The organism is Mucilaginibacter sp. P2_D11, assembly GCF_056404435.1.
Genome location: NZ_JBFUEA010000010.1, coordinates 1 through 115,343 on the forward strand (window position 1 = coordinate 1; position 115,343 = coordinate 115,343).

Annotated in this window: 105 protein-coding genes and 1 tRNA gene (1 of these 106 running past the window's edge); 50 read left to right on the forward strand and 56 right to left on the reverse strand. The window is 47.0% G+C overall.

Going from position 1 to position 115,343, the window contains the following annotated elements; translation table 11 throughout:
* Positions 1 to 356: 356 nt before the first annotated feature.
* Positions 357 to 767 carry a DUF1573 domain-containing protein gene (locus AC1DXC_RS16365; protein WP_477460238.1) on the reverse strand — a complete coding sequence of 137 codons (411 nt, stop codon included), beginning with the start codon at positions 765 to 767 and terminating at the stop codon, positions 357 to 359.
* 137 nt (positions 768 to 904) lie between these two features.
* Between AC1DXC_RS16365 and AC1DXC_RS16370 the strand changes: the two genes are divergently transcribed.
* The 6 genes from AC1DXC_RS16370 (at position 905) to AC1DXC_RS16395 (ending at position 6,914) form a co-directional block, all read left to right on the forward strand.
* The gene (locus AC1DXC_RS16370; protein WP_477460239.1) at positions 905 to 3,340 is read left to right on the forward strand and encodes an alpha-ketoacid dehydrogenase subunit alpha/beta; all 2,436 of its coding nucleotides are present in this window, start codon (positions 905 to 907) and stop codon (positions 3,338 to 3,340) included.
* 123 nt (positions 3,341 to 3,463) lie between these two features.
* Positions 3,464 to 4,171 carry a hypothetical protein gene (locus AC1DXC_RS16375; protein ID WP_477460240.1) on the forward strand — a complete coding sequence of 236 codons (708 nt, stop codon included), beginning with the start codon at positions 3,464 to 3,466 and terminating at the stop codon, positions 4,169 to 4,171.
* 87 nt (positions 4,172 to 4,258) lie between these two features.
* Positions 4,259 to 4,489, forward strand: coding sequence for a DUF433 domain-containing protein (locus AC1DXC_RS16380; protein ID WP_477460241.1), 231 nt, complete (start codon positions 4,259 to 4,261; stop codon positions 4,487 to 4,489).
* Positions 4,486 to 4,848: a DUF5615 family PIN-like protein gene (locus tag AC1DXC_RS16385; RefSeq protein ID WP_477460242.1), complete on the forward strand. Its 363-nt coding sequence runs from the start codon at positions 4,486 to 4,488 to the stop codon at positions 4,846 to 4,848. Before AC1DXC_RS16380 ends, AC1DXC_RS16385 begins: the two co-directional genes overlap by 4 nt.
* A gap of 33 nt (positions 4,849 to 4,881) precedes the next feature.
* Positions 4,882 to 5,829 (forward strand): glycoside hydrolase family 43 protein, encoded by a 948-nt coding sequence (locus AC1DXC_RS16390; RefSeq protein ID WP_477460243.1) that lies wholly within the window; start codon positions 4,882 to 4,884, stop codon positions 5,827 to 5,829.
* A gap of 281 nt (positions 5,830 to 6,110) precedes the next feature.
* Positions 6,111 to 6,914, forward strand: coding sequence for a murein L,D-transpeptidase catalytic domain family protein (locus AC1DXC_RS16395; RefSeq protein ID WP_477460244.1), 804 nt, complete (start codon positions 6,111 to 6,113; stop codon positions 6,912 to 6,914).
* 153 nt (positions 6,915 to 7,067) lie between these two features.
* Here the strand turns inward: AC1DXC_RS16395 and AC1DXC_RS16400 are convergent, their stop codons facing one another.
* Positions 7,068 to 8,624 carry a L,D-transpeptidase family protein gene (locus AC1DXC_RS16400; RefSeq protein WP_477460245.1) on the reverse strand — a complete coding sequence of 519 codons (1,557 nt, stop codon included), beginning with the start codon at positions 8,622 to 8,624 and terminating at the stop codon, positions 7,068 to 7,070.
* A gap of 104 nt (positions 8,625 to 8,728) precedes the next feature.
* On the opposite strand from AC1DXC_RS16400, the gene AC1DXC_RS16405 reads away from it, so the two are divergent.
* Together AC1DXC_RS16405 and AC1DXC_RS16410 are read left to right on the forward strand one after the other, a co-directional pair.
* The gene (locus AC1DXC_RS16405; protein WP_477460246.1) at positions 8,729 to 9,745 is read left to right on the forward strand and encodes a glycosyl hydrolase; all 1,017 of its coding nucleotides are present in this window, start codon (positions 8,729 to 8,731) and stop codon (positions 9,743 to 9,745) included.
* Positions 9,746 to 9,748: 3 nt separating this feature from the next.
* Positions 9,749 to 10,264 (forward strand): DinB family protein, encoded by a 516-nt coding sequence (locus AC1DXC_RS16410; RefSeq protein ID WP_477460247.1) that lies wholly within the window; start codon positions 9,749 to 9,751, stop codon positions 10,262 to 10,264.
* A 17-nt stretch (positions 10,265 to 10,281) separates the two neighbouring features.
* Here AC1DXC_RS16410 and AC1DXC_RS16415 read toward each other — a convergent pair whose 3' ends face one another.
* Entirely contained in the window at positions 10,282 to 10,911 is a 630-nt protein-coding gene (locus AC1DXC_RS16415) for an HAD family hydrolase (RefSeq protein ID WP_477460248.1), read from the reverse strand.
* Between the two features lie 151 nt (positions 10,912 to 11,062).
* On the opposite strand from AC1DXC_RS16415, the gene AC1DXC_RS16420 reads away from it, so the two are divergent.
* Positions 11,063 to 11,236 (forward strand): hypothetical protein, encoded by a 174-nt coding sequence (locus AC1DXC_RS16420; RefSeq protein ID WP_294949703.1) that lies wholly within the window; start codon positions 11,063 to 11,065, stop codon positions 11,234 to 11,236.
* Between the two features lie 5 nt (positions 11,237 to 11,241).
* On the opposite strand, the gene AC1DXC_RS16425 is transcribed toward AC1DXC_RS16420, so the two are convergent.
* Positions 11,242 to 12,480 (reverse strand): MFS transporter, encoded by a 1,239-nt coding sequence (locus AC1DXC_RS16425; RefSeq protein ID WP_477460249.1) that lies wholly within the window; start codon positions 12,478 to 12,480, stop codon positions 11,242 to 11,244.
* A 176-nt stretch (positions 12,481 to 12,656) separates the two neighbouring features.
* The gene (locus AC1DXC_RS16430; RefSeq protein WP_477460250.1) at positions 12,657 to 13,235 is read right to left on the reverse strand and encodes a nitroreductase family protein; all 579 of its coding nucleotides are present in this window, start codon (positions 13,233 to 13,235) and stop codon (positions 12,657 to 12,659) included.
* Between the two features lie 168 nt (positions 13,236 to 13,403).
* On the opposite strand from AC1DXC_RS16430, the gene AC1DXC_RS16435 reads away from it, so the two are divergent.
* Positions 13,404 to 14,630 carry a dicarboxylate/amino acid:cation symporter gene (locus AC1DXC_RS16435; protein WP_477460251.1) on the forward strand — a complete coding sequence of 409 codons (1,227 nt, stop codon included), beginning with the start codon at positions 13,404 to 13,406 and terminating at the stop codon, positions 14,628 to 14,630.
* 139 nt (positions 14,631 to 14,769) lie between these two features.
* On the opposite strand, the gene aroC is transcribed toward AC1DXC_RS16435, so the two are convergent.
* The 6 genes from aroC to AC1DXC_RS16465 all read right to left on the reverse strand — a co-directional run bounded on the left by aroC (position 14,770) and on the right by AC1DXC_RS16465 (position 21,697).
* Positions 14,770 to 15,861: a chorismate synthase gene (aroC, locus tag AC1DXC_RS16440; protein ID WP_477460252.1), complete on the reverse strand. Its 1,092-nt coding sequence runs from the start codon at positions 15,859 to 15,861 to the stop codon at positions 14,770 to 14,772.
* A 182-nt stretch (positions 15,862 to 16,043) separates the two neighbouring features.
* Entirely contained in the window at positions 16,044 to 17,387 is a 1,344-nt protein-coding gene (gene aroA, locus AC1DXC_RS16445; RefSeq protein WP_477460253.1) for a 3-phosphoshikimate 1-carboxyvinyltransferase, read from the reverse strand.
* Between the two features lie 23 nt (positions 17,388 to 17,410).
* Positions 17,411 to 18,208, reverse strand: a complete 798-nt coding sequence (locus AC1DXC_RS16450) for a hypothetical protein (RefSeq protein ID WP_477460254.1) — start codon at positions 18,206 to 18,208, stop codon at positions 17,411 to 17,413.
* 76 nt (positions 18,209 to 18,284) lie between these two features.
* Positions 18,285 to 19,415 carry a chorismate mutase gene (locus AC1DXC_RS16455; protein WP_477460255.1) on the reverse strand — a complete coding sequence of 377 codons (1,131 nt, stop codon included), beginning with the start codon at positions 19,413 to 19,415 and terminating at the stop codon, positions 18,285 to 18,287.
* A gap of 165 nt (positions 19,416 to 19,580) precedes the next feature.
* The gene (locus tag AC1DXC_RS16460; RefSeq protein WP_477460492.1) at positions 19,581 to 20,480 is read right to left on the reverse strand and encodes a prephenate dehydratase; all 900 of its coding nucleotides are present in this window, start codon (positions 20,478 to 20,480) and stop codon (positions 19,581 to 19,583) included.
* Positions 20,481 to 20,800: 320 nt separating this feature from the next.
* On the reverse strand, positions 20,801 to 21,697 hold the full coding sequence (locus AC1DXC_RS16465) for a PH domain-containing protein (protein ID WP_477460256.1): 897 nt from the start codon (positions 21,695 to 21,697) through the stop codon (positions 20,801 to 20,803).
* 81 nt (positions 21,698 to 21,778) lie between these two features.
* Between AC1DXC_RS16465 and AC1DXC_RS16470 the strand changes: the two genes are divergently transcribed.
* A complete protein-coding gene (locus AC1DXC_RS16470) occupies positions 21,779 to 22,177 on the forward strand; it encodes a hypothetical protein (protein WP_477460257.1) in 399 nt (132 codons plus the stop codon).
* A 7-nt stretch (positions 22,178 to 22,184) separates the two neighbouring features.
* Here the strand turns inward: AC1DXC_RS16470 and AC1DXC_RS16475 are convergent, their stop codons facing one another.
* Complete coding sequence (locus AC1DXC_RS16475; RefSeq protein ID WP_477460258.1) at positions 22,185 to 22,484, reverse strand: HigA family addiction module antitoxin; 300 nt, start codon at positions 22,482 to 22,484, stop codon at positions 22,185 to 22,187.
* A 45-nt stretch (positions 22,485 to 22,529) separates the two neighbouring features.
* Between AC1DXC_RS16475 and AC1DXC_RS16480 the strand changes: the two genes are divergently transcribed.
* Positions 22,530 to 23,021: a hypothetical protein gene (locus tag AC1DXC_RS16480; protein ID WP_477460259.1), complete on the forward strand. Its 492-nt coding sequence runs from the start codon at positions 22,530 to 22,532 to the stop codon at positions 23,019 to 23,021.
* 3 nt (positions 23,022 to 23,024) lie between these two features.
* Here the strand turns inward: AC1DXC_RS16480 and AC1DXC_RS16485 are convergent, their stop codons facing one another.
* Genes AC1DXC_RS16485 through AC1DXC_RS16495 form a run of 3 tightly spaced genes read right to left on the reverse strand, consistent with a single transcriptional unit; the run spans position 23,025 to position 25,190 of the window.
* The gene (locus AC1DXC_RS16485; RefSeq protein WP_477460260.1) at positions 23,025 to 23,918 is read right to left on the reverse strand and encodes a sterol desaturase family protein; all 894 of its coding nucleotides are present in this window, start codon (positions 23,916 to 23,918) and stop codon (positions 23,025 to 23,027) included.
* Between the two features lie 4 nt (positions 23,919 to 23,922).
* Positions 23,923 to 24,981 (reverse strand): 3-dehydroquinate synthase, encoded by a 1,059-nt coding sequence (gene aroB, locus AC1DXC_RS16490; protein WP_477460261.1) that lies wholly within the window; start codon positions 24,979 to 24,981, stop codon positions 23,923 to 23,925.
* A 2-nt stretch (positions 24,982 to 24,983) separates the two neighbouring features.
* Positions 24,984 to 25,190, reverse strand: a complete 207-nt coding sequence (locus tag AC1DXC_RS16495) for an RNA-binding S4 domain-containing protein (protein ID WP_477460262.1) — start codon at positions 25,188 to 25,190, stop codon at positions 24,984 to 24,986.
* A 120-nt stretch (positions 25,191 to 25,310) separates the two neighbouring features.
* On the opposite strand from AC1DXC_RS16495, the gene AC1DXC_RS16500 reads away from it, so the two are divergent.
* Positions 25,311 to 26,501 (forward strand): proline dehydrogenase family protein, encoded by a 1,191-nt coding sequence (locus AC1DXC_RS16500; RefSeq protein WP_477460263.1) that lies wholly within the window; start codon positions 25,311 to 25,313, stop codon positions 26,499 to 26,501.
* A gap of 90 nt (positions 26,502 to 26,591) precedes the next feature.
* Here the strand turns inward: AC1DXC_RS16500 and AC1DXC_RS16505 are convergent, their stop codons facing one another.
* Both AC1DXC_RS16505 and AC1DXC_RS16510 read right to left on the reverse strand, forming a co-directional pair.
* Positions 26,592 to 27,068 carry a DinB family protein gene (locus tag AC1DXC_RS16505; RefSeq protein ID WP_477460264.1) on the reverse strand — a complete coding sequence of 159 codons (477 nt, stop codon included), beginning with the start codon at positions 27,066 to 27,068 and terminating at the stop codon, positions 26,592 to 26,594.
* 6 nt (positions 27,069 to 27,074) lie between these two features.
* A complete protein-coding gene (locus AC1DXC_RS16510; RefSeq protein ID WP_477460265.1) occupies positions 27,075 to 27,707 on the reverse strand; it encodes an HAD family hydrolase in 633 nt (210 codons plus the stop codon).
* A gap of 74 nt (positions 27,708 to 27,781) precedes the next feature.
* Here AC1DXC_RS16510 and AC1DXC_RS16515 point away from each other — a divergent pair, with 74 nt between their 5' ends.
* Together AC1DXC_RS16515 and AC1DXC_RS16520 are read left to right on the forward strand one after the other, a co-directional pair.
* Positions 27,782 to 28,936 (forward strand): bile acid:sodium symporter family protein, encoded by a 1,155-nt coding sequence (locus AC1DXC_RS16515; protein ID WP_477460266.1) that lies wholly within the window; start codon positions 27,782 to 27,784, stop codon positions 28,934 to 28,936.
* A 67-nt stretch (positions 28,937 to 29,003) separates the two neighbouring features.
* Positions 29,004 to 29,077, forward strand: a tRNA-Ile gene (locus AC1DXC_RS16520).
* Between the two features lie 41 nt (positions 29,078 to 29,118).
* Here the strand turns inward: AC1DXC_RS16520 and AC1DXC_RS16525 are convergent.
* Complete coding sequence (locus AC1DXC_RS16525; protein WP_477460267.1) at positions 29,119 to 29,484, reverse strand: DUF2200 domain-containing protein; 366 nt, start codon at positions 29,482 to 29,484, stop codon at positions 29,119 to 29,121.
* A 580-nt stretch (positions 29,485 to 30,064) separates the two neighbouring features.
* Here AC1DXC_RS16525 and AC1DXC_RS16530 point away from each other — a divergent pair.
* From AC1DXC_RS16530 to AC1DXC_RS16540, 3 genes are all read left to right on the forward strand, one after another.
* Positions 30,065 to 30,982, forward strand: a complete 918-nt coding sequence (locus AC1DXC_RS16530) for an NADP-dependent oxidoreductase (protein ID WP_477460268.1) — start codon at positions 30,065 to 30,067, stop codon at positions 30,980 to 30,982.
* A 664-nt stretch (positions 30,983 to 31,646) separates the two neighbouring features.
* Positions 31,647 to 35,408: a glycosyl hydrolase family 28-related protein gene (locus AC1DXC_RS16535; protein WP_477460269.1), complete on the forward strand. Its 3,762-nt coding sequence runs from the start codon at positions 31,647 to 31,649 to the stop codon at positions 35,406 to 35,408.
* A gap of 685 nt (positions 35,409 to 36,093) precedes the next feature.
* Positions 36,094 to 37,113, forward strand: coding sequence for an LLM class flavin-dependent oxidoreductase (locus tag AC1DXC_RS16540; RefSeq protein ID WP_477460270.1), 1,020 nt, complete (start codon positions 36,094 to 36,096; stop codon positions 37,111 to 37,113).
* 391 nt (positions 37,114 to 37,504) lie between these two features.
* Here the strand turns inward: AC1DXC_RS16540 and AC1DXC_RS16545 are convergent, their stop codons facing one another.
* The 17 genes from AC1DXC_RS16545 to AC1DXC_RS16625 form a co-directional block, all read right to left on the reverse strand.
* Positions 37,505 to 38,758, reverse strand: a complete 1,254-nt coding sequence (locus AC1DXC_RS16545; protein ID WP_477460271.1) for an alpha/beta hydrolase-fold protein — start codon at positions 38,756 to 38,758, stop codon at positions 37,505 to 37,507.
* 191 nt (positions 38,759 to 38,949) lie between these two features.
* Complete coding sequence (locus AC1DXC_RS16550; protein WP_477460272.1) at positions 38,950 to 39,669, reverse strand: 3-keto-disaccharide hydrolase; 720 nt, start codon at positions 39,667 to 39,669, stop codon at positions 38,950 to 38,952.
* Positions 39,670 to 39,798: 129 nt separating this feature from the next.
* On the reverse strand, positions 39,799 to 40,173 hold the full coding sequence (locus tag AC1DXC_RS16555) for a DMT family transporter (RefSeq protein ID WP_477460273.1): 375 nt from the start codon (positions 40,171 to 40,173) through the stop codon (positions 39,799 to 39,801).
* Positions 40,174 to 40,176: 3 nt separating this feature from the next.
* A complete protein-coding gene (locus AC1DXC_RS16560) occupies positions 40,177 to 41,103 on the reverse strand; it encodes a sterol desaturase family protein (protein WP_477460274.1) in 927 nt (308 codons plus the stop codon).
* On the reverse strand, positions 41,104 to 42,543 hold the full coding sequence (locus tag AC1DXC_RS16565) for an N-acetylneuraminate synthase family protein (protein ID WP_477460275.1): 1,440 nt from the start codon (positions 42,541 to 42,543) through the stop codon (positions 41,104 to 41,106).
* 11 nt (positions 42,544 to 42,554) lie between these two features.
* Entirely contained in the window at positions 42,555 to 43,358 is an 804-nt protein-coding gene (locus AC1DXC_RS16570; protein ID WP_477460276.1) for an SDR family oxidoreductase, read from the reverse strand.
* Entirely contained in the window at positions 43,358 to 44,704 is a 1,347-nt protein-coding gene (locus tag AC1DXC_RS16575) for an aminotransferase class III-fold pyridoxal phosphate-dependent enzyme (RefSeq protein WP_477460277.1), read from the reverse strand. The genes AC1DXC_RS16570 and AC1DXC_RS16575 overlap by 1 nt, the downstream gene beginning before the upstream one ends.
* Before the next feature lie 6 nt (positions 44,705 to 44,710).
* Entirely contained in the window at positions 44,711 to 45,646 is a 936-nt protein-coding gene (locus AC1DXC_RS16580) for a transketolase family protein (protein WP_477460278.1), read from the reverse strand.
* A gap of 1 nt (position 45,647) precedes the next feature.
* Positions 45,648 to 46,481 (reverse strand): transketolase, encoded by an 834-nt coding sequence (locus AC1DXC_RS16585; RefSeq protein WP_477460279.1) that lies wholly within the window; start codon positions 46,479 to 46,481, stop codon positions 45,648 to 45,650.
* The gene (locus tag AC1DXC_RS16590; protein WP_477460280.1) at positions 46,482 to 47,315 is read right to left on the reverse strand and encodes a cytidylyltransferase domain-containing protein; all 834 of its coding nucleotides are present in this window, start codon (positions 47,313 to 47,315) and stop codon (positions 46,482 to 46,484) included.
* Complete coding sequence (locus tag AC1DXC_RS16595) at positions 47,305 to 48,357, reverse strand: hypothetical protein (protein WP_477460281.1); 1,053 nt, start codon at positions 48,355 to 48,357, stop codon at positions 47,305 to 47,307. Before AC1DXC_RS16595 ends, AC1DXC_RS16590 begins: the two co-directional genes overlap by 11 nt.
* A gap of 313 nt (positions 48,358 to 48,670) precedes the next feature.
* The gene (locus tag AC1DXC_RS16600; protein ID WP_477460282.1) at positions 48,671 to 49,351 is read right to left on the reverse strand and encodes a phosphonatase-like hydrolase; all 681 of its coding nucleotides are present in this window, start codon (positions 49,349 to 49,351) and stop codon (positions 48,671 to 48,673) included.
* Between the two features lie 15 nt (positions 49,352 to 49,366).
* The gene (locus tag AC1DXC_RS16605) at positions 49,367 to 50,470 is read right to left on the reverse strand and encodes a zinc-binding dehydrogenase (protein ID WP_477460283.1); all 1,104 of its coding nucleotides are present in this window, start codon (positions 50,468 to 50,470) and stop codon (positions 49,367 to 49,369) included.
* Positions 50,421 to 51,737 (reverse strand): DUF5690 family protein, encoded by a 1,317-nt coding sequence (locus AC1DXC_RS16610; RefSeq protein ID WP_477460284.1) that lies wholly within the window; start codon positions 51,735 to 51,737, stop codon positions 50,421 to 50,423. Before AC1DXC_RS16610 ends, AC1DXC_RS16605 begins: the two co-directional genes overlap by 50 nt.
* 106 nt (positions 51,738 to 51,843) lie before the next feature.
* Positions 51,844 to 54,282, reverse strand: coding sequence for a TonB-dependent receptor (locus AC1DXC_RS16615; protein ID WP_477460285.1), 2,439 nt, complete (start codon positions 54,280 to 54,282; stop codon positions 51,844 to 51,846).
* A gap of 107 nt (positions 54,283 to 54,389) precedes the next feature.
* On the reverse strand, positions 54,390 to 56,189 hold the full coding sequence (locus tag AC1DXC_RS16620) for a M56 family metallopeptidase (RefSeq protein WP_477460286.1): 1,800 nt from the start codon (positions 56,187 to 56,189) through the stop codon (positions 54,390 to 54,392).
* 26 nt (positions 56,190 to 56,215) lie between these two features.
* A complete protein-coding gene (locus AC1DXC_RS16625; protein ID WP_477460287.1) occupies positions 56,216 to 56,605 on the reverse strand; it encodes a BlaI/MecI/CopY family transcriptional regulator in 390 nt (129 codons plus the stop codon).
* Between the two features lie 185 nt (positions 56,606 to 56,790).
* On the opposite strand from AC1DXC_RS16625, the gene AC1DXC_RS16630 reads away from it, so the two are divergent.
* From AC1DXC_RS16630 to AC1DXC_RS16675, 10 genes are all read left to right on the forward strand, one after another.
* Positions 56,791 to 57,027 (forward strand): hypothetical protein, encoded by a 237-nt coding sequence (locus AC1DXC_RS16630; RefSeq protein WP_477460288.1) that lies wholly within the window; start codon positions 56,791 to 56,793, stop codon positions 57,025 to 57,027.
* A 253-nt stretch (positions 57,028 to 57,280) separates the two neighbouring features.
* Positions 57,281 to 59,389: a protein kinase domain-containing protein gene (locus tag AC1DXC_RS16635; protein WP_477460289.1), complete on the forward strand. Its 2,109-nt coding sequence runs from the start codon at positions 57,281 to 57,283 to the stop codon at positions 59,387 to 59,389.
* Positions 59,390 to 59,411: 22 nt separating this feature from the next.
* Positions 59,412 to 59,540, forward strand: coding sequence for a hypothetical protein (locus AC1DXC_RS16640; protein ID WP_477460290.1), 129 nt, complete (start codon positions 59,412 to 59,414; stop codon positions 59,538 to 59,540).
* Positions 59,541 to 59,774: 234 nt separating this feature from the next.
* Positions 59,775 to 60,611: a M48 family metallopeptidase gene (locus tag AC1DXC_RS16645; RefSeq protein ID WP_477460291.1), complete on the forward strand. Its 837-nt coding sequence runs from the start codon at positions 59,775 to 59,777 to the stop codon at positions 60,609 to 60,611.
* A 21-nt stretch (positions 60,612 to 60,632) separates the two neighbouring features.
* Positions 60,633 to 62,954 (forward strand): ATP-binding cassette domain-containing protein, encoded by a 2,322-nt coding sequence (locus tag AC1DXC_RS16650; RefSeq protein ID WP_477460292.1) that lies wholly within the window; start codon positions 60,633 to 60,635, stop codon positions 62,952 to 62,954.
* Positions 62,951 to 63,874, forward strand: a complete 924-nt coding sequence (locus AC1DXC_RS16655) for an LEA type 2 family protein (protein ID WP_477460293.1) — start codon at positions 62,951 to 62,953, stop codon at positions 63,872 to 63,874. The genes AC1DXC_RS16650 and AC1DXC_RS16655 overlap by 4 nt, the downstream gene beginning before the upstream one ends.
* Before the next feature lie 3 nt (positions 63,875 to 63,877).
* Positions 63,878 to 64,435: an RNA polymerase sigma factor gene (locus AC1DXC_RS16660; RefSeq protein WP_477460294.1), complete on the forward strand. Its 558-nt coding sequence runs from the start codon at positions 63,878 to 63,880 to the stop codon at positions 64,433 to 64,435.
* Positions 64,436 to 64,441: 6 nt separating this feature from the next.
* Positions 64,442 to 65,605 (forward strand): hypothetical protein, encoded by a 1,164-nt coding sequence (locus AC1DXC_RS16665; RefSeq protein ID WP_477460295.1) that lies wholly within the window; start codon positions 64,442 to 64,444, stop codon positions 65,603 to 65,605.
* Positions 65,606 to 65,697: 92 nt separating this feature from the next.
* Complete coding sequence (locus AC1DXC_RS16670) at positions 65,698 to 67,086, forward strand: PP2C family protein-serine/threonine phosphatase (protein ID WP_477460296.1); 1,389 nt, start codon at positions 65,698 to 65,700, stop codon at positions 67,084 to 67,086.
* Positions 67,087 to 67,504: 418 nt separating this feature from the next.
* Complete coding sequence (locus AC1DXC_RS16675) at positions 67,505 to 68,608, forward strand: zinc-binding metallopeptidase family protein (RefSeq protein ID WP_477460297.1); 1,104 nt, start codon at positions 67,505 to 67,507, stop codon at positions 68,606 to 68,608.
* Between the two features lie 222 nt (positions 68,609 to 68,830).
* On the opposite strand, the gene AC1DXC_RS16680 is transcribed toward AC1DXC_RS16675, so the two are convergent.
* From AC1DXC_RS16680 to AC1DXC_RS16690, 3 genes are read right to left on the reverse strand one after another with little or no spacing between them, the layout of a single operon-like run.
* Positions 68,831 to 69,706 carry a transglutaminase family protein gene (locus AC1DXC_RS16680; protein ID WP_477460298.1) on the reverse strand — a complete coding sequence of 292 codons (876 nt, stop codon included), beginning with the start codon at positions 69,704 to 69,706 and terminating at the stop codon, positions 68,831 to 68,833.
* Complete coding sequence (locus AC1DXC_RS16685; RefSeq protein WP_477460299.1) at positions 69,703 to 72,255, reverse strand: circularly permuted type 2 ATP-grasp protein; 2,553 nt, start codon at positions 72,253 to 72,255, stop codon at positions 69,703 to 69,705. Before AC1DXC_RS16685 ends, AC1DXC_RS16680 begins: the two co-directional genes overlap by 4 nt.
* A 22-nt stretch (positions 72,256 to 72,277) precedes the next feature.
* Positions 72,278 to 75,622, reverse strand: coding sequence for a transglutaminase family protein (locus AC1DXC_RS16690; RefSeq protein ID WP_477460300.1), 3,345 nt, complete (start codon positions 75,620 to 75,622; stop codon positions 72,278 to 72,280).
* Positions 75,623 to 75,877: 255 nt separating this feature from the next.
* On the opposite strand from AC1DXC_RS16690, the gene AC1DXC_RS16695 reads away from it, so the two are divergent.
* Positions 75,878 to 77,431: a GmrSD restriction endonuclease domain-containing protein gene (locus AC1DXC_RS16695; RefSeq protein WP_477460301.1), complete on the forward strand. Its 1,554-nt coding sequence runs from the start codon at positions 75,878 to 75,880 to the stop codon at positions 77,429 to 77,431.
* A gap of 1,255 nt (positions 77,432 to 78,686) precedes the next feature.
* Here the strand turns inward: AC1DXC_RS16695 and AC1DXC_RS16700 are convergent.
* Positions 78,687 to 80,225 carry a TROVE domain-containing protein gene (locus tag AC1DXC_RS16700; RefSeq protein ID WP_477460302.1) on the reverse strand — a complete coding sequence of 513 codons (1,539 nt, stop codon included), beginning with the start codon at positions 80,223 to 80,225 and terminating at the stop codon, positions 78,687 to 78,689.
* Between the two features lie 256 nt (positions 80,226 to 80,481).
* Here AC1DXC_RS16700 and AC1DXC_RS16705 point away from each other — a divergent pair, with 256 nt between their 5' ends.
* The gene (locus AC1DXC_RS16705) at positions 80,482 to 81,393 is read left to right on the forward strand and encodes a hypothetical protein (protein ID WP_477460303.1); all 912 of its coding nucleotides are present in this window, start codon (positions 80,482 to 80,484) and stop codon (positions 81,391 to 81,393) included.
* A 305-nt stretch (positions 81,394 to 81,698) separates the two neighbouring features.
* Here AC1DXC_RS16705 and AC1DXC_RS16710 read toward each other — a convergent pair whose 3' ends face one another.
* From AC1DXC_RS16710 to AC1DXC_RS16730, 5 genes are all read right to left on the reverse strand, one after another.
* Complete coding sequence (locus AC1DXC_RS16710) at positions 81,699 to 82,172, reverse strand: hypothetical protein (protein WP_477460304.1); 474 nt, start codon at positions 82,170 to 82,172, stop codon at positions 81,699 to 81,701.
* A 31-nt stretch (positions 82,173 to 82,203) separates the two neighbouring features.
* Complete coding sequence (locus tag AC1DXC_RS16715; protein ID WP_477460305.1) at positions 82,204 to 82,413, reverse strand: helix-turn-helix domain-containing protein; 210 nt, start codon at positions 82,411 to 82,413, stop codon at positions 82,204 to 82,206.
* Positions 82,413 to 82,625, reverse strand: coding sequence for a helix-turn-helix domain-containing protein (locus AC1DXC_RS16720; protein ID WP_477460306.1), 213 nt, complete (start codon positions 82,623 to 82,625; stop codon positions 82,413 to 82,415). The genes AC1DXC_RS16715 and AC1DXC_RS16720 overlap by 1 nt, the downstream gene beginning before the upstream one ends.
* Positions 82,622 to 83,545 (reverse strand): IS1595 family transposase, encoded by a 924-nt coding sequence (locus tag AC1DXC_RS16725; protein ID WP_477460307.1) that lies wholly within the window; start codon positions 83,543 to 83,545, stop codon positions 82,622 to 82,624. The genes AC1DXC_RS16720 and AC1DXC_RS16725 overlap by 4 nt, the downstream gene beginning before the upstream one ends.
* A gap of 621 nt (positions 83,546 to 84,166) precedes the next feature.
* The gene (locus tag AC1DXC_RS16730) at positions 84,167 to 84,643 is read right to left on the reverse strand and encodes a hypothetical protein (protein ID WP_477460308.1); all 477 of its coding nucleotides are present in this window, start codon (positions 84,641 to 84,643) and stop codon (positions 84,167 to 84,169) included.
* Between the two features lie 425 nt (positions 84,644 to 85,068).
* Here AC1DXC_RS16730 and AC1DXC_RS16735 point away from each other — a divergent pair, with 425 nt between their 5' ends.
* The 5 genes from AC1DXC_RS16735 (at position 85,069) to AC1DXC_RS16755 (ending at position 88,790) form a co-directional block, all read left to right on the forward strand.
* Positions 85,069 to 85,236, forward strand: coding sequence for a hypothetical protein (locus AC1DXC_RS16735; protein WP_477460309.1), 168 nt, complete (start codon positions 85,069 to 85,071; stop codon positions 85,234 to 85,236).
* A 9-nt stretch (positions 85,237 to 85,245) separates the two neighbouring features.
* The gene (locus AC1DXC_RS16740) at positions 85,246 to 85,539 is read left to right on the forward strand and encodes a hypothetical protein (RefSeq protein ID WP_477460310.1); all 294 of its coding nucleotides are present in this window, start codon (positions 85,246 to 85,248) and stop codon (positions 85,537 to 85,539) included.
* 198 nt (positions 85,540 to 85,737) lie between these two features.
* Positions 85,738 to 86,958, forward strand: a complete 1,221-nt coding sequence (locus AC1DXC_RS16745) for an acyltransferase family protein (protein WP_477460311.1) — start codon at positions 85,738 to 85,740, stop codon at positions 86,956 to 86,958.
* Positions 86,959 to 87,082: 124 nt separating this feature from the next.
* Positions 87,083 to 88,096 carry a sensor histidine kinase gene (locus AC1DXC_RS16750; RefSeq protein WP_477460312.1) on the forward strand — a complete coding sequence of 338 codons (1,014 nt, stop codon included), beginning with the start codon at positions 87,083 to 87,085 and terminating at the stop codon, positions 88,094 to 88,096.
* 1 nt (position 88,097) lies between these two features.
* A complete protein-coding gene (locus tag AC1DXC_RS16755; protein WP_477460313.1) occupies positions 88,098 to 88,790 on the forward strand; it encodes a LytR/AlgR family response regulator transcription factor in 693 nt (230 codons plus the stop codon).
* Between the two features lie 439 nt (positions 88,791 to 89,229).
* On the opposite strand, the gene AC1DXC_RS16760 is transcribed toward AC1DXC_RS16755, so the two are convergent.
* Complete coding sequence (locus AC1DXC_RS16760; protein ID WP_477460314.1) at positions 89,230 to 89,646, reverse strand: hypothetical protein; 417 nt, start codon at positions 89,644 to 89,646, stop codon at positions 89,230 to 89,232.
* Between the two features lie 409 nt (positions 89,647 to 90,055).
* Here AC1DXC_RS16760 and AC1DXC_RS16765 point away from each other — a divergent pair, with 409 nt between their 5' ends.
* Positions 90,056 to 91,201 (forward strand): hypothetical protein, encoded by a 1,146-nt coding sequence (locus AC1DXC_RS16765; protein WP_477460315.1) that lies wholly within the window; start codon positions 90,056 to 90,058, stop codon positions 91,199 to 91,201.
* A 222-nt stretch (positions 91,202 to 91,423) separates the two neighbouring features.
* Here AC1DXC_RS16765 and AC1DXC_RS16770 read toward each other — a convergent pair whose 3' ends face one another.
* The 7 genes from AC1DXC_RS16770 to AC1DXC_RS16800 all read right to left on the reverse strand — a co-directional run bounded on the left by AC1DXC_RS16770 (position 91,424) and on the right by AC1DXC_RS16800 (position 95,380).
* Positions 91,424 to 91,555, reverse strand: a complete 132-nt coding sequence (locus AC1DXC_RS16770; RefSeq protein ID WP_477460316.1) for a hypothetical protein — start codon at positions 91,553 to 91,555, stop codon at positions 91,424 to 91,426.
* Positions 91,556 to 91,717: 162 nt separating this feature from the next.
* Positions 91,718 to 92,173, reverse strand: a complete 456-nt coding sequence (locus AC1DXC_RS16775) for a hypothetical protein (RefSeq protein ID WP_477460317.1) — start codon at positions 92,171 to 92,173, stop codon at positions 91,718 to 91,720.
* Between the two features lie 362 nt (positions 92,174 to 92,535).
* Positions 92,536 to 92,982 carry a hypothetical protein gene (locus AC1DXC_RS16780; RefSeq protein ID WP_477460318.1) on the reverse strand — a complete coding sequence of 149 codons (447 nt, stop codon included), beginning with the start codon at positions 92,980 to 92,982 and terminating at the stop codon, positions 92,536 to 92,538.
* 279 nt (positions 92,983 to 93,261) lie between these two features.
* Positions 93,262 to 93,474: a hypothetical protein gene (locus AC1DXC_RS16785; RefSeq protein WP_477460319.1), complete on the reverse strand. Its 213-nt coding sequence runs from the start codon at positions 93,472 to 93,474 to the stop codon at positions 93,262 to 93,264.
* 190 nt (positions 93,475 to 93,664) lie between these two features.
* Positions 93,665 to 94,048, reverse strand: coding sequence for a transposase (locus tag AC1DXC_RS16790; RefSeq protein WP_477460493.1), 384 nt, complete (start codon positions 94,046 to 94,048; stop codon positions 93,665 to 93,667).
* 21 nt (positions 94,049 to 94,069) lie between these two features.
* Positions 94,070 to 94,585, reverse strand: coding sequence for a transposase (locus AC1DXC_RS16795; protein WP_477460320.1), 516 nt, complete (start codon positions 94,583 to 94,585; stop codon positions 94,070 to 94,072).
* Between the two features lie 444 nt (positions 94,586 to 95,029).
* A complete protein-coding gene (locus AC1DXC_RS16800) occupies positions 95,030 to 95,380 on the reverse strand; it encodes a hypothetical protein (protein WP_477460321.1) in 351 nt (116 codons plus the stop codon).
* Positions 95,381 to 96,024: 644 nt separating this feature from the next.
* Here AC1DXC_RS16800 and AC1DXC_RS16805 point away from each other — a divergent pair.
* The 4 genes from AC1DXC_RS16805 to AC1DXC_RS16820 all read left to right on the forward strand — a co-directional run bounded on the left by AC1DXC_RS16805 (position 96,025) and on the right by AC1DXC_RS16820 (position 99,383).
* On the forward strand, positions 96,025 to 96,927 hold the full coding sequence (locus tag AC1DXC_RS16805) for a helix-turn-helix domain-containing protein (protein WP_477460322.1): 903 nt from the start codon (positions 96,025 to 96,027) through the stop codon (positions 96,925 to 96,927).
* Between the two features lie 82 nt (positions 96,928 to 97,009).
* Positions 97,010 to 97,849 carry an SDR family NAD(P)-dependent oxidoreductase gene (locus AC1DXC_RS16810; RefSeq protein WP_477460323.1) on the forward strand — a complete coding sequence of 280 codons (840 nt, stop codon included), beginning with the start codon at positions 97,010 to 97,012 and terminating at the stop codon, positions 97,847 to 97,849.
* Positions 97,850 to 97,891: 42 nt separating this feature from the next.
* Positions 97,892 to 98,740, forward strand: a complete 849-nt coding sequence (locus AC1DXC_RS16815) for an SDR family oxidoreductase (RefSeq protein ID WP_477460324.1) — start codon at positions 97,892 to 97,894, stop codon at positions 98,738 to 98,740.
* 82 nt (positions 98,741 to 98,822) lie between these two features.
* Positions 98,823 to 99,383 carry a hypothetical protein gene (locus AC1DXC_RS16820; protein ID WP_477460325.1) on the forward strand — a complete coding sequence of 187 codons (561 nt, stop codon included), beginning with the start codon at positions 98,823 to 98,825 and terminating at the stop codon, positions 99,381 to 99,383.
* Between the two features lie 127 nt (positions 99,384 to 99,510).
* On the opposite strand, the gene AC1DXC_RS16825 is transcribed toward AC1DXC_RS16820, so the two are convergent.
* From AC1DXC_RS16825 to AC1DXC_RS16835, 3 genes are all read right to left on the reverse strand, one after another.
* Entirely contained in the window at positions 99,511 to 100,767 is a 1,257-nt protein-coding gene (locus tag AC1DXC_RS16825; protein WP_477460326.1) for a PepSY-associated TM helix domain-containing protein, read from the reverse strand.
* A 62-nt stretch (positions 100,768 to 100,829) separates the two neighbouring features.
* Positions 100,830 to 103,313 carry a TonB-dependent siderophore receptor gene (locus AC1DXC_RS16830; RefSeq protein WP_477460327.1) on the reverse strand — a complete coding sequence of 828 codons (2,484 nt, stop codon included), beginning with the start codon at positions 103,311 to 103,313 and terminating at the stop codon, positions 100,830 to 100,832.
* Positions 103,314 to 104,075: 762 nt separating this feature from the next.
* The gene (locus AC1DXC_RS16835) at positions 104,076 to 104,960 is read right to left on the reverse strand and encodes an alpha/beta fold hydrolase (protein WP_477460328.1); all 885 of its coding nucleotides are present in this window, start codon (positions 104,958 to 104,960) and stop codon (positions 104,076 to 104,078) included.
* A gap of 149 nt (positions 104,961 to 105,109) precedes the next feature.
* On the opposite strand from AC1DXC_RS16835, the gene AC1DXC_RS16840 reads away from it, so the two are divergent.
* The 8 genes from AC1DXC_RS16840 (at position 105,110) to AC1DXC_RS16875 (ending at position 112,591) form a co-directional block, all read left to right on the forward strand.
* A complete protein-coding gene (locus tag AC1DXC_RS16840) occupies positions 105,110 to 106,315 on the forward strand; it encodes an acyltransferase family protein (RefSeq protein WP_477460329.1) in 1,206 nt (401 codons plus the stop codon).
* A 148-nt stretch (positions 106,316 to 106,463) separates the two neighbouring features.
* Positions 106,464 to 107,072, forward strand: a complete 609-nt coding sequence (locus AC1DXC_RS16845; RefSeq protein WP_477460330.1) for an alpha-ketoglutarate-dependent dioxygenase AlkB family protein — start codon at positions 106,464 to 106,466, stop codon at positions 107,070 to 107,072.
* Positions 107,073 to 107,272: 200 nt separating this feature from the next.
* Complete coding sequence (locus AC1DXC_RS16850) at positions 107,273 to 107,746, forward strand: DUF4920 domain-containing protein (protein ID WP_477460331.1); 474 nt, start codon at positions 107,273 to 107,275, stop codon at positions 107,744 to 107,746.
* Positions 107,747 to 107,907: 161 nt separating this feature from the next.
* Positions 107,908 to 109,317, forward strand: coding sequence for a glucuronate isomerase (gene uxaC, locus AC1DXC_RS16855; protein ID WP_477460332.1), 1,410 nt, complete (start codon positions 107,908 to 107,910; stop codon positions 109,315 to 109,317).
* Positions 109,314 to 110,357, forward strand: coding sequence for a PfkB family carbohydrate kinase (locus AC1DXC_RS16860; protein ID WP_477460333.1), 1,044 nt, complete (start codon positions 109,314 to 109,316; stop codon positions 110,355 to 110,357). The genes uxaC and AC1DXC_RS16860 overlap by 4 nt, the downstream gene beginning before the upstream one ends.
* Complete coding sequence (locus AC1DXC_RS16865; RefSeq protein ID WP_477460334.1) at positions 110,350 to 111,009, forward strand: beta/alpha barrel domain-containing protein; 660 nt, start codon at positions 110,350 to 110,352, stop codon at positions 111,007 to 111,009. Before AC1DXC_RS16860 ends, AC1DXC_RS16865 begins: the two co-directional genes overlap by 8 nt.
* A 14-nt stretch (positions 111,010 to 111,023) precedes the next feature.
* The gene (locus AC1DXC_RS16870) at positions 111,024 to 112,331 is read left to right on the forward strand and encodes an MFS transporter (RefSeq protein WP_477460335.1); all 1,308 of its coding nucleotides are present in this window, start codon (positions 111,024 to 111,026) and stop codon (positions 112,329 to 112,331) included.
* Positions 112,332 to 112,354: 23 nt separating this feature from the next.
* Complete coding sequence (locus AC1DXC_RS16875; protein ID WP_477460336.1) at positions 112,355 to 112,591, forward strand: VF530 family protein; 237 nt, start codon at positions 112,355 to 112,357, stop codon at positions 112,589 to 112,591.
* Between the two features lie 245 nt (positions 112,592 to 112,836).
* Here AC1DXC_RS16875 and AC1DXC_RS16880 read toward each other — a convergent pair whose 3' ends face one another.
* Positions 112,837 to 114,147 carry a DEAD/DEAH box helicase gene (locus AC1DXC_RS16880; protein ID WP_477460337.1) on the reverse strand — a complete coding sequence of 437 codons (1,311 nt, stop codon included), beginning with the start codon at positions 114,145 to 114,147 and terminating at the stop codon, positions 112,837 to 112,839.
* A 285-nt stretch (positions 114,148 to 114,432) separates the two neighbouring features.
* Here AC1DXC_RS16880 and AC1DXC_RS16885 point away from each other — a divergent pair, with 285 nt between their 5' ends.
* Together AC1DXC_RS16885 and AC1DXC_RS16890 are read left to right on the forward strand one after the other, a co-directional pair.
* Positions 114,433 to 114,786 (forward strand): hypothetical protein, encoded by a 354-nt coding sequence (locus AC1DXC_RS16885; RefSeq protein WP_477460338.1) that lies wholly within the window; start codon positions 114,433 to 114,435, stop codon positions 114,784 to 114,786.
* Positions 114,787 to 115,041: 255 nt separating this feature from the next.
* Positions 115,042 to 115,343, forward strand: partial view of a glycoside hydrolase family 172 protein gene (locus AC1DXC_RS16890; protein ID WP_477460339.1) — the beginning only. 862 nt of this gene lie beyond the right edge of the window; the window shows 302 of its 1,164 coding nt (coding positions 1-302); the start codon lies at positions 115,042 to 115,044; the stop codon falls past the right edge of the window.

The following is a 115,343-nucleotide window of genomic DNA, read 5'->3' on the forward strand; positions in this document are numbered from 1 at the left end:
CAAAAGAAAGGAGCCTACAAAAAGAAAAAAAGAAGCAAAAAAAGAAAAACGTGTTGGAATATGGAAAACTGAAGGAGTTTCCCACATTCCAACACGACAAGCAAACCACAACAATTATTCTTTATCTTTAGAAAAGGGTAAACCTAATTCAGGACTAAAATAAAGTGTAAACCAACAACAGGACTAATCAGTAAAAGTGTAAACTTTTTTCAGGACGAGACACAGTAGAATGCTTTTTTTGCTTCGCGGAACACCCTAAATCAACAAAAAAGGCGCCGCTAATAGCGATGCCTTAAATATTTTCCTTAAGCCCTTTCGCTAACCAGCGGAGAGGATTTGGGTGGGAAAGGCTAAGCTTACCTGCTGCTTGTAGTAGGTTTCGCAATCACTTCGCCTACTATGGTTAAATATTTGGTAGGTGTTTTTGCGTTAGAGGTAACCACAATGGTTTTGTTGAATGCCGAAGGGTTAAGTGCGTTGTAAGTAATCTTGATGCTGCCTTTTGCGCCTTTCAATACCGGTGTTTTGGTATAATCGGCAATGGTGCAGCCACAGGTAGGGCGTACATCTGTCAAAATCAGCGGTTCTTGCCCAACGTTGGTAAACTCGAACACGGTTGTAACCGGGGTGCCTTGCGGTATCTTGCCGAAATCGTGTTTTTCTTCGGTAAATTTAAACTCCGCTTTGGTGTCGTCCTGCGCCATCGCAGTGTTTGCAGTGAAGGCCAGGCCTAGGAACACTGCGCAAATCATCATTATTTTTTTCATAATTACCTGTTTGATTGTTACAAATATAAATGGTTTAACCTAATTTAAAAACTATTGCACAAACTATATGTTTTACAACTACCGATAATAAAAACAGAATAGAATTTTATAATTTTACCGCCTAAACAAAATTTTGTATGCCCGAAACTGTAATACACCCAGGCAACGAGCTAAATGCTGCCGAACTCAGTTTTGACGATTTCAAGAATATCGTGATCGGCGATTACCGCGTGGGTTACGAAAGCCGGCAGGCAAGTTTGTTGGGCCGCCGCGAAGTTCTTACAGGGAAAGCCAAGTTCGGCATCTTCGGCGATGGCAAAGAAGTGGCCCAGTTGGCTATGGCCAAGGCGTTCCGTAAGGGCGACTGGCGCGCCGGATACTATCGCGACCAAACTTTTATGTTCGCTACCGGCATGAGCAACCTTAAGGAGTTTTTTGCCCAGTTGTATGCGCACCCTGATATCGAGAAAGATCCTGCATCGGGCGGCCGCCAAATGAACTGCCACTACGCTACGCGTTTTGTTGATAACGAGGGTAACTTCGTAAACCAGGTAGAAAGCAAAAACACCGGGTCGGATTTATCCACCACGGGCGGGCATATGCCGCGCCTGCTTGGCCTGGCTTATGCTTCTAAACTATACCGCCAGAATAAAGAGCTTGAATACCTGAAGCAATTTTCGGTAAATGGCAACGAGGTGGCTTTCGGCACCATCGGTAACGGCGCGACCTCCGAGGGCCTGTTTTTCGAGACATTCAACGCCGCCGGCGTACTGCAGGTGCCTATGGCTATCTCCATTTGGGACGATGCTTACGCTATATCCGTACCCGCAAAACTGCAAACTACTAAAGAAGATATCTCCGAGGTGCTGCGCGGTTTCCAGCGCGATGCCCGTGGCGCCGGATACGAAATATTCAAGGTGCGTGGCTGGGACTACGTGGCCCTTTGCGAAACCTACGAGCGGGCCATCAAGATATGCCGCGAAGAGCACGTACCTGTAATGATACACGTAATAGAGATGACCCAGCCGCAGGGCCACTCTACCTCCGGCTCACACGAACGCTATAAAACAAAAGATAGGCTTGCCTGGGAAGAGGAGCACGATTGCCTTTTGCAGATGCGCAAGTGGATGATAGCATCGGCCATTATTACCACCGAAGAAATTGACGAACTGGAAGCTACCGCCAAGAAATATGTGCGCGAATGCCAGAAAGAGGCCTGGGCCGAACTGGAGGACGAGATAAAAGCTGAGATAGATGAGGTAGTGGAATTGATAGAGAATGTTGCTGAGTACTCGCCCTTGCATGCCGAATTATTGGATATAACGCGCGGCTTGCAAAGCGCCATAGACCCCGGCCGGAGGGATACCATATCGGCCATACGTAAAACGCTGCGCCTCACCGTTGGCGAAAGCACTTCTTACGAGCGTAAGGTACTGTTAGATTACCTGCGCACCGAACTGGAAAAAAACAAGGAGCGCTATAATTCTAAATTATTTAGCGATACGCCGCACTCGCCCTTATTGGTGCCCGTTGTAAAGGCCGAGTATGCTGACGATGCCCGCCTTTTGGATGGCCGCGAGGTGCTCAATGCCTGCTTCGATGCCAATTTTGAACGCGATAAAAGCATTGTTGCTTTCGGCGAAGACGTAGGTGCCATTGGCGACGTAAACCAGGGCTTTGCCGGTTTGCAGGCCAAATATTCCGATCTGCGCATTACCGATACCGGCATCCGCGAATCTACCATCATAGGGCAGGGCCTTGGCCTCGCCATGCGTGGCCTGCGCCCCATTGCCGAGATACAATACATCGATTACCTTATTTACGCCCTCACCGTTTTAAGCGACGATGTGGCCAGCCTGAGCTACCGCACCATGGGCGGTCAAAAGGCGCCGCTTATTGTACGTTCGCGCGGGCACCGTTTAGAGGGGATATGGCATTCCGGCTCACCGCTGGGTACCATCCTTAATTCGATGCGCGGCATGCATATTTGCGTGCCCAGGGACATGACACAGGCTGCAGGCATGTACAACACCCTGTTGCGCGGCGATGAGCCCGCATTGGTGATAGAATGCCTTAACGGTTACCGCTTAAAGGAAAAACTGCCAGCAAACGTAGGCGAGTTTACCGTGCCGCTGGGCAAAGCCGAGGTTTTGAAAAATGGCGGGGATATTACAGTGGTAAGCTACGGCTCAACCCTGCGCATTGTGCTGGAGGCCGCTGTTGAACTCGAGAAAATGGGCATCCACATTGAAGTAGTCGACCCGCAGACCTTATATCCTTTCGATACCGACAATGTGTGCGCTGAATCGCTGCGTAAAACCAATAAACTGCTGGTGGTTGATGAGGATTTACCGGGCGGCGGATCGGCCTATATCCTGCAAAAGGTTATTGAGAAACAAAAAGGCTATTACTCGCTTGACTCGCAGCCGCGTACCCTTTGCGGTGCCGAGCATCGCCCGCCCTACGGTACCGATGGCGACTACTTCAGCAAACCATCTTTGGATGATGTGGTAGAAGTAGTGTACAGTATGATGAACGAAGCTAACCCGGGGAAATTTCCGGCGATATATTAAAGCTTTTAGATTTGAACATCAAGATTTGACAACTTTCTGAAAGTTGTCAAATCTGTTTTTTGCGCCTCCTATGCCGGCAATACGACGCGAACTCGCGATAGTGGATTATCTCAAACGAATACAATGAAACTGCTTTGCATCGTATTAATGCTAATATCCGTGCAGTGCAAGGCGCAGTATCCGTTTGAAAAATTTCCGTCGATAAAATACAAGAAACTATTTTTAAACAAAGGCTTTGCAGAAAGCGATACGGCATTCATCGCAACAACCAGCTATAAAAAGTACCAGATAAACCTTCGGCAGGCGCACAATTCCAGCACTTTATATATCACAATCCTTTATACAGCCAAACCGATTTTTAGATATTCCATACCCGATTTAAATTTCAGTAGGTTGCAGAATAACGTTTACGCCGCTGATATCGATGGGAACGGGAAAGTGGATTTTAAGATGCTTTTTTTCAGCGATGGTTCCGGCTTAGGCGGTTCTTTAGAAACTAAGTTATACTTTTTCAATAAAGGCAATCTTAAATTCGATGCAATCTCTTATGTCGATTTTTTTAATTTTCCGGAAAGAGATATAAATGGTGACGGCAATTATGAAATAATCGGCGACGCTCTGAACTATTATGAAGGCCATGCATATTGGACGTTCAACTTATATAATTATAGTGATGGGCAACTTGTGAACGTGAATAAACCGTTCAACTATCCCATCATGGTTCAGTACCTGTATCGTGAAAATTACAAGATAACCAACAAGATTTCGAGGAAAAAAATGAAGCGGTTCTCGTTAAAGAATCCCGATTACTTAAAAAGTAGAGGGCTGTAACGAAACCGGCATATCCTGTTTTCTCGCGGAGCAGAGAGAAGTTTTAAGGTTATTTATTGTATTTTTGTTAGAAAGGAACTGCATGCGATGAAAACTTTAGACAGAATAGTCCTTAACCCGGAGATTATGGGAGGCAAACCATGTATAAAAGGGCTACGAATGACCGTGGGTACTATTATTGGTTTGTTGGCATCTGGCATTAGCAATTCAGAAATATTGCAAATGTATCCTTACCTGCAACAAGAAGACATTATGCAGGCTTTGTCCTACGCCGCCTGGCGTTCAGAAGAAATTGAAGTTCCGCTTACGGGCGCATGAAAATTGTAATCGATATGAATTTATCTCCTGAGTGGGTGCGGGAGTTTAATAGTTACGATATCGAGGCAGTTCATTGGTCGTCCGTTGGGAAGCATGATGCAGTAGATAGTGCAATAATGCAATGGGCGAAAATGAATGATTATATAATTTTTACCCATGATCTTGATTTTGGTACAGCCCTTGCACTTACCAATGCCGAAAAACCAAGCGTCGTACAAGTTCGGACTCAGAATGTAACGATTGGCCATCTTACAAAACTCGTAATTCCATCTTTACAGCTTTATAAAGACTTGTTGGAAAAGGGGGCGCTACTTGTAATAGATGAAGATAAGAAACGTATAAGGATACTTCCATTATAAAAGAATGAGTGTACCAACCTCAACACCATCCACATGCGCAACAAACTCTTTACCTTATTATTAATCTTCCTCGGCCTCAACATCCAGACGCAAGCACAAACCGAGGATATCCGCCTGGCCGATCCTACCATCTTCCAGGAAAAAGGCGTGTATTACCTATACGGCACCGGCAGGCCCGACGGCTTTGCGGTTTACACCTCTACCGATCTGGTTAAGTGGGAACGGCACAAAAACAATGCCTTGCTTATAGGTGATGGCTACGGCACCAAAGGCTTTTGGGCACCGCAGGTATTTAAGCACAAGGGCAAGTATTATATGGCTTACACGGCTAATGAGCACATTGCCATTGCCCAAAGCGATAGCCCTTTGGGGCCCTTTAAGCAAGCCACCATCAAACCGTTATCTGAAGAAGGCAAACAAATAGACCCTTTTATATTCAAGGATAAAAATGGCGAATTGTACATCTACCATGTGCGCCTGCAAAACGGCAACCGTATTTTCGTGGCCCGTTTAAATCAGGACCTTTCAGCGATGAATGAGTCGACTGCAGTAGAATGCCTGCATACCGAGGCCGGTTGGGAAAATACGGCGAATACGAACTGGCCGGTTTCAGAGGGGCCGACCGTAGTTAAAATGAAGGGATTGTACTACCTGTTTTATTCGGCCAACGATTTCAGGAACATTGATTACGCAGTAGGCTATGCAACCTCCAAATCGCCAACCGGGCCATGGACAAAATACGGCGGCAACCCCATACTCAGCCGCGCAAATACGGGCCATAACGGCTCGGGGCATGGTGATATCTTTAAAGCTGCCGATGGCAAGCTTTGGTATGTTTTCCATACGCACAATTCCAATGATAAGGTTCTGGACCGCCTGTCGGCCGTTATCCAGGTATCAATCTCCGCGGGGAAACCGGGCGTATTTTCGGTAGTACCAAATACTTTTCGTTATTTGAAGATAGAGGCGATGCCGCAATAGGGGATAAGCCGGGAGTACATTTATAGCCGGTAAATGAGCATGAAAAAGCACCCTATCTCCCAAAAAAGTATAATATCACACTGCCTGGGTTATGAATGCCAAATCAAATTGATTTTAACCAATTAGAAAAAATTTATCATTAAAATATACAATTGCTTTGTGGTGACAATATTTTTAATTAACTTGCGTATATTTGTTATAACAAATCACAATTTGTAAACCAACAAATCCTGTTCCCGCGTTCCCTGTATTGATTAAATTATTGGATTAAACCGTGTAATATGAGAAAACATTTTTGGTGGGCAATCTGCGTTCTGTTGTTGATTTCCGTATCTGTCATCAGTTGGAAACCATCGAACGCATCAAAAAATATCGAAGTGAAATCTGCTCCGATAAATGCAAAAGAATACTTTAACCAGTACGTAAACGACATTTACCAAACTGCGCAATTGCAGCAGAGTGGTATGGATATTACCGTATTCCAAAAAGCTATAACCGGCTATTTGAACCTTAAGCTTACTAATAAGCTTCCGCAGAATAGCAACGTAATTACGGTGGTAGATTTTAATAAATCGAGCCGCGAAAAACGCATGTGGATCATAGATGTGCTAAACAAGAGCTTGCTGCTGAACACCTGGGTTGCCCACGGACAAGGCAGCGGCAACGATATGGCAACCGCGTTCTCTAACAACAACGAATCGCATCAAAGCAGCCTTGGCTTCTATTTAACACAGGATGTGTACATAGGCAAGCATGGCCGTTCATTACGTTTAGATGGGTTGGATGCGGGCATTAACAACGCAGCGCTGGCACGTGGCATCGTTATACACGCTGCCGATTACGTTTGCCAGAACACCATCAACCAAATTGGCCGCTTGGGCCGCAGCTTTGGCTGCCCGGCTGTAAACCCCGCCGTGTCTGATTTGGTTATCAACACCATCAAAGGCCGTTCGATGTTGTTCATCAACGGGAACAGTAGTAATTACACTTCTAAACTATTAGATGAAACTGCTCCTTTGAATTACCTGATGCCAGCTGGGCCGGCTCCTATCCATGCAGATTCTGCCCGGGTAGCTTCCCTTTAACCTGCTGACAAAATATAAAATAAGAAGCCCGGTATCAGTGATGATACCGGGCTTTATTATTCTGTTTTCACCGATTCGGATGATTTAATTGATTTCACCGATTTTGATTCTGCTATCGGTGAAATCATTAAAATCGGTGTAATCGGTGAAACCCTATAACTCAGCTAACTGGTCATTACTCGCTAAAAAGCGTTGTAAATGACCGTACAGCACGATATCCAACCCGTAAACATCCGGGCGGAACTGGATAACGCCTCTATCATCTGCCCAGCAAGTAATATAGGTTATATACACCGGCATTTTGGTCGGCAATCCAATAGTGGTTGGTTCGGGATTATCCTCGCCCATGGCTTTGGCAATTTTGTCGTATGTAGCACCTGCTCCAAATAGTTGTTCGGCAAGTCCCTGCGGGTTTTCAAGGCGTACGCAACCATGGCTCACGGCGCGCATATCCCAGTTAAAAGGCTCTTTGGCGGGCGTATCGTGCAGGTAAACACTACTTTTATTATTGAACAGGAATTTTATCTTACCCAAGGCGTTATCATCGCCGGGGCGTTGCTTAAATTCGTACTGGTCTTTCGATGCGTTTGCCCAGTCAATGGTTTCGGGATCTTCTACCTTTTTTCCATTCTCGTACACATCAATGCTTTTGTTGGCCAGATAATACGGGTCTTTAGCGGCCTCTACCATAATCTCTTTACTGGCAATGCTTTGCGGTATATTCCAAACCGGGTTTACCTGCACGCTATGGATCAAGCTGCTTAGCTGCGGCGTTTCGCGGCTAAATGGGCGGTCGGTTTTGTCGCTTTCGTCATAGTCAATTAGGGTGTTCTGTTTGTCCTTATTACGTCCCTCGCCTACACACACCTTCATGTTCAGTACCGAGTGGCCGTTATCCATCACATCAAGGCGATAATCAGGAATGTTTACGATGACGTAGCGGGCCTGGCTGGGCTTGTTTTTCCAGCGAAGGCGTTCCATATTTGCAACAAGATAGCGGGTGGTTTCCTCCTTGCTCATGCCAGGTGCAACGCTGCCATCCATCAGGGCCTTTTGCAGCGCCAGGTATTGCGGATCTTTAGGTTGTATGCTGTCGAGGTATGCTTTCATATTTGTAACATGAAGGATATTCGACATACCCGCGCTATCGGGCCTTTTAGTTTCGGTGTAATAGCGTTGGTAAATTTTGCGCGGGCTTAAAATACCGTACTGCAGGGCATTGGAATAATTGATGAGCGAGTTGGCGGTAGTAATCTCCAGCAGGGCAATGTCGCGATATGCCTCATTGATATTTTTGATAGCACGCTTATCCTTAAATTTGGCTACCAGTGCGGTTATCTTGTCGGCATTGAACATCTTCGGATCCAGGCCGTGCTGGTTCACTTTTTCGAAGTAGTTGGCCGTAAGGTCTACGTCGCCGTTGAAAATGTGGTCCATCACGAAGATAGGGTCGTAATCGTTCTGCTCGTAAAAGGCTTTGATGAGATTGGGGTTATTCACCCTGGTTTTTTCTTCGGCCAAAACGGTTTTAAATACCTCGGCAAGGCCCTCGGGGGTGGCATCTTTAAATACCTTATTCTTGGTTTTTTGGTACAGCACCTTGCCCAGGTCAGACCGGCTTTTTTTACAGCTTGGCAAAATCAGCATCAAAAGGGCGAATGCCAGCAGCGTAGACAAGAGGGTGATTTTTTTTAGGTTGAACTTTATCATCGGTTAGATTTATATATTAGCTTTGATACGCTATAGCAATAGCCATACCATAATGCCGCATTTATTTAAATGCCCTGAATAACATATAAAAAGCTTTTATCCCGATGAGAAAAATATTATTATTTATCCCTTTACTGCTGTTGGTGGCCTGCAGCCCCATGGCGCAAACCTTTAAGCCAGTAAACAAGAATGCCAGTAAGGAGGCAACCGACCTGCTGGCCTACCTGTACGAAATAAACGGCAAGCATATCCTATCGGGCCAACATAATTACAACAGCGATTTGAACGTTTTCTCCGATTCGGCAAAGGCAATTACCGGCAAATACCCGGCGCTTTGGGGTACCGATTTTATTTTATGGGGCGATAAAGACCTGGGGCAGAATATCGTTAACGAATCCATCAAAAAATCGCGCGAGGGCTATCTGGTTAGCCTGATGTGGCACCAGGGCCGCCCAACCGACGAGCCGCCTTACGGCTGGAAAGAAAGCGTGCAAGGCAAGCTTACCCCCGCGCAATGGACGGAACTAGTAACTTCCGGAACGGCCCTCAACAAAAAATGGCTGGCGCAGATAGATGTTATTGCCAGCTACCTGAAACAACTGCAGGATGCGCATGTGCCAGTGCTTTGGAGGCCTTACCATGAAATGAACGGCGTATGGTTTTGGTGGGGAAATAAAAAAGGACCCGACGGCATTGTAAAACTGTACAAAATGATGTACGACAGGTACACTAATTACCACCATTTGAACAACCTGATTTGGGTGTGGGGAGCCAACGGCCTGCGCGATATCCCGGCAGATGAGGCCTATCATTATAAGGATTATTATCCCGGAGCCAACTACGTAGATATTTTGGGTGCCGATATTTACCACTTCGATTACGAACAAAGCGATTATAACGAACTGCTTGCCCTGGCGGCGGGCAAACCCATTGCGCTTACCGAAAACGGCGAGATACCTAACCCGCAGGTGCTTAAGGCGCAGCCCAAATGGCTTTGGTTTATGACCTGGACCAGCTGGCTGTGGACCGATAACCCAAAAGGCCGCGCCAAAGAAATATACGACCTGCCCGGCACCCTCAACCACGACGACGTTAAGGACAGGCTGGCCACAAAACCATAAGGCATGAGCACCCAACCCGAAGTATGGCTGCGTGGCCCGCTGCCAGGCATACCCGCTTTACTGCAACCCGTAGCACATGCGCTGGTACAAGCAAGGGACGAACTCAACGAATTGATGGCCGGTTTCCCGGATGATAAATTGTGGGATAAAGTTGCCGGCATGGCATCGCCGGCCTTTCATTTGCAGCATTTAACCGGCGTGCTCGACCGGCTTTTTACTTATGCACGCAACGAAGCACTGACCGAACAGCAGCTGGATTATTTGAGTAAAGAGGGCAATGCGGCCAATAAAGCATACACCACACAGGGTTTAGTTGCTGCATTTAACAGGCAAGTTGATAAAGCACTATCCCAACTTAGCAAAGCTGATCCGGCCTCGCTAACCGATTTTCGTGCCGTAGGCAGAGGGAAGTTGCCTTCTACGGTTATCGGGCTTTATACGCACGCGGCAGAGCATTCGATGAGGCATATGGGGCAATTAATCGTTACGGTGCGGGTGGTGAGCCCCCTAACCCCCTGAAGGGGGAACAGAACTCGCTATTGTGCAACTATCCTCACCACATCCATATAATCTTTCCCTCTATAAGTAACGGTAGCATCGGTATGTTGGTCTCCGGGGTCGAAGAGGAAAGTATCTATGCCCAATTCTGTGGCTGCCTTTATTTCAGATTTTGGGTCGTCGCCTATTACAAGGACATCCCCGGTGGCGTAGCCATTTTCGGCCATGATGTTGGCAAAAACATCTTTTTTGGTTTGGGATGACTTCTCGGGGTCCACGATATAAATACCTTTGAAATCTGCTTCAATACCCAGCATTTTTACCTTGCTCATCTGCAGCTTAGTAAAGCCGGTTGTTACCAGGTATTTATCTATAACAATACTTTGTATCTGTGCGTATTGCTCAAACGCCCGCATGGGTATATCCAGCTCAATGTTATTAAGCATTTCCATGCCTGCGGCTTTCAGTTCGGCACTGAAGCCGAATTCGTCGGCCACATGCTGGTACGGGCGGCGGGTAAGCTCGTCTTTAGCTTTGTTTACCATATCGCTGTCGGCAGGTTCTAACCGTTCGTCTATCAGTTTGAACAGGTAACCGAATAGGTGGTTGGCTATAGAGTTTACAGGGTAGATGGTATTATCAAGGTCGAGGATGAGGACGCGTTTCATGCGGGTAAAGATAGGGAGGAGGGTTGAAACAAAGGGTTTCGAAAACTTAAATTAACGTGTTAAAAATTACTTTAGTTAATTGGTGAAACCTTTTGCCCAACCCTGCGTTGCCTCCATAACATATTCACAATTAAATCCTTACAATACCATCATGACAAACCCATCCTCCCCCAAAAGAATCACCTGGATTATTGGCTTAGCCTGCGGCATTGCCGGCATCATAGGCCATTTAATAGCCGTGCCTTATTTAACCCTTTACAGTTTTACGCTGGTGATGATAGGGTTTATCGTTTTGGCCGTGGGCACAACTTTCCGCGGCTTTTAAAGGCATTATTCCTGCATCTCCGCTTCGGCGGCTTTGATGTCGGCCACTACTTTGCTTTCGGCGTTGAATTTATACATCAGCAATACGCCCACGGCTACTACAGCGCAAATGCCGCCAAGCAGGCCCCACAGCACTGTAAAGCCGCCGTGCTGTATTACCTGTGCACCTAATGCCGGCGCTATAACCTGCGCTGCCGACCAGGACATGGTGTACAAAGCCGCGTACTGCCCACGGTTATGATCAGACGAGCGCGTAACCCAAAATGAGGTACCGAAGGGCATGCTCAGCATCTCGCCGAAGGTGATGATGATAACCACCAGCACGCCTGCGACAGCAGTGGGCGGCAGGTAGTTGAGCAGCAGGAAGCCGCCGCCTGTAACCACAACGCCACTTGCAATGTATATCAAAGGGTGCTTTTTACCCTCGAGGTAATTGATCATCACCATCTCTACTACCACGATGATGATGCCGTTAAGTGCCAGCAGGAAGCCGATAAATCGCTCGCCAAAGTGCCACTCCAGCTTGTAGAAAACCGGCTCCATCACAAAAAACTGGAAGAAGCAGATATTGAACAGCGTGGTCAGTCCGATAAACAGCAGGTATGTTTTATCCTTGTAAGCCGAGGAACTGGCAGCAACCTCGCCAACGACTTTAACCGGCTTTTGATAGCCCGAGCGAGGCATTAGCCACAGTAGCATCAGCGCTGCCAGTATATTGGTGCAGCCATCTACCCAAAACAATAAATGGTAATTAAAAGATGCCAGAAAACCGCCCGTTGCCGCGCCGACCGTCCAACCCAGGTTTACCGCAAGGCGATGGAGCGAGTAGGAGCGGGTTTTATTCTCGGGCTTGCTATAATAAGCAATAGCCATAGAGTTTGCGGGGCGGAAAGATTCGTTGCAGAAACTGAGCACGAAGGTGCCCGCCCCCAGCATAACGAAGGTATGTGCAAAGCCCAGCAGTATAAACATCAATCCGCCGGTTATTAAAGCGCCCACCTGCATATCGTAAAAGCCTATCTTATCAGATAACAGCCCGCCGCAATACGCGCCGATGATAGAGCCGATGCCGAACAGGGCCATTACCGTACCTGCCTGCGCCACCGTAAAATGCAGCTGGTTGATGCAATAAATAGTAAGGAAGGGCACCACCATAGTACCGCTGCGGTTTATAAGCATCACTATGCTTAGGTACCAGTTGTTGCGGGCTAAACCGCTGTAAGCGTTTTTGTAAAGTTGTAACACGGCTTTAGTATTAAGGCGAATTTAACAGGATTTAACTGCATGGCTATCCGCGGGTGGCTTTATTTTTTATATGGATCTCTTTTTATCCCGGGGTAATTTGCAAAGTCCTTAAAAGCAGGACACCCTCGCCGGCTAAGCCGGGAGGGTGTCGTTATACGTTCCGTCCTGCTGGCTTGCTATTTATTCCAGGTGATTTTTTCTTCAATCGGAGTCTTACGGACGCCTGCTGGTTGGGTTTCGGTGTAGCCCAGGTAAATTACGCCAAGCACGCTATCCTCTGCACCCAGGCCGAAATGCTCGGCAAAGGCAGGCTTAAGGGCCATACCGCCGGTGCTCCAAAATGCGCCAATATTAAGTGCCGTTGCACCCAAAAGCATGTTCTGCACGGCGCACGATGTCGCTATCACTTCTTCAAACTGCGGTATCTTTGGTAAATCGCCGCGTTTTTGGTAGGCAATAACCACGTGTGATGTATTGTTACCCTGGCTGCTTAAGTTGGCAAAAGTGGTTGGGTTAAACGTTTCTTCGGTAGTGCCTGCCTTATATATTTCGGCGTGTTGGGCGCAATATTTCAAAGGTTCTTCAAAAACGATGAAACGCCATGGTTCGGTTAAACCGTGGGTTGGTGCCCAGTCGGCAAGCTCTAAAATAGAGGCTATGTGGCCGTTGGGTATCTTGTTGCCGTTCATGGTAGAGGGCTTAATGGTACGGCGGCCTTTGATGATATGAGCGATGGTTGCGAAAGTAGTCTCCATAGTTTGATGCTTTATAGCTGAAGGGCAAAAGTAGCAAAATAGGCTTTGAAGCCATGTAGATTTATCAACTTTCTGAAAAGTCTTGGTCACAGTCGGTCCCACCGCAATATAGTCCGATAATTTTTTTACCTTTCACCATTGCCGTTTTGCGGCAGGCTTAATTTACTTATGAATAATAACTGGTTTAAAAACTACAGTAGTATTATCTGGTTGCTTACGGGCATTATTGCGGGTACCATAGCGGGTGTTGTGTTGGGTAAGGGTGCCGAGGTGTTGAAGCCTATTGGCGATATATTCCTCAACCTGCTGTTCGTGGCCGTAATACCGCTGGTGTTCTTCGCTATTTCATCGGCAATAGCCAACCTGCAGGGCACGCAGAAGCTCAGCCGCATCATGGGTATCATGACAGGCGTCTTCTTGGGCATGGTGCTGGTTGCCGCACTACTTACCATAGCCACCCTGTGGGTGTTCCCATTGGATAACAGTATGGCCAAGGCTGCAGCTGATGTTTCACAGGATGCCGGTAAAAAATTCTCTGGCGATTCTATCGTGCAACTGTTCACCACCAGCGAATTCTTCAATTTACTTTCCCGCAAAAACATGCTGGCCATGATTATTTTCGCCATTTTGGTGGGTTTTGGCGCACTAAGGGCGGGCGAAAAGGGCAGAGCTTTCAGCGATTTTTTAAACGCCGGCAACGAGGCTTTCAAGCAGGTTTTCATCATCATTATGAAAGCCGGGCCGATTGGGCTTGGTGCATATTTTGCCTACCAGGTGGCAGAATTTGGCCCGGCATTATTTGGCACATACGCACATACATTAGGCATTGGCTACGGGGTGAGCCTGTTTTATTATGCCGTGTTTTACAGCCTATATGCATTTATCGCCGGTGGCGTAAAAGGCATCCGCAGGTTTTGGAAAAACAATATCATCCCCTCTGCCACAGCGGTTGCCACATGCAGCAGTATTGCTACTATACCCGCAAACATCGACGCAGCCAAAAAAATGGGCGTAAGCGACGTTATCGCCGGCATAACCATTCCATTGGGTGGGCCATTACATAAAGACGGTTCCAGTGTATCCTCTATATTAAAGATGGCGGTGGTGTTTGCCATGTTCGGCAAAGGGTTTGATAGTGCCGGCGTAATTGCCGTAGCCCTGGGCATGACGGTGCTGGTAAGCATAGTAGAAGGCGGCATCCCCAACGGTGGGTACATCGGCGAATTGCTGTTCATCTCGGCCTACGGCTTCCCGCCCGAGGCGCTTCCTCCCGCCATCATTATCGGCACATTGATAGACCCCGTAGCAACGCTTTTGAACGCCACGGGAGATAACGTAGCGGCCATGGTGATTAATAAGTTTGCGGAGGGAAAACTGGTGCCGGAGGAGGGGTAAGATGCCCCCGCTGGTTTCTCCTGCCTGGCATAGCTCGATATACTCGAAAGCCCCGTTCAATCTGCTTTAAAAGCAGATTAAACGGGGCTTTTGTTTGAAATATCCTCTTAGTGACTTAATGCAAAGGCTGGCTGCTGTCTTACAGTTTCGAATTGCGGTTCCTTAACCAGTGGTCTGCCAGTACCAATGCAGCCATAGCTTCTACAATGGGTACGGCGCGTGGCACCACGCAAGGGTCGTGGCGGCCCTTGCCCGATATTTCGGCGGCGTTGCCTTCGCTATCTACCGTTTGCTGGTTGTGCATAATAGTGGCAACGGGTTTGAAAGCCACTTTAAAATCGATAGGCATACCATTACTGATGCCACCCTGTATGCCACCACTGAAATTGCTGATGGTACTAACCTTGCCGGCATTATTGGTGATAAAAATATCGTTATGTTCCGAGCCGCGCATTTCGCTGCCGGCAAAGCCCGAGCCGAATTCAAAACCGTGTACAGCGTTGATGCTCAGCATAGCTTTACCCAGGTCGGCATGGAGCTTATCAAAAACAGGATCGCCCAGGCCAACGGGGCAATTTTGGATATGGCAGCTTACTTTGCCGCCAACGGTATCGCCTTGTTTGCGGATACCGTCGATAAATTCTATCATCTCCACGGCAGTGGCCGGGTCGGCACAGCGAACGATGTTCTTCTCGCGTTCGGCTAAGAAATCTTCCGCGCTGGTAATAGTAACATTAGGCGCTTCAATCTTACCTACGCTGCTTACATGCGCCAGTACTTCTATGCCTTGTGTTTTTAGTAATAATTTTGCTAAGGCACCTGCTGCTACGCGTGCCGCAGTTTCGCGGGCAGAGGAGCGGCCGCCGCCGCGATGGTCGCGGATGCCGTATTTAGTATGGTAGGTATAATCGGCATGCGAGGGGCGGAAAACATCCACATTGTGCCCGTAATCCTTAGAGCGCTGATCTTCGTTGGGGATGATCATGGCGATAGGTGTACCGGTAGTTTTGCCTTCGAACGTGCCCGAAAGTATTTTCACCGTATCGGCCTCTTTGCGCTGCGTGGTTATTTTGCTTTGGCCGGGTTTGCGTTTATCCAGTTCGCCCTGTATGTAATCCAGGTCTACCGTTAAGCCCGCCGGGCAGCCGTCTACTATTACGCCGATAGCCTCGCCATGCGATTCGCCGAATGTGGTGATCCTGAATAATTGCCCGAATGAGTTACCTGCCATGATGATAGATGTGCAAATGTGCGGATATGCAAATGTGCAGATTGTTTAATGTTATAATGATTAATGATCGACCGTATTATACACTACGTCATTATAAGGTACGAAGCAATCTCTAAGCTTTGCATCTCCGCCCTGCTTATCGGGAGATTGCTTCGTACCTCGCAATGACGTGGTGTTTTTATTTAAGCTTTGCGATACGCGAACCCTACCTTCTCCAGATCCTTCCAAAATGCCGGGTACGATTTTTCTACTACGTCGGCATCTTCTATTTCCAGTTCTGGTATCAATATCGCCAACGGCGCAAAGGCCATGGCCATGCGGTGGTCGTGGTATGTGCTTACGAACATGCGCTGCGGCAATTGCTTTTCGCTGCAGTCCAGTTTGTAAACCTGACCCTTTTCAATCAGCTTCACGCCAATTTTGGCCAGTTCGGTTTGCAGGGCCAGTATGCGGTCGGTTTCTTTAATTTTTAAAGTTTCCAGCCCGGTAAAGGTTGCTTCGTGGCCCAGGGCCGCACATACTACGATTACAGTTTGCGCCAAATCAGGGCATTCCTTCATATCGAATATCTTGCGGAATATGGGCTTTACCTCTTTTGTTAAATGTACGCCGCCATCTTTAAACTGCGATGTGATGCCGAAGTTGGCCATAATCTCGGTAATCACGCTATCTCCCTGCAGGCTGTATGATGTCAGCCCCGGCAGGAATAGTTCGGCTTCGTCGCTTAAAGCGGCTATGGCGTACCAGTAAGATGCTGCGCTCCAGTCCGGTTCGATGTGTAACGATGTAGTTGCAAAACCTTGATTTGGTATAGAGATGACATTCGCCTCCCAGGTGTGCAGTATATTCGCTTCCTTAAGCATAGCTAAAGTCATTTCCACATATGGGCGCGAAGTTAATTCGCCTTCGATATGTAATTCCAAACCAAAAGGCAGCTTGACAGCGATGAGTAATAGCGCAGTGATATACTGGCTGCTGATATTACCTTTTATACTGATCTTACGAGTACGCTGCTCAAAGCTGCCTTTTAGTTTGATAGGGGGATACCCCTCTTGCTCTTCATAATCAATTTCGGCACCCAACTCCCTCAGCGCATCAACCAATACACCTATCGGCCTTTGCTTCATCCTCTCACTGCCTGTTAATATTATTTCTTCGTTGCCAATAGCATAATACGCCGTTAGAAAACGCATGGCTGTACCGGCGGGACCGATGTTGATTTCGGATTTCGGATTTTCGATTTCGGATTTAATGAGTTCCTCATCAATCACCTCCACTTCGTGCACTTCATCCGTACCTACAACAACTTTCGGACTTTCGGACTTCGGACTTCCGACTTCTTTCTTCCTCAAGATTCCCGCTAACAATACGGCATCTGCCGCATCAGAAATATTCTCAACTTTTACCTTACCGTTGCTAAGCGCCTCTATGATCAAAGCGCGGTTGCACTCGCTTTTCGATCCGGTGAGCTGTATAGTGCCCTTTGCCGATTTGCCTGTTTTGGTAAGTATGATGTTATGCTTCATTTACTTAATAGTTCTCGGATAGTTTAATTTGCCGCTATCCATGTTTTTGCAAATTCAATAAATGCTTCGTTTACAAAGCTAAATACAGTTACGTTGGGGATATGGTTTACTTCCAGCAAGTAATTTTGTCCGTCGGCACCTACCATATAATCTACCCCAACAATTTCGAGAGCGAAATGAGCAGCGATGTTTATGCTGTCTGCCAGTAGGCCCTCATTTATCTTCATTTGTCCCGCACCATCATTATGGATGGATTTTAGCCAGTCATCGCCTGTAAGTTTTATCTGCCAGGCTTTGTCGCCTATCAGCATAATTCTTACTGCCTCGCCGGTTATAAACGTTTCAATAACAGAGGTTTCGTTACTTTGCCAATTGCCTACGAATCGTTCCTTGTCTTCTCCACAATGCCATATACCCCATTTTGCAACACTTTCCGTTTCTGCAAAATATTCGTCCCGGCCAATAACCATCCCACGTTTGATACCCGGAAACCCGGATGCCTTCAGCGCCCTTACCAAACCGGGTATGCGCTGCCGGAGGTCCATCATGGCCATAGCGTTGGGCAAACAAGGCCCGTTCCACAATGCGAGTAAGGTTATAAAGTCAAAGTCGTCCTCAAATATCCCGTGGAAGATAACAGCATCTATCTTGAGGTATTTGCCCGGCACTGTCGTGCTTTCGGCAAATAACTCCCCTTCAATAAGCTGCACTTTCGGCAAAACATCGGTGTGTAAAATAAGGTAGTTAAACCCGATACCTTGTTTTATTGCCTGTAGGTCTTGAGGTTCTAATCCTACTACGAGTAACCTTTTCTTTTCCATTGCCTTCAATTTTATAGGGGCAAAGGTGTAGTTTTTGCGCCCTGTGATACACGGCGCAAAAACTATTTAAAGTTCCTTACGCGTGCGTTAATTTCTCTGCTGGTGCTGCTGCCTGGTCGCCGTTCATGATCTCGGTTTGCTTACGGATAGATTCGCTGTGCATCAGCTCAAGCAATTTCTCAGTAAACTCGCCGCTCAGTTTAAGCGCTTTGGCGTAGCCAATACGTTTGTTTAATATCTCATCCCAACGGTTTACTTGTAAAATGGTAATGTCGTTGTCTTTTTTGTAGTTGCCAATTTTCTCTACTATCTGCATCCGCTCTGCCATTTTCTGGATAAGCAGGTCGTCAATTTTGTCGATCTGGTTACGCAGTTCGGCCAGTTTGTCGTTAACCTCAGCATTGCGGACTTCCGGTTTACGCAGGTGCAGGTTGTTGATGATATCTGCAAGGGCAGCAGGGGTAACCTGTTGTTTGGCATCGGTCCAGGCTACGCTTGGGTCGATGTGCGATTCGATCATCAGGCCCTGCATATCCAGGTCTAACGCTTTTTGCGAGATGTAGCCAATCAGATCGCGGTTGCCGGTGATGTGGCTCGGATCGTTGATGATAGGCAGGTGCGGCGCAAGAGTTTTAAGGCCGATAGCCAGATCCCACATTGGTTCGTTACGGAAAGCTGATTTCTCGTATGAAGAGAACCCACGGTGAATAGCTGCCAGTTTGGTGATGCCTGCATTGTTAATACGCTCTAAAGCGCCAACCCATAAGGAAAGATCGGGGTTAACCGGGTTTTTAACCATTACAGGTATGTCAACGCCGCGCAATGCATCAGCAATTTCCTGTACGGTGAAAGGGTTTACCGTTGAACGTGCGCCAACCCAAAGGATGTCAACACCTGCTTTCAAAGCTTCTTCTACGTGTTTGCCGGTAGCAACTTCTACTGCGGTTGGCAAGCCTGTTTCGGCTTTAGCGCGTTTTAGCCACTCTAAGCCAATGCTGCCAATGCCTTCAAATTCGCCCGGGCGGGTACGTGGTTTCCAGATACCTGCACGCAACGCACTAACCTTGCCGGTTTTTGCTAACAGGTGTGCGGTGGCTACCAATTGGTCTTCTGTTTCGGCACTGCATGGGCCGGCAATTAACAGGGGTTCTATACCGGCTTTGTTGATCCAGGTATTAAGCGGTTGTATGTTTAAATTCAGTTTCATGTTATTGTTTTGTAGTCCGAAAGTCCGAAAAGTCCGAAAGTCCGGAAGTGGTTTGTTACTTGTGTTATTGTATTGTTATGGTTTGTATGTCTTTACTATGCTTTCCGGAATTCCGGCTTTTTCTCTTTCTTTCGGACTTTCCGACTTCCAGACTTTCCGGACTCTTTATTCTATTTTTTTGATAGTGATATACTTTTTGGGTTTTTGCGCCTTTGGCAGCAGTGGTGCAACTTCGTCTTCAAAACGTTCGTACTCACCCAAAATGTTGAAGTTATGGGTATATTTGAGTATCTGGCGGATGCAGGCATCGTAGTGCTTGGTTTCCGTCCATTCAATGTCTACATAAAAATTGTATTCGTTGCGCTTACCCAAAACCGGCATGCTCTGTATCTTGCTCATGTTTACGTTTTCCTGTGCAAAAATATTGAGCACCTTGGCCAGTGAGCCTACCTCGTTGCTCACCTGGAAACAAAGCGAAGCCTTGTTGCCTGGTTTCTTTTTGGCATTCTCGTGCGTGGTGAGGATAAGAAAACGCGTAAAATTCTTCTTATTAGATTCTATCCTGCGTTCCAATACATCCAGTTCGTAAAGCTGCGCGGCCAGGGCGTTGGCAATGGCAACAGTATCGGTAAGTTGCTCATCGCGGATGCGTTTGGCGCAGGCGGCGGTATCATTGCTCTCTACCATTTGAAGGTGCGGGTACTCGTCGAAAAAATCGATGCACTGGCGGATGGCAATGGGGTGGGAGGTTACGTATTTAATATCCTCGAACTTTACGCCAGGCAAGGCCATCAGGTGCAGCTGTATGGGCACGTAAACCTCGCCTACCACCGGGAAACTATAGCTCATCAGCAACGAATAGTTGGGTAATATGCTGCCGGCAATGCTGTTTTCTATGGCCATTACCAGGTAATCGGCCTCGTCGTTCTTAAGTGCCTCGAAGGTTTGCTTAAAAGAGTTGCACTCTACGGTGGTTATGTTTTCGCCAAAAAATTTAAATGCGGCTTCCTCGTGGAAGGAAGCGCGTATCCCCTGTATGGCAACTCTTGGTTTCTCGATTTTCATCATTCGTGTTAAAGCAAAAAGTCCCGCCTTTTTGGGCCGGGACTTTTCAGTTTTGTATGTTTTGTTAGTACATATCAGTCCCGGCTTTTACTGCTAAAGTAAAAGTAGAAACCATAAAAATATGCACGTGAGTTGTTCATTGTTGTTCTTATGCCGTAAATGTACAAGTAAAAAACAATTTGTCAAGAGATAATTTCATTTTTTGTGAATATTTGTAGGCGAACAGAATTTAATTGGGCGAAAAAGACTGTTTTTGATTTATTGTATGTTAACCGGCGTGCAAATTGCTTGTGGGTTTATGGTCGGCGCTGATTGTTGCCTTATGCATAGCCATCAATTTCATTGATTACGCTATCGTACATCAGCCATGTATTGCGGCTTACCTGCTCGCGTTCCATTTTCCAACGCCCCGAAAACTTCGATTCTAAATCGCCGATCAACACATTAGAAAGCCTTATGGTGAAATTGTCCTTAAATATAAGATCAAAATATTCGGTATCGTTAGCTCTTCGGTTTGTTGGCTTGTAATGTATTATTTTGATGATATCTGCCTTATTGTATGTCGTGTTCTCATCCTCATCTTCGCCAAATATAAAAACGTTGTTGCCCCTTGAAATAGTGATATGACGCTTTAAATGCTGATGGTATTTCAAGAATAAAAACGCGCCGAAAGCCGCTGGCATAAGTGCGCCGATACAAATGTATAAGCCAACAAGGTTTGTAAAATCATGTGTCCACGAAAACAAGCCCAGGACAAAACATGGTAGTGGTGCTAGAACGAATGTGTTCATAATCAGTATTGCGCTCCATGCTTTTATGGTGTATTTAAAGCTTTTCGTTAAAAAATACCGCCGTTTAAAATAACCCCACGAATCTTTGCCAAACTGGCGCAACTTCACCTGCCCATTAAAAAAATCAATTACCATTTCCTCCACATCGTCTATATGGATGGGGTAGCGTTCGTAAAACCGGTTTCGCCTATCCAGGTAATACATGTGGAAGTTGCCGCCGTAATGGATGCCCACTTTGAGGTAATTCCCGTTTCCATCGGTTATGGTTACTGATGGGCCGGTTAGGTCAATTTCAGCAAAACGTTCCCGCTCCCAGGGGAAAGTGTTTATCAAGGCCAGTGTTTCCTCGAGCGTTCGTACCTGTTCCTCATAATACTCGCCATCTTCGCAGGTTTTATATTGAAGTTTGGATATAAAGGCTGGCATTTAGCATTGAAGGTTGAGGGTGGCAATTTACCAAATTATCTTATTTAAATTACCTTATCTTTAGTCACCAATAAACCCTATATGTCGTCCCCAACAGAATACATCAGCCAACAAGCGCCAGAAAGGCAAGCAATATTGAATGCCCTGCACGAGTCTATCTCAGCGAACGATAAAACCGTTGCCCCCGTTGTAGAACCCATGATGGGTAAAGAGATGATCATCTACAAAGAGGGCAGTACCACGATGAAATACGCATTATCCAGTGTGAAAAAATACATGTCGGTACACTGCCTGCCCATGTATATGAACCCTGCTATACATGGAAAATACTCAGCCTTATTGCCGAACGTAGAATTTCAGAAAGGTTGTTTCAATTTTACAAATGCGGACGAGGTGCCATTGGATATTGCCGGCCAGTTATTTGCCGAGTGCGCTCAAATAAGCATTGTGGCGTTGTTGGCGAACAGGAAGAAAAAGTGAAAGTTTATTAAGCGCTCTCTTTATAAAAGTGTTGAATAGATGCCCTGTTGATTTTCCGCTCGGCGTGCCACACCTCGTAGTTGTTTTGTAGATTTATCCAGAATTGGGTAGAGTTACCGAATGCTTCTGATAGCTTGACAGCGAGTTCGGGGCTTATGCCTAAATGCCCGTTAATAACGGAGGATAGGTTTGCCCGTGCCATGTTCAATCCTTTGGCTACTTCAGTAATAGTTAAGCCGCGCTCAACAATAAACATCTCCTTTAATATTTCTCCCGGGTGGGATGGTGGCAATCCTGTTTTTAACATAGCCTCAATTTTGTAATCCTTAAAACTAAACAGTAAATTTATAATATGAAAAACTTAAAGCGGGCTTTTCTTTCCATTTTCATGATAATACCATTTTCTGCTTTCGCCAGCGGAGGAGAGGCTTTGTTGGGCATGGAACTTCAGGTGACAGCGTTTCTTATTTTAATCGTCATGGTGCTGTTTAGCCGCCTGCCTTATTTGGCTAAAATTGGTTTATTAGCCGTTTATTTGTGGGTGTCCTTTTTAAACTTTTACCTTTTAAAGGATTTAAAATACGGTTATTATTTGAATAATGAAGTCGTAGCTAATATCCGATTTTTTCTGCCTCAAATTTTCGCTACAATATTGGTGTATTACCTGATACTAAAGAAATTAACGAAGAAAGATATACGTAATTTATTTTTACAAGAATCTGTAAGCCGTCAAGACTCAATCTCTAAGGTTTTCGGTGATTTCATCCCAGAGAAATCCGCTGAAGAATTAATAACCGAACTTAAAAACGCTAGAATTTCAACACGCAAGATCGACGAAATTTAGAGATTACGCCGTATCCTTCTTATACTCCCTTTGCATCACCCTCGCAGTTTGCGTGCTCCCGTCGTGGCTCCAACCCGGAGGGTTAAGTAAGTACAACAACTTATTTTTTAAGCCGGGTGCGCGTTTTACATCGCGCAGCAAATCTTTCCATTCGTGGAACAGCACGTTCACCGGCCCCATGTCTTCGGGTTGATGGGTGAGGCCATATTTTACGGGTTCGGCTGGGTCTTCATCGTGGAAGGTGCCGAAGAGCCTGTCCCACACGATGAACATCATGCCCATATTTTTATCGAGGTAGGGGATGTTGCTGGCATGGTGTACCCGGTGGTGCGCCGGCGTTACAAATATAAAAGCATACCATTTGGGCAGCGGTATTTGGTATTGTGTATGCACCAGGTTGCCATAAAGCTGCGTAAGCAGGTAGGCGTATAAAATATCCACCGCATTAAAGCCTAACAAGGCCAGGGGCAAATAAAAGAAAGTGCGGTACAGCGGCTCGAAAACCGTAGAACGGAAGCCCGTGCTGAAATTGAAATGTTCGGATGAATGGTGCGTTACATGCATGGCCCAAAACAAGCGGCAATAATGCCCAGTGTAATGAAGCACCCAATACAAAAAATCCTGCGCTACAACCAGCACCAACCAATATGCAAATGGATTGCTTATCTGCACAAACTTGTATTGATAAGCGAAGCTAAGCAGGAAGAAGCCCGTACCATTCACCAGCAGGTTCATCAAAAAGGCCAGCGCAGTGAGGTAGATATTGGTAAGGGTATCTCGTTTTTCGTAATAATGCCGGTTTTCGCGGTAGCTGAACCACATTTCGGTAATGGTTAAACCTACCAGCAAAACAACCAGCAGCATTACTGCTTCGTGGCGTGCATCTAAAGGGGGCATTTTTTTACAGGGTAGTGTAATATCTTAAACTATCACAAAGTTCTTGCTCTGTGCAGATATTATCAATACTGTATTGTCCAATGCGTGTCAATAAAGTGCAATTTATTTGGCCGTTTTGATTTTTCTTGTCCTTCTGCATCAGTTCGAATAACGCAGTATGGCAATCGTCGGCTATTGAATGTTTGGGGTAAAGTTTGGTCAATACTTCGGCTATTTCATCCAACTGCTCATCCGGCAAGCCGGCTTTTTTATTAGAGAGCCAGGCCTCGCATACCATACCAACGGCAATGGCTTCGCCATGGGTGAGCGGGTTGCTGTCGTTCAGCATCGAGTAAGTTTCAACAGCATGGCCTACCGTGTGGCCAAAGTTAAGGGCTTTGCGGATGCCTTTTTCGTGCGGATCCTCAATTACCACTTCGTTTTTTATCTCTACCGAGCGGTGTACTAATTCTAAAGAAGGAATGCTAAGGTCGCTGGTTTTTAGCTTGTCCCAATAGTCTGCATCGCAGATGAGCCCGTGTTTCAGCATTTCGGCAAGGCCGGATAAGATTTGGCGTTCGGGCAGGGTTTTAAAGAAATCGGCCACCATAAATACCGCTTTTGGCTGCGTAAAGGTGCCGATGATGTTTTTTATGCTATCTAAATCTACACCGGTTTTGCCGCCTACAGAGGCATCTACCTGCGAAAGTAGGGTAGTGGGTACCTGCACAAAATCGATACCGCGCTTGTAGGTAGAGGCCACGAAGCCGCCCAGATCTGTAACCACGCCACCGCCCAGATTTATCATCAGGGCTTTGCGGTCGGCACCGAAGTCGATCAGCATCTTCCAAACGCCGATGCAAAAATCAAGGTTCTTGCTTTCTTCGCCGGCGTTTATTTCGATAATGTCGAAATTATCTGCTTCGCCAAGGTATTGCTGCAATAAGGGCAGGCAATGCACCGCGGTGTTCTCATCGGTTAAAACAAAACTGCGGGAGTATTTGCCTTCCTTTATAAAATTAACCAGTTGGGTTAGGCTATCATCGAAAAATATTTGGTAGCCGTCGCTTTGTATAGTATCCATATTTAAATAACCTTGATGGTCGTCCCCCGGAATTCCACCAGGTCGCCTGCTTTTACTTTGAGGCGTTTGCGGTAATCGACGGTGCCGTTGTAGCTTACCTCACCATATTGCACCGCTATTTGCGCCTCGCCGCCGGTTTGTACCAGCCCTGCGGCCTTAAGCAGTTGTATCATGGGGATAAAATCGCCGATTACTTTAAATTCGATCATGGGTGGCAAAAATAAACTATTCGTACAATAATGGGTTATCATTTTATAATTTTGCACACTGGTTCATAGTTAATAGATTATAGTTGACGGGACACCCGCAGCTACCACGAACTATCAACCATGAACTACGAACATTTTAGCATGAACGAAAAACTGTCCTTCGAAAATACCCAAGTCGCTTTTAAACATTCCAGCAATACCGACCTTAACCGTGCCTATTGGCTGTTCAGGGTTATCAATGTAAACTTTTTGGTAAAGATAGGCCCGCCCATCACCAACTTTTTCATGAAGATAGGCCTGCCCATCAAAAGCCTGATAAAGGCTACCATATTTAAACATTTTTGCGGCGGCGAAACCATTGCCGAGTGCGACAAAACCATTAAAAACCTGGCCGACGGCGGCGTAGGCACCATTCTGGATTATTCGATAGAAGGGGAGGACGATGAAACGGTATTTGATAACACGCGCGACGAGATTATCCGTACTGTGGTTCGCGCATCTAAGGATAAAGCTATCCCGCTTACCGTGTTCAAGGTGACCGGCGTTGGCCGTTTTTCGCTATTGGAGAAACTGGACGAGGGCTTGAAGCTAAATATGGACGAGCAGATAGAATGGCAAAAGGTGCAGGACCGCGTGCTGGAGATTTGCGAAATGGCGCATAGCGAGGGCGTGCCCGTAATGATTGATGCCGAAGAAAGCTGGATCCAAAAAACTATCGACAACCTCGCTATCAACATGATGCGCTTTTTTAATAAAGAGGAAGCCATTGTTTACAATACTTACCAAATGTACCGCCACGATAAACTGGCATCGCTGATAACCGATTTTACCGTTGCCGAGGATGAAGGTTTTATCCTAGGAGCAAAAATTGTTCGTGGCGCTTACATGGAAAAAGAACGTAAACGTGCCGAAGAACGCAGCTATCCATCGCCCATACAGCCGGATAAAGCCGCTACCGACCGTGACTACAACGATGCCCTGGTTTTTTGCGCCGACCATGTAGAAAAGATAGCCATTGTTGCCGGTACCCACAATGAAGATAGCTGCCGCCTGCTGGCCGACTTGCTTGACGAGAAGAAAATAGCCCACAACAACCCCCATGTGTATTTTTCGCAGCTGCTGGGCATGAGCGATAACCTGAGCTTCAACCTGGCCGATTCGAAATATAACGTAGCCAAGTACGTGCCTTATGGCCCTATAAAAGCCGTGCTGCCATACCTGTTCCGCCGTGCGCAGGAGAACACCGCCATTGCCGGCCAAATGAGCCGGGAGCTGAGTTTGATTGTGAAGGAGAAGAAGAGGAGAGGGTAGAAGATTTCGGATTTCGGAATTGCGATTTCGGATTTGAGTTTTTGAATCCATTTTAAATCCGAAATCCAACATCCCAAATCCGAAATAAAATCATTCCCTCACCACATCCGTATCAACCGGTGTATAACCCAGTTGCCTGCTCATACTTACCACCTGCCCTTTGTGGTGGAATTCGTGGGTGATGACGTGCGTGAATATCTCGAATGGCGAGCGGGTGAGCTGCGAGCCATCCGGCCGGGTGATGAGCCGTTGCTGCTCCAACGAGTCCGCAAAATAATGGAGGAACTCGTTCATCAATAAATCTATCTGCCCAAATACCTGTATTACCGAAGCGATATCCCGATGCTCTTCATCTTTAAAGAACGGCCGCGGCTGTTGCATCGCCGATTTAGATAGCCAGAACAGGTAGCAATTGGCTACGTGCATCAGCTGGCTCAGTATGCTTGCGTTGTTGAACGATGGCAGCGGCCTGAGCAAATCTTCCTGCTTAATGGTTTGGCAATAATCAAAAAGCGCGGCACGCGCCGAAAGCACTAAACGATATTGCTGAAGCAGGATCTGTTGCATGGCATTTTAAATTAAATGTTCGCGTTGGGCGAAGGCCTGCAGGGTATCCGGCGCGGTCATCAAAAAAGTTTGTATGCCTAGCGTTTTTGCGGCTTCCAGGTGCTGCGGGCTATCGTCTATAAATAACGTTTCGGATGCAATAAGGTTGTTCTCTTTCAGCACTTGTTCAAAAATATGCGGTTCGGGTTTGCGCTTGCCCACCAGGTGCGAATAATACGTTTTCTCGAAGAGGTGCTCGTTATCCTCAAAACCGAACTCATCTTTCAAATATTTCATGATATAGGTGTAGTGGATATCGTTGATGTTGCTGAGCAAAAAGGTGCGGTATTTATCTTTCAATTGCAGCAGCAGATCGTGGTTGCCGGGGGCGATGCCTAATAACAGGCTGTTCCAGGCATCCGTAATTTGCTGGTCGGTAACGGCGGGATTGCCAATCTTCTCTTTTACGTATGCGCGGAACTCATCGGCACTGACCTCGCCACGGTCGAACTTATCGAATATCTGATCCTGCTGGCGGTGCCCGAAGAAGCCCTCTGCATCGGCAATGCCAAGTTTCTTAAATTCCTGCTGCGCTATGCGGAAATCGATACTAAAGATAACGTTGCCGTAATCGAATATGATGTTTTTGATGTTTTGCATAAACATTTCGTAATTTGATGGCAAATATGTGCAAATGGCTTTAAATACCTTTGCGCAAGGCTTAAAATTTAAAAATGGATACCATGCCCGGCACCCGCGCAAACTGGCAAATTTTATTGATACCCGCTTTATGCTTCGTAGCATTCCTAATCCTCACGCTAATGGGCAAACCCGTTGCCGGTTGGATGCTTACGCTGGCTTTCCTGTCGCTCGGCATTAGCTTCAGGGCCTACCCAAAGCTAAAGGGTTTCGCTTTCACCATGACCATATTCGCGGCATTCATCATTGCTATGTATTACCCGCAGTATTTTAAGCAGGTTGGCGGGTTTAAGCTTTCTGCTTTGATCATCCCCCTGCTGCAGGTAATTATGTTTGGCATGGGGGCCGAGCTCAGCTTTAAAGAACTGGCGGGCATCATCAAAATGCCTAAAGGTATTTTGGTGGGCGTGGTGTGCCATTACACCATTATGCCGCTGATTGGCTTCGCCCTGGCTAACCTGTTCCATTTCCCTAATGAAATTGCGGCGGGCATTATCTTAGTGGGTTGCTGCCCCAGCGGACTGGCATCAAACGTAATGGCTTACCTGGCGCGGGCAAACCTGGCGCTTTCGGTAGCGGTAACCACGGTATCAACCCTGCTGGCCCCTTTGTTTACGCCATTGCTGATGCGTTTACTTGCAGGCAAGTTTATCGAAGTGCATTTTTGGGATATGGCCTGGGATACCACCCGCGTGGTGCTCATCCCCATATTTGCCGGGCTGCTATTTGACAAGCTGGTACGTGGGCGCCTAAAATGGCTGGATAAGCTGATGCCGGTTATATCCATGGCAGGCATTGGCCTCATCATCGTGGTGATAACCGCCGCCGGGCGCGATAGCCTTATCAAAGTGGGTTTCCTGCTGTTTGTGGCTGTGTTTATCCACAATGTGTTAGGCTATACTTTAGGCTATTGGTTTAGCCGGCTATTGCGCTTTAAGGAGAAAGACTGCCGCACCATATCCTTAGAAGTAGGCATGCAAAACAGCGGACTTGCTGCCGGCCTGGCCCTGCTGATGGGCGGGATGGGCACCGTGGGCCTGGCAGCAGTGATATTCGGGCCGGTGATGAATATATCGGGTTCCACGCTATCTAACTGGTGGCATGGCCGCCCGCCTGCAGACGACCAGGAAGCCTTGAACAATAGCCCGGTAAATAAAATTGCTAAAAAAGAGGTAGTTACAAACTTGTAATAAAAAAGGGAAATGAATTTTGCAATTTTCGCATCATTTCCCCATATTTGCAGCCTCGAAAATAACCGCGCCTATAGCTCAGTCGGTTAGAGTAGAAGACTCATAATCTTTTGGTCCCTGGTTCGAGCCCAGGTGGGCGCACTGAGATAAAAAGCCGTTTCCTGTTGGGAAATGGCTTTTTTTTATGCTTTCCGCAGTATTTTCTCCATCTTTTTGCCTTTGGCCAATTCGTCTACCAGTTTATCTAAGTACCGTACCTGTTGTGTCAACGGGTTTTCAATTGTTTCTACCCGGTAGCCGCAGATGAGCCCGGTAATGAGCGTGGCATTGGGGTGCAGCGAGGCCTGGTGAAAGAAGGACTCGAAGGTTGCTCTTTGCGCTATCAGGTCCTCGAGTTGCGCTGCGGTGAAGCCGGTAAGCCAGGTGATAACCTCGTCGAGTTCTGCTTTGGTGCGGCCTTTCTTTTCTACTTTGCTGAGGTACAGGGGATAAACGGAAGCGAATATCATTTTGGCGATGCGTTCATCGTGGGTGCCGGTGTTAGTCATTTTTTTGATATTGAAAGGGCTATTGGAGCTAAATTTAGGAATAAATCCGAATATAAATACCTTTCGGAGATGCCCGCGTAATGAGGGTTTTTGTCCAACTTTTATTTTATAGAAATTCAAAAAAAACAGGTGAAATTGTACCAACCCCGGGTGGACATATGACACCTTTATTTGGCTTAAAAACCTTAAAAAATCTGCGTTTTTCTGTGTTTTTCGTAGTTTTTTAGCGTTTTTTTGACAAAATGCAACACCGCATTTTTCGCATGGAGGCGGCTTTTTTATGCAAAAAGGCGCAAATTTTTTCCAGCTTTTTCCAATAATTCGGGGTTTTTTAGCTGTGAGTTTCCAGGAAATTCCAGGTATGCTGCGGGTATGCAGAAACTCATAGCGGGCATCAGCACGACCTGCTCTTGCAGGCTGCTAGCTTGTTGAAAGGCTCAGGTTAGCTGCATGCGTTATTGGTATGGGTAACCTTTTGCCGGACCTTCAGGGTATGCTTCAACAAGCGATCAAAATCTAATCTACAGCAACACCATTTCGGTAAGCAGCTGTTTGTTGATTAACAAAAAGGAGGTGGATTATGAAAGCAATTGTTGTAACAGATAAGAATGCAGGAATAGCCGGGATGAAACTTGTAGAGCTATCCGAGCCGCAGGCAGCGATAAACGATGTCATCGTTCAGGTTCATGCGGCCAGTATCACCGGCGATGAGCTATCGTGGCCATCAACCTGGACCGACCGCGCCAACCATGACCGGACGCCGTCGATCCCCGGCCACGAACTGGCCGGCGTGGTAACTGCACTCGGTTATGGCACCACCGGACTTACGGTAGGACAACGGGTGTTCGGTCTGCAAGATTGGTACCGCAACGGTTCGTTGGCAGCGTACGTGGCCATAGAAGCAAGAAACCTTGCGCCGCTGCCAGACGATGTTGATTTCAATGAGGGCACTGCGCTCGTGATGCCGGGCCTCACTGCCTGGCAAGGACTTTTCGACCACGGCCGCCTTCAGGCGAAACAAAGGGTGCTGGTACATGGGTCCGCAGGTATCGTCGGTTCAATGGCTGTCCAGCTCGCACGTGAAGCTGGCGCCTATGTGATCGGCACCGGGCGAACTGCCCACCGTGAAGCGGCGCTCGGTTTCGGCGCAAATGAGTTCATCGACCTTGATAATGAAGCTTTAGAACCTATCGGCCAGGTCGATCTGGTTTTTGATATCTTCGGCGGCGAAATCGCGAAGCGATCTTTAAACCTGATTCGTGCCGGGGGAAGGTTCGTGACCATCGCCGGGCCAATCGAAGAGCGGGCCAACGGAGTTCTAAATATTGATTTTGTTGTCGAAGCCGATCGCTCTCAATTGATGGAGATCGCGAAGAGGTTCCGGGAGGGGCGTTTGCAGACGAATACCGGTAACATCGTTACACTCGACAACGCGATTGCCACTTACAACTCGACCGATCGGCTCAAGGGAAAGACTATTGTCCGCGTTCTCCCGTAAATCATGTCAAAGACTTTATTTGTTACGGTAACGTATGCGGCTGCAAAGTTTTTCCAGCTTTTTCCAATAATTGGGGATTTTTTAGCTGTGATTTTCCAGGAAATTCCAGGTGTGCTGCGAGTATGCGGTAACTAAGAAAGGGCATCAGCGCTGCCTGCTCTTGTAGGCCGCTACCTTGTTGAAAGGCTCAGGTTAGCCGCATGCGTTGTTGGTATAGGTAACATCATTGTAGCGATGCCTTCGGTTTTGCCTACCGATAGGCCTGTTGTAGGCTCTCACGCAACGAAGCCTGCTTAGGCACGAGTAGCACACGCTTAGTTCAGCCCGGATACGCGCGTCTGGCTAGATAGTTCTGATAATCATTTAAGTGATACGATGGGTACTTAGCTGTCTGACCTTTTAAATGAATGGACAATAATCCTGAAGACCAATTTCTGTGATGTTTCAAACAAGTCAAATTATTGTGTAATAGGCCGTGTAAAATAGCTCAATAATCTAAAATGTGTCCTGCTATTGTTCTGTAGTATCGTTAAAACACGGTTTGAATTTGGGTTAAAAGACGGCTTTCTGAAGGCGCTAGTGTCGCTAAATTTGTTTCAAATGGTACGCGATTTAAAACAAACTAACGGTATAGTGTAGCCATCAACCAATTAAATATTTAATTATGGCAGACACAATTATTTCCTCTTCGGGATCAGTACAGATTGAAAGTACTGACGGAACCACCCCAGACACCATTCAATTCAGTGGTGACACCATCAAACGACTATCTGACAATAAAGAGGTATTATTTACCGGCGATGCCGAACCGCCTTTGGGGTTTACGGCTGAGAATGTGTCTAACAAAAAGAATACGATCAATAATAGTGCTACTGAATATCCGAGCGGAGCAGCGGTATTGAATGCATTAAATTTGAAGCTTGACGCAGATAAACAATCTATCAATACAACGGTAGATGGATTACGAGCAATAATGGCTCCACAATTGGACGTCCTATATCAGACGACAGACTATGGGGGCGGTAATTGGTATTGGAACCCTGACGATTCAACTCCATGTAATACCGGTACTGTTATAAAAGCAACATCGATAGAGACAGGGCGCTTCAATCGTATCTATGCTAATAAAATAGTATACGTTACCTGGTTTGGAGCTAAAGGTGATGGATTAACTGACGATTTTGACGCAATTCAAAAAGCAATAGACTTCGTCGCTGGTAACGGAATTGTAGTTATTCCAGGCGGAGTATATCTACTTAGTAAATCTTTAGGTGGAGGCATTCGTTTACCATTTGATGCCCAAGGTATAACAATACTTGGTGCTGGTAAGGGTATAACTACGATTAAGTTAAGCAGAAATGTGCCAAGAGCTTTTGATATGAAATATCAAGGTGTTAATACTGCTGCAACGCTGTATCAAAATATTACACTCAAAAATTTCACAGTTGATAATGATAAACTAACCGGAACAATTATAGCAAGTTGTAAAACTATATCTAATTCAGTTACTGGCAATGGTACTTATTTGGATCTTATTGTTGGGGATAATACTGGATTCTTAAATGGGGGTGGAGTTTATTTCCCATTGACAAACAGTGGATCAGCCAAAGGATTATATAGGGCTTCAAGATTAAAACCTGGAAGTCCTACTACTATTCAAGTCTTATTAAATACTGGAGAAAATATAAGCGTAAATGATGTAGTTAAAGGTGGCGATCATAATCATAAGATTTTAGGTTGCTTCTTATATGGTAGTACTTCTATTGATAATAATTCAGTATCTTATCGTAATCTGAATTTTGACAATATTACCGTTGAAAATATAGATCTAATTAATGGAATTGTTGAGCCTGTGGCTACAGATATTGGCCTAACTTTACGTGGTTCAACATTTAGTATTGGTATATTTTTATCTAGTAATCCAACTCCGGAATATACCGAAACCTTATATGCAACCAATATCACAATAAAAAATGTAGGTATTTATGGCTGTGCAGCGGGGGTTTTTGTTGGACCTTCTGCAGGTAACTCAGCAGGATATGCTCAGACTTTTCTTGATAATATTTATATACAAGATTGTATTACTGACACTGGAATTACTCCTACCAACCAGTTTAACTGTTTAGGTTATCTAATAGGTTCTAAGGGATTTGGTAATAGAGTTCTGATAGAAAATTGTGTAGCAATCGGTAGTGCGGATGTCGGGTTTGAAGTTAACGCTTTTACTGATGCTAAATTAATTAATTGTAATTCTTTTAATTGCTATGGTTCAGGTTATTTTACAACTAATTACAACTATCCTGCGGCAACTATGGCAGGTACTCCTACTACTACTATTTCACATACAGGCGGCATTACCAATACCGCCACTGATTTGATAGTAGCTTCAATCCCAACTAATATTGCAGTTAGAGGTTATTTGACTATCGACGATACTGAACTACTATCCTACGTGTACAATGGAACTACTACACTAACTGTTGAAAGAGGTTTAAATCATGCGGCTGGCATTTCACATCTTAATGGAGCAGTAGTAAGGTTTTTTGAACATAAAAAACAAAGCTTGTACTTTGAAAACTGTTCTTATACCAATGATGCTCTTAATGCAGGTGCTTTACAAGGTTGGAGATCAAGTAGGGGATTTATCTTACCTAACTCTCCATTAACGTTAAAAAATTGTATTTATAATAGAACAACTCCATATTTAGGAGCACAAGGAGAAGCTTTATATGTATTAGGTGAAAATACATTAACGAATATTGATGGCTTAACATTAAATATCGTAAATTTTAATGCTACCACAGTTGATGGACAAACTTCTTCACCTATTCATTTTGCAAATAATGATTATGGTACAAATGGAGTAGCGAGTCTATCCCCACAACAACAATTAAGAATTAATAATATAAATTTTAATCTTAATGGCATTTTAAACGATGGCATAACAGCTAACAATAATTATTTATTTGCGATTAATGTAGCTTATGGAAATTATATATTAGACTGGTCTAATATTGTTCTTGATATAAATTTGTCAACGACTGCCGCATCTAGATTATTTGGTATCGGTTTTTATACTTTCACGGAAGACAACAACTTGTATGCGTCTGGTACAATCGATGGGTTTAGATGTTCAATGACCGGTGACTCTGCACCTACAGGGATATTTACTATTGATAAGACTTTTGTGAGAAACTTGATTATAGATCATGTTGATTATACCAATTTAATTTTTGCCTCAGGTGCAGGTAATGCAAACTATCGTGGGTATGTTTTGAATGCAGCTAATTCTGCGAATATATATATCAAAAACACTCAATACCCATTAAGTTATACGGGAACTCCTCCTATCTTAGATGTCTATTTAAAAACACCAAATACTTTTACAAGTGCACAAATTATTAGCTTAACTGGTATTGGTGCAACCACCAGTAGCGCCAATCAGTTAGTAAACACTACTGCTGCTACCAACTCGATACAGCAATATAGTCCTGCACAAAAGTTTACTGGTTATGGTTGGGATAACGCTAGCTCGCTAAGTAAGCCAGTTGATTGGTGGTTATATGCTCAAAATACGGCTGGTGCAGGGAATCCAACCAGTAGTTTTAACTTTGCTTGCGCTATAAATAGTGGAAGTATAAATACTTTATATCAGTTTTTATCTAGCGGTACTTTTGTAGCAACTACTGGTGCAATATTTACTAATAAAGCAGGTATAGGTGCAACTTCAGGCGATGGAGTTGTAATGCAAAATACATTTGCTGCAACCACTGGCGTTCCGGTGCAATATTCCACAAGAGTAAGGCAAACTGGGACTGCCTGGAATACTACAACTACGGCTTCAAATACAATGGATGTGATTCAAGAGTTACGCCCTGTTACAGGAGCTGTACCTTCTTCAAAACTGGTTTGGGCATTTCAAAATATAGCTGCTGGAGGTTATTTTGATAAGTTAAGCTTAAGCAATACAGGTGTACTTGGCTTATATGGTAATACCAGCGGCATTGTTAGCATTCAAACTCAAGCTGCCGCCGGGACCTATAATTTTAACCTCCCTACTACAGCAGGGATAGCGGGTCAAGTTTTAACCTCGCAAGGAGGCGGTTCAAATGCGATGACATGGGCAACGCCTGCTGTAGACGCCGTTAATACCGCAACCGATGCAAACTATACCGTTACCTCAGCATTGCAGTTTGTTAAGCTACCATTTGTAACCGCGAACAGGACGGTAACCATCCCTTCGGCCTCCAGCTATACCGGGCAAACCATAAAAATATGGAATCAGAATACTGCTGCCGGAGGGTTTAACTGGTCTTTTGGAGGAGCAACTGTCAAAGATGCAACCAACACTACTATCACAACATTGGCTAATACAACGGTTTATATCATTGAGTCAGACGGGACTAACTGGATTAAAATGAATTAAATGTCACGCTACTAATCTGTGGCGCGGGTGTATTGATTATACAGCCTAAAGCCAAAAGAGCATACCTGTTCTTCCCCCAGGATTTACTGATATGCTCTTTTTTATTTTTGTCGGACCCTGATTTCGATTCTTAAAACCTAACTTCAAATCCAATCCAGGAAAAATGAAGATTTCCCTTTTATAGGGGGAAGAATAATCTTTGGATTAATTTACTTTTTCTTCAACTTGTAAATCGAAGCTTAGGGCTCGGACCAGGGACGATAATTCAAAAAGTTCGAAAAACGCTCAATAACCGTATTTTTGCAGGGGGCAGAGAGGTGATACACTAAAGCAGCTACAAAGCCTTTCGCGTACCTAGTAAGTGATTGAAATTAATTGATAATAGAGTTACGTATATTTCCCAGATGGGTGTACTTCAAACATCAAACACCGCCTCCACAATATCGTGGCTGCGGTTTTTTTGTCTCGCATTATTTGCATCGAGTTCTCCGGCGCTTAGCAATGGCCCTTTCGGCTAAGTCGCTGTGCAAATTCATGTCATTTCTTACCGTCAGGCGGCGTTATATCCACGATACCAAGACGACTAGCTTGGCGGATAAGCCGCATCCCCCCTAATCATTATTACCCACCCATGACCTCCCCCGCAAGCAGGTATGCTTACCTTTGCCGGTAAATATTGTTTTTGATGAAGAAGATAGGATTTTTATCATTCGGGCATTGGTCTAACCACCCGGCCTACCAAACCCGTACGGCGGGCGATACCTTGCTGCAGTCGATAGATTTGGCTGTTGCGGCGGAGGAAATAGGGGTAGACGGTGCCTACTTCCGGGTGCATCATTTTGCGCGGCAGCTGGCTTCGCCCTTTCCCTTGCTTTCGGCTATTGGCGCCAAAACCAGTAAGATAGAGATCGGTACCGGCGTTATCGATATGCGTTATGAAAATCCCATGTACATGGTAGAAGATGCCGGCGCTGCCGACCTGATTTCGGGCGGGCGCTTGCAACTGGGCATCAGCAGGGGTTCGCCGGAGCAGGTGATTGAAGGCTGGCGCTATTTCGGCTATGCGCCTGAGGAGGGTGAAAACGATGCCGATATGGGCCGGAAAAAAGCTTTGGAGTTTTTGGATAAGCTAAAAGGCGAAGGATTTGCGGAGCCGAACCCGTACCCGATGTTCCCGAACCCGCCGGGCTTGTTACGCCTGGAACCGCATGCCGACGGCCTGCGCGAACGCATCTGGTGGGGAGCTGCCTCTAACGCAACGGCGGTTTGGGCAGCCGAGAACGGCATGAACCTGCAAAGTTCGACCTTGAAATTTGACGAAAGCGGCAAACCTTTCCATATACAGCAGGCAGAACAGATAAGATTATACAAAGAAGCCTGGAAAAAAGCAGGGCACGAGCGCAAAGCAAGGGTGTCGGTAAGCCGCTCCATTTTTGCGCTGGTTACCGAGCAGGACAGGCAATACTTTGGGCAGGCAAAAGGTGCCGATAGCTTTGGTTACATAGAAGCTGATAAACGGGCGGTTTTTGGCAAGAGCTATGCCGCCGAACCGGATCAGCTGATCAAAGAACTGGCGCAGGACGAAGCGATACAGGAAGCGGATACCCTGCTACTCACTATACCGAACACCTTAGGCGTTGACTACAACGTGCATGTGTTATCGGCTATTTTAGAGCATGTTGCCCCTGCATTGGGTTGGCGATAATAAAGCTTCGGCATATATTTAAGCATTCGCCGGATGCAGCAATTGGCTTGCTGTTTAAAAACAATTGGAGCCGGGCCTTGTGCGATTCCCCTCTCGAGAGTAATAGCCCATGAATGGTCAGGTCGATGATTAACCACACGTTCCGATGGAACGAAAACGGTTTTTTTCGTTTTTCTACCAACCAAACATCCCGAAGGGATGAGGAAAGCAATTTCGTTCCATAGGAACGTGTGGTTGGTAGAAATAAAAATGTCGGTTTGCTTACGTTCCATAGGAACGTTTGATGATCCTGTCTAATGATGGGCTATTACTCTCAAGAGGGGAATAAAATCTAAAAGCAATTTCCCTGTAAAGCTACGCACCATCAATCCCGTTAAACTCCTTCCGGTTTTTATTTGGCTGCAAGCTGCTTGTCCAGCTTCTTTTTCGTGTCCGGGTTTTTGCCCAGTTGGTAGGCCTTGGTAAACATTCCTATGGCTTTCGTTTTGTTTTTTTGGTCGGCGTAGTAATCGCCCATGCTATCGTATGCGTTGGCGCTTTGAGGGTAGTTGGCTATATTGATCGCAAAGAACTGATAGGCCTTCTGTGGTTTATGCACCTTCAAATAGTAATGGCCGTTCTGGTTTATATCGCCTTCGTTTGGCAGTACCTTATAGCCCATGTGTTTTGATATATCGGCATAGAAGTTATTGTAAAACGCGGCAATATCGAAGGTATCGTCCGTCTCAATTTTGCTCTCGGCACCCGCCGGCATTTTGTAGAAGGGGAATAAAAAGCGCATCCCATCGTATGCGGTTATCAATGGTGCCGAGCTATGGGTATCATTGGGGTAATATTGATAACCAAAGGTGAGCCCATTGGCGGCGTTGCTTTGCAGCACATCCTTCAACGCTAAAATCGACCGGATATGCAGAGATGCGTTGGCTGTGTCCTTCCTTACTTTCAGGGTGTCCATTCCGTCTTCCATGGTATTGGCAATGCCCATATACAATGATTTCCCGGCGAAACTTTTTTGAGCCAGTACCTGTTGGACCTGCGTAAGTAGCTTTTTGCCGTCCCACCACATGCTGGGATCTATAGCGATATAGGCGTTGAACATATCGCTGTGGTTGATAAGCGTGTTGATAATCATCAGCCCACCTAAAGAGTGGCCGATAAACATTTTATAAGGCGCGGTACGGTACGCCGAATCGATATGCGGCATCAGTTCCTGTTGTATGAAGGCGGTGAATTTTTCGCCCCCGCCCGATACTACTAACCCGGGGTCCTTTTTTCCTTCGTAAGACGTTTTTGCCTGGGTGGGGGTAAGGTCGCGCAGGCGGTTGGTGTTGGGTATGGCTATTATGATCATCTGTGGTACCACCGCATTGCCATTTACCTCGCTCAACTGCTGAATCATCCCGGCGATGGAGCTGAAGTGGCCGTCGCCATCGAGCAGGTAAATCACCGGGTAAATTTTATGGGCGTTGCTATTGTCATTATAACCGCCGGGCAGGTAAATCCAAACCTGTCTTTTTTCGCCTATTATCTTCGAGTAAACACTATCTGTTTTGCCAAGGATAACCTGGTTGTTTTTAACCGTAACCTGCGCACCGGCAGTAAGGGCGGCAAATAAAAAGGACAGGAAAAGTAAAGATTTCATCATTGGGCTGTTTGGAGCTAAATTTAGGATTTCCCCCAAATGCACGAGGCCTTTTTAACATTTAAATTTTCAGTTAATTTGCCCGGAAATTTAAACGGCGATGAAAGTTGTCCATGGACCCGGTGATATTACGGGCCAGCAAATGCTTACTGCCGGCATATCCGCGCTGCTTCAGTTGTTGCTGACTTAACTTATTATAGTTCCTTAATCTTGATATTCTTGAACGAAACCCCTTTGGTCCAATCCTGTAGCGCGATGCGGCCGCTGGTGTAACGGCCAAATTCCGGGTAGGCTTTGAAGTTGGTGTGTTTTATTTTCTCTTTCCAGGCATCGGTAGTGAGGTCTTGCTCGGTAGTGAGCGTGCCGTTGAGGTAAAAGCTTATCTTTCCGTTTTTCTGCACGATTTCCGAGTGGTTCCATTGGCCGGTGGGGTTTAATTTTGCGGGATGCAACTGCGGACCGAAGCTAAACAGGCAGCCCGATATTTTGCTGGGGATATGTGCATCGGGATGGTGCTCGTCTAATAATTGATATTCAGGCCCCGATGCCCATGCGGTTAGGATATCCTTGCGTTCCAGCACGTTGATGAATACGCCGCTATTGCCCTCGGCTGGTATCTTCCAGTCGAAAACAAGGTCATAATTGCTGTAAGGGTCATCGGTAACCAGGTCGCCATGGTCGAGATTGATATCGGGGTTGCAATACAAAACGCCATCTTTTACCAACCAATTATTCCCTATGGGCCCAACGTTATACAGGTGCCAGCCGTTGGTGGTGCTGCCGTCGAACAGCAATTTCCACCCGTCGGTACTTTCCTTTTCGGTTAATTGATTGTCGGTAGCGGCTTTTGGGCTGCACGAACCTAACAGGGCGGCCACAAGGCAGCCTGCGGCTATCGTCTTGATAATATGCATATCGATATAATTGGTTTTAAATGGTTGTCCGCAGGCCAATACCGGGGTTATAGGCAATGGTGCGGATGGCCCGTAAAGATATAGATGAGGCGCGGATTACCAACCTCTTATAAAAAATAATACAGCTGCTTACTGCGTGGTGACGTAAGATTTCAGCCCGATGATGCCGCCCATAATCATTAGCATGAAGAATACTTCGGGGCCGGACACGGATTGTTTCAGGAAGAGCACCTCGGTCAATTTGATGAAGATAAGCGTTACGGCCGTCCAAACAGCGAAGGCGATGGCCATAGGCATCTGTTTAACTGCCAGCGAAAAGAAGTAGATATTCACCAGGCCGAATACGATATAGCCCACGAATGGCAATATTACCGGCAGCGATACCGCCGGATCGAGCAGCGTTTGGAAGTTGAGTTTTTTCAGCTCGCTGAATTTCATCAGTTTGAGCGAGAATGTCCAGGCGGTTTCGCAAGCCGCTGCGATGATAAGGAATATCCAGGCCATGGGCTATTGGTTTACGGTTAACATGGGCGGTTGCGACGCAGCATCTTGCGCTTTGGTCCGTTTGGGTGCCTTGCGGGTAACAAACTTGATGATGTTGGGGCGCAAATCGTAATACCACTTAAACCAGGGGTATTTCAAAAGCTTCTTCTCGTCGAATCGTTTTACCGAGAAGGCATGCTGCAGGAAATAATCGCGCGGGTACTCGTAGTACAAACCCCAGTTTTCGGGCCTGTCGCCGGGGGCGTGGCCGGGATCGTAAACCGTACCGAAGAGGTAATCCCACACCGAGAATTTGGTAGCGAAATTAGCATGGAACACTTCCTGGTAATTGGCATGGTGCCACAAATGCAAGCCGGGGGTATTGAAGATGTATTTGAACCTGCCCAGGTTAACCTTGATGTTGGCGTGGATGAACAGGCCGAACATGGAATCGAGCAGGGCCTTGATGGGCACCACCACCGGATCTGCCCCTAAGAGTATGATGGGTGCGAACTCGATGGTTTGGTTGATGATGATTTCCATCACGTGCGAGCGAGAGCCCGCCAAAAAATCGACCTGTTTTACCGAATGGTGTGCCTCGTGTATCCGCCAGAAAAATTTATTGCTATGCTGAAAACGGTGGAAAAGGTAGATATACAGATCGTGCATCACCAGGAAAAACAGCACTTGCACCCAAACAGGCCAATGCTGCACGAACTGGAAACGCGACCAATCAAAATGCCTTTGCATGGGCGCTATCAGGTAATCGAAGATTACTATCTTAAGCACATAGCTCTGTATCAGCGTGTACCATACCAAATCAACCCAAAAACCATCGCGCAAAAAGGGAAGGCCCTTACGGTAGGGCGATACACGTTCCCAGGTAATAATTACCGCTATCCAGCAAAACAGGATAGCGGTAGTTACGGTAATAACATCTAACTGCGGCATTTACACCAATGGCTTTGTTTTATACTCGCCGCCAATGTTTACGCGCAGGCGCTTCATGGGGGCCAGTTCAGATTCGTAAACTTGTTTGATGCCGTCGCCCGCGGCGGTTTCAATATCGCGGATATCGCGCACGAGGCGCTGGAAACCTTGTGGTTCCACAGATGCGGCATGGTCGGATCCCCACATGGCGCGATCTAAGGTAAAGTGGCGCTCTACGAAGGTTGCGCCAAGGGCTACCGCAGCAACAGTGGTGGCCAGCCCGGTTTCATGGCCAGAGTAACCTATTGGGATGCCGGGGAATTTATTGGCCAAAGTATTGATCATCCGGAGGTTGAGCTCCTCGGGTTTGCAAGGATAAGCCGATGTTGAATGCGCCAGGAACACCGGGTAATTCGGGTCGAAATCATTCACAAAACGCAGGGCATTCTCAATCTCTTTCATGGTAGACATGCCGCTGGATAGCATCAACGGGCGGCCGGTTTCTAATATCCTTTCAATCAATTCGAAATCCGTAAGCGATGCCGATGCCAGTTTATACAGGATGGTATCGAATTGCTCCATAAAGTCTACTGAAGGTGCGTCCCAGGCAGATACGAACCAGTCGATGCCCACTTTTTTGCAGTATTGGTCTATAGTCGCATATTCGGCGATGCCGAATTCGGTTTTGCGCTTGTAATCGATATAACTCATGCGGCCCCAAGGGGTATCGCGCATAATTTCCCACTGGTCGCGCGGTACGCAAATCTCCGGCGTACGTTTCTGGAATTTTACGGCATCGGCTTTGGCGGTAACGGCTTCATCAATCAGTTGTTTGGTAATCTCCAGCGAACCGTTGTGGTTGATGCCAATTTCGGCAATAATATATGCCGGTTGGCCGGGGCCTATCTTGCGGCCGTTGCTTAAAGTAATCACGCCCGATTTTACAGGCAGCGCAGTCACGGTATCGTTCTTCGCATCGATGATCAACTCAGCAAATTCGCGGTAGCAGCCTTCGCCACCTTTAGCCTGGCAAACGTAATCAACGGTGTTTTTTATGGCAGGCAAGGCATCGGCAGGTGCGGCGGTGAGGCCCACCAGTTGCATTACTTCCATATCGTTATAATCATCGCCTATGTAGGCAATTTCTTCGGCAGCGAGTTGCAGGCGGGCGATGATTTCTTTAAGCACCTGCGGCTTGTCTTTCACGAAGAGGTGCAGCTCAGTAATCTGCAGTTTTTGCGCACGGGTAATTACCGAGGGCGATTTTTCGCCGGTGATGATGGCGGTATCTACGCCCGCCAGTTTGCGCAAACGCTCTACACCCATGCCGTCGCGGATGTTGAATCTTTTCAGGTACTCACCGTCCTGGCCGTAATAAACGCCTGCGTCGGTTAAAACGCCGTCGCAATCGGTAATCAGTAACTTAATTTTTGTCGCTTTTTGTTTTACGATTTCTTTCATGGTTCTTTAGTTTAAATTGCGGTCCACCCGCCGTCTACGATTAGGTTTGCGCCGGTCATGTATGCCGATGCCTCGCTGGCCAGGAAAATGAGGGCACCCTGGTAATCGGTTGCTTTGGCCATACGGCCCAAAAGCGTTTTTGCTGAATAACTTTGTATGAAAAATTCGTCCTGGCTGTTCTCTACGCCACCCGGCGAAAGCGTATTTACCCTAACGCCCCTGTGGCCCCAGTAGGCGGCCAAAAAGCGTGTGAAATTGATTACGGCGCCTTTGGTAACCGGGTATGCCGGCGATTTGAAAAAGGTTTGTTCGCCAAACGCGTTACGGTAGATGCTTTGATCGGGACCTACTACGCCATAGGTTGAGGCGATATTGATGATGCTGCCGCTGCCTTTTTTGGCCATTTTTGTGCCGAACACCTGCGAGCACAGGAACACGCCGGTAACATTTACGTCCAAGGATTTCTGGAAAGCATCCAGCGGGTAGTTCTCGAATGCCGAGAGATCTTTGGCCAATGCCGGGTTCTCGAACATATCATTGATGGCGGCATTATTCACCAAAATATCCACGCTGGCGTATCGCTCATAAATAAGTGCCGCAGCATCCAGTAGCGATTGCTTGCTTGTAACGTTGATGCCGATGCCCATGTGACCCTTGCCCAATTGTTGCGCAAAGTGCTGCGCCATCTTGCCATCCATATCGGCAACCACTACGTTTGCACCAGCCATAGCTAATGCTTCGCAATGCTTTTTGCCGATGAGGCCAAGCGCGCCGGTTACGATAGCCGTTTTGCCTTTTAAGCTGAATAGTTCCATCAGGCCAGTGCGCTTGCTTTTGGTTTGATATTGTAATTGCTTACCTTACGGAAAACGGCTTCCAGCACTTCGCCTTTCAGGTAGCTTTTAAGATTGCCGCTTTCTATAGCTTCTTTTACTATGGGCAATACCTCGCGGTATGCCGATAGGGTATAGGCGATATCCTCGTCGGTATGGCTGTAGCACATGTTGTGGAAGCCGGCCCACAGCACACCGCGTTTGATCATTTCCTGTTGCATTAGGGTTTTTACTTCCAGGCCGTTGCCGGCATCGGGCGTGAAGGTTACCATGCTACGGCAGTTGTAGCCTATACAGCGGGTGTATTTATCCATACCCAATTCAAGGGCCAGTTGGTTGTAGCCATCTTTAAGCAAGGCTCCTTTGGTATCGAGGTATTGGGGTACGTTTTTATCTATCAACTCGTTGATGGTGGCAATGCAGGCCGCCAGCGAAAGTGCCTCGCCGCCGAAAGTGGTATAGCTGAACACCTGCGAATTGAACAAATCCATCACATCGGCACGGCCGGTGAGCAGGGCTATAGGCATGCCATTAGCGCATGCTTTGGAGTAAACGGCCAGATCGGCTTTTACGCCAAAGTATTCCTGCGCGCCGCCTATGGCTATGCGGAAGCCGGTCCACATCTCGTCGAATATGAGCAGCGTTCCATTTTCTTTACATACGGCGGCCAGTTCCTGCAAAAATCCCGGCTTTGGTGCCTCGAAGATGAAGGGCTCCAGTATCAGCGCGGCTACGGTTTCGTCTAAGGCGGCCTTTATCGATTCAATGTCATTGTATTCGAAGGTGTAGGTAAGATCCTGTATCGCTTCCGGGATGCCTGCGTTGCGGCTGGTTATACCGATGTACCAATCGTGCCAGCCATGGTAGCCGCAGCAAAAAACCTTATCGCGACCAGTAAACGCACGGGCTACGCGGATGGCGGCAGAACATACGTCGGCACCGGTTTTGGCTATTTTCACCGCCTCGGCATTGGGGATAACCTGCTGCACCAGTTCGCACAATTCCACCTCCAGCGGGTGCATCAACGAAAAGGTAATACCATCTTCCAGTTGCTGCCTGATGGCATTATCCACAGCAGGGTAGGCATAACCCAGCGATAATGGCCCTATCGCCGCGTTGAAATCAATGTACTCGTTACCATCCACATCCCACACATGCGAGCCTTTGCCCTTTACCAGATATTTTGGCGCAACGCCTTTGGTGAACTGGCCGGGACCCTTAGCCAAAGTTTGCGTTACAGGCATCTGTACTTTCAGCGCACGGGCGTATAATTCGTCGGATTGGGTTATCTGCGGATAATCCTGGTTTAAAGCAATTTTATTGGCCATATCTTTTTATTCTGAAAATTCGGTGAGTAATATTTCAGGCTGCTCGCTGGTGGTGCGGTAACCCAGTATTTTTTCGGCTATCTGTTTGCCTGTGAAGCCTTCGTGCTGCAAAACATCGGGCAATAAAGCGGGTTTAAACCAGCGTTCTTCCAGCGCAAAAGGCAACACATTGGCCGTTTGGCGGTGTTTAAGCAGTACTTCGGCAACGATGCTGTACAGGCCACCGGTGAGGAAATGGTCTTCCAGCGTAACCAGCAGGTTAGATTTGGCCGCATCCAGTATCGCTTGCTCGTCTACCGGTTTCAAGCTGCGCATGTTTACTAAGCCAACCGAAAGTCCTTCAGCCCTCAGTATTTCTACGGCTATCAGTGCCTGCTCGAACAGCAGTCCGTAGGTGAGTATGGTTACATCGCTGCCCTCTGCTATAATCTCGGCCTTACCGGGTACGTAATCCGCATGCTGATAGCTGCTTTTGCGTGTGTTAATGCGTGTATACGCTGGCTGCGCCGACTGCCAGATGGCGGGCAGCATTTTTACCAGGTCATCTTCGTCTGCCGGGGCGAACACTGTCATGTTAGGGATGCCGCGCATCAACGAAATATCTTCAATAGCCTGGTGGGTAGGGCCGTTGCCATCTGATAAAAAGCCGGGGATAAAGCCACTCAGCTTTACCGGCAGGTTGGCTATGCCTACATCCGTACGCACGAATTCGAAAGCGCGCATGGTTAAGAAAGCCGTAAGCGCATGCACCACCGGGATGCGGCCCCTGAGCGCAAGGCCGGCTGCTGCACCTATCATGGTTTGCTCGGTTATACCGGTATCTATAAACCTTTTGCCCAATATGCCCGGCAGATTGCGCACGAGCGCACGGTTTTCAGCGGTCATCACAACTACCTGTTCGTTTGCGAGGGCGGTCTCGGTGAGTAATTCTTCGTAGGTCATCTTAGCGGACGATTAAGGTTTCGGATGTAAGGGTGGTGGCGACTTCGCCGTGGAGTTCGAGCAATAGCTGGTCTATCTCCTGGCCGGAGAAATTGCAGAACCACCTGTCGGCGCGTTCTTCTATACTCGGCAGTCCTTTGCCGCGCACGGTATCGGCTATCACCACGTTCAGTTTGCCCGCTTGGAAAGGGTAGGCGCTGAAGGCTTCTTCCAGCTGACCGAAATCGTGCCCGTCTACCCGTTTTACCGCCGCGCCAAAGGCTTCAAACTTATCTTTGAGTGGCTCCAGCGGGATGAGTTCTTCCGTGCGTATATTGGCCTGGAACTGGTTGCGGTCTATCACGAAGATGAGGTTATCCAGTTTATAGGCGTTGGCCACCAGCACGGCTTCCCAGCAGCTGCCTTCATTCAGTTCGCCATCGCCCAAAATGCAAACCACTTTGTTGTTGCCGCCGCTTATTTTAATATCCATGGCAACGCCCACAGCCACCGAAGGCAAATGCCCCAAAGAACCCGAATGGAATTCTATGCCTGGTATATGTGTATTGGGGTGCCAGTAAATATGGTCGTTAAGCGAAAGGTGATTGGCAAGGCGACTTTTCTCGATGATGCCCAGTTCTGCAAGCGTTCCGTAAAGCGCAGGCACATCGTGGCCTTTGGATAGGAAGAGGTAATCCCGGTCGGGGTCTTCCAGGTTGTCGTTGTTTACGTTCAGGAAACTGGTGTACAGGTAAACCATCAGGTCGGCCGCAGAAAGCGATGCGCCGATGAAGCAGCCGCCATCGGTAGCCATTTTGATGATGTGTTCGCGTACGTTTAATGCTATTTTTTCCATTTATAAGTTAATGGGTTGAGGGTGTATTGGCGTAATGGTTTTGGTTTGGCCGGCATCTATGGTCTTCAATTCATCCAGATGGTGGCGGTACCAGTTTACCCCGGCGTAGGCGCTGTTGATAGCCATGATATCGGGCCGCTCATCAAGTAGGTTCAGTATATCTGCACAGGAGAATTCCGGCTTTGAAGGATAAAGCTCCTCGAATACCGCCCTGATGAACTCATAATCCTCCCGGTAATCTATCGTAAACCGGTGCGACATGGAGTAATCCAGCCCCGTTTCCCAGGAAATATTGCCTATATTGAAGAGCCCGGGGTTCTCCCATATATAAGGCGTGGTATGTTCCAGTTCCAATTGGCGGCTGGCCTGCTGATGCGCGCGGGCCAGGCATTGTATGGTCATTATTTCTACGTCATTGCCATCGGGCCAGGTAGCAGGGTGCAGGTTGCTGATATAATCGAAACGGCTGCCTGCTGCAAAGAAATATTCCAGCGCGGCATCTATGGCGGCAGGGTCTATCAGCGGGCAATCAGACGGGATTTTTAATACCCCTGTAGCATCCAGCAATTGTGCGGCCTGGTAATGCCTGTCAAGCAGGTTGTTTTCGCTGCCTCTATAGCAGGCTACGTCCAAAGTTTCGGCTTCTTGCGCTATTATGTCGTCTTCGGGATTTTCGGAGGTGGCTACGATCAGCGTAACCGAGTGTTTCACCATGTGCAGCCGCTCTATCATCCGTGCCAGCAGGCTTTGGCCAAGTATGGGTAGCATTACCTTACCCGGCAAACGGCTGGAACCCATGCGGGCCTGTATCACAATGACTACCTTATCCTGCATAAACCTCGTTTAATACCGAATGATGGGCTATGGCCTCTGCCATGGCTGCCGTTGGGTCGAAATGTTTTTTATCGCCCTGATAATCCAGGTAGCTCTGGCATACTGCGGCGATATTTTGTGCCGAAGTGCCCCCGTTTTGCCATGGCGAAAGCTTATGCAGGGTAGGTACATCGAACCAGGAATGCACTTTTTTACCTAGCGCGATGCCCGTGAAAACCACGGTAGAATATTGGGTGATGAGCTCGGCACAATTGGCGATCATATGGTTGGTATTGCCCGTGCGGAACACCAGGGTGCCTTGTGGTGCATGCTCGCGTATCTCGGCTTCGGCGCGCTCAAAATCTTCGTTAGGGTGGAATTTGAACAGCAAGCGCCTGCCTGCGGCTATCTTAACGGCCTCCTTGATGAATGCGGGCCTGTTCTCGAAACGATATGTCTCGCGCATATCGGTAGTGGCTACCATCACGTAATCGTGGTAGGGGAAATCGTTATCCCTGAATTGTTGGGCATTATCGTAGTTGGGTATGCCGGTTACCACCAGCTTGCGGCTCTCGGTGCCCAGCTTGCTGAAGTATTGCTTATAACCCTCAGAAGCCGTGCAGTAAACGTCGCAGATATTTGATGAGCCGTTCAATGAGGTATTGGCCGATAATGCAGCAGGCAGCTTCAATGCTTTCACCACCTTGCTAAATGGCGTCATCCTATCAACCATGCCTTCCTGCACCCAAACCGTCTTGAATTTGCGCAGGCGGTGGGGGATAAGCATATCAGAACAATACACCACCAGGTCGTACTGATGCAGGCGGGCGCCGTAATCTACCTGCAGGCCGTGCTCGCGCATATATTTTTCGGCGTTGACCCTAAACTGACCGCCCAGCACGGTGCCGTTTAACAAAGTGGTCTTGTTCGTAAGGAAATTGATCAGGGGGCTATCGGCAAATACCTGGCTAAACCAGCAATCAACCCCAAAAAGCTCAGAAGCAATCTGATGCATTTGCGATGTTTGATGTACAGACCCGGTAATGAATAATACTTTCTTCATATCCTATTCCAAATAAGCAGATTGTAAATAAATCTTAAGCTTCATGTGAATGAGGATAAATTTAGATGTGCCACTTTTCGGTAATGAATATTTTACATTATCAAATTGTTAAGCGTCAAATAATGACATTAAACCGCAACGAATCACAGTTAACGCAAATGCGCTAATTTGTTAGCAATAAGGTAGTTTGAGAGGATATGAGGCCGATTGAGCGTATGGATTTATTTTTTGGTTTTGCACGCTCTTTTACATTAAAAAACCGCAAAGCACCCCTAACAGGTACTTGCGGCGAATTTAATAGAGAACAGTTTGCTTAGTCGATTAGCGGCAATAGCTCAATCAGATTGTCTATTACGGCGTTGGGGTTGGCTGTTTGCAATTGCGCCAGGGTGTGTGCACCGGTAGTAATGCCTATGCTTAAGCCGCAGCCAGCGTTTTGCCCTTCGTGCATATCGATGATGGAGTCGCCTACTTTTACTACACCGGCAGCATCCGTTATGCCGAATTTTTCCATGGCGAACACGATCATGGCCGGGTCGGGCCTGTTTTTGCCTACATCGGTAGCGGTAACCATGGCATCATAGTTTACGCCTTCCTGCCAGCCCAGTTTGGTGATGATAGATTGCGCGGTAGTGCGGTCGTAACCGGTATTCAGCACGGCGTATATTCCGCGTTTTTTCAGTTCGGCAAAAAGCTCCAGGGCATTAGGCTGGGGGATGATATCCGCAGTAACGTAAGCCTCTGTAAGCTGCGGCAAAAAGCTATCGTATATCTTGTTGGTAAATTCTTCGTCTTCTATACCGGCGAAGGCAGCCAGCACCGAACGTATGGCTTGTTTCTTCTCTTTGCCCGCACCTTCGGCCAGTACCTGGTCCAGCGTAAAGTCGAAACCGGCTTCGTTGATGGCTTTCCTCAGGGTTTTGTAAACCAGGTTATTCTCGTCGATAGTGGTTCCGGCCATATCAAAAACCACCATTTTAATTCTCTGCTCCATAATTATCGTATTTATTTAGTTTTCATTATCTATGCTGATGCCCACGCGTACCGGCTTTTGCTCGCTGGCGTATTTAAAGGCTTCGGCAATTTCATCAAGGGTGTATTCTTTTTCTACCAGTTGCTCAAACGGATATTTCTCGTAGTTCTGCTCTATAAAAATGGTGGCGTTCACAAAATCGGCATAATTGTAGTTGTGCAGGCCCTTTATTTCTAAAAGGTTGCGCACCACGCGCTGTGCATCCACAGGCACAGGTGCTGCCGGGAAAACCGCGCCTATCCAAACAACGCAGCCGCCCAGACCCAGCGACTCTACACCGACTTTCATCGCTTCAGGGTGGCCGGTCATATCGAACACTACATCCGCCTGTGGCCAAGGGAAAAGCCCATCTACCGGGTTTTTAGGGAAGATGAATTGCTCATCGGCACCAAACTTTTCGCCCCAGCTTAAGCGCGATGCATCGTTATCTATAAGGCCCACCCAGCTTGCACCGGCTTCACGGCACATAGCCACGCAGGAGATGCCCAAAAGCCCGGCACCGAAAACCAGTACCTTTTTGCCCTTTATATCGCCTGCAACCCTCAAGGCACCGGTCACGGTAGCGTGCGCGCAGCTGATGGTAGCGGCAACTTTCATGGGTATCTGCGGCGATATCTTCAGGAAAGCCGTGTTTGGCCTCAACACGCAGTAGTCAGCCAGGCCGCCGTTGAACAGGTCGGTATCTGTAGCTTGCGCATGGCCGTATTTAAACAGGCCTTGGCTTTTTTGCGGCATATCTGCACGCGGGGCCTCAATGCCGGCCGGCACCGCAAAAATAGACCAGGTGATCCGGTCGCCGATTTGTACGGACTCGCCCCGGTAATCTTTAACATCTTCACCTGGTGGTAACCAAAGGATATCGCCGATGATTTCGTGGCCTAAAACTACCTCGTCGGGCTCTTTGCGGTGGCCGCAGTAGGTGTGTATATCGCTGCCGCAAAGGGTAGTATAACGGTTTTTGACCAGTATCTCGCCTTTGGCAAGGCTTGGTGCTTCGCGGTTTATCGCCTTAAAGGGCTTGCCTACGCCCTCAAACAGCGCTGCCCGCCCCTGTGGGAATGTTGGCATTTGTTGGTTCATCAACTTTTAGTTTTGTTTTAAAATATAAATGCGTGAAAACCATCAGCAGCATGCCGGCAATAGCCAGGCAGATGCATATCTTTAGGAATAAGGACAGCATGGTATCTGATGCGGGCAGGAAAAACCGCATCAGCATCAGGCCGATATAGCCGGTATAACCTACAGAATCTACGATGTACATGAGAAAACCCACCGTGGCCTTTTCACGGGTAATGGCGATAAGCCGCTCGAAAATTACGGCGTGTACAGCCACATAGGGCAAATAAACGCCCAAACCCACGAGCACCATAAAGCTGAATTTTCCCAGCCCGTAATTCAAGCCCACAGCAGCTAGCAAAACGATGAGGAAGCCCACGAAACTGGTAAGCAGCGACACTTTGAAAGCCTTGTAATGGCTTTGCACGAATACCGCGAGGCCGGTTATCACGATAACGCCGAGCGAAACTAATAGTTCTGAGGTAGTAAAAATATCCGGCGTGTGGGTATATCCCAGGCCTGCCCATAGCTCTAAGGCAAAATCGGCACGTACGCTGCGCAGCAGGGTTACGAATAAGTAAATGAGGATAATGGCGATGAGCCCCGGCATGTATTTTTTGAAGAACCGGAGGCGGTCGGCTCCCGTCATGGGTATGCGTGCCGAGCGCGATTTGATATCGCTTGCCGTGGGTTTCGGCACGAAGGCCAGCATGGTAGTGAAGAGCGCGGTGGGCAGCATAAACACCAGCCCAGCCATAAAAGGCATCCAGTTTTCGTTTACGTGGGCGGATAGTAGAAACGCGCCTACCGATTTAGACACCCCATCTGAGAGGATAAAGCTGGCGCAAAGCCCCGCTATCAGGAACTCGGTTTGCCTGCGCCCTTCTACAAAACTCAGTACCAGCCCGAAGATGATGCCCAACGGCAGGCCATTAAGCAGCATGAAGGCAAGGCTCCAGGGGCGGGGTGTTATAGCGAACAACAATAGCATCGTCTCGGCGAAGGCCAGTAGTATGATAATGGCGGTGATGCGCTGATGGGCTTTTATTTCGGAAACGAATTTAATGCCGAACCATTTGGCCAATACGTAGCCGATAGTTTGTACGATGATGAGGCTGAATTTGTAGCTAAGCCCCCAATAACCGGCATCTGCAAAGGATGCAGCGGTGTAGGGCTTGCGGTAACCATACATGCAAAAGTACGTGCCGAAGGCGGCCACCAGTGCCCAAGCAGGGTTTGCAAATATTTTTACCGGGAAGATGTTTGACGAAGGAGCTTCGGTTTTGGCCATAATCATAGTAAACAATGTTTAGCAAAACTAAACATTGTTTACTATTCTGTGTGGTATGGCGTATTAAGTTTTTGTTATGCTTTGTTTACCCTATTGCAATTGAATGCTAATTCTTCACCCGGTTTTGCTCGCTTTCTGCACCGTTAGCATCGTGTTTGCGCTGCCCGGCAATAGATTTGCCGAAACGGTAGGATAGGGACAATACCGCCGTACGGCTATCTGACCGGTTTATCCAGTTGGCCGTGGTGTTGGCCAGGTTGTTTATTGCGCCGTGGGTTTGGAATGTGTAGAATATATCGTTTACTACCAATTTTAGCGAAGCGGCGGGGGAAAGCTTTTTAGACACTGCACCATTTACCCGCCCCCGGCCCTGGATAACGAACTGTGCGCTGGTTACCTTGGTTTGATACCCGCCGTCGAGCTGCAAGGTCCAGTCCTTGCCGGTTTTAAAGCTGAATACCGGCCTTACGAAGTACAGGGTTCCCTTGGTGTCGAGCGTTCCGGTATAAAAATCACTTACCGAATGGATTTGCGTGGCATGGGTGTGCAACTGTATACTGAGCCACTTCGCAGGGTCGAAAGAGGCATCAAAAGATAAAGTCATCACCGTGCTTTTGCCGATGTTGCCTGGCCTGCTGTAGTAAATGCCGTTCACTATTTCGATGGTTTCGTTCACGTCGTCTTTGGTGTTGCTGTAGCTAAAAGTAGTGGTAAAACGGTCGTGGTAGGTGTGCGATATTTCGATGTTATTGGTAAACGATGGCTTCAGGAAAGGGTTGCCTGTATAATAGGTAAACTTATCCAGCGGATTAAGGAAGGGGTTCAAATCCTGGTAATATGGCCTGTCGATACGGCGACCGTAGTCTATGCTGAATACATTGAGCCCTGCGGTATCGGCCTTGTATTGCAGGTAAAAGGTAGGGAAGAGGCTGGTGTAATTGCGGCGGAAACTGGAATCGGCTTTCTGTGCGTTGCCCAACTGGTGCCCATTGGACACGGTGTTCTCCAAACGTAGGCCCGCCTGGAACGAGAAGCGCATAAACTCGCGCGAAGCGTTTAGGTAAGCTGCATTTATATTTTCTTTATAGAGGAAATGGTTGGTTTTGCCATAATCGGGCGACGTGGTGCCGCCTGTAGAATAAAAATAATCGGCAACGTTATCGGTTTTGGTATAGCTCGATTTTAGGCCCGCCGACAGCTTGATTCCGCTGGAAAGGGGGTGCTCGTAATCGGCCTTGGCCGAATAGATATCGATATGCGCCGGCAGGCTACCGGTAAGCAGGTCGCTGCCTTTTGGGTTGCCATCGGCAAAGAAGCTGTGGTTATCGAAAGATTGCCGGTCGTTGGTATAATAGTTCAGGTAATCCAGGTCGGCGCTTAGCTGCGGACCATCTTTTTTAAACTGGTGGCGATAGTTGATGTTGGCGCTACCGTTGCGCAGCAGCGTGCGTTCGCTGTTGGCGGCTAATACGGTAGAATCCAGCATCCCTGCAGCGTTCGTAAAAAGACTGGTAACCGGCGTGTTTCGGTTTGCCGGGTTGTAAAGCCCCGTGAAATTTACGCCCAGCGTGCTTTTATCCGAAAGGTAATAATCGGCACCTATCTTGGCCAAATAGTTATTGCTGCGGCTGCGGATGTACGAGGCCTGCATAAAGTTGCTGAACAGGTTGCCCTGGGCATCAAAAAAATGGCGGTTGATGGTAAGGTCGGTAAAGGAGTTACCGTAATTATAGCTGAAATTGCCGAATAAGTTGAGCTTGCCGCTTCGGTAATTCAAATTGAGGCTGTTATTGGTTTTGGCAAGTTTACCCTGTATGTAAGCCAAATTTAGCCCACCGTTGAAGCCTTTTGCCTTATTGCGTTTGGTGCGTATGTTGATTACCCCGCCATTGCCCGCCGCATCGTATTTGGCGGGAGGGTTGGTCATCAGTTCCAGCTGGTCGATACCCGCCGAGTTGAGCGAACGAAGGTAATTCTGCAAATCGGCACCGGCTAGGTAGGTGGGCTTATCGTCTATAAAAATGACAACGCCTTTGCCCTTAAGGGTAATACCGCCGTTTTGGTCTACGATTACACCGGGCGCTTTCTCCAATACATCCAATGCGGTGCTGCCTGCATTGCTGATGAGCGCTTCGGGGTTTACAACCGTGCGGTCTATCTTCTGCTCTACGAAGGGCCTCGCGGCAGTTACTGTCACTTCCTGCAACTGCTTGTTGGTGGCAGTAAGCACGATGTCGGCCAGTTTCAAATCTGCAGACAAGCTGAAGGGGCCGATTTTGGCTGTTATGTGACCTAGCATAGTAACCGATAGGCGGTAATTCCCCGCAGCCTGCCCCGCGAACGCGAAATTGCCCGACGCATCAGTAAGGGCACTTTTTATTAGTGTAGAATCCTGTGCTTTTAGCAGGTAAACGGTTGCGCCATCTAATGCCTTCTGTTCAGCGCTGAGTACCTTACCGCTAAGCAGGTACGTATTTTGTGCCCTCGCCAAAATTGGGGCAATACTTATCCATACGGCAATGAGGGCCGCTATCCTTAATTTCATGATGGTTGGGTTTTAAAGGTTAAATGTTGTTTTTCTTAGTTTAGGGCCATAGTTATCCTGCTGGGACTGAAAGCCCTTGTTGTTATTCTGTGTAGGTTCGGTTACTTTTAGTCGAAGTTATACTTCCATGTCCAGGTGCCCTGCTTGCCGTTCTCGGGTGCTTTTACGTATGCTTTTCGGTATTTAAGGTAGGTTTCGCCGGGTATTTTTTTGCCGTTTACGATGAACTCCGTATCGCTTAACTTAAATGATGTCAGCTCGTCAGCGTTTTTGATGATGCCATCAGCAATCAGGTCGGAAGTTAGTCTTTCTCTCGCTGTACCGTCATGATAGGCTAATGCGCCGGCCTTATAAGCATTGTAATTTGCATTGTAATTGGCGTTATTATTGGCATTGTACTGCGTATTGGTATTGTAGTCGGGCTGCTGCTTTAAGTTGCTTAGGCCGGTACTGATCGGCGATAGGGGAGACGCGGTAACTTTTAAAGGCCTGGTGATGCCTCGCAATTTCGTTTGCATAAGATTATCGATAACACTTAGGTAACGAGGATAATCTTCCGTAGGTACAGTTTTGCCATTCACCTGCATAGACATCAGCTTATCGGCGTGGCTGTTCAACTGGTATAAAACGCCATCCAGTTTTACCAGGCGGGTTTGTATGTCGCCATTGCCTATGAGTATATCGGTTGGGTCGCCAATTTGTTCGGGGCGGTAAATCGTTAGCTGCGGCGTATCCAGGTGGGCAATCGGGTCTGCCACGCTTAATGCAGCCACATTTTTCGGTTTGCCCAATGGCGAAAGCTTTTGTAGGGTGTCGGGCTTTTGCGCTTTCTGTTCGGCAACTTTAGTAATGGTGCTTGCAGCATGTTTAGCTTTAGCTACTAGTTTGCTCACCTTATCCGGGTTGGTAAATGCCGCCGTGAACAATACGGCCATAAGTAAACCGACTGCTAAAACAGCGCGTTCGGCTATGCTTAATGATGCATTGCTGTTAGATAGCATCCGTTTTACACGGCCCAGCAAATGTTTTTTTTGCCCGCCAAAAGCCATGGCATAAGCAGGTACAGCGGCCTGGTATTCGTGGCAGGCCACAAGGGCTTTGATATAATTGGTTTTGCTGCCGGTTTGGGCAAGCGCCATATCATCGCAGCAGTTCTCGCGTTCTGCACGGATAAGCGCGGCCAGCCAAAGCACGGCGGGGTTGAAGAAGAACACCACCTCCAGGCTGCTGATGAGCAGGTTCACCAGGTAATCGCGGCGGTGGATGTGTGCCAGTTCGTGCACTAATATGGCTTCGATGCCCGCGGGAGGTAAGGCGGTAATTAAGCCCGCCGGGATAAGGATAAGTGGTTTCAAATGGCCGATTACCATAGGCACCTTAGCCATGCCCGATTCTGCAATGCCCACCAAACGCTTGATACCCATCTGGTCAGCGAGTTGCTGTACCCGCTCTGCCCATTCATCGCCCACGGCTGCAATTTGCCTGCGTCTTAAAAAGTAGAGGCTCTGTAAGCCGGTAAGCAGCTGTAATGCCCTGGCCAACACAATAAGCAACCACACCAGCACGATACTGTTTGCATGTGCACGAAGCAGGCCGGCAATATGATTGTATTTGTTCGTGTCGATGTGTTGTTGCGATATAACTATCGTTGGCAGTGCGGTAGGCTGCGCGGCAACAGTACCTGATACCGTTTGGTGCGCCAACATCTGTTTCACGAATACGAACAGCACCGCGGCCGTGAAAACGCCCAGGCCCCCAACCAACAGGTTGTAGCGTAATTGCGCGCTTTGCTTACGGGTGCAGAGCACGGCCAGCCCGGCAGCCGCCGCCAATAAAAGTCCCAGCCAAAGAGAGCTCAGCAGCGTGTCGCAAATGGCATTTATCAGATGGTTGGGTATCGTTTCCATTGGGTGGTTTTTTGGGTGCTAGGGTATTACTCTTCGTATTTATCAAGCAGGTCCTTTATCTGCTGCAGTTCCTGTTTCGATGGTTTTTTATCGCCCAGCAGTTGCATTACCAGTTTGCCGGCCGAGCCTTTATACATCGAATCCACGAATTTATCCAGCAGATGCGCCTTGGTTTTCTCCTCCGCTTCGGCTACGCAGTAAATATGCTTCATCTGGCTGTCGTCGCGCTTCAGTAAACCTTTTTCGGTCATAATCTGCATAAACTTAAGGGTGGTGCTATAGTTCACCTCCTTTTGCTTCAGCAATTCGTCGTTAACGGTGCGCACTGTGGCTGGTCCGGTTTCCCACAGTACCTGTAGTATCTCCAGTTCCGATTTGGTTGGCTCCACCATTTGCCGCTCGTTTTTGGTATCCATAATCCAAAGGTAGGAATTATTTTCTACCATCCAAATTTATTTAGGAATTTTTTCCTACCTTTTGATTGGAGGTAATCGGAATGGTTTTTTGCGATACATCTCCAAAAAAAAACACAAAAAAATGAATGACATCCGGCGACCCGCGCCTATATAGTATTAGTTAACACTAAAAACTATAAAGTATTATGATAATCATCCAGAAGAATATACCGGCTCATCCAAAAAAAACGTCGGCCGCGCTCCCGAAATTGCTGTTTTACGCAATATCCGCAAGTTCTTTTACCTACTATACGGTATTGCGCAACTACATTAAACTCATTAATATAGGCCCGGATAGATGGATGGGTATTACAGGCCACGCCCGCCCGGCTTTTAGTTTAACTATGGCGCATTATAAAAACCGTAACAATAGTATTATTTAAATAAGTTAATAAATTAATAATTAGCGATTTATTGCTGTTTTAAATATTTGATTTATTTTTTTTGATACCTTTCACAATCAATTATGAACCTTAAAGATCGTTACAAATATCACTCTGGCAGAGATTTGCCGGGTAAGGGGGATTTCGCCCGGATATTATCTTTCCGACTAAGCTAAATGCTATTTTCATAATACTAGAAAAACCAGACTATAAACTAACACACAATAAACAACACACTAAATAAACTAATACGATGGAATTTAAAGACCGTTACCAATACCACCCAAGGACAGATTTGCTGGGTAAAGGGGGCTTCGCCCGGGTGTTCAAGGCGTACGATACGCTGCTGGATAGGGAGGTTGCCCTCAAAGTATTCAATACCGAGGCATCTACCAAGTACGATCTGGTTGCCGAGATAAAGAAAGTGATCAAGCTGGATCATCCTAATCTTTGCCGCTACTATGATGTAGCCTTTGTAGAATCGGTAAGCGCGTTCAATGAAGAGGAGAAGCACCAGGTGGGCATTATGGAATATATCAACGGCGGCGAACTTAAAGCATACATCAACGCGCATCCGGAAAACCTCGATGGCTTGCTGAAGGGCATATTGCAGGGCCTGTCGTTTTTGCACAAACGCCACATCGTACACCGCGACCTGAAGCCGCAGAATATCCTCGTAAATAATACCGAGGATGGCCCTGTGGCCAAGATAACCGATTTCGGCATCAGTAAAGATACGGGAGCAACCGGCGGCACCGCATCCTCGCAACTGATGGGTACTATAGAGTTTATGGCTCCTGAACAATTCAATCCGGCTAAATACGGTATAGATGGCCGCATAAGCACTAATCTGGATCTGTGGAGCTTCGGCGTAATGCTTTACGAACTGGCCATGCCGGGGCTAAAGCTGTTCCCTACCGCCAGTACCGAGCAGATGATGAACAACATACTCGATCTGGAACAGGTACTCCCCAAGCTTATAACCCTTAAACAGCCTTACCGGGCAATGGCGCAGCGCTGCCTGATAAAAGATGCCTCGCAACGAGTGCAAAATGCAGATGAGTTGCTGGCGATACTGGAAGGCAAAGCACCGGCTGCAGCACCGGTGTCCGCAGATGGCGGCGAAACCCGCGACCTATCGGGTACCATGCAGTATGCTAAACCATTCGACTCTGGTGCTACCACCGTGATGCCAAAACCTTTGGATCCGGGGGCAACCATGGTGCACCCAAGGCCGCAAACCCAGCCCGTGCCGCAACCTGCACCAAGGCCAAAGCCGGTACCTGTGCCGGTCCCAGCCAAAAAAAGCAGTTGGCAGGTGCCTGCTATCATAGTGGCGGTATTGCTGCTGATAGGGGTGATAGCCTTCGTTAACAAAGATAAATTCGGCGATAGCAAACGCACGGCCGATACCAACGACACCACAAAAAAAGATACCAACAAGGTAGATTCGCCTAAAAAAGTTGTGCCAAAGGTAGATACCGTTGTGAAAGCACCTGTGGGCGGAGTTAAGCCATTGCCGGGTGTTAAACCAAAACCGGTAACGCTGGCAGATAAGCCGCAAACGGTAAATCAGCCAACCGTAAGGCAGCAAACGCCGGATAAGCCCGTGGTTACTGCCCCATCGGGCGGCGGCAGTGGCACAGGCGGTGTAGGTGGCCTGGGCTCGGGTAGTTCTGGTTCCGGCGGCGGCTCAGGCTCAGGCAGTAGTGGTGCTGGTGTGGGCGCGGCCGGTGGCTTAGGTTCCGGCTCGGGCGGTTCAGGTTCCGGCGGTAAAGGCGGTGTAGGTGGCCTGGGCTCGGCCGGCGGCTTAGGTTCCGGCGGCGGTGGCAGAACAGCTACGCAGTACGATGAAACCTCCAGCTTCCGCGAGGGCATGGCCAGGGTTAAATTGAACGGCAAGTACGGCTTTATCAATACCGATAAGCAATTGGTTATCCCTATCAAGTACGAATCGGCAAACGGTTTCTTCAATGGCGTAGTACCCGTTGAGCTGAACAACAAATGGGGTTTGATAGATAAGAGCGGGGACGTAGTTATCCCTTTAAAATACGATCTGGCCTTCAGGCTGGCAGCCGAAGGACTCATTGCTGTAGAGCTGAACGACAAATGGGGCTTTATAGATAAATACGACAATGTGAAGATCCCCATCAAATACGAGGATGCCTGGAGCTTTAACGAAGGCGTAGCCGCTGTTAAAATGGGTGGCAAATGGGGCTTCATCAACAAATACGGCCAAACTGTAGTAGCGTTCTTGTATGACGATGTTGACAACGGCTACCTCATTAGCAAACCTACCATGAAAGTAAAGCTTAACGGCAGCTGGTTCGAGATTGATAAACAAGGCAACAAAGTAGATTAGTTACCGATAACAGCAGCAGGCAATGGATTTCCACGCCCGTTACAAATACAACCCCAAAACCGACCTCTTAGGAAGAGGCGGTTTTGCGCGGGTGTTTAAGGCACAAGATACGGTGCTGAAACGGGAGGTGGTCCTTAAGAAAGTGTCATAGCTTGCAGCCATAAAAAAAGCAGCATAGTACCTGCAAAATCAGCATAAGAAGAATAGATTTTTATTAAACAAACCTTATAAACCAAATGATGAACAATACAGCCTTGCAGCCGCATGCTTTCCCGCCTTAGCGCGTATAAAGCAACCCTTTAAGGCCGTCGCCCCCGGCATTGTTTTATCTCTTTAATATTAAAAATGACATTTTTCAACCAATCCTATATCATATAAAAACACAATGAAAAAATACATCATAGTATCGCTGGTTATTGTATCTACAACAATCAACGCTTTCTCACAAGACACCAAACTTAGTAAAGAGAGAATGGACCGGATTATGGCGACCTATAAAAAGGGGCTGTCGGCCTTTGCCAGTTACGACCGTTGCGGCAGCGCTTTCGATCGCCCGGCCGATGTTGTAAAACGTGCCGAGAACCGGCAGTTAGATAAGTTGGGGAATATTACGCCAGACCAGGAAGCCGAACTGGGGCTGCAGATGTTCACGAACTCGCAGGAGCCCAACCTGGCAAACGACCCCCGCAGCCTGGCAATGGTGCGTGGCCTGGTTACTAAAATGGCTGCCTACTCGTCAGACCCATCCCGCACGTACCATGTCTATATCCTCAACTCAGATCAAGTAAACGCCTATTCAACCATTGGCGATTATATCTATATCACCACCGAATTGTTGAAATTCGTTAAATCTAAAGACGAACTGGCATTTGTTGTTGGGCACGAGATGGGCCACATCCTTAACCACCACTGTTTGCGCAAAATGAAAAAAATAGCCCTTATTGCCAGCATGGGCGAAAAACTCAACTACCAGCGGCTTTCAAACGTAGCCATCAATGCAACCATGGCTATATCTGCACCCTTCGACCAGATGGATGAGTACGATGCCGATGCCACAGGTTTTGATTTGGTAAAAAAATCGGGCATGGACCCAAGCGCGTTCAACTCCTTTTTTGGCGAACTCGAAAAAATGGAGCATAAGAAACTGCTTGCCCGTTTTACTTCTACGCACCCTTCATCGGCCAATCGTCGCAAATGCTTAAACGTGTTGCTAAACCAATAATAAAGCTATAGCCAACAGATAATGATACTTAAAATAGATGAGTTAGGCGTTAACCGTACCCTTATCGAGGGCAAAACGGTATCCATAGGGCGTAAAGGGTCGGGGAGTGATGTGCAGATAGATAACGCCAGCGTATCCAGGCACCATGCCGATGTGATGCTGCAGGATGGCAAGGCCATGATAAGCGATGCGGGCAGCACCAACGGTGTGCTGGTAAACGGCGTAAGGCTGGAAGCAGGCAAATGGTACCTGGTTGGCAGCAACGATAAAGTTACGCTGCAAAATTACGTACTGAAGTTTGCCGACGCGAAATCAAGCGCTGAGCCGAAGCTGAATGCAACTTCATCGCCGGAACCATCAAGCACGGGCGATTTGAACAAGCGTTTCAAAGATTTGCTTGCCCTTAAGTTACCCATAAAAATTGGCCGCCTTAGCACTAACGATATCCCCCTGCCGGACGCCCTGCCCGATGATAAGATAGTTGGCCGCCTGCATGCCCAAATAACCTACCGCGATGGCAGCTATTATATAGAGGACCTGGACTCGAAGAACGGCACCTACATAAACGAGATACGCATCCCCCCAAGGCAACTCCGGGTAATAGATAAGGCGGATACCATACTTATCCACCTGCACTATTTTAGCCTGGAAGATGGGTACCGCGATTTGCGCAACGAGGTGGCCATCCGCGCCGAAGGTATTGGCAAGAAGTATCCGAGCGGCTTTGTTGGCTTGCAGCCTTTAAGTATAGAAGTAGAATTTAAGCAGATAGTGGCTTTAATGGGCCCGTCCGGTTGCGGTAAATCAACTTTGCTAAAAACGTTGAATGGCGATAGCCCTGCAACCTCGGGCGATGTTTTCATCCACGGCCTGTCGCTTCGCAAAAACTATCACCTGCTTAAAAAGAAGATAGGCTACGTACCTCAGGACGATATCATACACAAAGAGCTTACCGTTGCTCGTACGCTTTACCTGGCGGCCAAGCTAAGGTTGCCTGATGGCACTTCGGAAGTGGCTATCCAGCAGAAAATAAGCGAAGTATTAAAAGATCTGAACTTCGATGAGGATGATGGCGATATCATCAACAAAGTAGTAGGTGGCCTATCGGGCGGGCAGCGCAAACGTATTTGTATAGCAGTAGAGTTGCTTAGCCAGCCTACCATCCTGTTTTTAGATGAGCCCACCTCGCCGCTGGATCCCGAAACGATCGAGAAATTCCTGATATCGCTGGCCAACCTGGCCCGTAAGGGCACTACCATCGTAATGGTTACCCACAAGCCCGAGGACCTGAACTATGCCGATAAGGTGATTTTTTTGGCGGCCAAAGGTTATTTGGTGCACGATGGCAGCAAGGCCAAACTGCTGGAGAAATTTAAGGTGGATAACATTATTAAAGTGTACACCCAGTGCGGCGACACCAAGGGCCAACCTTTCGATGTGCGGTATTATGTACCGCCTAAAGGGGCATCTACGCAACGGAACGCGCCTAAGGAAATCGTAGCCGACAAACAGAACTCGCTTTGGCGGCAGTTTTATTGGCTAACGGTGCGCTACCTCAATATTAAATTCAACGATAAAGACAACCTATACCTGCTGCTGGCCCAGCCCCTCATCATCGGCGGACTGGTAGCTATTATCTTCCCTAAGATAATGCCGCAGGTTTTGTTCATGATGTCTGTTTCGGCTATATGGTTCGGGGTGAGTAACTCTTCCAAAGAAATAGTGGCCGAATTCCCGATTTATAAGCGCGAGCGCATGTACAACCTCAATATACACATGTACGTACTCTCCAAATGGGCGGTGCTATCATTGATAGCCCTGGTGCAGGTGCTTATATTCGTAACCATAGTACAGCTGCGTTTCCACAGCGATGAAAATCTGGGCGCGTTTCTGCCCAACATGGGTTATATGTTCATGATATCCTCTGCTGCTACATTGTTTGGGCTGTTCTTGTCGGCCTTTTTCGATAATACCGAGAAAGTGCTCACCGTAGTGCCCATTGCGCTGATGCCGCAGATTATGCTGGCCGGTATCGTAACACCATTTCAGAAACTGGCGGTGGTAATCATCAGCTACTTTACATTCGGCCGCTGGGGTACCGAGGGCCTGATGCGTTTGCAAAAGAACGTGATTAAAGAAGAATTGCCACCGGGCTCCAAGCATTTTGTACTCCCCCCAAGGAACGAGATCCACTTTTATTACAACAAAGAACTTAAAGAGAAAGGCGAGGCTATAGTCACCCTCTTCAACGGCATGGACAAGAACGTGCTGGCTGTATTTATACTGGCTACCATTATGTACACGGCTACTTACATCTCCTTAAAACGGAAAGACACGATATGATGACGCTACAAATCAACAGGCTTTTACCGGCCAAAAGCAGACTAATGCTTTTTTGCGCCATGCTATTGTATAGCCTGTTAATGGCGTCATGCGCAAAAAAGCCCGTTTTCATCAATGTGGAATCTGTAAAGATAGGCTCGCTTAAAGATTCTATCCTGCAAACGTATATCAATTTCAAAGTATATAATCCTAACAGCATCGGCTCTACGCTTACGGCATCAGATGTAAAAACGTATTATAAGGGCAAGTTGGTAGGCAGCAGCAGCATCGAAAAGGATGTCAAATTGCCGGCCAATGATACCATCATCATCCCAATAGTATCGCAGCTGAATATATGGAGCCTGGCCGATGTGTTCCCCGAACTTTTGGCTACAGATACCGCTGTTTTCAGGATAGAGGGTAGCAATAGGGTAAGGGCGCTGGGCATGAATATTACGGTACCGGTAAAGCAGGATATAAAGCTGAACGTAAAACATGCCGTAAGCGATCAGCTTAGCCGTACCTTCCAGAACGATTCTAACTTCCGGATAAAACAGATAAGGCTTAGCCGTATGCCCGGGCTCAGTAAAAGTGGCTTCAATATGGTGGTGCAGGTGAAAAATAGTTTCCCCTTCGATTACCAGCTGCAGAGCCTTGATTTGGATATCTATCGTAAAGGGGGCACCAACGTAATTGCCAACTGGAAAATGACCGATGCTATCGACCAAAAAGCCGGCGGCGTAGCCAATATCCCTATCAAGATAGAAGTGGATAACCTAAATTTGCTGGGCGAGGCGAGGCTATCAGATTTGTTTAACCCTAAAATCGACGTGGTGGTGAAAGGCCAGGCCGTAATTGCCATACAGGGGCGCACGTTCACCATCCCCGTAGAAGAAAACAGGACAGTATCTTTTAACCCTTTAACCGGTGTGTCTTATTGAGATATGGATGATTTGCAATTGATAGCAGGATTGATAGATGGCGACGACGCGTGCTGCAGGTACTTTTATAAAAAGAACCTGCCCGCAGCTAAAAGGTACATCTTAAATAACAGCGGCGACGAAGACGATGCCAAAGACACTTTTCAGGATGCGGTAGCAGATTTGATTGATAACCTGCGGAAAGATAAATATGTACATAAAAGCAAACTCGAAGGCTATTTTTTCATCATGGTAAAAAACAAATGGCACGATAAGCTCGACAAGATGAAGACCTGGAAAAAGCACCTGCCCGGCCTGGCGGTTGACGAGGACACGCAGGACGATGGCCTGACCTTTAAGCCAACCATGAGCCTGGCCGATTTTATGAACCGCGAACTGAACAAATTGGGCGAACGCTGCCGGGCGGTTATTACGGCCACTATTTATATAGGCATGAGCATGGAAAAAGCTGCTGAGGAACTGGGTTTTCCTACGGCGCATGCGGTAAGGCAAAAAAAGCTTACCTGCCTTAAAGAGATGCGTGGCTTTGTGCGCTACGAGGACGTGATTAATTTAACTTAAAAGGTTGTGGAGAACGATTTAAACGATATAGACCTTATTGATAAATACCTCAGCGGCAATCTTAACGAGGTTGAGCAGCGGGAATTTAAAGAGCGCTTTTTAACCGACGAGGAGTTTAAGAAGGAAGTAGAGGTATATCAAAAAATTTATCAGGGCATAGAGCAGGCGGGCCGCGAAAACCTAAAGAAACAGCTTAATTTTTATTACGACGAATACGCAGCAGAGGAGGAGGAAAGCGATAACGTACGAAGCATAAACTGGCGGCGGAACATCTACGTAATAAGCGCCATTGCCGCTGCTTCTGCCGCTTTCTTTGTAGTATTTAAGTTGACGAGCCCTGTTACCAGTAACGGTACCACCGGTACCGGCAGCCTGCCCGTGGTAGTTAGGCCCGTAAAGCCGACACCACCAAAAGCAGGGCCACAAGATACCGATGTTAAGGTTCCGCAGCCGCAGGTGGCACAACACCCTAAGCCACCCCCATCGCGGCCGCTGCCGAAAGATACTTCCGGCAGGCAAGTGTTGCCCAATATAACGCCGCCCGGTGGCGGCTACGCCCTTAACGACCAAACACGTTTGCCTGCAACAGCCATACGCCGCGCCGGCTACCCGCAAGCGCTAAGCTATACCTTTAGCCAGGGGCAGCTTACGGTATTCGGCAATCCCTTACTTAGGGCGCTGGACATAAGCGTGTATAAAAAAGGCGGGCATTATTATCTGGATTGTGATGATTCTGTTTATGAAATAGTGAATACAGCTACCGAAAAACCGCTGGTAAAACTGGATAAGCAAATAACCGGCGACGGGATAAAATCTACCGAAAAAATTAAGGTGGTGCTGGCTCCGCTTAAGGCTGCCGTTTATGCGAATGCCCCATTTGCCGTAGTTGTTGAAAAAGCAACCGGCGCACCCAGGTATTATTTCACCAAAAGCGCGGGGGTGAATACACTGGTACTATTGGGCAATTTCGTGCCCGGAAACACAACAGTAGTAAGCCTGAAGAACGATAGTGGCACCAATTGGTACATACGCAGCGGCACCCATATCTATAGTGTGGATGGCCAGCCCGCTAGCCCGGTGGCTCTTAAAGAATTACAGGCATTATCAAACGACAACGCCCGGATGTTGATTGGCCGCGACGGCATAGAAAGAACAGTATTGACGTTTTAAAAAAAAGAAGAAAAAAAATTAGAATAATTCGTGACGTTTTGAATTAAACCCTATATACTATAAACCAAGGACCGTTTAACAAGCATAACCAAATGATTACCCTAAAAAAAATAACTTATTTAAACCAAATAGGCCAACGGCCACAGCTGGAAGATTCTATTTATCCGAAAGCGGGCAGCGCCACCACCGCCGACAAGCTGTTTTTGGTTTGCGACGGCGTGGGCGGCGAAAGCATGGGCGAGGAAGCCAGCCGTATTGTAAGCGAAGAGCTCCCGGTTTACTTTAAAAAGAACCCACCACCGGCAACCGGGCTAACCAAAACCTACATCAACGATGCCCAGCAGCATGCATTGAACACGATGCGTGTTTTTGCGGCTATACACCCCGAGGCAATAAAAATGAGCACCACCCTCACGATGGCTCATCTGGAAAAAGACCATGTTACCATTGCCTGGTGCGGCGACAGCCGTATTTATCACCTGCGCAACGGCGAAGTAGTTTGGAAATCTATCGACCACTCCCTTGTGGCCAACCTGGTAAAGCAAGGCGAAATAACCGAAGAGCAAGCGGCCACTCATCCAAACCGCAACGTGATTACCCGCAGCTTAAGCGCATCGGGCGGGGCATCTGAAATAGAGTTGCACCGTATAGATGATATCCGCGATAACGATTACCTGCTGCTTTGCACCGATGGCGTGCTGGAGCAGATAAACGAAGACCGGCTGAAGGGCATCCTGCTGAACGATAACGATGATAAAGAAGGTCTGTTTATGACCTATTGCAAGGATAAAACCCGCGATAACTTTTCGCTGTACCTGCTTAAGCTGGGCAGCGATAAAAAAGCGGTCCCGGCCGGCGCCATGGGCAAAAGTAAGGGCATCAGTCCGCTTATTTTTGTGTTGATAGCCGTGTTGGCCCTGTTAATTTTAGGCGGCATATTCAACAAGCAGGTACTGGGGTTGCTGGATGGGACTAAAAAGGATACTACGGAAACACATACAGTTAAGGATAAGCCGAAATTAGTGGAGCCGGACCCCGTTCCCGCAGGCGGAGCGGTGGAGCCAACTCATACCGACAAACCGACTTCCACAAAACCAAAAACCGGCGGGAATCAAAAACCGGCTGTTACAACTGGTGGCACTACTGCAACGCCGCAGGGCGGTAAGCCGGCTAAACCGGCAGGCACAACAGGTGCGGCGGGTACCGGAAAGCCTCCTGTGGATATAAAACCCGGCGCTGGCTCCGACGGAAACCCCGGCCGTACCACAAATGGGAGCGGAGGTAGTGGAACCGGTGGTAATGGCGACAATGGCAGTAGTGGCAATCAAAGAAAAACGGAGCAGGATCCCGCTGTTTCGCCAACTGATAAACCACTCGACAGAATTAAGGACAGAGTAAAAAGCACGCAACACAAACTGGATAGTATCAAAAAAGCAAAACTCGACAGTATTAAGGTGCGAAGAGTTTCCCACGATATTTAAGCGCCTTTAAGAAACACGTATCTTATCGCACTTCGGGCCATCATACACCAAAGCCGCGGCAGTAATGCCCGGCTTTTTGCTTTTAGTCGGGCATTGCTGCATGACCGGCCATAAAAAGCCCCACCTCATTACTGAAGCAGGGCCCATAGTATAATTGTGATGTATAGGTTAAAACTTGTGTTTCGTTGTTCGTAACGTTGTTTTCAACGTCGTTAACATCTATATATAGGGCACATGTATGCTATGTCACATGCAAACCATGATTTATTTGTGATTTTTTGAGGAAGGCGACGCATACTCACTGCGGGTTATGCGCTCCGGCAATAACTTCCCCGGCTATTTCATTTCTTTAAAAACCCGTGGGGCTATAATCTGTTAACCCACAAGTCATTCACAATAGGATGGCGCTTATACAGAAATGAAATTATTTAAATGCACCAATTGCGGTCAGTTGTTATACTTTGAAAACAGCCTTTGCGAATGCTGCAAACACCCCTTAGGTTTTATACCCGAAAATTTAAGCCTTGCCACGCTTGTTCGGGGCGAGAATCTTACTTATACCTTGCACAGTGCCAAAAAGACGCCCTTGTTCGGTAAGATTTTCGGGAATAGCACTAAGCCGACTTTTAAATATTGCAGCAACTTCCAGTTTGGGGTTTGTAACTGGTTGATACCTGCCGAGAGCGATAAAACCTTTTGCCGCGCCTGCGAACTCAACCACATCGTGCCGGATTTGACCGACCCTGAGCATATACGCCAATGGGGATTAATTGAAGGTGCAAAACACCGCCTTATTTACAGTTTGCTGCAAATGAAACTGCCCCTGCTAAGTAAACTGGATGATTTGGAAAAAGGCCTCAGTTTCGATTTCCTGACGGATTTAAGCCCTGCGCAAAAAGTGTTGACAGGCCATGAGAACGGCCTGATTACCCTGAACATAAACGAAGCCGACGACGACAAGCGCGAGCTATCCCGCAAGGAAATGAATGAGCCTTACCGTACGCTGCTGGGGCATTTCAGGCATGAGGTTGGCCATTATTATTGGGACCGCCTGATAGACAACAGTGCTTTTATTGATGAATACCGCCAAATATTCGGCGATGAGCGCGAGGATTATACTCAGGCTTTGCAGCGGCATTACAGCCAGGGCGCACCTGCAGGTTGGCAGCAGAATTTCATCAGCGAGTATGCCACATCGCACTCCTGGGAAGATTGGGCCGAAACCTGGGCACATTACCTGCACATTATGGATACGCTGGAAACAGCAGATACCTTCGGGATCAGTGTAGCGCCACGCATTGCCACCAAAAGCGACCACTCTAACGCGGTAATCAAGGTAAACCCTTACGAGCAGCAAAATTTTCAGCAGTTATTGGATATGTGGCTGCCGTTAACCTTCGCCATGAACAGCATGAACCGCAGCATGGGCAACCATGATTTGTATCCCTTTGTTATCCCGCCTAAAGTGGTAGAAAAGCTGAGCTTTATACATAAGGTGTGCTATGCATCGAGGGTGAATTAGTTGGAAGATAATGTTGAACACCGAATGCTGAATATCGAATGACGAAGTTAGAAATTTCGGTATTCATTATTCGGTGTCGGTGTTTCCGTCTCTTTGAAAAAGGACCCTGCGGCAGTAGGACATTCCACATAGCATTGTTCGCTATGCATGGTGTTTTACTTCATCATTCGAAATTTGACATTCGGTGTTCGATATTTAATATTGAACACAAAGAGCCAAGAATTACTCCACCCGCCTTACATCCACATTTACGTACATGCGCTGGCCTGCGCCGCTGTACACAACGCCTTTAAGGGGCACTACGTCGGCAAAATCGCGGCCTATGGCTGTGCGGATGTGCCGGTCGTTTACCAGCAGGTTGTTGGTCGCGTCGAACTCGGTCCACCCCACGGAAGGGATAAACAAGGCTATCCAGGCGTGCGAAGCATCCGAGCCGAATAGTTTTGGTTTGCCCGGTGGGGGCAGGGTTTCTATATAGCCGCTTACATATCGCGCGGCAAGGCCTATGGCCCGCAGGCAGGCCAACGAGAAGTGGGCAAAATCCTGGCAAACACCTTTGCGGTGCAGGAAAACATCTTCCAGTTTGGTGGTTACATCGGTAAAGCCCGGGGTGAAATCGAAATCGTTGAAGATGCGGGCGTTCAGGTGCAGCATAGCCTCCATAATGGGCCTGCCCGGCGTAAAGGATTCCAGTGCGTATTCCCGTATGCCGGGGATAAATGTAACATGGTCCGATTCGAGGTAGAACTGCCTGATGTCGTTATCAGCACTGGTACTGCGCAGCCAGCTGGCCACGTTTTCCCAGGGCGTGGTATCCTTGGCTACGGTGTTTGTCCAGATAGGCTGCTCCACCTTAACCTCGCTTTTTATTTCCACCGTGAGTTTCTGGTGAAACTCCTCAATGGAAAAATAAATGAACTTATTATTGAAGAAATCCTCCCGCGTGGCTAAAAAATGCGGCACGGGGTGTATCTGGTAATGTACCTTTTCCACCTCCTGGAAACTATGGTTCACGGGAACCTGGTACACCAGGTTGTGGCAAAGCGAGGCCGGGAGCTGGTACTCGTACCGGGTGATGTGGGTAACCTGGTATTTCATAGTTCTGGTAAGGCGTTATTGCTTTTTACGAAGCTGTACTGGCTTTGGGTAGGGCTAAAGTAACTCTCGAAGATGATGCTTGCCGCCTGCCCCAGTACCTCTATCAAATGATGCAGGAACCTGTTGAGGTCCCTTTTACTGAAATCGTTTAAGGGACCCGTAGGCACCATTTTGTTAATATCGCAAAGCCTTATCATAGTCAAGGCTTCCAATAGTTTTTTATGTGCGGGACTAAGGCCGCCTTCATCGTAATTATCGGGCAGGTGGGCCAGGTGCTCATCTATCTTGGCAACCAAAAACGCTACCGACTTGGGGTTATCCTCGTTCACGAGCAATAAATTAAGCACGCCGGGCAGTTGCAGCGTAGAGCGGTACAGGTAGCGGTAGGTAACCAGGCTTTCGTTGCACATCAGCACCAGTTCCATTAGCTGCTTCTCAACATCGGGCTTTACGTTATTGCCCAGTGCGGCCTGCAATACGGCGCAGGTATTAATTGCCGACTCTAAAAAGCGGCCTATGTTGAGCAAGCGCCAGCTGGAGGCGCGCGTCATGTTATCATTATTGAGGCCGATGAAGGCCATCAGCTTAATGATGAACTGATCCAGGTTATGGTATATCTTACGCAAATCGTTGCCGTTTTGCTTCATCAGCTCAAACTCTTCTGATATGCTGTCTAAAATACGCCAGGTATCCAGGCTCAGTCGGTCGCGCACGGCGTAACCGTTGGTCAGGAATGACTGCAGCGATTGCGCCAGTGTGCCCGCACGACCGGTTTCTACCGCGAGCGAAAGCAGTTCCTTCTCGGGTTGCCGCAGTTTGGCCTGGTCGGGCGCGGTGAAGCCGGGCAGGGTGCTGGTGAGGGTGCTGAGGCTCTTAAGCAGTATCACTAGCGTTTCGTTGGTTTCGGGGTGTATCTCGTCGTCGCGCTCGTTGTATATCTTCAGTACGATGCGCATCATCCGCACACCGTTCACGGCCCTATCCAGGTATCGGCCAAGCCAAAAAAGGCTCTCGCCGGTGCGGCTGGGTAATATATTTTTTACCTGCCTTAGTATTGGCTGGTTTACGATGCGTTTGGGCTGGTCCTCGGGCGAAGGGCCAAGCACCCAGGTATCTTTACTGATGCCGCCGGTTTGGTTAGAGATGATGAACTCGCCTTTGGTAGGGAAGCTGCGCGATAGGCCGCCCGGCATTACGTTATAGGCTTCCTTCTCGGTATCGGCCACGATGTAGCTGCGGAAGATGGCGTTACAGGCCTGGAGGCTGTTATCTATCAATGATGGCGTGGTGCTGAAGCTCACCACCTCCTGCGCCACGTATAAATAAGGGCGGGTGATGATTTCTTTGCGCAAATCCTCTATCTGTTTCTTGCTCATCTCGCTGCCAATGTAGGGCCGGTTTTCGTTGCTGCGGTATATGGAGCGGATGATGAGGAAGGGCAGGTTATCCAGCACGTATTTCTTTTCCTTTTCGTGCCCGCACCACCAGGTAGCTACCGATGGTAATATCAGTTCCTGGTTTAGCAGGTGCCTGCAGAGGCGTGGCAAAAAGGCCATCAGACCGGGGTTTTCTAATATACGGGCACCCAATGGGTTGATAACGGTTACCTTTTTTTGTCTTACGGCTTCCATAAGCCCCACTACGCCCAGGTGCGAATCGCCCAGGAACTCCAGCGGATCACAGAATATGTCGTCTACACGGCGCACAATAACGTCTACCTTTTCCAGCCCTTTGAGGGTTTTGAGCCAAACGTAGCCGTCGCTCACGGTAAGGTCCTGCCCAAAAACGAGGGTAAAACCTAAGGATGATGCGAGATAGGCATGTTCGAAATAAGTTTCGTTGGCCGTACCCGGCGATAGCAATACCACCCGCGGGTTCTCCTTATTTTGGATGGATAGCTTTGTGAGGGTATTCTTAAGCGTTTGATAATAAGAAGATATCTTGCGTACCTGGTTCTCACGTATCAGATCCGGGAATACGCGCGTCATGGCTGCACGGTTTTCAAGCGTGTAGCCTGCGCCTGAAGGGGCATCGGTACGATCGTGCAGTACCCACATTTTGCCGTTTGGCCCGCGCACCAAATCTGCTGAGTATTGTATCAGTTGGAATTTGCCGGGCATGATCACCTTATCGGCCTGCCGCAAAAAGCCCTTATGCGTAAATATCAGGTCGAATGGGATAAAGCCCTCTTTGATGAGCCTGCGTTCGCCGTAAATATCCGTGAGGATAAGGTTCAGCAGTTCCGCGCGTTGCGCAAGGCCACGTTCTATGCTTTCCCATTCCAACTGGCTGAAAACCATGGGTACTGGGTCGAGCTTCCATGGGCGGTTGATGCCGTCGGGGTCGCTGTAAACGTTATAGGTTACGCCGTTATCGCGTAGCTCCTGGCTAATTTCGCGGCTGCGCAGCTCCATCTTATCCAGGCCCAACTCTTCGTAAGCATGCGCAAGCTTTTTCCAATGCTCGCGTACCACACCTTCGGGCGCAGCGAGCTCATCAAAGAAAGGTTTGGCAGTGGTGCCGCTCCGGCGCAGGTACGTTTCAATCATTTCCCAAATCTATATTTTTCCGCTATAAATTTTTGGCATTTTTATATCTGCGTAAATCCATGGTATAAGGGTATTCGGGGCTTACCACCTCGTTGGTAATGGTGTACTGCGGTAATATGTTCATTTTGGTTACGAAACGGCCGCCGGTAGTTTGCTGCGCTGAGGCTGGCTCTACCAGGTTTACCGAGTGCCCAAAATCGAAGAAGCGGGAAATGATGCGCGATTCGGCCTCGTAGCTGTTCACCGGGAAAGTATCGTAACTGCGGCCGCCCGGGTGCGAAACATGGTACTGGCAGGCTGCTACGGATTTCTGCGTCCAGGTGTCGAAGAGATCGAAAACCAGCGGAGTATCCGTGCCAATGGTGGGGTGCAGCGCCGATGGTGGTTGCCATGCCCGGTAACGCACGCCTGCAATATACTCGCCTTGTACGCCGGTACTTTTCAGCGGTATTTTGAGGCCGTTGCACAGGAAGGTGTAGCGCGAATCGGTAAGGCCGGATATTTTTACCTGTACGCGCTCCAACGATGAATCTACGAAGCGGGAAGTGCCCGTACTCGACATCTCTTCGCCCAATACATGCCATGGCTCTATAGCCATCTTTATCTCGATGTTGATATCGTCTACCTGCAGTTCGCCCAGGAAAGGGAAACGGAAGCTGAAGAACGGCTCGAACCAGGAAATATCGAAACCGTAACCCGCATCGCGCAGGCTGTTCACCACTTCGGTCATGTCTTTCAGGCAATAGTGCGGCAGCAGGAAACGGTCGTGCAGTTCGGTTCCCCAGCGTACCAGTTTGTGGTTGTAGGGCGTTTTCCAGAACCAGGCCAGCAGCGTGCGGATGAGCAGGAACTGCACCATGCTCATGCGGTAATGCGGCGGCATATCGAAGCCGCGGAACTCCAATATCCCCAGGCGGCCGCTCGATGAATCGGGCGAGTAGAGCTTATCGATACAGAACTCCGAACGGTGGGTGTTGCCGGTGATATCCGTTAAGAAGTGACGGAAGATTCGGTCGACCAGCCAGAACGGCACTTCGTTTTCGGCCCTGTCGGGCACCTGCTGGAAGGCGATTTCCAATTCGTAAAGGTTCTCCATACGGCCCTCATCTACCCGTGGCGCCTGGCTGGTTGGCCCGATGAACTGGGTAGAGAACAGGTACGACAGCGATGGATGGTGCTGCCAGAAGGTGATGAAACTGCGCAATATATCGGGCCGGCGCAATAGCGGACTATCTGCCGGGGTTTCGCCGCCAAGCGTTACGTGGTTGCCGCCGCCCGTTCCGGTATGCCGGCCATCAATATTGAATTTTTCTGTAGCCAGGCGAGATTCCGCTGCTTTTTTGTAGAGGATATCGTAATTGGTGGCCAGTTCTCGCCAGCTGGCTGCGGGGTGAATGTTCACCTCGATAACCCCAGGATCGGGCGTTATCATCATTTTGGTAACGCGGTTATCGGTAGGCGGGTCGTAGCCCTCTATCAGCACAGGCATTTTTAATTGCTGCGCGGTGCGTTCAACGGCGTTAACCAGATAGAGGTAATGCTCGAAATAACTGGTAGGCGGGAAGAAGATGAACAGCTTGCCCTGCCGCACCTCTACCACCAATGCGGTTTTAAATATGATTTTGCTGTTGTTGAATTTAGGGCCTACCGACGGGATAAGATGGTCGCCATCCGGCAGGGCTTCAACATCGGCAAACAGGCTCCTTTCGGGCAGTTGTTCCTGCTCGGCTGGGTCGTAGTATTGTATCGAATCCAGCGGCAGGCGCAGGCCCACCGGCGAATTGCCCGGTACGACGAATAAGTTGTTGCGGCGGAAGCTCCATTTACAGCTTTGCCAATTGCTTTGCTCCAAATCCCACTTGATTGGTATCACATAGCCAACAGGCTCGTTGAGGCCGGTATTGAGCAATTCTGCCAGTTTTTGCCTTTCCAAAGGCGATTTCAGGTCAACCTTTAGCGGGTCTACATTTATTGGGGTCTTGCTTTCTTCCCAAAGAAAATAAAAAGGGTCCTCGTAGGTGGGGGCGATGTTTTTGGTATCCAGGTGCAGCTCCTTGGCTAGCAGGCGCATAAAATTCTTGGCATCCTTAGGGCCAAGGCCATAATCTTTGGAGATATCGGCCATCAGCTTATCGTTGTTCCACATCGGCACGTGGTCCTTGCGCCAGTAGCAGGCCAGTTTCCAGCGGGGGAGGGGTTCGCCGGGGTACCATTTGCCCTGCCCGTATTGCATCAGCGCGCCATCGCCGTATTCGTTCTTTAGCTTATGGAACAGGATATTGGAAAGGCGGCGTTTGTGCTCTCCATCGGCGGCGGAGTTCCATTCCGGGGCCTCGTTATTATCTACCGATACGAACGTAGGCTCGCCGCCCATGGTGAGGCGCACGTTGTTGGCGGCAAATTCTTCGTCAACCTTATCGCCCAGGGCCATAATATCTTCCCATTGCTCATCAGAGAAGGGCTTGGTTACGCGGGGTTTTTCTTCGATACGGGTAATGGTGTTCTCAAAGTGGAACTCGGTTTCGGCAGGCTCGGCCATGCCGCTGATGGGGGCCGCGCTCTGCGGATCGGGCGTACAGGCCAGCGGGATGTGGCCTTCACCGGCGAACAGGCCCGAGGTAGGGTCGAGGCCCACCCAACCCGCGCCGGGGAGGTAAACTTCCGTCCAGGCGTGCAGGTCGGTAAAGTCTTCTTCGGGGCCGGATGGGCCGTCTAAGGATTTGATATCGGGCCTTAGCTGTACCAGGTAACCCGATGCGAAGCGGGCGGCCAGTCCGAAATGGCGAAGCAATTGCACAAACAGCCAGGCTGTATCGCGGCAGGAGCCGGATTTAAGCCCTAATGTTTCCTCACAGCTTTGTATGCCCGGCTCCATCCGGATGTTGTAGGAGATGGTGAGGTACAGCAAGCGGTTAAGGCTCACCAGGAAATCCTGTGTAACGGTATTTTTTTTGAGCAATTCGGCGGCTTTTTCGGTAAGCTCCATCAGCAGGGGGCCGCGCTCGGTTATCTCCAGGTAGGGCACCAGGTTTTTCTGCAGCGAATCCTCGTACTCAAAAGGGTAGTGGTTGGCGTATTCCTCCACGAAGAAATCGAAGGGGTTTATCACCACCATATCGGCAATCACCTCAACATCTATCACAAATTCGTTCACCTTCTCGGGGAACACGATGCGGGCCAGGTAATTGCCAAAGGGGTCCTGCTGCCAGTTGATGAAGTGCTTCTCGGGCAGTATCTTAAGCGAATAGCCTTTGATCATGGTACGCGAATGCGCGGCGGGACGCAAACGGATAACTTGCGGCGACAGCGTGATATGCTTGTCGTATTTATAACTTGTAAAATGACGGATTGCTACTTTTATCGACATCGGCTACGTTTTATGTTATAAACATAGCCTATTTATAGTAAAATACGTAACAAAAGGGTTGTTTTTTTGTGGGAATTGGAAAAATGGGTATCGAGAGTACTGTGAAGGAATGGCTTTTGCAAACAAGCATAGATTAAAGGGTTTAGCCTAGGCCTTCAAAATGTTGGGTAGTTAAACTAGAAGTTTGACCAGTGCAGCGTTTCTCTTTGAAGAAAAACATATACATTTATGACTTATTAGTTAGTAACCTAAGTTATGTCCAAATCACAATTTTTAGTAAACCTTGATGCGATGATAACGAGGGCCGATTTTGCCCAAACTACTGGCAATGACAATTCCTCAGAAATAATAGATAGAATTTCAATTACAGACTTTACTACCGGTTTAACTGGTCGACTTTTAAGAAAGCCAGATTTTCAAAGGGAAACAAATCATTGGACTCCCGCTCAGGTTTTTTCGTTGCTTGAATGCTTTATTAATAACGATCTTATACCATCAGTTATCTTATGGAAATCACCCACCTTTTTGTTTGTTATTGATGGCGGTCATCGTTTAAGTGTGTTAAAAGCTTGGGTGGAGGATGACTATGGGGATGGCCCCTTATCTCTTAAATATTTTGGAGACTCAATTTCATCGAATCAAAAAAAGAGTGCTGAAAAAGTAAGAAAATTAGTGGCTGATTCCTTTGGAACATATCAACATATAAAAACAAAACTGGAAAATCAAGAAATCGATGCAAAAGTTTCCAGCGTAATCACCAGGGCTCTTCCTGTACAATGGGTAAAAGGGGATGCCGAGAAGGCAGAAGCATCATTTTTCAGAATAAACACTCAAGGTACCCCACTCGATGACATTGAACATTCATTGCTCGAATTTAGAAAGAGACCAATTGCCATTTCGGCAAGGGCAATAATCAGAGCTGGTAAGGGTCATAAATACTGGTCAAGTTTTTCGGATGCCAATACCGTCACAATTGAGGACTTATCAAAAAAACTTCATTATGATTTATTTGATCCCGAAACAACATCTCCCATAAAGACTTTAGATTTGCCTTTGGGTGGCTCAAAAGGCATAAGGGCCGCCTTACAAATACTTATTAACTATTTAAGTATTACTTGCTTAACTCAAACCGATAAGGATATCAAAATTAACTATGGAACAGACGATACTGCTGGTGATCAAACGATAAGTGTTCTAAGAAAAGCACAAAAAATAACATCAAGGATAACTGGCAACGATAATGGAAGTTTGGGACTTCATCCCGCAATATATTTTTATGGCCCCTCTGGCGTCCATTCAGCGCCGCTTTTTTTAGGTACCACAAAATTTATTTCTGAGAAATTGGCAAATAATGACGGTGAGTTTTTTAAACATTTCACGAAAGTTAGATCTAAGATTGAGGATTTTCTAATTGATCACAAAGATTTAATAGCGACCGTTTTACAGAAGCAGGGATCAAATAAACGAGTTGATATTTATTCGAAAATTATTGACCAAATTTATCTTGCTTTAAAAAACAACCAGGCGGTTACGGAGCAAGATATAATTGATTGGGCGTTATTGACGGGAAAAATATTTGTAGGGAATGAAAAGAATACCTCAAGCCGTTTCACAGACGAAGCCAAATCCAGAATTTTCATTTACTCAACGTTGAAAAATGCGCTTAAATGTCCAATTTGTCAAGGGTATATTGATTCCGAAAAATCCATTTCTTATGACCATATAGAAAGAGTGCAGGATGGCGGCTTAGGCAATTATGAAAATGGTCAGTTATCACATCCTTACTGCAATCAAGCTATAAAAAACTAAAACAGGCTCGTTCCCAATATTGGCTTTTCGAGATTGTCTTATCTCACACCAGTCTAGATCCACCACAGGCAGGGGTGGTAATCAGACGTTTCCACTAATAGGTAATAAAAGGGCAACAACTAACCTGTGACGTTTTTTTTCTAAACTACTTCCGGAACTAACCGCTGGCCGGAGTTGAACCGACGTTTCCCCGGCATAGCCGGAGCGTTCTAACCGATGTATCACCAGGTTTACGGCACCTTTAAAAAGAAGAGCGACAATTGATCAGCGTGCGGTTTGGCGTTTAAGGCGAAGTAACGCTGATACACGGCATCTTCTTTTTTTCCATTAAAAAGGGTAACAGGCAATAAGTGAAATACACCTTTCGGTGTTCCTGCTCTGACCAACTGAGCTACACCAACCTTCGCAAAAGCGAGAAGCTGATGGTTGGACTTGAACCAACGACCCGGACGTTAACAGCGAAGTAACACTTATTTACGACACCTTTTTGTTTTCAATGTCTTTAAAAAGAAGGGCGACAAGCAACAAGTGGCTTTTGCCTGCGTTGTACCGTCTCAACTATCCTTGCGGAACCGGACTCGAACCGGTGTCTCAGTTTTGGGTTGCGAAGTAACACTTGTTTACGGCACCTTCTTAGTTTTCAATTTCTTTAAAAAGAAGGGCGAAAAGCAATAAGCCGATCTGCACTGTGCTCTATCCAATTGAGCTACCCTCATACAGAGGGGCCGGATTCGAACCAGCAACCGCAGCATCCCATCGAAGTAAGGCTTATTTACGGCACCTTCTTTTTTTCTTTTAAATAAAGAGCAACAAGCGAGAGCGGGATATTTGTAAGGAGTTGAACCTTATACGGCTTGCACCGCACTGACCACAGCATTTCTAATTTGGGCGAAGTAACCCACCTCTAACGGCATCTTTAAGTTTTCAATTCCTTTTAATAAAGAGCGACAAGCGATACAGGACAGGGAAATTGCTCAGGATTCGAACCCACACCATAATTTGCATTATGGTGCCATTTCCCCCTAACCGGTGACTCGAAGTACCCCACATCTAACGGCATCTTTATGTTTTCAATTTCTTTAATAAGGAGCAACAAGCGACTCGGGACGGGGGAACGCTTTTGGGACTCGAACCCACAGCACAGCTTGCGCCACACTGACCACCCCCTTAATGAGCGAAGTATCCCGTTTCTAACGGCATCCTTAATTTTTAAATTTCTTTTAAAAGTATGGGGCTTTAACTTCCCCATACTTATTTATAGCTCCACATTATTTATGGCATCCAGCGCGGTGCCTCCGGCTTCCAGGGCAGCTAGCACCTCGAAAACCTTATCGCTCCAGCCGGCTATCAGGTACACGCCGTTGTTCAGCACCTGCAATGGTGCCTGGCCGTAACCCTTCAGGTCGAACAGGTAGAGCTTTGCATTTGGCGCAACCTGTGCCTTGTAACGCACCCATAGGGTTTGTATATCGTCGGCAGTGCGGGCGCTGTTCCATAGCTGGCAGTCGGTAAACAACATTACCTTATCCATTTTTACGCGGCGCAGCAATAGGTCTTTAACAACCAGGTAGCCATTGGTGGAGTAACCCACCTCGCCCTCGCGGCGGTAAAACTCCTGCACGTTGCCCAGTATATGGCTGTTTGGCACCATGATGGTTTTCCAGGTATCGCCGAACATGCCCACCTCCTCATTTTTGCAGCGGCTCTGCAGCAGCATGGCCAGCATTAGGCCCACATCGTACAGCAGTATCTTGCTATTGGCCGATACAGCAGTTTGCATGGAGCCCGATACGTCGCAAGCCAACAGCACACTAGTCTCCGGGCCGAAGCCTTTGATATTGGCGGCACTTGCCTGCACCGCTTTTTCCAATGCATCCAGCAGCTGGCCGGTATAGCCCTTGTTGCTTACAACTTTGTTATCAGCCAGCAACTCGCGGTACGCCGCCAGGTAACGGAAAGGGAACTGCTTTGCACGGGCCACTTCATCCGCATCGGCCAAACGGGCGCATACTTTTTCGAAATGCGCATAGCTTACGCCGGCCTGCTGTATGTTGCGCAGGTTACGCAGCAGGGCCATGTAACCCAGCTTGCCACTATCGATCAATTCTTCCCACTTGTTGCGGAAGGCCATTGCTTTTGCCTCGGCGCTATCGTAATTCAGCTGACCTATGGCCGATAGCTCGGTTTCCCAGGTGTATGGCGTTTGCAGGGTACCGTTCACTATTTTATCAAAAACCTGCTGCTGTATATCGCTCGCAGCTTTTGGGTGCACCAAAAACAAGGCATCGCGCAGCTTGATGCTACCATCGCGGTTGTACTTGGCAAACTGGTACTCATCAAACCGGTTGAAGGCCGCCGAGAGGCCCTTTTGCATCTGCTTGCTCAGGCGGTTCAGCTTTTTGGTGCCGGTACGCGTGTTGAGCTGTTGGTAGCAGGCCAGCAGTTCGGTTATCTCGTCGGCACGGTTTACAACGCCTTCGGTAACGCGGGCCACCAGGCCATCGCCGCGGTGCAGGTGCGCCAGTTCGGTAGTCAATACCAATGGTACAGAGCGCATATACATTTTGGTGCGGGCGTACACTGCCAGCTTACCCACAAATGTTGGGTTGCATTGCGCAATCAATTCACGCAGGCGGACTAGTCGCGTTTGGTCTTTTTCGTAAAAAGAGTCGTTCAAGCTCCAGGTAACCACGGCAGCGTATAGCTCCATTTCGGGGCTTAGCTTGTAGGCTTTGGCACCCTCGTGGTTTACCGTTTGGTTCTTGAATTTGCTTAACAGGTTGAATTTCATCATTTACTCCTTTCTTTTTTGTTTGTTGATACAAAGGAATAAGGCTGCTGCGCAGTGTATTTGCGCAGTAGGGAATTATTTGAAAAAAGTTTGAAATAATTGAACGAAGGATGATTTTGGGATATCGCCTGCCAACCACTCACTATTTAACCACTCACCACTCTCCCAATTGTAATAACTTCTTTACGTCCTCTCTCCACAATAAGCACAGGCTGTTGCTGTTTTAATGCTATCTAATAAATACATCACAGCCCCCAAAATGAAAACTCATGCTCATTACCTTTTGCTGGCCGCTTTTGCGCTGCCGCTTGCTGCCCTTGCCCAAAACAAAAACGATAAACCAACCCTGCAGCCTGCGCCGGCTACGGTATTGGTAGATGGCAAACTGACCGAATGGGGCGATAGCCTCCGCTACATTAACGAGGAAAAGAAGATCCCCTACACCATCGCCAACGATAAGGACAACATATATGTGGCCCTGCGCATAAGCGACCATAGCGAGCAGCGCCGCGCGCTGATGGCCGGCATCACCTTCTCTATCGACCCGAAAGGCAAGAAGAAGGAAAGCTTCAGCGTAACCTTCCCTTATACCGACCCGGATGCGATGCCCGATTTCCGCGCCATGCAACAGCAACAACCCGGCGATGATGCCCAGCAGCCCCAACCCGGCACCGATGGCGACCGGCAGGAACGCCTGGAAGCCGGCCTTACCCGCCTCAAACAAATAAAGGCAACCGGCTTTGCCGATGTGCTGAACGAGGTGATGACCACCGCCAACCTTTACGGTATCAAAACCGCGCTTGGCTTCGATAGCGAAGGTTACCTGGTGTACGAAGCTGCGGTACCCATAGCCATGCTGCATGCGGATGCCAGCGGCAAGAACGAATGGGCATTCAATATCAAAATTAACGGACTCACCTTCCCTAAGAAAGGCAACAGGCCCGAAGGTGGTGATATGGGCGGCCCCGGTGGCCCTGGTGGTGGTGGCCGAGGTGGCATGGGCGGTGGTGGCGGCATGGGTGGCGGTCGCGGCGGAGGTATGGGCGGCGGCGGTGGCCGTCGTGGTGGCGGCATGCGCGGTGGTGGCGCAGGCGGCGGCAATACGGCCGATAGGAGCGAGCTCACCAAATCGGTAGATTTTTGGGAGAAGTTTTATTTGGCGGGGAAGTAGGGGAGGATGCCTTTGCTGGTTTTGTGATCAACAAACCTTAACGCCATTGTCTGAACCTTGATTTCCCTGATTTAAGGATTTCCTGAAATAAACTCAAGGCCATCTTTAAATCCTGTTAATCATGGTTCAGAAATTACGCCGTTGTTGGCCTTGTGGTCAACAAACCGAATGCGACAGCATCAGCGACGGCAAAGAATTGCTGCTGGCAACACCAACAAAGGCACACAAATGTTTGCTTTCCTAACCCCATGATGCCTTTGTTGGTCTTGTGAGGAGACTATATACATGTTAGACCATGAAGAAAATTAAGGCTTTTTTTTGGGGATTGTTTCCCAAATCCAATAAGGATAATCTTTGTGAATTGGATAGAACCAAATCCACATACTCCATAATAAGAGAAAGGCAGCCGCAAAACCCGCAAACCAAGTCCCAATCACCAAAAGCTTCTCATTCCGAATTATTCGCTTTTCGTTTTGGGAGGCGATAATTTCGTGTGCTATTCGCCTGTTTCGTTCTTCTGTATATCCTCCATTGTCTATAAATAACCGACCATCAAAGTTTGAAAAATATATCCCATGCCCTCCTCCGTGGGGGCTTGTGATATAACCATCTTTCATTAGCTTTAAAAGTATCTCAAATATTTCTTTACCATATCCGTCAGCTTTCACCATTTCCACGATAAACATGTAATTAAGGTTATCGTTTTCTGACATATTAACGACCGCTTGTAATACAATGTCTAGTTTTTGCTCTGGTGACAAATCTGGTTTGTAATTCATAAAAAAAGAGGCTTTGGTTTAGCCTCTTAAATTATAGAAATTCTTTCACATCCATACCTAAAACATCGGCAATACTTTTAAGGCTTAGTACATGGCAATTGCGCATGCCCCGCTCCAAGAACGATAAGTTGGATAAATCTATTTTGGTGCGTTTAGCCATTTCGTCAATGGCGATTTTCTTTGCTTTTCGGGCGGCTCTTATCTTCTGCCCCATCTCGATTAAAAAGGTATCGTTTTCCATCACTTCAATAAATCTATAATATCAACTTCTAATTTGTCAGCGATATTCTTTAATGTCAATATACCGCTTGACTTTTGCCCATTTTCAATCCTGCTAAGGCCGGAGTAATCCAAGCTACACAACTCACCTAATTTTCTTATGGAAATCTTGCGTTCCTTGCGGATGGTTTTAATCCGCTGGCCGATTAGCTGCAGGTAAGCATCTTTTCTCATTTTCCAACCAGTTTTTTGTATGTTAATGTACCCTCGCAGTTTGCCAAAGCATCTGCAAACCTTTCGTCCTGAAACGCTTTACGGTGATTGTAGCGGAACGCAGACTCGTCACAGTAGCGTTGTAGGTGCTTATCACTTACAGAATGATGTATGCCATCAATCTGTTTCTTTAAGATGTTCCAAAAGCCCTCTATTGAGTTAGTGTGAACTTTAATATCTTCATAACGTACATACTCTTTTTCACGGTGGTTAACCCTTTTGTGGGTGTAATCTAAGTGAAGCTGATTATAAGCGTTATGCTCGTCAGTTACCATAATACTATCAGCGGCAACAAACTCTTTTATGGTAGGGATAATGTTTTGGGCATCGGTTTTGGCAATAACCTTTGTCTTAACATTTCCGCCTCTTTCAACCGCGCCTAATACCATAGCCTTGCCACCAGTACCACCCTTTACAGTTCTTTTGCTTACATGCTTATTAGACTGCGAGCCGCCTACATAAGTCTCGTCTATCTCTACTATACCCTCTAATAATTCGGGGGCTGTAACGGTCAGCATTTCACGTATGCGGTGGTTTAAATGCCACGCTGTTTTTTGAGTAACACCTAACCATGAAGCTAATTGCAAGCTGCTGATGCCCTTGCTATGTACGGCTAAGATGTAAGTAGCTAAGAACCATTTCTGCAAAGGGATTTTTGTGTTTTCATAGATAGTGCCAACGGTAACGCTGAATTTCTTACGGCACTCTTTTTCGCGGCATTTGAAGATGCGATTATTGTTAGCAAACCTTTTGACATTCAAAGAACCGCAGCAAGGGCATGCAGGTGTATTGCCCCAACGTTGTTGCTCCAAATATTCCCTGCACTTATCCTCTGTATTGAAGTGTGCTTGAAAGTCGAATATGTTTTTGAATGTCTTCATTGCCTTATCGTTTGCTTATACAAATATAAAGTAAAATTTTGGTTTGAAACAAAATTATTTAAATATATTTTAACATAAATAATTCTTAATATATTATAGGTCAATTATTTATACAAAATTTGTTGCAATAAGGAAACCAAACACTTAATTTAGCGTACAAACAGGAAAGGCCGCCTTTAGGGCGACCTACTTCAATTGGCCTTGCATCCGATGTTCCTGCTTAACTTTGCGATTACTGGCGGCTTCTATCTCATTTCTGATAATGATTTCAGAATATAGTTCCCGCAACGCTCATGAGGTCTACGCTATCTCGGTCTGTCGTACTCCTTCACCAACATTGTTAAGTATCTTTAAATTGGGCGGCTATCACCGCCTTTTTTATTTCATATTTACCATATCTCTACATAGTTCATTTATTATGTTTCACTTGTGTTACAGAACTAATATTTACCTAAATTCTTGCGTATTCGGGTAATTAGGATTAAATTTGTAGTGATAAAAAAGCCGTGTTAGGGAACATCTTTCCCTCTTTACTTTGTTTTGCAACTCCAGTAATACACACTTTTTTATTATTAAACAGAAACTTTTATAGTCCGTTGTTAACAGCAACGGACTTGTTTTTTAAATCTCGATAGGTTCTTCCTTTGACTCTTCCACATACATGTATTCAGGTTTTGGCGCACCATCTTCTCCCAACCATTTAGCTGATCCCCAATAGACACCAGTATTACCGACACCGACTGATATTTTGTGTACTCTATTTTCATTTTTTAGGAAATACAGCGGATTTGATAGAGCAACCGTAAAATCTTTTACAGAAATTTCTGGCTCTCTTTCATGAAGGAATTGAGCTATCTCCTTATTTTTTACAAATCGGTTTAATTCCCTAATTGCAAAAAGGGTTTTAACCCTCATATTTGACTTTGGGTCATATTTGTTCACCGAAATCGATGGCAAAGGGATAGTTTCTCGGCCATGATTAATTAAATCTCCAGTAAGATTTTTAATCGTTTCTATTGCTTCATACAAGCCTTTGGCCTTAGGATGCAATGAAAAGAGTACCTCCTCTAATCCAGAGATAGTTTCTTTTGTATTCATAAATTTTATTTTTTAAAGAACTTTGTTTTGCATTCCAAAAGTAAAGTATATAAATGGTATTTCAAAGTGCCTGAAAGAAAAAAGATGGGATAATAACGAAATGTTGTTTGTTACCTAAAATGGTCTTAAATAAAGTTTACACATATCAAATGCTTCATTCATGCATAAAAGTGTCTTAAATCGCCTAAAAACCATCAATTTTTAAATCTCTACATGACTTCTGTTGTTAGTGGAATGTGGAAAACTTCGCTAATTGTTAACCACATGAGATATAAGCGAACTAAAGAAAATAGCAATGGAAAAAAAAATTAAATCTTTACAATGCTTTTAAAAAAGCAAAGTGAATATAAAAAAGGAAGGGACTTCAAAGGGGCTTCAAAGGGGCTTTCTTTTTTATCTATGCCAAAATTGGTATATTACCACCTATGAATAACTACATTGAAACCCGTACAGAACTTGAACTGTTGCAAAAGGATGAACAAGCATTGTTAGTAGAAATAAAAGAGTTTCAGTCTATACTTGCCGTACTTGAAAAAGATTTAGCTGAGGTAAGGTTGAAAATTCAAAAAGAGTATCTATATCAAAAATCGTAACTTTACATTATGTCAGAAGATAAGAAAAACCCAAAGGAGGCATCGAACATCTTTCATTCTATTATGAAAGCCTCTGTAAGCAAAAAAACTATGGAAAAAGAAGAAATGGCTGATGCCATACCGATTGAATTATTAGAAAAAATGCACGCAGGTTTACCCAACATTGACAGTGTAGACTCCGATTTTATTACAAAACAGTTTTCTTACGGTGGTAAAAATTTTTCGATAACTTTCTATAAGGTTAAAGATACAGGCGCATATTTTTGGCTATTTAATCCCTACAATGTGTTTGAAATTATTTAGATGAATTAAAAAAATAATTCTTAAAATTTTCAAATCCGAACATTCATGGTCTAACATGTATATAGTCTCCTCTTGTGACCAACAAACCGCAATTCTCTAACCTCTAAACCAACCGTTCGTCAACGCCCCATTGCCGTTCGTCAAAACAATTTCTACACCCTGCCTGCAAGCCATTCTTTTGAATAAAAATCAAACAAAATGGAAAGCACGCAACGACAAACCTACCTCGACTGGCTCCGGATCATATCCATTGCCGGCGTACTCATCTTCCACTCGGGCATGCCCTACGCCGACGACGAGTGGTGGCATATCCGCAACCACGATACCAGCCAGCTGATGGCCATGAGCAACTATTTTATGCACCTGGTGCGCATGCCCCTGCTGTTTTTTATCAGCGGAACGGTGAGCTTTTATATGATGCAGCGCCGTTCGGCCTGGAGCTTTATCGGGCTGCGCTTTACCAGGCTGTTTATCCCGTTGCTGGTGGGCATGTTTATCATCGTACCGCCGCAGATCTATATGGAGCGCCTTACGCAGGGCTTTACCGGCAACTATTGGGATTTTTATAAAACCGTATTTAAATTCGAACCATACCCCAAAGGCAGTTTCAGCTGGCACCACCTGTGGTTTATTTGCTATCTTTTTGTGTACGATCTGGTTTTTGCCCCGGTGTTTATGTGGCTCATCTCGCCAAAAAGCGCCCGTTTTAAGCAAGCGCTTAATGTATTGGCAAACGGTAAATGGGTTTACCTGCTGGCCCTGCCATCTATTGTATGGTACACCATGTATGCCCGTAAATTCCCCCAAACCAGCGACCTGATACACGATACCTGTTTTATTGTTTATTGGCTGCTGTTTTTGCTGGCGGGGTTTATTTGCATACTACAGCCCAGCCTGATGGAAAGCCTGCAGCGCAACCGCCGGTTTGCTATCACCATAGCCCTTATCAGCCTGGTTCCTATCTATTACTTTTGGCTAAACCCGCCCGCAAACGGTGCAGAGTGGAGCGTACTGAGAGGCTACAGCTTCCGTGCCTTCTCGGTAATAGTAGCCTGGAGCTGGGTGCTTGGGCTGGTTGGCTACGGCAAACAATATCTCAACAGGCCGCATCGTTCGCTGGCTTACCTAAACCAGGCGGTTTACCCTTTTTACATCCTGCATCAAACCATAATTGTTATTTTAGCCTACTACATCGTAAAAACCAACGATACGGTGATCATGAAGTACATTTACACGGTAGGGGTAACGCTGTTCTTCACCATGGGTATATACCATTTGCTGATAAAGCCCTATGCCATCACCAGGTTTTTATTTGGGATGAAGCCGTTGGAGAAGAAAGAAAAGCTAGAGGTTGGGGAGTTGGAGGTTAGGAAGCAGGAGGTAGTGGTAGAGGAAGTTAAAGAAGCCGTACTCGTATAGCCCCCAAATTTTTTCTGAACTCGAATTAAACGAATTAAAGAATTAATAGAATTTGTATTGGCGATTTAAGCATTCTGGAAATTCTAAAAATTCGTTTAATTCGAGTTCAGACAATAAAAACAACATGAAACAATTCCTCAAAAATATATTCCCCGCGTTTTACGGCTTGCTCAACTACTTTACCATAAGGTTGTTGCAGGATACCGATTCGCACTCGCATTTTTGGAGGCGCCCGTGGCAGACCACTGCGGGAGAAATTGCGGTAAGTGTACTGGTAGGTTATGTGGTGCTTTTTGGGGTTAAACGCATTTGCCGGTATAACGATAAGGAGTCGGTAAAAAGGTCGCTCACCAGGGAGCTACTTACCATAATGGCGCTTTCTTTCGTTGTAAATAACCTGGTGCTGATGCCTATGGCGGCCTTTACCGATGATGGGCTCTCCATAAGCGACTTTGCCGAGATAAACGTTATACCGCTGCTATACACCATCCTGTATTATGGTATCATCCGAAGCCGTAGTTACCTGCGGGCTTACGTACAACACCAGGTATTGGTAGAAAAACTTACCAACGACCAACTGGAAACCGAACTGAAATTCCTGCGGGCGCAGTACCATCCGCATTTTTTGTTCAATGCGCTTAACACCATTTATTTCCAGGTGGATGATGATGTGCCGGGGGCGAAGCAGAGTATAGAGTTACTTTCCGAACTGCTGCGCTACCAGCTTTACGACCGCCAGCACCAGGTAAGCATAAAACAGGAACTGGATTACCTGCAAAATTACATTCTGCTGCAAAAGGTGCGTGCCAGCAAAAAAATGGCCCTGCAGGTCGATTTTGATGCGGCGCTTGCCGGGCAACAGGTTTACCCGCTGCTGTTTTTACCGCTGGTAGAGAATGCTTTTAAATACGTGGGAGGGAAGTACGGCATCAGCATAATTGCCCAAAGTGAAGCAGGCGGCATATTATTTAAGGTAGAAAATGATTTGCCCGGGCAATACCAACCCAATAAAGAAAACAGCGGTATCGGCCTCGAAAACCTAAAACGCAGGCTGGAACTTTTGTATCCCGGCAAGCATACTTTAACTTTGGACAGGCATGCCGATAGGTTCGTGGCCACGCTGCAATTAAAATATTAACATGAAACCGATCACCTGCATTATAACCGACGATGAACCCTACGCCCGCAAAGGGCTGCAGGCCTATGTGGAGAAAACATCCTTCCTGCAGTTAAAAGGGCAATGCGAGGACGCGATGGAACTGGGCGAAATGCTAAAGCAGCAACCGGTAGACCTGCTGTTCCTGGATATACAGATGCCGCATATTACCGGGGTAGAGTTCCTGCGTTCGTTAAGCAATCCGCCAAAGGTGATATTCACCACTGCCTTTAAGGAGTATGCGATAGAAGGCTTTGAACTGGATGTGCTGGACTACCTGCTGAAACCCATCAGCCAGGAACGGTTTACCAAAGCGGCTTATAAGGCGAAGGACTATTTCGGCCTGAGGGGCGCTACCGAACAGCCCACCTACCTTTTTGTAAAAGCAGAGGGCAAGCTGGAGAAGGTGGTTTTTGATGAGGTGCTGTACCTGGAAGGGATGGAGAACTATGTGATCATCCATACGGCAACAAAAAAGCTGATAACGCATAGCACGCTAAAAGCCCTGGCTGAAAAATTCCCCAGGCAGGCATTTATGCAAACCCATAAATCGTTCGTTGTATCCCTCGGCAAGGTAAACACCATCGAGGGCAATATGCTGCACATTGGGCAGCACCGCATACCCATTGGCCGGCAACTGAAGGATGAGGTGATGAACCGGATAATTAAGCTGTAAAAGCAATATTTATGGCAGTCCTCGATATTAAGCCTTTGTTGGTCTTGTGACCAACAAACCGAATGCGGCAATGCCGACGACGACGAAAGCTATAAAAGCAATATTTATGGCAGTCCCGCTGGTAGAAGCGGGCCGGGCTTTATCGGGCTACGCTTTGCTTCGGCCTACCTGCCTGCCACTCAAGCCCTGCGCGGGCGGCTTCCCCTTTCAGTCCCTACTGCGAATGCTGGTTAAACACACACGGCACGCGCACACCGGCATAGGGCACCGGCCGAGGGCATTCCCGCGCTTCAGTTGTTGGTCATAAGATACAACAACGGCCAGCACCGCGAACACCAACAAGGGCGGAAAATAAAGCATCAACCCTTACCTTGCAAGTTGTCAGGCCCGAGAAGCCTCTACGCACTTTCCCAACCCCTCGCGCCACGCTTAGAAAGCCTCATTTGCCTTTTAAAAAATCTTTAATTAAAACCAATAAACTGTCATTGCGATAATAAAAATTCCCAGAGTTAATAATTCCCCCGTCCTCCACAGCATTAGTTATCGTCATATTAAAAGACTTATTATTTTTTAATTTTAATTCAATATCACATAGTCCATTGCTATTTCTAAGATTAACATCTGAATATTCGATTCGTTTAGATGCTTTAAACAATTCAAATAAATGATTAACCTCTGAGTGCTTGGTTATCTGAATCGAGTGATTGCCTAAAATCCCTCTGTCATCTAAACTTATAGCATTAATTTCGGAACGACGAATATTCATTAAGTCGTAGTTGGCACTGTAACCTGTTAAGTGATATACGAACGCCAGCAAAATAATAACTAAAACGGTCGCCTGGAAGGTTCTCTTCATCTTATTTACTTTTTAAATTTTATCGATAGTCTATCTATTAACCACGAATTGGAATAGGAATATTGCGCCCCAAAGTCTAAGCCTTCTACGCCATCACCAAAGCCATTAAACTTAACAGTATACAAAAGAGGGCTTTTATTTTGTCCGTTTAAGTCCCCGCAGGGTCTCTTTGAAAAAGGACCCTGCGGCATCGGGACGTTCGACGGAATATTTGGTGCTCATGCAAGCTAAAGTAAAGCATTTTAGCTACTTTGCAAGTACTTAGGCACGATTACGCCACCTGCTTGTGCTGCGCTGCATACGCGCGCCAGATGGGGTAGGGAGTTACCAGGGCTCATAATTATACAAATACATACCCCGCTGTTAATTTAAGATTACCTTTAACTAATCAAAACTTGAAACCCCGGTCATGAGGTGCATATTTACTTTTTTATTATTTTCTATTGTTGCACAAAGTGAGGCCCAGAACAAGCTGCCCCTTATCAAAGCTACCTCTATACAAGCACAAATTTACGAAAAGGATGATCCGGCGTCCAATTGGACTATCAACCCTAAAATTAAGCTGGATGCCCACATTACAGGAAAACTGGTCAAAACTTCATTAATAAAATTTAAGACCGATATTGATTCCATCAGCTTCAGACTGAAACCCGGCCAGTATAAAGATTTTTTAGTTCTCCTGAATGGCAAAGATACCTGCCTTACACGCATCCAAAGCCCGGAAGTTAAGAACTTCAGTAAGTTATCGCCCGAAGTTCACGACACCATTCCTTTTTTTGTAAACAAGTTCAATACCAACTTCATACCGGTGCTTTTTAATAATGCCGATACGCTTATGATGAACTTTGATACCGGCGCCACAGAGGTTTCTTTTACAGAAGATGCGCTAAAGCAAAAGATCAAGTCTAATCCCAGGCTTTATAGTGCATTTTATAATTTAAAGATCGGAAGAGGGGATTTTAAAAGCAAAATCTATGATATCCGGCTTGCAGGAAACGAAACTGACGGGCTTATAGGATGGGACAACTTCGATGGGATGATTGTAGAACTTGATTATGATCACAACCGGATGATCGTGAGTTCTAAAATGCCAGGGCAGATAGCAAGAGACCATACCTATTCAAAATTTAAGATCAGGTATTTTAAGAACAAGCCCTTTATCGAAGGCGAAATATATCAACGCGATAGCAAAAGTAAAAACTGGTTCCTCTTCGACCTGGGTTATCAAAGAACGGCTATGCTGGATGATGACCTTCTGAAACAGGCTCAATTTCCGGTTGCGGATATGAAGGTGATTAAAAAAGTGATCATGCACGGCATTAAAGGCAATGAAATCCCGGTAATCACTGCCAATTTGAAAATGTTGAAATTGGGGGACTATGAGCTGGTTGATGTGCCTGCTCAGCTAATTGGACAGAACAAGCCTCTCCGGGGAGCAAGTATCCATATTTTGGGAACCGACATTTTGAAACGATTCAATACGGTGTTAGATTTTCAAAATAACATGATTTACCTTAAGGCGAATACCATGTACCGCACCGCATATGCCGATTGATGACTTTGTTGGTACTATGATCAACAAACCGAAAGCTATAGCCAGCTGCCTGCAAGTACTTAAGGCACGAGTACACCGCGCGCTGGGCCTGCGTTGCATACTCGCGCCAGATGGGAAGTCGGTAAGCGCATTGTAATACGTTTTTACCACCCGCCCGTTTTCGTTGAAAGTAGGGCTTATATAGTAATCGGTGTAGGGGGGGTAGCGGTAAGTGAAAAAGCATTATGGCAGTGCCTTCGGCCCGGGCTTTATCGGGCTACGCTGCGCTTCGGCCGCCCTGCCTGCCACCCAGGCCCCGCGCGGGCGGCTTCCCCTTTCAATCCCTACTGCGAATGCGGGGTTAAGTAAAAACATTCGTCGTTTAAAGAAATTGTGCTTTGCATGCTTAGGCACGAGAAGCCCTTACTCGCTTTGCCCCACACGTCATTCTCGCGCCAGGTTGGGGTTTGGAACGCGCGACACGCGCGCACCAGCAGAGGGTGAATATCTTGCAAGTGCTTAGGGCCAGACTGGAACTTATTTAGTGCCCGGTTGTGATAATACAAAGTAGCGCCTTCCATCAAACTTTTTTATTTCTGCTTTAAAAATCGCTTTACCGGAAAAATAGGCCTTATAATAAACGCTATCAGGGTAATCAAATACCACGTGGCCATCGGTGGCTGATTCTTCATCTTCATAATTATTTTCGAAATAAACAATTTCGTTTTTTTTGATGAAGATTATAGGCCTTGAAAACTCCTTATATACAGGATAATCTATCCCTATTACCTCTTTGATACGATCTCCGGAAAGTTGTGGCCCAATCACATACATTTTGTCCCAAGCGAACGGAGTAAATTGATTGATATTGATAGTACATGCTTTGCTTGCACATTTTGTATCAATTTCATTTGCTATCTGCTTTTCGATAGTCTGGTTGAAACACCCTATGCTCAAAACTGAACAAAAGATAATGTAAATATATTTTTTCATTTGAATTATAAATTGCCAGATGCACGATAATCGTTCACTGTTGCGTTAAATTTCTTTTTGTCAGCTACTTCCGTAGCGGTTTGTCCATTCGAATCTAACGGTTTTTAAGTCCCCGTCTCTTTAAAAAAGGACCCTGCGGCACTAGGACGTTCGACAGCAGCATATCCGCTCTGCATACTGCCGCAGGGTCCTCTATCGAGAGACCCTGCGGTTACGGAGAGTACTTAGGCACGAGTACACCGCGCGCTGGGCCTGCGTTGCATACTCGCGCCAGATGGGGCATTTTAACTAAACCTGCACCTTGCAAATGGTTAAGAACGCGCGACACGCGCGTACCAGCATTGGGGAACCCTTCTTGCAACTCAGTGAATATAATCGTCATTGGTTTTACAATAATATCGTATGAATTTCGCTAACCGCGGGTCAAGTTGTCTTTCTAATAGGATAAATTGCGGGTCTTTAAAAGAAAAAAAAAGATAACATGATTTCTTTGTAAGTACCCCCCAAAACTTGTCACAATGGTCTAAGTTAGCTTGAAATCTTATTAATAACATATCACTTGAAAAATCGGAATGAATTTCAAAACCGCGCCGAACTATCATTCTGTCTTTATAGTTTTCGAGGGTGATTGAATCATTAGTCCCGCGAAATTGTTTTTGTTTCACGAGATATTGCAATAATTCATTTTGATATTTTTTGATTCTTTCATCTTTAGGCACAAAAAGACCTACTTGTGCAACTGCTATAGTACACGTTGTGCTAAGACACAAAATGATGGTAAAAAATATTGTTACAATTTTTCCTTTCATTGCTTTTTATTTCTTTTTAATTGAATTTGTCGATAATATTTTAAGTCCCCGCAGGGGCTCTTTAAAAAATTTAAGTTAACCCATAAAATCGTCGCGCCACTTATCAAATCCTCAGAACCCATAAAGCGTTCCCATGGAACGCGCTTTATATCTTTCTTTTTTCTACCTATAAGGTATCCCGAAGGGATACGCATTTGCTTTCTTCGTCCCTTCGGGACGGCTTATGGGTAGAAACATGTAAACCGTCCATTTTACGTTCCATCGGAACGTTTTATGATATTACGTATGCAGTAGCGATGTCTTTTTAGACACGGTATTTTTATGGGTTAACTTAAACTTTAAAAAAGGATCCTGCGGCATCAGGAGATTCGACAGCAGCATATCCGCTCTGCATACTGCCGCAGGGTCCTCTGTCGAGCGCCCCTGCGGTGACGAAAAAGTTCGTCCGTTAAGGCGTTGCATGGTAATAAATATGCGGATGTTTTCCGACATTGCAAAAGAGTTGGTGTAAGCGGGACGCTTACATTTACTTTAGTTCAAGCGGGGCGCTGAACCGGGGGGGAGACGACACTACGGCACATATTCCGAATACCGGGGCTCTGGTAAAATAAAGCATAAATAATTGCGTCATGAATAAAATATTACGCCTTTGTTGGTCTTGTGACCACATGTGTTCGGAAGATTATTCTGGAGCGCTCTTGAGGAGGTTATCTACCTTATCAGGATCGCCACCACACATAAAAACGATGCCTTTCATTAACGACTTTTCCAGATCGTGTACGAACTTTTGTTTCACGATTTTGTAGCCTTTTAGTCCGTTAAGCTCTTTATATGCAAGTAATAATAATGCTGCTATCATAGTACAGTATAGCATTACTTTAATACCGTTCTCGCTTCTGTTAACTAAATGCCCGAAATTCAATTCTTGCTTAATGAATTTAAAGAACACTTCTATTTCCCATCTACGCTTATATAAAATGGTAATATCAGCCGCAGAAAGCACCTGGCTTTCTATGTTGGTGATAAATAAAATAGTTTCTCCGGTAGTATTTATTAACGCCTCGATACATCTTACCGGATGATCTGCTCATATGTCTCCCGCTTTATAGAGATAGGCCCAGCTATCACTATATATATTTAAGGTTGAGGTCTGGACAACCAATTCCGGTAAAATATTGTATCCTATTATGTCTCGTTTGCATTGAGCGTTAAGCCTCGAAATAAACGGCATATTGTTCTCTGTCAACTCATCATAGGTCTTACGCGCTGTGATTCCCCTATCAAATATCCTGATGATGGAACTATTGTCCGGCTCAAATGATAGAACACCTTCTTTGAGCGCTATATTTTCGCTGGAATGAGTTTGTTCGGTAAAAAAATGAACGGCTACAGGGAGACTCGAAAGCCCGATTGTGAACTTTAGCTGTTTAACATGTGCTGCATCACCTCCTTTAAGATGATATCCGACATTTAGAAGTTTACCGGATAAGGCTACAATAGTGGAATCAAAACATATAATATTGGTTTTAGGCGTGTTTAGGATAGCACTATAAGTTTCTACACACTTATTATAAAGCTTTTCAAAATAAGCCGGTTCGATCACAGAAAGCCGCTCACTTATGGAACTAAAGCTAATATGCTCACTTTTCCTTTTTGTATTCAGTAACCTAAAACCAACCGATTCTTAGGCTGATTCCATAGTTCTAAGGCTATTATCTTTAAATGAAAGTATACAATGGATTAGTAGCTTAAAAACAATTTCGCCGTAAAGCTTTTTTGTGTATTTATCGACATCAGTCTCCAATGCCAACTCCTCAAGTATGCCTTCGGGTATCAGAGAAAGGAGTTGGCCCGCTTCCATACCACAAAATAATTAGCTATTCGCCTCGGCTTCACACACAAATTATCAACTTAAGGGGATAAACTAGTCTTCCGAACACCTATGGTCTTGTGACCAACAAACTGAATGTCGTAACCCAACCTTTTAATACTCAAAAAGGGTAAACCACAACTAGCGGCTTACCCTTTTTTGATTTTAAGGCTGCCTTTATTTTGCCCTTTTCAAGATAACATTCATCGGCTCGCCGCCATTCATGCCGGGGAATACGAGCGTAATTACATCGTCTTTTACCTTACCGGTAATTTTCATGTCGGTATCCATAATGTGAATGCCGAAAGAAAGCTCGTCGCCTTTAATCACGCCATCCTGGATATTGATTACGTTGCCTTCGGGGCCTGTGGTAGAGCCGGTTAGTTTTTCACCGTCTACCTTAAAATTGTAGGCGATATCATACTGGTCCATAATTTTTCCGGTCCATTTTCCGGTGATGTCGGCAGCGAAACAGGCGGTTATAATAACCATTACAAGCGCGGCGGTGGTTGATAGTTTTTTGATCATTTTGTTTTGGTTTAATAATTATGTTTATGGTTGTTTATTTAATTCATTTGTAATAACCTGCAATGCTACGCTTTCCCGCTCTGCTTTTTTATAAGGCTCAGGTTGCCGGTAAGCCCAGGGGCAAGCGTTGTGCGGTTTACCTGTATAAAAGGTAAAAACCAGCACACCGGATATATGCTCACGCATGCAATCGATTGCATTTTTAACGGTGTTATTGGTTTATTGGCACATCCTGAAAACCCGTGGGGTTTTGGGTTGCGCTAAGAAACAACTATGTGCCGAAACCCTAAAACGCGATAGACGGACAGCAATAAAACATAGATGGAACGCCAATTTTAACCGATGGATATGCGCTTTGGTTAGTGGCGCCCGGAGGTTCGTTTAAAAACAAACACTCGGTAGCAGCAATGCTGTGCGGCATGTACGTGCTTCCCGTATCGACAAAAAAAGTATCTCCCGGCAGTAAAAACTACCCTTTTTTTGATGCGTTTTGGTAAAAATACGGAGATTTTGACAGGTAAAATTCACCGAAATGCACCTTTTTGCGATGAAATAACAAAGAAAAACACCGAAATATTTCCGATTTCCTCCGATTTTCTTAGGTGTTTTTGGATGCTATAGTTTGAATTATGTAACTTTGCTTTATGGCAACTACAGAAACCCTCGAAGAATTTTACAAGCAGAAGTTCAATTGGATGCCCGATAACCTGAGCCAGGATATCGGCCACTTCAATGTTTTCCGTACCGAGGACTGCTATATGCCCGGTGCCAAGCCCGTGGTGTACAGCCGCCGCGATTTTTATAAGGTGAGTCTTTTCCGCGGTAAGGGGGTTATCCACTACGCCGATAAAAGCATCGAGATGGAGGGCAGCGCGCTGGTGTTCTTCAACCCTTTCGTGCCTTATACCTTCGAGAACCTCAACCAGCAGCATTCGGGCGCGTTCTGTATCTATAAAGAGTCGTTTTTTACCGAGATGATGCGCAGCAATATCCACGAACTGCCCATGTTTGCGCCGGGTGCAAACCCGGTGTATGCGCTTACAGATGAGCAGGATAAATACGTTTACTCGATGTTCGAGAAGATGCTGGCCGAAATCAATTCCGATTACCGCTATAAGTACGATCTGCTGCGCAACTACATCACCGAGCTGATCCACTACGCCATGAAAATACAGCCTAGCGACAGGATGTATAAGCACCCCGATGCCAACTCGCGCATCACATCCGTATTTACCGAACTGCTGGAGCGTCAGTTCCCCATCGAGTCGCCTGCGCAGCGTTTCGGGCTGCGCTCTGCCAAAGACTTTGCAGACCAGCTCTCGGTACACGTAAACCACCTAAACCGCGCCATACGCCAAACCACCGGCAAAACCACCACCGATCATATTATGGAGCGCCTGGCCAGCGAAGCCAAGGCCCTCCTCCGCCACACCAACTGGAACGTATCTGAAATTAGCTACAGCCTGGGCTTTGAAGAGCCGGCGCATTTCAATAACTTTTTCAAAAAACAAACCCAAATAACGCCATCTGCATTTAGGGTTGTTTGAATTTTGCAACAATTGGTTTGATTAACGTAAACGCTCCCCCTGCGTTTAGCCCTAACTTTGTTTCATCAAAACAAACAAGGTTATGCAAAATATCAAAACATGGTTTATAACAGGTGCATCTAAAGGGTTTGGCCTGAGCCTGGTAAAACAACTACTGCAAGCGGGCCAGAACGTTGCAGCAACCTCGCGCAACGTTGCTGAGTTGGTAAAAGCCGTTGGCGTTGATACCCCAAACTTCCTGCCCCTTGAAGTTGAGCTGGGCAACGAGGATAGTGTGGGTTGCGCCCTTCATCAGACAAAAGCTGCCTTCAAAAGCGTAGATGTAGTCATCAACAACGCAGGCTATGGCATTGGCGGCAGCATAGAAGAACTCACCGACCGCGAAACCCGCGATAGTTTCGAAGTAAACGTATTCGGCACGCTGAACGTTATCCGCATGGCCATGCCTTATATGCGCCAACAGCAATCGGGCCACATCATCAACATATCATCTATTGCAGGTTTTACCGGTGCAACAGGCTGGTCGGTTTATGCGGCTACCAAATTTTCTGTAGTAGGCCTTTCAGAGGTGCTGGCGCAGGACGTAGCCGAATTTGGTGTAAAGGTAACAGTAGTGGCCCCCGGCGCGTTCCGCACTAGTTTCCTTACCGATGATTCCCTCAATATAGCTAAACACCCCATCGCAGAATACACTGCCGTGCATGAAACGCAGTCGCGCTATCTGCAAATGAACGGCGCCCAAAGCGGCGACCCCGAAAAAGCAGCAGCCGCCATTATAGAAGTTGCGCAGATGGAGAACCCTCCTTTATACCTGCTGTTGGGCGAGGATGCTTACGACAGGGCGATGGCCAAGCTGCAAAAATTGGAACGGGAATTTAGGGTGAACGAGGCTATCACTAAGTCAATGGCTTTTAACGGCTAATAAACAAACAATAATCTACTCAACACAAAACAATAACACAAAATGAACATTCAAAAAACATGGTTCGTAACCGGCGCTTCAAAAGGTTTGGGGCTTAGCCTGGTAAAGCAATTATTAAATAAAGGCTACAGCGTAGCCGCAACATCGCGCAAGGCTGCCGACCTGAACAAAGCCGTTGGCCAGCACGAAAACTTTTTGCCGCTGGCGGTTGACATCAAGGCAGAAGAAAGCGTAACCGATGCGATAACCGAAACCATCGCCCGCTTCGGTAAGATAGATGTGGTGGTAAACAATGCAGGCTACGGCCTCACCGGCAGCCTGGAAGAACTGAGCGACGAGGAAGCCCGCGAAAACTTCAATGTAAACGTATTCGGTTCGCTGAATGTAATACGCGCTGTAATGCCGCACCTGAGGGCGCAGCAGTCGGGCCATATTTTTAATGTGTCTTCTATCGGCGGTTTTACCGGTAACTTCCCGGGTTTCGGTATCTACTGTGCCACCAAATTTGCGGTGCAGGGCTTTACCGAATCGCTTTCGGCAGAGGCAAAAGAATTCGGCATCCAGGCTACCATTGTATCACCGGGATATTTCCGCACCAACTTTTTGGAACCCGATTCATTGAGCACGCCTAAGAACGAAATACAGGCCTACAAACAGGTACGCGCCGTGCAGGCCGCCCATCAGAACGATATCAACGGCAACCAGGCCGGCGACCCTGAGAAAGCAGCCCTGGTGATGATTGCCGCTGCCGAATCGGCACACGCACCGATGCATTTGTTCCTGGGCGCCGATGCTTATGGCGTGGCCGAAAAGAAGATCGCTGATGTACAGGCCGATATGGAAGCCTGGCGCGAATTGGCCACCGCTACCGGTTTTGAGGTGGAAGCCTAAAGAATAAACAATTGTTGACTTAAAAGCGGGCGCGACTATCGCCCGCTTTTTTTATATTTAGGGAGTTTTGCTAAATCCCCTGATGGAAACTACGATACGCCGTTATTTCGACGACCTGTATGCCAATGATGCCGTTTCGCGGTATTCATCGTTCCTGGATATTATTTCTAAAACCAATCAGCCTGTTGCCTGGGTGTATGAAGTGTGGGACGAGCTGATTGCCATGCTTAGCGATAAAAACAACCACCGCCGCGCCATTGCTTCGCAGCTGCTATGCAACCTGGCCAAAAGCGATACTGAAGGCCGCATGCTGCAGGATGTAGGCAAATTGATGCAGCTTACGTACGATGAGAAATTCGTTACTGCCCGGCACACCTTGCAATGCCTTTGGAAAATTGCCGTGGCGAAGCCGGAGTACAACCAACTGCTGATAGGGCAGCTAACCGACAGGTTCTCCCATGCCATGAGCCATCACAACGGCACGCTGGTGCGTTTCGATATCATAGAACTGTTCAAAAAGATATATGATGTAACCGGCAACCCCGAAGTGAAACAACAGGCCGCCCAACTGATAGCCACCGAAACCGACCTTAAATACCGCAAAAAATACGCTGCAGTTTGGAAGGCGCCAACAGGGGAGTAGGTGGCGTTTTAGTTCTAATAAACGAAACCGTCGTGTTTGAAATTAAAATTTGAAGCCTTCGAGTGGGATGACAAGAAGCGCGAGGTCATCCTGAGCTTGTCGAAGGACACGCGTAAAGGCCAGCTCACTATGGTTCGACGAGCTCACCATGACCCAACGCACCAACTTGTTCAATTGGTTTGGCATTGTTTTTCCTTTTCGTTTTTTTGCCAATACGGTTCAGCCACATCATCACCCCCGTTACCGGGAATATGAGCGAAAGGAGGCAAACCACAAAACTGAGTATTTTGGTAGGGACACCATAAACCGCCCCTGTGTGTACAGGCTTTACAAACGAACGCACCCGCTGGCCCAGGCTTTTACTGCCAAACAACTCACTGCCAATAATTCGCCCGCTGTACTGATCGATAAAGTAGGCATCAGCAGTATTTTCAAATGCGCCCTTGGGTAAAATATTGACGCTGTAAGCTGCTACAGAGTCGGCCGGGAGGCGTAGATTATAATATTCGGATGTTTTAATCTCCGGGTTTACGCTTTGTAGTGCCGCATCCATGGATATGGGCTTTTGCGCTGCAATTATTTTAGAATGCGGGGCTTCTTGTTTGTCGGTTTGCTTAGAGCCGGTTAGGGCAAAAAGAGTTGCGTTTGCCCACTTGAACGACATAATAAGGCCCGTTAGTACGATGACGATGAGGAAAACGGAGGTATAAAACCCGGTTACCAGGTGCAGGTCGTGTACCAGCCTCTTGGTGCTGCCATCCCATTTTACTTTAATGCGCTGGCGTAAAATAGCTTTGGTTTTCGGCCACCACAGTATTACGCCGGTAATCAGGATAAATAGAAATAATAGGGTGCATATGCCAACTATCATGTCGCCGACGCTGTCTTTGCCTGCCAGCAAAAAGCGGTGAAGCATTTCTACCGTCGTAAAAAAAGACTCCTTTTTACTGTATTGGCCCAGCACCTGCCCGGTATAAGGGTTTACAAAAACGGTGGTAAGGGGCTTGCGGCCCTCATTTGGTTTTTTATCTTTTTTGCCAGGTTCCGCGCCGGCTTTTATTCTCTCTTTAGTTTTTTCGGGCTGCCCGGTGCCTGTCCCTTTCTTTCCGGGCAAAGTTACGCTTACTTCAACGCTGCGGGCAGGGTCATTATAAACCAGTACCGATGCCGGTTTGCTTTTTGGTATTTGCCTTAACGCTGCCTTTACCAGCAAAGCAATGGGCATGCGCCCGCCTTTGGCTTCAACACGGTAATATTGCGGGTTTAGCGCCTGGTTTATTTCCTTCTCGAAAACGAGGATAGTGCCCGTAAGACAGGAACAAAAAATGACGATGCCGGCTGCGAGGCTTAGGTAAAGGTGTATGTTGCGGAAAAATACCTTCATGGCTTAATGATAAAACCGGGGCAGCTTACGCCGCCCCGGTTAGTTTTGGTTTTTAGTTTTGTTTAGAATTTATAGCTCAGCGTAGTTAAGAATTGCCTCGGCGGGATAGGGTTAACACTGTAATTTTCGTGCACGTTCCAGTTGAGTACGTTGCCAATGTTAGATACTTTAGCTATGATGGAAACCTTTTTGCAGGTGTAACCAACAGAAGCATCAACCGTTGTGAACTTTGGTACATACACCAACCTGGATGCGGTTTGTGTTTGGCCCACCGTGTTGAGGAAGCCTGCGGTGCGGTTGCCAAGGTAAAATACAGATACACCTGCCTTAAAGCCTTTTAATTTGCCATCTAAAAAATTGTAGAACACGCTGGTGTTGGCCGTGTGTTTTGGTACGTTTAGCAAGGGCTGCCCTGCAATGGTGCTACCTAATACCGTAGAGGTTTTGGTATAGCGCGCGTTGGTATAGCTATAGCCTGCCAAAACATCTAAGCCTTTAAATGGGTGGCCGGCAATATCCACTTCTACGCCATCGCTTTTGGTTTGACCGCTTAATACTTTAATATTGGTATTGGTGTTGGGGGTTACACCATCAGCCTGGAAAGTTGCTGTTTGGGCCAGGTTGTTGTTTAAGATGCGGTAGGCAGTTACGTTTACCGATAAGTTGCCGTTGAGGAAGTCGTTTTTGATGCCGCCTTCAAACTGGTCAATAATCGATGGGTCTAAGGGGTTGGTGTTAACATCGGTACCGGTATTTACTACGAAAGAGTTGGAATAACTGGCAAACAAGGCAGTGTTTTCCGCCGGCTTATAAACAATGCCCACCCTTGGCGAAAAGGCCTTGTCCTCTTTGCTTTTTGCAGATTGGGTTAAAGCCGGGGTATAAAAATTGTTTACAGTGGTAGGAGCGATGTATTGGTATGACCAACGGATGCCAGCCAGTACCTTCAGTTTTTCTGATATGCTTATCAGGTCGTTAAAGTAAGCGCCAAAACGGTTGGTTTTGGTTACCACATCATAAAACGGATTCATGGTTGGCATATCAGTACGCTGGGTGTACTTGTTCAGGTCATAGATATTGATCTTGTCGTACGTGGCGTTTTGCACGGCATTGTTCTGATCCAGGTAACTTGATTGCACTTTGCCGTTTACGGTTACATTCGTTACATAAGTATAGTTATCATTACTGTATCGGTCGGCATCCAGGCCTGCTAAAATATTGTGTTTTATAGGCCCGGTGTTAAATTGCCCTGTAATATTCAATTGGCCGGTAACGTAATCTTCCAGTGTTTCAGTACGGTTAAGCGGGCGCGACCAGTCGCCGGCTGCATCAGGCTGCACACGCTCGGTTGTTTGGTAGCGGCGGTCGTAATATTGGTAAGATATGCCCCCGCTAACCTGCCAGAGGCTGTTTAGCTGGTGGTTGATGGTTGCCGTAGCTGTAGATTGTTTTGTTTTGCCGGTTGACCATACGGCACCCAGGTACCTGTTGCGCGGTACATTGGCAATTACGTTATCTACCTGGCCGGTACCAAAATCGGGTACGAAATCGTAATCCAATATATCGCCTTCTACTATCAGCGTGGTTTTATCGCTTATTTTGTATAATAAGGATGGGTTCACGTAAATACGCTTGTTTTTAAGGTAATCGCGATAGCTTTTAGAGTTTTCGTAGGTTGCGTTTAAGCGGTAAGCCAGTTTGGAAGTAATGGGGCCATACACATCAACCGCAGGCTTGTACAGGTCGTAGCTGCCATATGTCATGGATACCTGGCCGCCCTGTTCAAATTTTGGTTTTTTTGTGATCATGTTTAAAACGCCGCCGGGGGCAACATTGCCGTATAGTAATGCGGCGCTGCCTTTCAGTATTTCTACACGGTCCAATGAACTGATTTCGGGCATGGCGCCGGTATTTACCCGGAAGCCATTTTTGAACATGTTGGTTGCCCCAAAGTTATAACCGCGCGCAGCAAATGTTTCCTGGGTATTGCCGCGGGCGCTGTATAAATAAACCCCGTTTACGTTTTTTATAACATCGCTTAAGCGCAAGGCTTGTTGCTGGTCAAGCACATCGCGGCCAATTATGGAAATGCTTTGCGGCAAATCAATAGGTGCCACGTTCATTTTACCAATGTTGATGCTTTTACGATTGATTGTTTTGGTAGAAGATATGGTAACCTCGTTCAAATCTGTGGCGCTTTCTGCAAGCGTAAAATCAACTCTGGTAGTATTGTTTGCGGTAACCGTTACGGTTTTTTCTTCGCTTTTAGCACCGGTATAGGTGATGCGTAAAGTATAGTTTCCGGGTTTGATGTTGTTGAACAAAAACGAGCCCTCGTCGGTAGTCATTGTGGTTTTGTTGAGGCCTTTTATGGCAACTGTAACAAAGCTGGCCGGTTTGCCATCGCTGGTTTTTACAAAGCCGCTTATTTTGCCATTATTTCCGTCGTCGTCGGGGCCATTGGCTTTAAGCGAAAAGCTACTAATGATGAGCAAAAAGAAGAGGAAGGATATTTTTCGGAAGATAGGATGTAGGGTTATTTTCATTAGTTATTTATATCAAGTCTAATTAAGCGCAAAAATAACAACACAATCCTTAATCACAAATATTATTTAGAATTAATTTAAATAAGGATTAGCCAAGCCAATAGGCTATGCTTGATATCAGATATCCAGGTTATACGTCCTCTATAGAAAATATATTTCGTATTTATAATGGCGGGCATAGCCGAAAAGGCCCGAATGGATGTTCAGGAACGAAGTAACGCTCACGTATTGGATAGGATCAATAAAAAAGGCACCGATGTGGGCCTATTGTCATTATTTAAGGAACCCCATGGGGGTTTAATGTCGGTAGCATATCAATAAACCAAACAAAATCGTGCCGTCAGGTACGAAACTCGCGATGTTGCGTACCTAACGGCCAATGTCATTAAGTTAAGGCTAGACAAGCATTTAGCCCCTCTAAATCTCCCCCGGAAGGGGAGACTTTGGCTTCGTCCGCCTTACTTTTTCAAGTCCTCCCTACCGGGGAGGATTTAGGTGGGGCTTAAAAGCAATGGTAGAACGAATTGATTTTTCTTAACTTAATGACATTGCCTAACGGCACGCCAAAATATGTGCTATTTGTTTTCTACCGACATTTTGCACCTATGGTGCAACCTATATAACGTTTAAATAATGATATTGGGCGTTGGCTTTTACGCCGTGAAAGCCCTGGTAGAGAAACTGCAGGGTAAAATCTCAGGTGGGTAGCGGCACCACCAGCTAGTTCTCGGTAGGTAAGAATACGGACGCAAGCGAAAATATTTAACGCTTTATATCTGCCAGCACCTTATCCAGTCGCTGGTTAAATTCCGCAGGAGCTTCTACCATGGGGAAGTGCCCGGTGCCATGCACTTCCAATAACATAAAGGGCAGCTTATTTTTTACCAGCCAAGCAGTGTCTGTAGGCTGGTAATCGCTGTTTATCATGTATAATTTCTTTTTCAGCTTGATAAGGGCGGGCAGCTCGTCATAAGCCTGTTGCTCCATTGAGGCAACGGCAACCACCGTGTCGGCATGCGCAACATCGTTCAATATCCTGTCTTTAATGGGTTTGCTAGTGGTTTTAGAAAATAGCCCCTCATTAAACCATTGGAACGCCACCTTCTTGAAATCTTTGCGCATGGCAGCAATGGCATCGGCAATTTCTTTTTTCTGTGCTTCGGTTTGCGGCGGCGCGCCCTGGCCCTTGAAATTATCTACTCCCACCAAACCTATTATTTTATCCGGCGCGTTGATGGCCGCCTGCAACACGATATCGCCGGACATGGAGTGCCCTACCAGTACTACATTCTTAAGCTTCAATTGATTTATCACTACGTTAACGTCGCTCGCAAAGGCATCGGTACTCCAGTTATCACGGTTATGGCCCGACCGGCCATACCCTGCCAAATCCATCGTAACTACGCGGTATCGTTTGCCAAAATAAGCCACCTGTTGGGCCCAGTAGCTTTTGTTGATGCACCAGCCGTGCACGAATAGCAATGTGGTGTCGCCTGTGCCGGTATCGGTATAGTCGATATGCACACCATTATTTTTTACGGTTGTTGAGGTGTCTGTCGCAATTTGCACAGTTTTGGGCTGCGGGCTATTGCAGGCAAATAATAATGTGCTAAGGGCAAGCAGGGGCAACAGGCGGATGAGTTTCATGGGTTATTAGTTTATGTGCTGCAAATTAGTTGATAAATTGTTAACGCGCAATTTGCCAAACATGTTTAAATTATTTAACACGCCGCTGGTTAAGGCTTTATACTTATATTGCTGCTTTATATCCCCGATTTAAACCTTGATTGATGACTATGAAAAAATCTGCTGAGATAGCAGCCGTTGCGCCTATGCCCGGCAACCGCCTAACCTCTATAGATGCTTACCGCGGCTTTGTAATGCTGTTGATGATGGGCGAGGTGCTCTCATTCGAGCATGTATCGAAGGCCCTGCCAGGGAACGCCTTTTGGCGCTTTCTTAATTTCCATCAGAGCCATGTGGAGTGGGCGGGCTGTTCGCTGCACGATCTGATACAACCCTCATTCTCGTTTTTAGTGGGCGTTGCCCTGCCGTTTTCCATCGCGGCGCGCACTGCCAAGGGCGATAGTTTCGGCAAGCTGCTGCGGCATGCGCTCATCCGCTCGGTAGTGCTCATTGCCCTGGGTATCTTCCTGCGCTCGATGTGGACCAACCAAACCTATTTCACCTTTGAGGATACTTTGAGCCAGATTGGCCTCGGATACACTTTTCTGTTCCTGCTGGGCTTTTGCAAACAGCGCACGCAACTCATTGCTCTCGGCCTTATTTTGGTAGGCTATTGGGCCGCTTTTGCTTTTTACCCATTGCCCGGCCCGGGTTTCGATTATGCCTCGGCAGGTGTTACGGCCGATTGGGCAGGCAACTTCAAAGGCTTCGCCGCGCATTGGAACAAAAACACCAACCTGGCCTGGGCTGCGGATAAATGGTTCCTTAACCTTTTCCCGCGCGAACATTACTTCAACTTCAACGGCGGCGGGTATTCTACGCTGAGTTTTATACCCACCCTCGGCACTATGATCATCGGTTTGCTGGCCGGCAATATGCTGCGCTCGGGCGTGGCGCCCGTTGTGCTGGTGCGGCGTTTCGCCATGATAGGGGTGGGGCTGCTTGTGCTCAGCGCGGCGTTGCATTTCGGCGGGGTAGCACCCGTAGTAAAACGGATATGGACACCCGGCTGGGTTATTTTTAGCGGGGGCTGCTGCTTTTTACTGCTGGCCCTTTTCTACGGACTTACAGATGCGAGGCAAAAACAACGGGTGTTGTTTTTGGCGGTGATAGGCACCAACTCTATAGCTGCATATGTACTGGCAGATGGTTTCGGCGCGTTCCTCAGCAAATCGCTCTACATACATTTAGGTCCGCATTACGACCAGCTTTTTGGCGATGCCTATAGCACGCTGATAAAGGGTGCGCTTATGTTAACGATTTACTGGCTGGTGCTTTACTGGCTTTACCGGAAGAAGATATTCATTAAAGTTTGACAGGATTTAAAGATTAAGGGAGTGAACAGGATTTTTTACACGATTTCGAGATGGAGCGATTAACACGATTAATTGTCTGAAACTCGAATTTAAATCTTTCATCAATTCTGTTAATTCTAAAAATTCCCCCAAATTCGAGTTCAGACAAATGGAACAACTCAGCTTTTTCGACGGCGGCCTGCAAAGCCCCAAACTCCCTATTGAGTTGATGGACTACCACCCCGGCTTTTTCAGCAAGGCAGAAAGCGACCGGCTTATTCCGTTGCTGAAAACAAGCATACAATGGAACCAGGAAACCATACAGATGTACGGCAAGTTGCTTAACCAGCCGCGCCTTACCGCATGGTATGGCCACAACAGTAAAACTTACGCCTTCTCTGGCAAGAAGTACGACCCATACCCATGGACGGACGAACTGCTTTTTATCAAGGATAGGGTAGATGCGGCAGCCGGCATAACCTTCAATAGCGTTTTACTGAATCTGTATCGCAACGGTAATGACTCTGTTGCCTGGCATGCCGACGATGAGCCGGAGCTGGGGATAAATCCCATTATCGCATCCATAAGCTTTGGGCAAACCCGAAGGTTTGACGTTAGGCTTAAGGTTGATAAGAAGCAGAAATATTCCGTGGAACTTGAAAACGGTTCGCTCCTTATCATGCAAGGCGACTTGCAGCACCAATGGGAGCACCAGGTTCCCAAATCGACCAAAGCTTTAAAAGAGCGGATAAATTTGACTTTTAGGGTGATTAGCTGAGCTTGCGAAATTCGTAAAAGCAACCAAGGCGAACTTTACTTATAGTTAAATAGAATTGTAAATCAAATAGTAATGGATGTTAACTAAAGTAAAGCTTAGGATATTGAATAACCTATCGATAACCATTATAAATAATTATGAACTGCTGTGGTAATGTCGTAACTTTGTTTGCACGTGTTTTACAATCACCATTTAACCATATGAAAGCCATAACATTATTTATTACTTGCCTTTGCTTTTCGGCAATCACATTTGCCCAAACCAATATTACTCCTGCCGCTCCCGGCGTTACTTACGGCAAATTGGTAACTGCCGATAACTATCTCACAACAGATGCGCTTGGTACTACATTGAGCACCGATACCGCTTACACCGGTAAAATTACAGGCACGGTAGTAGAGGTTTGTAAAAAGAAAGGCTGCTTTATGAAACTGGCCCAGGCAGATGGCAAAACCATTATGGTGCAGTTTACAGATTACGCTTACTTTATGCCGCAAAACATCGTTGGCAAAACGGTAGTGGTAGAGGGCCTGGCCCGGGTGAAAGAAGTGCCTGTTGAGCGTTTGGTGCACTACGCTAAAGATGCCGGTAAAACCGATGCCGAGATAGCTGCAATCAAAGAGCCACGGAAAGATATCTCCATTATGGCCGATGGCGTATTGGTGCTGAAGTAATCCTTCCCAAAATATACTGCAAAGCCTCTGACAACCTCAGGGGCTTTGTGCGTTTTATCAGCGCGTGCCATTTGCAATCTTCCGGCAACGTTTTCGTGAATAATTTTGGGCTTTTTGCAAGAATAACCCTATCATTACAAATTCCCGGATACGATTAACCTATGAAACCCTTTCTCGACGAGGACTTTTTGTTGCAAACCGATACGGCCAGGCGTTTATATCACGACTTTGCCGCCGACATGCCCATTATAGATTACCATTGCCATTTGCCCCCCAACGAAATTGCGGAGGATATCAACTTCGGCAACATTACGCAAGTTTGGCTCAACGGCGACCACTATAAGTGGCGCGCCATGCGCGCCAACGGTGTAGACGAAAGCTACATAACCGGTGGCCAAACCGACAGGGAGAAATTCCGGCAGTGGGCGGCCACCGTGCCCTACACGCTGCGCAACCCCCTTTACCATTGGACGCACCTGGAACTGCAACGCTACTTCGGTATCCAATCGCGACTGATGCCCGGCACCGCCGACTTTATTTTCGACGATTGCACCGCCAAGCTGCAAAGTCCGCAGTACAGCGTGCGCAAGCTCATCACCAAAATGAACGTGGAGGTGATTTGTACTACCGACGACCCCATCGATAACCTCGAATACCATAAGAAACTCAAAGCCGATAACTTCGGCACCAAGGTATTGCCCGCTTTTAGGCCGGATAAGGCCATGAACAGCGATAATATCCCCGCGCTGAACAACTACATCAACCAATTGGAAAAAGTTGCTGACGTGGCTATAAACGACTACTACGGGTTCATAAGCGCGCTGAAGAAGCGGCATACCTATTTCGCGGGCAATGGCTGCTGCGTATCCGACCATGGCATCGACCAGGTTTACGCCGAGGATTACACCGAGAAAGAGGTAGCCGAGATATTCGGAAAGATAAGGAGCAGGCAGCCGATAAGTGTACTGGAAAGCATTAAATTCAAGTCGGCGATGCTTTACCAGTTCGCCATTTGGGATTACGAGAAGGGCTGGGTGCAGCAATACCACATCGGCGCGCTGCGCAACAACAGCACCCGCGGCTTAAGGCAAAGCGGGCCGGATACCGGACGCGATTCGATAGGCGATTTCCATCAGGGCAGAAGCCTTTCCAAATTCCTCGACAGATTGGACAGCGAAGACAAACTGGCAAAAACTATCCTCTACAACCTCAACCCTGCGGACAACGAACTGATGGCCACCATGGCGGGCAATTTCCAGGATGGCTCGGTTGCAGGCAAGATACAATGGGGTTCGGCCTGGTGGTTCCTGGATCAGAAGGATGGCATGACCAAACAAATCAATGCCCTCTCCAATATGGGCCTGCTGAGCCGCCTGGTGGGCATGCTTACCGATTCGCGCAGTTTCCTGTCCTTCCCCCGGCACGAATACTTCAGGCGGATACTCTGCAACCTGTTTGCAGAAGATATTGTGAACGGAGAACTACCCAATGATATAGAATGGACAGGCAAGATCATACAGGACATCTGTTACTTCAACGCTAAGAATTATTTTGATTTCGATAAGAAATGAGCGACATATTAACCAACGACTATAAGCAAGGTGCGGTACTATCATTCGGCGAGTTGCTGTTAAGGCTTAGTCCCGATGACGGCGGGCAGTGGCTGGAAGATAACGCTTTATCCGTTTTCGTAGGCGGTGCCGAGTTGAACGTAGCCTCCGCTTTATCCCTTTGGGATGTACCCTCGCAATACTTTACCGCATTGCCCAAAAACGGCCTCTCGGCCCAGGTGACGGACTACGTGGAGCGGCTGGGCATCGATACCTCTAAAATACATTATGGCGGCAACCGCATCGGCTTGTACTTCCTCACCAAGGGGAAGGATCTGAAGCACGATGCGCTGATATACGACCGAGCCAACTCGTCTTTTGCCGAATTGGTACCGGGCACGATAGATTGGGATAAAGTGCTCGATGGCGTTACATGGTTCCACTTCAGCGCTATATGCCCTGCTATCAGCCAGCAAACGGCAGACGTCTGTCTCGAGGTGCTGCAGGCGGCATCGGCGAGGGGCATCACCATATCGCTCGACCTGAACTACCGCTCTAAGTTATGGCAATATGGCAAACAGCCACAGGAGGTTATGACGCTGCTTGCACCCTATTGCGATGTGATCATGGGTAACGTTTGGGCTGCCGAAACCATGCTGGGTGTCCCGGTGCTCGGTAACATACACGAGAGCGGGCAGAAGAGCATCTATCTGAAAGAAGCGCTCTCCACTTCCAAAAGGATAACGGAGCTTTTTCCCAAATGCAAGGTGGTGGCCAACACCTTCCGGTTCGATGGAGCCGGCGAGATAAACTATTACGCTGCCTTGTATGCCGACGGCGATTTCTACAGTTCACAGGAGTACCGCGCCGAAAGCATCGTTAGCAAGGTAGGCTCCGGCGATTGTTTTATGGCGGGGCTGATATACGGCTTTTACAACAGCCAATCCGCGCAGCAGACGCTTGACTTTGCCACAGCCGCAGCCTATAGCAAACTATTCGTGCATAGCGATGCCACTACCAATACCGTACAGGATATTACCAATACCATAAGCCATGGATAACAGAGAGCAAGTATTAGACGCTATATTGACGCAGGGCATGCTGCCCTTATTTTTTTACGAGGATGCCGAGGTAAGCCTGCAAATCATCCGCACGTTGTACAAAGCGGGCGTGCGGGTATTGGAATACACCAATCGCGGCAAAGAGGCCCTGGCCAACTTCCGCTATATAAAACAAGCCGTACAAAAGGACATGCCGGGCCTTTACCTGGGCATAGGTACCATCAAAAACGGCATAGAAGCAGAAAGCTTCGTTGATGCAGGTGCCGATTTCCTGGTATCGCCTATAGTGGATAACGAGGTTGCCCTGGTGGCCGCCAATTATAAATTGCTTTGGATACCCGGCTGCATGACACCCACCGAAATACACATCGCGCAGCAATACAAAGCCATGCTTATCAAACTGTTTCCGGCCAATATTTTGGGGCCGGCGTTCGTGTCGTCAATCCGCGAGTTGTTTCCCGGGCAGCTGTTTATCCCAACGGGAGGCGTAGAGATAGAGGCAGGCAATATATCGGGCTGGTTCCGCTCTGGCGTGTGCGCAGTGGGCCTGGGCAGCAAACTCATTAGCAAGCAGGTATTGGACGAGCGACTGTACGATCAACTGTACGCTGATACTGTGAACGCACTTCAATTGGTGCAGTTAAGCAAATAACTCTCAGCAAGATAATGGCACAAACCAAAAGCGTTACTTACAGATGGGGCGTAGTAGCCCTGCTTTTTTTCGTAACCAGCATCAACTACCTCGACCGGCAGGTATTGGGCCTTTTGAAACCTGTACTGGAGAAAGAGTTCCATTGGACGGAAATCGACTACGGTCACATCGTGATGGCTTTTCAGGCGGCGTATGCTTTGGGTTTGCTGGCTTTTGGCGGCATTATCGATAAGTTGGGTACTAAGCTGGGTTACGCGCTTTCGCTGGTGGTTTATAGCCTTGCGGCCATATTGCATGCAGTAGTAAAGACTACCACCGGCTTTACTTTTATGCGAGCTGCTTTAGGTATCGGCGAAGCTGGAAATTTCCCTGCGGCCATCAAAACGGTGGCGGAGTGGTTCCCTAAGCGCGAACGGGCCCTGGCTACAGGGATTTTTAACTCCGGTGCCAACATCGGCTCGGTAGGCGCTATGATTATCGTGCCCTGGATAGTGGGCGCATATGACTGGCAAATGGCCTTTATCATTACCGGCGCTATCGGTTTCATATGGCTTATATTTTGGTGGATTTTTTACGAAGTACCATCGAAACATAAAAAAATAACGACGGAAGAATTGGCCTATATCAATAGCGATACCGCCGAAGCCGATGCCGCCAACCTGCCCCAGGCAAAAATAAAATGGGCCGAGCTATTCGGCATCAGGCAGACCTGGGCATTTGTGGCGGGCAAGTTTTTGACCGACCCCATTTGGTACTTCTTTCTGTTCTGGCTGCCCTCTTATTTCGCCAGCACATTCAACCTCGATTTAAAGAAACCTACCTTGCCATTGGTCATTATTTACAGCGCGACAACCATAGGCAGTATAGGCGGCGGGTATTTGTCGTCCTGGTTTATCAAACGGGGGATGCCTATATTCAAGGCGCGTAAAACGGCAATGTTGTTATTCGCACTATGCGTGTTGCCTATATTCTCGGCACGGTATGCTACCAATATTTGGCAGGCAGTAGCCTTAATAAGCCTTGCAGCCGCGGCGCACCAGGCCTGGAGCGCCAATATCTTTACAACGGCATCAGATATGTTCCCTAAGCAAGCTGTGAGCTCGGTAGTGGGTATAGGTAGCATGGCCGGCTCGGTAGGGGGCATCTTGTTCCCGATGCTGATTGCTTATATTTTGGAGGTTAACAAAGCCGCCGGGCATATTACTGCGGGTTATAATATCATCTTTTCCATATGTGCCTGCGCGTATTTGGCCGCATGGCTTATCATGCACCTGCTTACGCCTACCATGAAACCCGTGCAATTGCATGGTAAGGATGTGTGATTGTAAATAGCTAAATTTGCCGCATGGAGCAAAAACCTAAGGACCCGCTGCACGGCATTACGCTGGAAGCTATCATCAAAGCATTGGTGGCACATTTTGGCTGGGCCGAGCTGGGCTACCGCATCCGCATCAATTGTTTTTTGGAGGACCCAAGCGTTGGCTCGAGCCTGAAATTCCTGCGCAAAACGCCCTGGGCGCGTAAGAAAGTGGAAGACTTGTATGTGAAATACCACAAGGAGATGGCTACGGATAAAGCTTAGCACGCGGGTGTTCCATATTTAAATGTGGAACACTTGTTTTTTAATTGTTATTGATAGTCAGTACTTTACAGTTTTTTGTGGAACGATTTGGAACATCCCTGCTCTTTAGGTAATGGCTGTAAATAGTTGTAGGTTAAACTATTAAATAAAATAACTCAGTGTGCGATAAAATGCCTGGAACACCCCAGGTGAAACACCCGATTCCGCCGCATGGTAGCAGCCCCGCGATGTTTTAAGATGAAATCTTAATGATTTTTCTTCTTATTCATCTTGGCCTTCTTATTTGCGCTGAGGTTGTAAGTTTTGGCGTTCTCTGGCTTCTTCTCGTGGAAAGCTTCGCCGGGTACGTATTTATTGGGATCCACCTTAGCGGGTTTTACCACCTTTTCGCTTTCCTTTTGCTTGCGGGTTTTCTGGATCACCAGTTCCTCCGGCAGCTCTGCCGACTGCATTTTCTGGCCTGTGGCCTGTTCTATCTTGCGTACCTGGTCAAGTTCTATATCTGTGGCAAAGGTGATTGCCAGCGTTTCTTCTTCAGCTTCCGCATTGTTGTTTACGATATGGCCGATGAACTCCTCTTTTTCCAGCGGCAAATCGAAATGCAGGATAAATGGGATGCCGCTGAGGTCAATATCCGTAACAGATTCGCCCGCTACTATCAGCACCCTCTGCGCATCGTTCGCTTTGAATTCGTTGATATCCTTCACCTGGTTATGCTCATGAAAAGCCGGAGCCAGCAGGGCTACCGACTTGCGCAGGCGGTTCTCCAGGTTTTTGTAGAGCGTTTCGGCAGTGGTTTTGGTGTTGGCGAATACAACCGTTTTGGTAAACAACTCCTCATCATACATAAACACGCTCAGCAAATTAAGCTTGGTGCCAAAATTGGGTACGTGGTAAAGTATCTGCGGGTGGGTGCTTATCTTTTCTTCGGGCAGTTCATCTACCTCAATGGTGGCAGCGTTCAACATAAATGGAGCTAACATTTTCTCCAGCTTATCGTGCATCACCTCGGTAAAAACCAGGTGCTGCCCTTTATCTATGCTGTTAGCCAGCTCTACTACGGGGAGCTGTAAGCCCTGTTTTACGATGAGGTGCGCATCGTCTATCGCCATAAAATTTACCTTATTCAGGTTGAGGCCCAGCTTAAGGTAAATGGCTCGTGCACGATCAGGCGTGGCTACCACGATGTCGGCACCATCTGCCAGGTCGTCCATTTGCTGGTCAACAGGCGTACCGTTGTGCAGGCTTACTATACGGATAGATGTATTGCGGTTAAGGCGGTCGAATTGCGCAACAATCTCAAAAACGCGTTCCTGGTCGGGCGCCAGTATCAAAGCACGCGGCACGCCATCGGCTTTATAGCCGAAGCGGTTAAGGGTACCCAACACCAAAGTGGTGGTTTTGCCCGCACCTTCGGGGCCGATCCCTATCAGATCCTGTCCGCCGGCAATGCGCGTCAAAGTTTTCAACTGCATTTCTTTCGGAATATCGAAACCCGCCTCGGTTACCGATTTTATCAGTTGCTTATTTAGTTTGAATTTTTCTGCCCACGCCATAGTACCAAAATTTGAGGGTGCAAAGATACGTTTTTCAGTTGGCAGTTGACGGCTAACAGTTTGCAGTAATAATGCGGTATTTTGTTGTTGTAAAACATGCCCATAATGCCAATTTTACCGTCGAAAATCTGCGTGAATTTGCTGTTTTTCGTTAAAAAAAGGTGCTTTTTTATGAAAAAACGGATGAAAAAGGGGCCTAAATAATCAGGTTTGTCGATAGTTTGCAAATCATCGCCAAACCCTCCTGTATTATTTTTATATTACTCTGCCTTAAACGTTTTTGTTATGAAGCATTTTGTTATCCCGGTATTGTTGTTGTCCTTCGCCATAAACACATCCAGGGCACAAACAACGTTCACGGCTAAAGAGGCAATTAACCATCGCAACAAGTACATAACAGTGTGCGACACAGTGTACGAATCGCGGCTGCTGAACCCATATACCCGTTTGATGCGTCTGGGTTCTGCAAAAGGCAGCCATGCGCTTCATGTGGTGTTAAAATCCCGCAAAAAAATGAATGCTGCTAGCGTTTATATAGGGATCCCATTTTGCATAGACGGCATTGTTCGCCTACAAAAAGGACGTTATACGCTATATACATCCAAAAAGATAATGTATATGGGGCCTATTGATATGTAAATAAAAGGCGAAGCACTAAACAGGGGCGATAGGTTCAAAAAAAACCAACGTCATCCTGCTTGTTTCAGGATCCTACGCTGCAGGTAACAGGCATGCAAAGCGATAAAGCAAATCGTTGACTCTTATGATGGGGTGTTGAAACAAGTAATCAACATGACGTTTTTTAAGTTTTAAATTGCTTTCTCGGCCCTGTGCCAACTGCTCACCGCCCACTGAAAAATATTCCCTACATTTAGTTTCCAATAAACCTGAATTATGAAGAAGCAATTATTCCTTTTCGGGATGCTGTGCATCCTGGGCCTCGGCGTGCGCGCGCAGCAAACCTACGATGGGTTGAACAATAACATGGGCAACATCTTCCGTACCTCGGATGCTGTGAGCCGTTCCATCAGTCCCGAAAATTTTCATGGCGAAAAAGGCAAAGGCGGCATGGCTACCACGGGCACAGGTGCCGGCGCATCGCGCGATTTGGGGCAAACCTGGAAAGTGAGCCCCAGCGTGGTCATCAAGAAACACACCGTTTATACCGTAGCCGAAATTGATGGGCCAGGTGCTGT

What these genes read in the sequence shown, in the direction of transcription:
- AC1DXC_RS16495 (WP_477460262.1), bottom strand. Translation starts at nt 25,190, where the DNA reads ATGATCGAATTTAAAGTAATCGGCGATTTTATCCCCATGATACAACTG.
- AC1DXC_RS16460 (WP_477460492.1), bottom strand. Translation starts at nt 20,480, where the DNA reads ATGAAAATCGAGAAACCAAGAGTTGCCATACAGGGGATACGCGCTTCC.
- AC1DXC_RS16380 (WP_477460241.1), top strand. Translation starts at nt 4,259, where the DNA reads ATGAAAACTTTAGACAGAATAGTCCTTAACCCGGAGATTATGGGAGGC.
- AC1DXC_RS16585 (WP_477460279.1), bottom strand. Translation starts at nt 46,481, where the DNA reads ATGGAAAAAATAGCATTAAACGTACGCGAACACATCATCAAAATGGCT.
- AC1DXC_RS16435 (WP_477460251.1), top strand. Translation starts at nt 13,404, where the DNA reads ATGAATAATAACTGGTTTAAAAACTACAGTAGTATTATCTGGTTGCTT.
- AC1DXC_RS16370 (WP_477460239.1), top strand. Translation starts at nt 905, where the DNA reads ATGCCCGAAACTGTAATACACCCAGGCAACGAGCTAAATGCTGCCGAA.
- AC1DXC_RS16450 (WP_477460254.1), bottom strand. Translation starts at nt 18,208, where the DNA reads ATGGAAAAGAAAAGGTTACTCGTAGTAGGATTAGAACCTCAAGACCTA.
- AC1DXC_RS16815 (WP_477460324.1), top strand. Translation starts at nt 97,892, where the DNA reads ATGAACATTCAAAAAACATGGTTCGTAACCGGCGCTTCAAAAGGTTTG.
- AC1DXC_RS16705 (WP_477460303.1), top strand. Translation starts at nt 80,482, where the DNA reads ATGAAAACTCATGCTCATTACCTTTTGCTGGCCGCTTTTGCGCTGCCG.
- AC1DXC_RS16560 (WP_477460274.1), bottom strand. Translation starts at nt 41,103, where the DNA reads ATGCCGCAGTTAGATGTTATTACCGTAACTACCGCTATCCTGTTTTGC.
- AC1DXC_RS16510 (WP_477460265.1), bottom strand. Translation starts at nt 27,707, where the DNA reads ATGCAAAACATCAAAAACATCATATTCGATTACGGCAACGTTATCTTT.
- AC1DXC_RS16395 (WP_477460244.1), top strand. Translation starts at nt 6,111, where the DNA reads ATGAGAAAACATTTTTGGTGGGCAATCTGCGTTCTGTTGTTGATTTCC.
- aroC (WP_477460252.1), bottom strand. Translation starts at nt 15,861, where the DNA reads ATGGCAGGTAACTCATTCGGGCAATTATTCAGGATCACCACATTCGGC.
- AC1DXC_RS16755 (WP_477460313.1), top strand. Translation starts at nt 88,098, where the DNA reads ATGAAACCGATCACCTGCATTATAACCGACGATGAACCCTACGCCCGC.
- AC1DXC_RS16825 (WP_477460326.1), bottom strand. Translation starts at nt 100,767, where the DNA reads ATGAAGGTATTTTTCCGCAACATACACCTTTACCTAAGCCTCGCAGCC.
- AC1DXC_RS16555 (WP_477460273.1), bottom strand. Translation starts at nt 40,173, where the DNA reads ATGGCCTGGATATTCCTTATCATCGCAGCGGCTTGCGAAACCGCCTGG.
- AC1DXC_RS16595 (WP_477460281.1), bottom strand. Translation starts at nt 48,357, where the DNA reads ATGAAGAAAGTATTATTCATTACCGGGTCTGTACATCAAACATCGCAA.
- AC1DXC_RS16430 (WP_477460250.1), bottom strand. Translation starts at nt 13,235, where the DNA reads ATGGAGACTACTTTCGCAACCATCGCTCATATCATCAAAGGCCGCCGT.
- AC1DXC_RS16650 (WP_477460292.1), top strand. Translation starts at nt 60,633, where the DNA reads ATGATACTTAAAATAGATGAGTTAGGCGTTAACCGTACCCTTATCGAG.
- AC1DXC_RS16680 (WP_477460298.1), bottom strand. Translation starts at nt 69,706, where the DNA reads ATGAAATACCAGGTTACCCACATCACCCGGTACGAGTACCAGCTCCCG.
- AC1DXC_RS16690 (WP_477460300.1), bottom strand. Translation starts at nt 75,622, where the DNA reads ATGTCGATAAAAGTAGCAATCCGTCATTTTACAAGTTATAAATACGAC.
- AC1DXC_RS16415 (WP_477460248.1), bottom strand. Translation starts at nt 10,911, where the DNA reads ATGAAACGCGTCCTCATCCTCGACCTTGATAATACCATCTACCCTGTA.
- AC1DXC_RS16880 (WP_477460337.1), bottom strand. Translation starts at nt 114,147, where the DNA reads ATGGCGTGGGCAGAAAAATTCAAACTAAATAAGCAACTGATAAAATCG.
- aroB (WP_477460261.1), bottom strand. Translation starts at nt 24,981, where the DNA reads ATGGATACTATACAAAGCGACGGCTACCAAATATTTTTCGATGATAGC.
- AC1DXC_RS16505 (WP_477460264.1), bottom strand. Translation starts at nt 27,068, where the DNA reads ATGCAACAGATCCTGCTTCAGCAATATCGTTTAGTGCTTTCGGCGCGT.
- AC1DXC_RS16590 (WP_477460280.1), bottom strand. Translation starts at nt 47,315, where the DNA reads ATGCAGGATAAGGTAGTCATTGTGATACAGGCCCGCATGGGTTCCAGC.
- AC1DXC_RS16860 (WP_477460333.1), top strand. Translation starts at nt 109,314, where the DNA reads ATGAGCGACATATTAACCAACGACTATAAGCAAGGTGCGGTACTATCA.
- AC1DXC_RS16475 (WP_477460258.1), bottom strand. Translation starts at nt 22,484, where the DNA reads ATGTTAAAAACAGGATTGCCACCATCCCACCCGGGAGAAATATTAAAG.
- AC1DXC_RS16685 (WP_477460299.1), bottom strand. Translation starts at nt 72,255, where the DNA reads ATGATTGAAACGTACCTGCGCCGGAGCGGCACCACTGCCAAACCTTTC.
- AC1DXC_RS16740 (WP_477460310.1), top strand. Translation starts at nt 85,246, where the DNA reads ATGTCAGAAGATAAGAAAAACCCAAAGGAGGCATCGAACATCTTTCAT.
- AC1DXC_RS16730 (WP_477460308.1), bottom strand. Translation starts at nt 84,643, where the DNA reads ATGAATACAAAAGAAACTATCTCTGGATTAGAGGAGGTACTCTTTTCA.
- AC1DXC_RS16840 (WP_477460329.1), top strand. Translation starts at nt 105,110, where the DNA reads ATGAAAAAATCTGCTGAGATAGCAGCCGTTGCGCCTATGCCCGGCAAC.
- AC1DXC_RS16715 (WP_477460305.1), bottom strand. Translation starts at nt 82,413, where the DNA reads ATGGAAAACGATACCTTTTTAATCGAGATGGGGCAGAAGATAAGAGCC.
- AC1DXC_RS16865 (WP_477460334.1), top strand. Translation starts at nt 110,350, where the DNA reads ATGGATAACAGAGAGCAAGTATTAGACGCTATATTGACGCAGGGCATG.
- AC1DXC_RS16540 (WP_477460270.1), top strand. Translation starts at nt 36,094, where the DNA reads ATGAAGAAGATAGGATTTTTATCATTCGGGCATTGGTCTAACCACCCG.
- AC1DXC_RS16630 (WP_477460288.1), top strand. Translation starts at nt 56,791, where the DNA reads ATGATAATCATCCAGAAGAATATACCGGCTCATCCAAAAAAAACGTCG.
- AC1DXC_RS16575 (WP_477460277.1), bottom strand. Translation starts at nt 44,704, where the DNA reads ATGGCCAATAAAATTGCTTTAAACCAGGATTATCCGCAGATAACCCAA.
- AC1DXC_RS16750 (WP_477460312.1), top strand. Translation starts at nt 87,083, where the DNA reads ATGAAACAATTCCTCAAAAATATATTCCCCGCGTTTTACGGCTTGCTC.
- AC1DXC_RS16660 (WP_477460294.1), top strand. Translation starts at nt 63,878, where the DNA reads ATGGATGATTTGCAATTGATAGCAGGATTGATAGATGGCGACGACGCG.
- AC1DXC_RS16745 (WP_477460311.1), top strand. Translation starts at nt 85,738, where the DNA reads ATGGAAAGCACGCAACGACAAACCTACCTCGACTGGCTCCGGATCATA.
- AC1DXC_RS16515 (WP_477460266.1), top strand. Translation starts at nt 27,782, where the DNA reads ATGGATACCATGCCCGGCACCCGCGCAAACTGGCAAATTTTATTGATA.
- AC1DXC_RS16410 (WP_477460247.1), top strand. Translation starts at nt 9,749, where the DNA reads ATGAGCACCCAACCCGAAGTATGGCTGCGTGGCCCGCTGCCAGGCATA.
- AC1DXC_RS16645 (WP_477460291.1), top strand. Translation starts at nt 59,775, where the DNA reads ATGAAAAAATACATCATAGTATCGCTGGTTATTGTATCTACAACAATC.
- AC1DXC_RS16565 (WP_477460275.1), bottom strand. Translation starts at nt 42,543, where the DNA reads ATGAAAGAAATCGTAAAACAAAAAGCGACAAAAATTAAGTTACTGATT.
- AC1DXC_RS16605 (WP_477460283.1), bottom strand. Translation starts at nt 50,470, where the DNA reads ATGAACCAACAAATGCCAACATTCCCACAGGGGCGGGCAGCGCTGTTT.
- AC1DXC_RS16845 (WP_477460330.1), top strand. Translation starts at nt 106,464, where the DNA reads ATGGAACAACTCAGCTTTTTCGACGGCGGCCTGCAAAGCCCCAAACTC.
- AC1DXC_RS16710 (WP_477460304.1), bottom strand. Translation starts at nt 82,172, where the DNA reads ATGAATTACAAACCAGATTTGTCACCAGAGCAAAAACTAGACATTGTA.
- AC1DXC_RS16485 (WP_477460260.1), bottom strand. Translation starts at nt 23,918, where the DNA reads ATGCCCCCTTTAGATGCACGCCACGAAGCAGTAATGCTGCTGGTTGTT.
- AC1DXC_RS16785 (WP_477460319.1), bottom strand. Translation starts at nt 93,474, where the DNA reads ATGTCGGAAAACATCCGCATATTTATTACCATGCAACGCCTTAACGGA.
- AC1DXC_RS16830 (WP_477460327.1), bottom strand. Translation starts at nt 103,313, where the DNA reads ATGAAAATAACCCTACATCCTATCTTCCGAAAAATATCCTTCCTCTTC.
- AC1DXC_RS16570 (WP_477460276.1), bottom strand. Translation starts at nt 43,358, where the DNA reads ATGGAACTATTCAGCTTAAAAGGCAAAACGGCTATCGTAACCGGCGCG.
- AC1DXC_RS16500 (WP_477460263.1), top strand. Translation starts at nt 25,311, where the DNA reads ATGAACTACGAACATTTTAGCATGAACGAAAAACTGTCCTTCGAAAAT.
- AC1DXC_RS16775 (WP_477460317.1), bottom strand. Translation starts at nt 92,173, where the DNA reads ATGAAAAAATATATTTACATTATCTTTTGTTCAGTTTTGAGCATAGGG.
- AC1DXC_RS16535 (WP_477460269.1), top strand. Translation starts at nt 31,647, where the DNA reads ATGGCAGACACAATTATTTCCTCTTCGGGATCAGTACAGATTGAAAGT.
- AC1DXC_RS16850 (WP_477460331.1), top strand. Translation starts at nt 107,273, where the DNA reads ATGAAAGCCATAACATTATTTATTACTTGCCTTTGCTTTTCGGCAATC.
- AC1DXC_RS16885 (WP_477460338.1), top strand. Translation starts at nt 114,433, where the DNA reads ATGAAGCATTTTGTTATCCCGGTATTGTTGTTGTCCTTCGCCATAAAC.
- AC1DXC_RS16770 (WP_477460316.1), bottom strand. Translation starts at nt 91,555, where the DNA reads ATGTTTTTACTTAACCCCGCATTCGCAGTAGGGATTGAAAGGGGAAGC.
- AC1DXC_RS16375 (WP_477460240.1), top strand. Translation starts at nt 3,464, where the DNA reads ATGAAACTGCTTTGCATCGTATTAATGCTAATATCCGTGCAGTGCAAG.
- AC1DXC_RS16875 (WP_477460336.1), top strand. Translation starts at nt 112,355, where the DNA reads ATGGAGCAAAAACCTAAGGACCCGCTGCACGGCATTACGCTGGAAGCT.
- AC1DXC_RS16725 (WP_477460307.1), bottom strand. Translation starts at nt 83,545, where the DNA reads ATGAAGACATTCAAAAACATATTCGACTTTCAAGCACACTTCAATACA.
- AC1DXC_RS16525 (WP_477460267.1), bottom strand. Translation starts at nt 29,484, where the DNA reads ATGACTAACACCGGCACCCACGATGAACGCATCGCCAAAATGATATTC.
- AC1DXC_RS16390 (WP_477460243.1), top strand. Translation starts at nt 4,882, where the DNA reads ATGCGCAACAAACTCTTTACCTTATTATTAATCTTCCTCGGCCTCAAC.
- AC1DXC_RS16470 (WP_477460257.1), top strand. Translation starts at nt 21,779, where the DNA reads ATGTCGTCCCCAACAGAATACATCAGCCAACAAGCGCCAGAAAGGCAA.
- AC1DXC_RS16365 (WP_477460238.1), bottom strand. Translation starts at nt 767, where the DNA reads ATGAAAAAAATAATGATGATTTGCGCAGTGTTCCTAGGCCTGGCCTTC.
- AC1DXC_RS16640 (WP_477460290.1), top strand. Translation starts at nt 59,412, where the DNA reads ATGGATTTCCACGCCCGTTACAAATACAACCCCAAAACCGACCTCTTA.
- AC1DXC_RS16385 (WP_477460242.1), top strand. Translation starts at nt 4,486, where the DNA reads ATGAAAATTGTAATCGATATGAATTTATCTCCTGAGTGGGTGCGGGAG.
- AC1DXC_RS16400 (WP_477460245.1), bottom strand. Translation starts at nt 8,624, where the DNA reads ATGATAAAGTTCAACCTAAAAAAAATCACCCTCTTGTCTACGCTGCTG.
- AC1DXC_RS16695 (WP_477460301.1), top strand. Translation starts at nt 75,878, where the DNA reads ATGTCCAAATCACAATTTTTAGTAAACCTTGATGCGATGATAACGAGG.
- AC1DXC_RS16420 (WP_294949703.1), top strand. Translation starts at nt 11,063, where the DNA reads ATGACAAACCCATCCTCCCCCAAAAGAATCACCTGGATTATTGGCTTA.
- uxaC (WP_477460332.1), top strand. Translation starts at nt 107,908, where the DNA reads ATGAAACCCTTTCTCGACGAGGACTTTTTGTTGCAAACCGATACGGCC.
- AC1DXC_RS16580 (WP_477460278.1), bottom strand. Translation starts at nt 45,646, where the DNA reads ATGACCTACGAAGAATTACTCACCGAGACCGCCCTCGCAAACGAACAG.
- AC1DXC_RS16675 (WP_477460297.1), top strand. Translation starts at nt 67,505, where the DNA reads ATGAAATTATTTAAATGCACCAATTGCGGTCAGTTGTTATACTTTGAA.
- AC1DXC_RS16655 (WP_477460293.1), top strand. Translation starts at nt 62,951, where the DNA reads ATGATGACGCTACAAATCAACAGGCTTTTACCGGCCAAAAGCAGACTA.
- AC1DXC_RS16550 (WP_477460272.1), bottom strand. Translation starts at nt 39,669, where the DNA reads ATGCATATTATCAAGACGATAGCCGCAGGCTGCCTTGTGGCCGCCCTG.
- AC1DXC_RS16615 (WP_477460285.1), bottom strand. Translation starts at nt 54,282, where the DNA reads ATGAAATTAAGGATAGCGGCCCTCATTGCCGTATGGATAAGTATTGCC.
- AC1DXC_RS16810 (WP_477460323.1), top strand. Translation starts at nt 97,010, where the DNA reads ATGCAAAATATCAAAACATGGTTTATAACAGGTGCATCTAAAGGGTTT.
- AC1DXC_RS16760 (WP_477460314.1), bottom strand. Translation starts at nt 89,646, where the DNA reads ATGAAGAGAACCTTCCAGGCGACCGTTTTAGTTATTATTTTGCTGGCG.
- AC1DXC_RS16700 (WP_477460302.1), bottom strand. Translation starts at nt 80,225, where the DNA reads ATGATGAAATTCAACCTGTTAAGCAAATTCAAGAACCAAACGGTAAAC.
- AC1DXC_RS16800 (WP_477460321.1), bottom strand. Translation starts at nt 95,380, where the DNA reads ATGATCAAAAAACTATCAACCACCGCCGCGCTTGTAATGGTTATTATA.
- AC1DXC_RS16465 (WP_477460256.1), bottom strand. Translation starts at nt 21,697, where the DNA reads ATGCCAGCCTTTATATCCAAACTTCAATATAAAACCTGCGAAGATGGC.
- AC1DXC_RS16455 (WP_477460255.1), bottom strand. Translation starts at nt 19,415, where the DNA reads ATGAAACTGAATTTAAACATACAACCGCTTAATACCTGGATCAACAAA.
- AC1DXC_RS16820 (WP_477460325.1), top strand. Translation starts at nt 98,823, where the DNA reads ATGGAAACTACGATACGCCGTTATTTCGACGACCTGTATGCCAATGAT.
- AC1DXC_RS16610 (WP_477460284.1), bottom strand. Translation starts at nt 51,737, where the DNA reads ATGGCCAAAACCGAAGCTCCTTCGTCAAACATCTTCCCGGTAAAAATA.
- AC1DXC_RS16870 (WP_477460335.1), top strand. Translation starts at nt 111,024, where the DNA reads ATGGCACAAACCAAAAGCGTTACTTACAGATGGGGCGTAGTAGCCCTG.
- AC1DXC_RS16405 (WP_477460246.1), top strand. Translation starts at nt 8,729, where the DNA reads ATGAGAAAAATATTATTATTTATCCCTTTACTGCTGTTGGTGGCCTGC.
- AC1DXC_RS16735 (WP_477460309.1), top strand. Translation starts at nt 85,069, where the DNA reads ATGAATAACTACATTGAAACCCGTACAGAACTTGAACTGTTGCAAAAG.
- AC1DXC_RS16635 (WP_477460289.1), top strand. Translation starts at nt 57,281, where the DNA reads ATGGAATTTAAAGACCGTTACCAATACCACCCAAGGACAGATTTGCTG.
- AC1DXC_RS16545 (WP_477460271.1), bottom strand. Translation starts at nt 38,758, where the DNA reads ATGATGAAATCTTTACTTTTCCTGTCCTTTTTATTTGCCGCCCTTACT.
- AC1DXC_RS16720 (WP_477460306.1), bottom strand. Translation starts at nt 82,625, where the DNA reads ATGAGAAAAGATGCTTACCTGCAGCTAATCGGCCAGCGGATTAAAACC.
- AC1DXC_RS16805 (WP_477460322.1), top strand. Translation starts at nt 96,025, where the DNA reads ATGGCAACTACAGAAACCCTCGAAGAATTTTACAAGCAGAAGTTCAAT.
- AC1DXC_RS16625 (WP_477460287.1), bottom strand. Translation starts at nt 56,605, where the DNA reads ATGGATACCAAAAACGAGCGGCAAATGGTGGAGCCAACCAAATCGGAA.
- AC1DXC_RS16480 (WP_477460259.1), top strand. Translation starts at nt 22,530, where the DNA reads ATGAAAAACTTAAAGCGGGCTTTTCTTTCCATTTTCATGATAATACCA.
- AC1DXC_RS16780 (WP_477460318.1), bottom strand. Translation starts at nt 92,982, where the DNA reads ATGAAAGGAAAAATTGTAACAATATTTTTTACCATCATTTTGTGTCTT.
- aroA (WP_477460253.1), bottom strand. Translation starts at nt 17,387, where the DNA reads ATGAAGCATAACATCATACTTACCAAAACAGGCAAATCGGCAAAGGGC.
- AC1DXC_RS16670 (WP_477460296.1), top strand. Translation starts at nt 65,698, where the DNA reads ATGATTACCCTAAAAAAAATAACTTATTTAAACCAAATAGGCCAACGG.
- AC1DXC_RS16765 (WP_477460315.1), top strand. Translation starts at nt 90,056, where the DNA reads ATGAGGTGCATATTTACTTTTTTATTATTTTCTATTGTTGCACAAAGT.
- AC1DXC_RS16620 (WP_477460286.1), bottom strand. Translation starts at nt 56,189, where the DNA reads ATGGAAACGATACCCAACCATCTGATAAATGCCATTTGCGACACGCTG.
- AC1DXC_RS16600 (WP_477460282.1), bottom strand. Translation starts at nt 49,351, where the DNA reads ATGGAGCAGAGAATTAAAATGGTGGTTTTTGATATGGCCGGAACCACT.
- AC1DXC_RS16530 (WP_477460268.1), top strand. Translation starts at nt 30,065, where the DNA reads ATGAAAGCAATTGTTGTAACAGATAAGAATGCAGGAATAGCCGGGATG.
- AC1DXC_RS16835 (WP_477460328.1), bottom strand. Translation starts at nt 104,960, where the DNA reads ATGAAACTCATCCGCCTGTTGCCCCTGCTTGCCCTTAGCACATTATTA.